The 113,056-nt window shown below is 65.9% G+C and carries 106 protein-coding genes and 5 tRNA genes; 49 read left to right on the top strand and 62 right to left on the bottom strand.

Annotation, left to right across the window (positions count from 1 at the left end):
• Positions 1–23: 23 nt before the first annotated feature.
• The 19 genes from tuf (ACVOMC_RS03345) to ACVOMC_RS03255 form a co-directional block, all read right to left on the bottom strand.
• On the bottom strand, positions 24–1,214 hold the full coding sequence (gene tuf, locus ACVOMC_RS03345) for an elongation factor Tu (protein WP_481522827.1): 1,191 nt from the start codon (positions 1,212–1,214) through the stop codon (positions 24–26).
• A 54-nt stretch (positions 1,215–1,268) separates the two neighbouring features.
• Positions 1,269–3,410 (bottom strand): elongation factor G, encoded by a 2,142-nt coding sequence (gene fusA, locus ACVOMC_RS03340; protein ID WP_057506326.1) that lies wholly within the window; start codon positions 3,408–3,410, stop codon positions 1,269–1,271.
• A gap of 138 nt (positions 3,411–3,548) precedes the next feature.
• A complete protein-coding gene (gene rpsG / locus ACVOMC_RS03335; RefSeq protein ID WP_054657535.1) occupies positions 3,549–4,016 on the bottom strand; it encodes a 30S ribosomal protein S7 in 468 nt (155 codons plus the stop codon).
• 10 nt (positions 4,017–4,026) lie between these two features.
• Complete coding sequence (gene rpsL, locus ACVOMC_RS03330; protein WP_004145320.1) at positions 4,027–4,401, bottom strand: 30S ribosomal protein S12; 375 nt, start codon at positions 4,399–4,401, stop codon at positions 4,027–4,029.
• Between the two features lie 228 nt (positions 4,402–4,629).
• A complete protein-coding gene (gene rpoC, locus ACVOMC_RS03325; RefSeq protein WP_057506324.1) occupies positions 4,630–8,856 on the bottom strand; it encodes a DNA-directed RNA polymerase subunit beta' in 4,227 nt (1,408 codons plus the stop codon).
• A gap of 91 nt (positions 8,857–8,947) precedes the next feature.
• Complete coding sequence (rpoB, locus tag ACVOMC_RS03320; protein WP_481522829.1) at positions 8,948–13,138, bottom strand: DNA-directed RNA polymerase subunit beta; 4,191 nt, start codon at positions 13,136–13,138, stop codon at positions 8,948–8,950.
• 292 nt (positions 13,139–13,430) lie between these two features.
• A complete protein-coding gene (gene rplL, locus ACVOMC_RS03315) occupies positions 13,431–13,796 on the bottom strand; it encodes a 50S ribosomal protein L7/L12 (protein WP_054657537.1) in 366 nt (121 codons plus the stop codon).
• Positions 13,797–13,859: 63 nt separating this feature from the next.
• Complete coding sequence (rplJ, locus tag ACVOMC_RS03310; RefSeq protein WP_057506325.1) at positions 13,860–14,393, bottom strand: 50S ribosomal protein L10; 534 nt, start codon at positions 14,391–14,393, stop codon at positions 13,860–13,862.
• A gap of 386 nt (positions 14,394–14,779) precedes the next feature.
• Positions 14,780–15,478 carry a 50S ribosomal protein L1 gene (rplA, locus tag ACVOMC_RS03305; RefSeq protein ID WP_054657540.1) on the bottom strand — a complete coding sequence of 233 codons (699 nt, stop codon included), beginning with the start codon at positions 15,476–15,478 and terminating at the stop codon, positions 14,780–14,782.
• A gap of 4 nt (positions 15,479–15,482) precedes the next feature.
• A complete protein-coding gene (rplK, locus tag ACVOMC_RS03300; RefSeq protein ID WP_054657543.1) occupies positions 15,483–15,911 on the bottom strand; it encodes a 50S ribosomal protein L11 in 429 nt (142 codons plus the stop codon).
• Between the two features lie 196 nt (positions 15,912–16,107).
• Positions 16,108–16,668 (bottom strand): transcription termination/antitermination protein NusG, encoded by a 561-nt coding sequence (gene nusG / locus ACVOMC_RS03295; RefSeq protein ID WP_054657545.1) that lies wholly within the window; start codon positions 16,666–16,668, stop codon positions 16,108–16,110.
• Between the two features lie 10 nt (positions 16,669–16,678).
• Positions 16,679–17,086: a preprotein translocase subunit SecE gene (secE, locus tag ACVOMC_RS03290; RefSeq protein ID WP_481522828.1), complete on the bottom strand. Its 408-nt coding sequence runs from the start codon at positions 17,084–17,086 to the stop codon at positions 16,679–16,681.
• A gap of 50 nt (positions 17,087–17,136) precedes the next feature.
• Positions 17,137–17,212: transfer RNA gene (locus ACVOMC_RS03285), tRNA-Trp, on the bottom strand.
• A gap of 105 nt (positions 17,213–17,317) precedes the next feature.
• On the bottom strand, positions 17,318–18,508 hold the full coding sequence (gene tuf, locus ACVOMC_RS03280) for an elongation factor Tu (RefSeq protein WP_481522827.1): 1,191 nt from the start codon (positions 18,506–18,508) through the stop codon (positions 17,318–17,320).
• Between the two features lie 46 nt (positions 18,509–18,554).
• A tRNA-Thr gene (locus ACVOMC_RS03275) sits at positions 18,555–18,630 on the bottom strand.
• Positions 18,631–18,667: 37 nt separating this feature from the next.
• Positions 18,668–18,741, bottom strand: a tRNA-Gly gene (locus ACVOMC_RS03270).
• Positions 18,742–18,768: 27 nt separating this feature from the next.
• Positions 18,769–18,854 (bottom strand) — tRNA-Tyr (locus ACVOMC_RS03265).
• Positions 18,855–18,991: 137 nt separating this feature from the next.
• Entirely contained in the window at positions 18,992–20,011 is a 1,020-nt protein-coding gene (locus ACVOMC_RS03260) for an isoaspartyl peptidase/L-asparaginase family protein (protein ID WP_057506577.1), read from the bottom strand.
• A 213-nt stretch (positions 20,012–20,224) separates the two neighbouring features.
• A complete protein-coding gene (locus tag ACVOMC_RS03255; RefSeq protein ID WP_481522826.1) occupies positions 20,225–21,247 on the bottom strand; it encodes a cyanophycinase in 1,023 nt (340 codons plus the stop codon).
• Between the two features lie 184 nt (positions 21,248–21,431).
• Here ACVOMC_RS03255 and ACVOMC_RS03250 point away from each other — a divergent pair, with 184 nt between their 5' ends.
• Positions 21,432–24,221, top strand: a complete 2,790-nt coding sequence (locus ACVOMC_RS03250; protein WP_481522825.1) for a TonB-dependent receptor plug domain-containing protein — start codon at positions 21,432–21,434, stop codon at positions 24,219–24,221.
• A gap of 570 nt (positions 24,222–24,791) precedes the next feature.
• On the opposite strand, the gene ychF is transcribed toward ACVOMC_RS03250, so the two are convergent.
• From ychF to ACVOMC_RS03210, 8 genes are all read right to left on the bottom strand, one after another.
• On the bottom strand, positions 24,792–25,883 hold the full coding sequence (gene ychF, locus ACVOMC_RS03245; protein WP_481522824.1) for a redox-regulated ATPase YchF: 1,092 nt from the start codon (positions 25,881–25,883) through the stop codon (positions 24,792–24,794).
• A gap of 70 nt (positions 25,884–25,953) precedes the next feature.
• Positions 25,954–26,535 carry an aminoacyl-tRNA hydrolase gene (pth, locus tag ACVOMC_RS03240; RefSeq protein ID WP_057506574.1) on the bottom strand — a complete coding sequence of 194 codons (582 nt, stop codon included), beginning with the start codon at positions 26,533–26,535 and terminating at the stop codon, positions 25,954–25,956.
• Between the two features lie 50 nt (positions 26,536–26,585).
• The gene (locus ACVOMC_RS03235) at positions 26,586–27,191 is read right to left on the bottom strand and encodes a 50S ribosomal protein L25/general stress protein Ctc (protein WP_054658192.1); all 606 of its coding nucleotides are present in this window, start codon (positions 27,189–27,191) and stop codon (positions 26,586–26,588) included.
• 105 nt (positions 27,192–27,296) lie between these two features.
• Positions 27,297–28,256 carry a ribose-phosphate diphosphokinase gene (locus ACVOMC_RS03230; RefSeq protein ID WP_054658190.1) on the bottom strand — a complete coding sequence of 320 codons (960 nt, stop codon included), beginning with the start codon at positions 28,254–28,256 and terminating at the stop codon, positions 27,297–27,299.
• A 106-nt stretch (positions 28,257–28,362) separates the two neighbouring features.
• Positions 28,363–28,439 (bottom strand) — tRNA-Gln (locus ACVOMC_RS03225).
• A 3-nt stretch (positions 28,440–28,442) separates the two neighbouring features.
• Entirely contained in the window at positions 28,443–29,321 is an 879-nt protein-coding gene (ispE, locus tag ACVOMC_RS03220; RefSeq protein WP_481522823.1) for a 4-(cytidine 5'-diphospho)-2-C-methyl-D-erythritol kinase, read from the bottom strand.
• A complete protein-coding gene (lolB, locus tag ACVOMC_RS03215; protein WP_481522822.1) occupies positions 29,318–29,977 on the bottom strand; it encodes a lipoprotein insertase outer membrane protein LolB in 660 nt (219 codons plus the stop codon). The genes ispE and lolB overlap by 4 nt, the downstream gene beginning before the upstream one ends.
• Positions 29,974–31,659 (bottom strand): tetratricopeptide repeat protein, encoded by a 1,686-nt coding sequence (locus tag ACVOMC_RS03210; protein WP_481522821.1) that lies wholly within the window; start codon positions 31,657–31,659, stop codon positions 29,974–29,976. Before ACVOMC_RS03210 ends, lolB begins: the two co-directional genes overlap by 4 nt.
• 67 nt (positions 31,660–31,726) lie before the next feature.
• Here ACVOMC_RS03210 and hemA point away from each other — a divergent pair, with 67 nt between their 5' ends.
• Genes hemA through ppk2 form a run of 4 tightly spaced genes read left to right on the top strand, consistent with a single transcriptional unit; the run spans position 31,727 to position 36,612 of the window.
• Positions 31,727–33,010, top strand: a complete 1,284-nt coding sequence (gene hemA, locus ACVOMC_RS03205) for a glutamyl-tRNA reductase (RefSeq protein ID WP_481522820.1) — start codon at positions 31,727–31,729, stop codon at positions 33,008–33,010.
• Positions 32,988–34,073 (top strand): peptide chain release factor 1, encoded by a 1,086-nt coding sequence (gene prfA / locus ACVOMC_RS03200; RefSeq protein ID WP_481522819.1) that lies wholly within the window; start codon positions 32,988–32,990, stop codon positions 34,071–34,073. The genes hemA and prfA overlap by 23 nt, the downstream gene beginning before the upstream one ends.
• 2 nt (positions 34,074–34,075) lie before the next feature.
• On the top strand, positions 34,076–35,785 hold the full coding sequence (locus ACVOMC_RS03195) for an O-linked N-acetylglucosamine transferase, SPINDLY family protein (protein ID WP_481522818.1): 1,710 nt from the start codon (positions 34,076–34,078) through the stop codon (positions 35,783–35,785).
• Positions 35,786–35,829: 44 nt separating this feature from the next.
• Positions 35,830–36,612, top strand: coding sequence for a polyphosphate kinase 2 (ppk2, locus tag ACVOMC_RS03190; RefSeq protein ID WP_481522817.1), 783 nt, complete (start codon positions 35,830–35,832; stop codon positions 36,610–36,612).
• 188 nt (positions 36,613–36,800) lie between these two features.
• Here the strand turns inward: ppk2 and ACVOMC_RS03185 are convergent, their stop codons facing one another.
• Positions 36,801–37,370: a TlpA family protein disulfide reductase gene (locus tag ACVOMC_RS03185; RefSeq protein ID WP_481522816.1), complete on the bottom strand. Its 570-nt coding sequence runs from the start codon at positions 37,368–37,370 to the stop codon at positions 36,801–36,803.
• The gene (locus tag ACVOMC_RS03180; RefSeq protein ID WP_481522815.1) at positions 37,367–38,641 is read right to left on the bottom strand and encodes a YihY family inner membrane protein; all 1,275 of its coding nucleotides are present in this window, start codon (positions 38,639–38,641) and stop codon (positions 37,367–37,369) included. Before ACVOMC_RS03180 ends, ACVOMC_RS03185 begins: the two co-directional genes overlap by 4 nt.
• Before the next feature lie 77 nt (positions 38,642–38,718).
• On the opposite strand from ACVOMC_RS03180, the gene wrbA reads away from it, so the two are divergent.
• The 4 genes from wrbA to ybaK all read left to right on the top strand — a co-directional run bounded on the left by wrbA (position 38,719) and on the right by ybaK (position 40,749).
• Entirely contained in the window at positions 38,719–39,312 is a 594-nt protein-coding gene (wrbA, locus tag ACVOMC_RS03175) for an NAD(P)H:quinone oxidoreductase (RefSeq protein ID WP_481522814.1), read from the top strand.
• Positions 39,309–39,674, top strand: a complete 366-nt coding sequence (locus ACVOMC_RS03170; protein WP_481522813.1) for a DUF2069 domain-containing protein — start codon at positions 39,309–39,311, stop codon at positions 39,672–39,674. Before wrbA ends, ACVOMC_RS03170 begins: the two co-directional genes overlap by 4 nt.
• A 112-nt stretch (positions 39,675–39,786) precedes the next feature.
• Positions 39,787–40,272: an asparaginase domain-containing protein gene (locus ACVOMC_RS03165; protein ID WP_054657976.1), complete on the top strand. Its 486-nt coding sequence runs from the start codon at positions 39,787–39,789 to the stop codon at positions 40,270–40,272.
• Positions 40,273–40,749 (top strand): Cys-tRNA(Pro) deacylase, encoded by a 477-nt coding sequence (gene ybaK / locus ACVOMC_RS03160; RefSeq protein ID WP_481522812.1) that lies wholly within the window; start codon positions 40,273–40,275, stop codon positions 40,747–40,749.
• Between the two features lie 71 nt (positions 40,750–40,820).
• Here ybaK and ACVOMC_RS03155 read toward each other — a convergent pair whose 3' ends face one another.
• The gene (locus tag ACVOMC_RS03155) at positions 40,821–41,921 is read right to left on the bottom strand and encodes a branched-chain amino acid aminotransferase (protein WP_481522811.1); all 1,101 of its coding nucleotides are present in this window, start codon (positions 41,919–41,921) and stop codon (positions 40,821–40,823) included.
• A gap of 66 nt (positions 41,922–41,987) precedes the next feature.
• Positions 41,988–42,539 carry a putative Fe-S cluster assembly protein SufT gene (sufT, locus tag ACVOMC_RS03150; protein ID WP_054657968.1) on the bottom strand — a complete coding sequence of 184 codons (552 nt, stop codon included), beginning with the start codon at positions 42,537–42,539 and terminating at the stop codon, positions 41,988–41,990.
• A 108-nt stretch (positions 42,540–42,647) separates the two neighbouring features.
• On the opposite strand from sufT, the gene ACVOMC_RS03145 reads away from it, so the two are divergent.
• The 3 genes from ACVOMC_RS03145 (at position 42,648) to ACVOMC_RS03135 (ending at position 46,823) form a co-directional block, all read left to right on the top strand.
• Positions 42,648–43,070: a hypothetical protein gene (locus ACVOMC_RS03145; RefSeq protein ID WP_481522810.1), complete on the top strand. Its 423-nt coding sequence runs from the start codon at positions 42,648–42,650 to the stop codon at positions 43,068–43,070.
• 161 nt (positions 43,071–43,231) lie between these two features.
• On the top strand, positions 43,232–46,186 hold the full coding sequence (locus ACVOMC_RS03140; RefSeq protein WP_481522809.1) for a TonB-dependent receptor domain-containing protein: 2,955 nt from the start codon (positions 43,232–43,234) through the stop codon (positions 46,184–46,186).
• Complete coding sequence (locus ACVOMC_RS03135) at positions 46,140–46,823, top strand: 2OG-Fe(II) oxygenase (protein ID WP_481522808.1); 684 nt, start codon at positions 46,140–46,142, stop codon at positions 46,821–46,823. Before ACVOMC_RS03140 ends, ACVOMC_RS03135 begins: the two co-directional genes overlap by 47 nt.
• Here ACVOMC_RS03135 and ACVOMC_RS03130 read toward each other — a convergent pair.
• Complete coding sequence (locus tag ACVOMC_RS03130; RefSeq protein WP_481522807.1) at positions 46,808–48,628, bottom strand: tetratricopeptide repeat-containing sulfotransferase family protein; 1,821 nt, start codon at positions 48,626–48,628, stop codon at positions 46,808–46,810. The genes ACVOMC_RS03135 and ACVOMC_RS03130 overlap by 16 nt on opposite strands.
• Before the next feature lie 394 nt (positions 48,629–49,022).
• On the opposite strand from ACVOMC_RS03130, the gene ACVOMC_RS03125 reads away from it, so the two are divergent.
• Positions 49,023–49,964: a helix-turn-helix domain-containing protein gene (locus ACVOMC_RS03125; protein WP_145974369.1), complete on the top strand. Its 942-nt coding sequence runs from the start codon at positions 49,023–49,025 to the stop codon at positions 49,962–49,964.
• An 8-nt stretch (positions 49,965–49,972) separates the two neighbouring features.
• On the opposite strand, the gene ACVOMC_RS03120 is transcribed toward ACVOMC_RS03125, so the two are convergent.
• On the bottom strand, positions 49,973–51,427 hold the full coding sequence (locus ACVOMC_RS03120; RefSeq protein WP_481522806.1) for an NAD(P)(+) transhydrogenase (Re/Si-specific) subunit beta: 1,455 nt from the start codon (positions 51,425–51,427) through the stop codon (positions 49,973–49,975).
• Positions 51,424–51,732, bottom strand: coding sequence for an NAD(P) transhydrogenase subunit alpha part 2 (locus ACVOMC_RS03115; protein WP_481522805.1), 309 nt, complete (start codon positions 51,730–51,732; stop codon positions 51,424–51,426). Before ACVOMC_RS03115 ends, ACVOMC_RS03120 begins: the two co-directional genes overlap by 4 nt.
• A 158-nt stretch (positions 51,733–51,890) precedes the next feature.
• Here ACVOMC_RS03115 and ACVOMC_RS03110 point away from each other — a divergent pair, with 158 nt between their 5' ends.
• From ACVOMC_RS03110 to ACVOMC_RS03100, 3 genes are read left to right on the top strand one after another with little or no spacing between them, the layout of a single operon-like run.
• Positions 51,891–52,418, top strand: coding sequence for an RNA polymerase sigma factor (locus ACVOMC_RS03110; protein ID WP_054657974.1), 528 nt, complete (start codon positions 51,891–51,893; stop codon positions 52,416–52,418).
• The gene (locus ACVOMC_RS03105) at positions 52,415–52,762 is read left to right on the top strand and encodes a hypothetical protein (protein ID WP_481522804.1); all 348 of its coding nucleotides are present in this window, start codon (positions 52,415–52,417) and stop codon (positions 52,760–52,762) included. Before ACVOMC_RS03110 ends, ACVOMC_RS03105 begins: the two co-directional genes overlap by 4 nt.
• Before the next feature lie 5 nt (positions 52,763–52,767).
• On the top strand, positions 52,768–53,184 hold the full coding sequence (locus tag ACVOMC_RS03100) for a DUF3106 domain-containing protein (RefSeq protein WP_425480570.1): 417 nt from the start codon (positions 52,768–52,770) through the stop codon (positions 53,182–53,184).
• Positions 53,185–53,243: 59 nt separating this feature from the next.
• Here ACVOMC_RS03100 and ACVOMC_RS03095 read toward each other — a convergent pair whose 3' ends face one another.
• Together ACVOMC_RS03095 and ACVOMC_RS03090 are read right to left on the bottom strand one after the other, a co-directional pair.
• Positions 53,244–54,347, bottom strand: coding sequence for an NAD(P) transhydrogenase subunit alpha (locus ACVOMC_RS03095; protein ID WP_481522803.1), 1,104 nt, complete (start codon positions 54,345–54,347; stop codon positions 53,244–53,246).
• A 66-nt stretch (positions 54,348–54,413) separates the two neighbouring features.
• Complete coding sequence (locus tag ACVOMC_RS03090) at positions 54,414–56,714, bottom strand: DUF1631 domain-containing protein (RefSeq protein ID WP_481522802.1); 2,301 nt, start codon at positions 56,712–56,714, stop codon at positions 54,414–54,416.
• A 315-nt stretch (positions 56,715–57,029) separates the two neighbouring features.
• Between ACVOMC_RS03090 and ACVOMC_RS03085 the strand changes: the two genes are divergently transcribed.
• From ACVOMC_RS03085 to ACVOMC_RS03070, 4 genes are read left to right on the top strand one after another with little or no spacing between them, the layout of a single operon-like run.
• Positions 57,030–57,602 carry a nitroreductase family protein gene (locus tag ACVOMC_RS03085; protein ID WP_481522801.1) on the top strand — a complete coding sequence of 191 codons (573 nt, stop codon included), beginning with the start codon at positions 57,030–57,032 and terminating at the stop codon, positions 57,600–57,602.
• Positions 57,590–58,537, top strand: a complete 948-nt coding sequence (locus ACVOMC_RS03080) for a 5'-3' exonuclease (protein WP_096144951.1) — start codon at positions 57,590–57,592, stop codon at positions 58,535–58,537. Before ACVOMC_RS03085 ends, ACVOMC_RS03080 begins: the two co-directional genes overlap by 13 nt.
• Complete coding sequence (locus ACVOMC_RS03075; protein ID WP_054659947.1) at positions 58,534–59,085, top strand: NUDIX hydrolase; 552 nt, start codon at positions 58,534–58,536, stop codon at positions 59,083–59,085. The genes ACVOMC_RS03080 and ACVOMC_RS03075 overlap by 4 nt, the downstream gene beginning before the upstream one ends.
• Positions 59,078–59,875, top strand: a complete 798-nt coding sequence (locus tag ACVOMC_RS03070; RefSeq protein WP_481522800.1) for an N-formylglutamate amidohydrolase — start codon at positions 59,078–59,080, stop codon at positions 59,873–59,875. Before ACVOMC_RS03075 ends, ACVOMC_RS03070 begins: the two co-directional genes overlap by 8 nt.
• A gap of 67 nt (positions 59,876–59,942) precedes the next feature.
• Here the strand turns inward: ACVOMC_RS03070 and pip are convergent, their stop codons facing one another.
• Positions 59,943–60,887, bottom strand: a complete 945-nt coding sequence (gene pip, locus ACVOMC_RS03065) for a prolyl aminopeptidase (protein WP_481522799.1) — start codon at positions 60,885–60,887, stop codon at positions 59,943–59,945.
• 208 nt (positions 60,888–61,095) lie between these two features.
• Positions 61,096–61,938 (bottom strand): peptide chain release factor N(5)-glutamine methyltransferase, encoded by an 843-nt coding sequence (gene prmC / locus ACVOMC_RS03060; protein WP_481522798.1) that lies wholly within the window; start codon positions 61,936–61,938, stop codon positions 61,096–61,098.
• A gap of 303 nt (positions 61,939–62,241) precedes the next feature.
• Between prmC and ahpC the strand changes: the two genes are divergently transcribed.
• From ahpC to ACVOMC_RS03035, 5 genes are all read left to right on the top strand, one after another.
• Positions 62,242–62,805, top strand: a complete 564-nt coding sequence (gene ahpC, locus ACVOMC_RS03055) for an alkyl hydroperoxide reductase subunit C (RefSeq protein ID WP_054660843.1) — start codon at positions 62,242–62,244, stop codon at positions 62,803–62,805.
• Positions 62,806–63,031: 226 nt separating this feature from the next.
• Complete coding sequence (gene ahpF / locus ACVOMC_RS03050; RefSeq protein ID WP_481522797.1) at positions 63,032–64,630, top strand: alkyl hydroperoxide reductase subunit F; 1,599 nt, start codon at positions 63,032–63,034, stop codon at positions 64,628–64,630.
• Between the two features lie 76 nt (positions 64,631–64,706).
• Positions 64,707–65,621, top strand: a complete 915-nt coding sequence (locus tag ACVOMC_RS03045; protein ID WP_481522796.1) for a LysR substrate-binding domain-containing protein — start codon at positions 64,707–64,709, stop codon at positions 65,619–65,621.
• Positions 65,622–65,792: 171 nt separating this feature from the next.
• The gene (gene rnk, locus ACVOMC_RS03040; RefSeq protein WP_054660658.1) at positions 65,793–66,218 is read left to right on the top strand and encodes a nucleoside diphosphate kinase regulator; all 426 of its coding nucleotides are present in this window, start codon (positions 65,793–65,795) and stop codon (positions 66,216–66,218) included.
• A gap of 36 nt (positions 66,219–66,254) precedes the next feature.
• Entirely contained in the window at positions 66,255–67,220 is a 966-nt protein-coding gene (locus ACVOMC_RS03035; protein WP_481522795.1) for a transaldolase, read from the top strand.
• Positions 67,221–67,313: 93 nt separating this feature from the next.
• Here ACVOMC_RS03035 and ACVOMC_RS03030 read toward each other — a convergent pair whose 3' ends face one another.
• From ACVOMC_RS03030 to ACVOMC_RS03010, 5 genes are read right to left on the bottom strand one after another with little or no spacing between them, the layout of a single operon-like run.
• A complete protein-coding gene (locus tag ACVOMC_RS03030; protein ID WP_481522794.1) occupies positions 67,314–67,466 on the bottom strand; it encodes a hypothetical protein in 153 nt (50 codons plus the stop codon).
• Positions 67,454–67,822 carry an NAD(P)H-dependent oxidoreductase gene (locus tag ACVOMC_RS03025; RefSeq protein WP_481522793.1) on the bottom strand — a complete coding sequence of 123 codons (369 nt, stop codon included), beginning with the start codon at positions 67,820–67,822 and terminating at the stop codon, positions 67,454–67,456. Before ACVOMC_RS03025 ends, ACVOMC_RS03030 begins: the two co-directional genes overlap by 13 nt.
• Positions 67,823–67,826: 4 nt before the next feature.
• On the bottom strand, positions 67,827–68,477 hold the full coding sequence (gene msrA / locus ACVOMC_RS03020; RefSeq protein ID WP_481523059.1) for a peptide-methionine (S)-S-oxide reductase MsrA: 651 nt from the start codon (positions 68,475–68,477) through the stop codon (positions 67,827–67,829).
• Positions 68,478–68,507: 30 nt separating this feature from the next.
• Entirely contained in the window at positions 68,508–68,774 is a 267-nt protein-coding gene (locus tag ACVOMC_RS03015; RefSeq protein WP_054659847.1) for a putative signal transducing protein, read from the bottom strand.
• A complete protein-coding gene (locus ACVOMC_RS03010) occupies positions 68,765–69,007 on the bottom strand; it encodes a hypothetical protein (protein WP_481522792.1) in 243 nt (80 codons plus the stop codon). Before ACVOMC_RS03010 ends, ACVOMC_RS03015 begins: the two co-directional genes overlap by 10 nt.
• Positions 69,008–69,107: 100 nt before the next feature.
• Between ACVOMC_RS03010 and ACVOMC_RS03005 the strand changes: the two genes are divergently transcribed.
• The 7 genes from ACVOMC_RS03005 (at position 69,108) to ACVOMC_RS02975 (ending at position 75,677) form a co-directional block, all read left to right on the top strand.
• Positions 69,108–70,865, top strand: a complete 1,758-nt coding sequence (locus ACVOMC_RS03005; protein ID WP_481522791.1) for a glutamine--tRNA ligase/YqeY domain fusion protein — start codon at positions 69,108–69,110, stop codon at positions 70,863–70,865.
• A gap of 91 nt (positions 70,866–70,956) precedes the next feature.
• Complete coding sequence (locus ACVOMC_RS03000) at positions 70,957–71,343, top strand: hypothetical protein (protein WP_481522790.1); 387 nt, start codon at positions 70,957–70,959, stop codon at positions 71,341–71,343.
• Positions 71,343–71,903 (top strand): nucleoside deaminase, encoded by a 561-nt coding sequence (locus ACVOMC_RS02995; protein WP_481522789.1) that lies wholly within the window; start codon positions 71,343–71,345, stop codon positions 71,901–71,903. Before ACVOMC_RS03000 ends, ACVOMC_RS02995 begins: the two co-directional genes overlap by 1 nt.
• Before the next feature lie 73 nt (positions 71,904–71,976).
• Positions 71,977–73,029, top strand: a complete 1,053-nt coding sequence (rlmM, locus tag ACVOMC_RS02990) for a 23S rRNA (cytidine(2498)-2'-O)-methyltransferase RlmM (RefSeq protein WP_481522788.1) — start codon at positions 71,977–71,979, stop codon at positions 73,027–73,029.
• A gap of 103 nt (positions 73,030–73,132) precedes the next feature.
• The gene (locus ACVOMC_RS02985) at positions 73,133–74,053 is read left to right on the top strand and encodes an SMP-30/gluconolactonase/LRE family protein (protein WP_481523058.1); all 921 of its coding nucleotides are present in this window, start codon (positions 73,133–73,135) and stop codon (positions 74,051–74,053) included.
• A 64-nt stretch (positions 74,054–74,117) separates the two neighbouring features.
• Positions 74,118–74,840 (top strand): hypothetical protein, encoded by a 723-nt coding sequence (locus ACVOMC_RS02980; protein ID WP_054660435.1) that lies wholly within the window; start codon positions 74,118–74,120, stop codon positions 74,838–74,840.
• A 441-nt stretch (positions 74,841–75,281) separates the two neighbouring features.
• Positions 75,282–75,677 (top strand): EF-hand domain-containing protein, encoded by a 396-nt coding sequence (locus ACVOMC_RS02975; protein WP_481522787.1) that lies wholly within the window; start codon positions 75,282–75,284, stop codon positions 75,675–75,677.
• A gap of 133 nt (positions 75,678–75,810) precedes the next feature.
• Here the strand turns inward: ACVOMC_RS02975 and ACVOMC_RS02970 are convergent, their stop codons facing one another.
• A complete protein-coding gene (locus tag ACVOMC_RS02970; protein ID WP_481522786.1) occupies positions 75,811–76,989 on the bottom strand; it encodes a UbiH/UbiF family hydroxylase in 1,179 nt (392 codons plus the stop codon).
• Positions 76,986–78,197: a 2-octaprenyl-6-methoxyphenyl hydroxylase gene (gene ubiH, locus ACVOMC_RS02965; protein ID WP_481522785.1), complete on the bottom strand. Its 1,212-nt coding sequence runs from the start codon at positions 78,195–78,197 to the stop codon at positions 76,986–76,988. Before ubiH ends, ACVOMC_RS02970 begins: the two co-directional genes overlap by 4 nt.
• Before the next feature lie 117 nt (positions 78,198–78,314).
• On the opposite strand from ubiH, the gene ACVOMC_RS02960 reads away from it, so the two are divergent.
• The 9 genes from ACVOMC_RS02960 to ACVOMC_RS02920 all read left to right on the top strand — a co-directional run bounded on the left by ACVOMC_RS02960 (position 78,315) and on the right by ACVOMC_RS02920 (position 87,488).
• Entirely contained in the window at positions 78,315–78,896 is a 582-nt protein-coding gene (locus tag ACVOMC_RS02960; protein WP_481522784.1) for a hypothetical protein, read from the top strand.
• Between the two features lie 12 nt (positions 78,897–78,908).
• Positions 78,909–79,463: a cob(I)yrinic acid a,c-diamide adenosyltransferase gene (locus tag ACVOMC_RS02955; protein ID WP_481522783.1), complete on the top strand. Its 555-nt coding sequence runs from the start codon at positions 78,909–78,911 to the stop codon at positions 79,461–79,463.
• A gap of 59 nt (positions 79,464–79,522) precedes the next feature.
• Positions 79,523–80,443, top strand: coding sequence for a histone deacetylase family protein (locus tag ACVOMC_RS02950; protein WP_481522782.1), 921 nt, complete (start codon positions 79,523–79,525; stop codon positions 80,441–80,443).
• Between the two features lie 99 nt (positions 80,444–80,542).
• A complete protein-coding gene (gene lptD / locus ACVOMC_RS02945; RefSeq protein ID WP_481522781.1) occupies positions 80,543–82,921 on the top strand; it encodes an LPS-assembly protein LptD in 2,379 nt (792 codons plus the stop codon).
• Positions 82,918–84,255 carry a peptidylprolyl isomerase gene (locus ACVOMC_RS02940; protein ID WP_481522780.1) on the top strand — a complete coding sequence of 446 codons (1,338 nt, stop codon included), beginning with the start codon at positions 82,918–82,920 and terminating at the stop codon, positions 84,253–84,255. The genes lptD and ACVOMC_RS02940 overlap by 4 nt, the downstream gene beginning before the upstream one ends.
• A gap of 3 nt (positions 84,256–84,258) precedes the next feature.
• On the top strand, positions 84,259–85,239 hold the full coding sequence (gene pdxA / locus ACVOMC_RS02935; protein WP_481522779.1) for a 4-hydroxythreonine-4-phosphate dehydrogenase PdxA: 981 nt from the start codon (positions 84,259–84,261) through the stop codon (positions 85,237–85,239).
• On the top strand, positions 85,236–86,048 hold the full coding sequence (gene rsmA / locus ACVOMC_RS02930; RefSeq protein WP_481522778.1) for a 16S rRNA (adenine(1518)-N(6)/adenine(1519)-N(6))-dimethyltransferase RsmA: 813 nt from the start codon (positions 85,236–85,238) through the stop codon (positions 86,046–86,048). Before pdxA ends, rsmA begins: the two co-directional genes overlap by 4 nt.
• Before the next feature lie 49 nt (positions 86,049–86,097).
• On the top strand, positions 86,098–86,481 hold the full coding sequence (gene apaG, locus ACVOMC_RS02925; protein ID WP_054660314.1) for a Co2+/Mg2+ efflux protein ApaG: 384 nt from the start codon (positions 86,098–86,100) through the stop codon (positions 86,479–86,481).
• Positions 86,481–87,488, top strand: a complete 1,008-nt coding sequence (locus tag ACVOMC_RS02920) for a symmetrical bis(5'-nucleosyl)-tetraphosphatase (RefSeq protein ID WP_481522777.1) — start codon at positions 86,481–86,483, stop codon at positions 87,486–87,488. Before apaG ends, ACVOMC_RS02920 begins: the two co-directional genes overlap by 1 nt.
• A 68-nt stretch (positions 87,489–87,556) precedes the next feature.
• Here the strand turns inward: ACVOMC_RS02920 and ACVOMC_RS02915 are convergent, their stop codons facing one another.
• The 10 genes from ACVOMC_RS02915 to ACVOMC_RS02870 all read right to left on the bottom strand — a co-directional run bounded on the left by ACVOMC_RS02915 (position 87,557) and on the right by ACVOMC_RS02870 (position 95,447).
• Positions 87,557–88,048, bottom strand: coding sequence for a dihydrofolate reductase (locus ACVOMC_RS02915; RefSeq protein WP_481523057.1), 492 nt, complete (start codon positions 88,046–88,048; stop codon positions 87,557–87,559).
• A gap of 8 nt (positions 88,049–88,056) precedes the next feature.
• Entirely contained in the window at positions 88,057–88,851 is a 795-nt protein-coding gene (locus ACVOMC_RS02910) for a thymidylate synthase (protein ID WP_481522776.1), read from the bottom strand.
• The gene (gene lgt / locus ACVOMC_RS02905) at positions 88,848–89,750 is read right to left on the bottom strand and encodes a prolipoprotein diacylglyceryl transferase (RefSeq protein WP_057506249.1); all 903 of its coding nucleotides are present in this window, start codon (positions 89,748–89,750) and stop codon (positions 88,848–88,850) included. The genes ACVOMC_RS02910 and lgt overlap by 4 nt, the downstream gene beginning before the upstream one ends.
• A 64-nt stretch (positions 89,751–89,814) precedes the next feature.
• Positions 89,815–90,306: a TPM domain-containing protein gene (locus ACVOMC_RS02900; protein ID WP_481522775.1), complete on the bottom strand. Its 492-nt coding sequence runs from the start codon at positions 90,304–90,306 to the stop codon at positions 89,815–89,817.
• A complete protein-coding gene (locus tag ACVOMC_RS02895; RefSeq protein ID WP_481522774.1) occupies positions 90,306–91,196 on the bottom strand; it encodes a TPM domain-containing protein in 891 nt (296 codons plus the stop codon). The genes ACVOMC_RS02900 and ACVOMC_RS02895 overlap by 1 nt, the downstream gene beginning before the upstream one ends.
• A 10-nt stretch (positions 91,197–91,206) precedes the next feature.
• Positions 91,207–91,839, bottom strand: a complete 633-nt coding sequence (locus tag ACVOMC_RS02890) for a LemA family protein (protein WP_481522773.1) — start codon at positions 91,837–91,839, stop codon at positions 91,207–91,209.
• Between the two features lie 149 nt (positions 91,840–91,988).
• Positions 91,989–92,738 carry a TerC family protein gene (locus tag ACVOMC_RS02885; protein WP_054658088.1) on the bottom strand — a complete coding sequence of 250 codons (750 nt, stop codon included), beginning with the start codon at positions 92,736–92,738 and terminating at the stop codon, positions 91,989–91,991.
• Positions 92,739–92,792: 54 nt separating this feature from the next.
• A complete protein-coding gene (locus ACVOMC_RS02880) occupies positions 92,793–93,173 on the bottom strand; it encodes a diacylglycerol kinase (RefSeq protein ID WP_057505922.1) in 381 nt (126 codons plus the stop codon).
• A 144-nt stretch (positions 93,174–93,317) separates the two neighbouring features.
• The gene (locus ACVOMC_RS02875) at positions 93,318–94,592 is read right to left on the bottom strand and encodes a sensor histidine kinase (protein WP_481522772.1); all 1,275 of its coding nucleotides are present in this window, start codon (positions 94,590–94,592) and stop codon (positions 93,318–93,320) included.
• Positions 94,593–94,733: 141 nt separating this feature from the next.
• A complete protein-coding gene (locus tag ACVOMC_RS02870) occupies positions 94,734–95,447 on the bottom strand; it encodes a response regulator transcription factor (protein ID WP_481522771.1) in 714 nt (237 codons plus the stop codon).
• A 175-nt stretch (positions 95,448–95,622) separates the two neighbouring features.
• On the opposite strand from ACVOMC_RS02870, the gene ACVOMC_RS02865 reads away from it, so the two are divergent.
• Positions 95,623–95,976: a DMT family protein gene (locus tag ACVOMC_RS02865; protein ID WP_054658082.1), complete on the top strand. Its 354-nt coding sequence runs from the start codon at positions 95,623–95,625 to the stop codon at positions 95,974–95,976.
• A gap of 52 nt (positions 95,977–96,028) precedes the next feature.
• Here the strand turns inward: ACVOMC_RS02865 and ACVOMC_RS02860 are convergent, their stop codons facing one another.
• The 4 genes from ACVOMC_RS02860 to ACVOMC_RS02845 form a co-directional block, all read right to left on the bottom strand.
• A complete protein-coding gene (locus ACVOMC_RS02860) occupies positions 96,029–96,961 on the bottom strand; it encodes a DUF6607 family protein (protein ID WP_481522770.1) in 933 nt (310 codons plus the stop codon).
• 107 nt (positions 96,962–97,068) lie between these two features.
• The gene (locus ACVOMC_RS02855; protein ID WP_481522769.1) at positions 97,069–99,252 is read right to left on the bottom strand and encodes a TonB-dependent hemoglobin/transferrin/lactoferrin family receptor; all 2,184 of its coding nucleotides are present in this window, start codon (positions 99,250–99,252) and stop codon (positions 97,069–97,071) included.
• A 147-nt stretch (positions 99,253–99,399) separates the two neighbouring features.
• Positions 99,400–99,594: a hemin uptake protein HemP gene (hemP, locus tag ACVOMC_RS02850; RefSeq protein WP_481522768.1), complete on the bottom strand. Its 195-nt coding sequence runs from the start codon at positions 99,592–99,594 to the stop codon at positions 99,400–99,402.
• A 151-nt stretch (positions 99,595–99,745) separates the two neighbouring features.
• Positions 99,746–100,717 (bottom strand): potassium channel beta subunit family protein, encoded by a 972-nt coding sequence (locus ACVOMC_RS02845; RefSeq protein WP_481522767.1) that lies wholly within the window; start codon positions 100,715–100,717, stop codon positions 99,746–99,748.
• Between the two features lie 201 nt (positions 100,718–100,918).
• Here ACVOMC_RS02845 and ACVOMC_RS02840 point away from each other — a divergent pair, with 201 nt between their 5' ends.
• The 3 genes from ACVOMC_RS02840 to dusB all read left to right on the top strand — a co-directional run bounded on the left by ACVOMC_RS02840 (position 100,919) and on the right by dusB (position 104,297).
• Entirely contained in the window at positions 100,919–102,217 is a 1,299-nt protein-coding gene (locus tag ACVOMC_RS02840; RefSeq protein ID WP_481522766.1) for a NupC/NupG family nucleoside CNT transporter, read from the top strand.
• 29 nt (positions 102,218–102,246) lie between these two features.
• On the top strand, positions 102,247–103,197 hold the full coding sequence (locus ACVOMC_RS02835; RefSeq protein WP_481522765.1) for a ribokinase: 951 nt from the start codon (positions 102,247–102,249) through the stop codon (positions 103,195–103,197).
• Positions 103,198–103,298: 101 nt separating this feature from the next.
• A complete protein-coding gene (gene dusB / locus ACVOMC_RS02830; protein ID WP_481522764.1) occupies positions 103,299–104,297 on the top strand; it encodes a tRNA dihydrouridine synthase DusB in 999 nt (332 codons plus the stop codon).
• A 123-nt stretch (positions 104,298–104,420) separates the two neighbouring features.
• Here dusB and ACVOMC_RS02825 read toward each other — a convergent pair whose 3' ends face one another.
• Positions 104,421–105,020 (bottom strand): nitroreductase family protein, encoded by a 600-nt coding sequence (locus tag ACVOMC_RS02825; RefSeq protein ID WP_481522763.1) that lies wholly within the window; start codon positions 105,018–105,020, stop codon positions 104,421–104,423.
• A gap of 140 nt (positions 105,021–105,160) precedes the next feature.
• Positions 105,161–106,234, bottom strand: coding sequence for a metal-dependent hydrolase (locus ACVOMC_RS02820; RefSeq protein WP_481522762.1), 1,074 nt, complete (start codon positions 106,232–106,234; stop codon positions 105,161–105,163).
• 152 nt (positions 106,235–106,386) lie between these two features.
• On the opposite strand from ACVOMC_RS02820, the gene metK reads away from it, so the two are divergent.
• The 4 genes from metK to ACVOMC_RS02800 all read left to right on the top strand — a co-directional run bounded on the left by metK (position 106,387) and on the right by ACVOMC_RS02800 (position 110,201).
• The gene (gene metK, locus ACVOMC_RS02815; protein WP_481522761.1) at positions 106,387–107,622 is read left to right on the top strand and encodes a methionine adenosyltransferase; all 1,236 of its coding nucleotides are present in this window, start codon (positions 106,387–106,389) and stop codon (positions 107,620–107,622) included.
• A gap of 159 nt (positions 107,623–107,781) precedes the next feature.
• Complete coding sequence (locus ACVOMC_RS02810; protein ID WP_481523056.1) at positions 107,782–109,308, top strand: SDR family NAD(P)-dependent oxidoreductase; 1,527 nt, start codon at positions 107,782–107,784, stop codon at positions 109,306–109,308.
• 18 nt (positions 109,309–109,326) lie between these two features.
• Positions 109,327–109,569 carry a phosphatidate cytidylyltransferase gene (locus ACVOMC_RS02805; protein WP_481522760.1) on the top strand — a complete coding sequence of 81 codons (243 nt, stop codon included), beginning with the start codon at positions 109,327–109,329 and terminating at the stop codon, positions 109,567–109,569.
• Positions 109,570–109,682: 113 nt separating this feature from the next.
• The gene (locus ACVOMC_RS02800) at positions 109,683–110,201 is read left to right on the top strand and encodes an acyl-CoA thioesterase (protein WP_481522759.1); all 519 of its coding nucleotides are present in this window, start codon (positions 109,683–109,685) and stop codon (positions 110,199–110,201) included.
• 53 nt (positions 110,202–110,254) lie between these two features.
• Here the strand turns inward: ACVOMC_RS02800 and ppc are convergent, their stop codons facing one another.
• Positions 110,255–112,966, bottom strand: a complete 2,712-nt coding sequence (gene ppc, locus ACVOMC_RS02795; RefSeq protein ID WP_481522758.1) for a phosphoenolpyruvate carboxylase — start codon at positions 112,964–112,966, stop codon at positions 110,255–110,257.
• Between the last annotated feature and the right edge of the window lie 90 nt (positions 112,967–113,056).

The raw sequence follows: 113,056 nt of genomic DNA, 5'->3' as shown, positions 1-113,056 counted from the left end.
AAGAGGGTGCTCGAACCGGGCTATTACTTGGTGATCTTGGAGACCACGCCGGCGCCGACGGTACGGCCGCCTTCGCGAATCGCGAAGCGCAGACCTTCGTCCATGGCCACCGGGTTGATCAGGGTGACGGACATCTTCACGTTGTCACCCGGCATCACCATCTCGACACCTTCCGGCAGCTCGCAAGCGCCGGTGATGTCGGTGGTACGGAAGTAGAACTGCGGACGGTAGCCCTTGAAGAACGGGGTATGACGGCCACCCTCGTCCTTCGACAGCACGTACACTTCGGCTTCGAACTGGGTGTGCGGGGTGATCGAACCCGGCTTGGCCAGCACCTGGCCACGCTCGACGTCATCACGCTTGGTGCCACGCAGCAGCAGACCGGCGTTGTCACCTGCCTGACCCTGGTCCAGCAGCTTGCGGAACATTTCCACGCCGGTGACGGTGGTCTTGACGGTCGGACGGATGCCGACGATCTCGATTTCCTCACCCACCTTGATCACGCCACGCTCGATACGACCGGTCACCACGGTGCCGCGGCCCGAGATCGAAAACACGTCTTCCACCGGCATCAGGAACGGCTTGTCGACGTCACGCTCCGGGGTCGGGATCCAGCTGTCCAGTGCATCGACCAGCTTCAGGATGGCCGGCACACCGATCTCGGACTGGTCGCCTTCCAGCGCCAGACGAGCCGAACCGGACACGATCGGGGTGTCATCGCCCGGGAAGTCGTACTTGGACAGCAGCTCGCGCACTTCCATTTCGACCAGTTCCAGCAGCTCGGCATCGTCCACCATGTCGGCCTTGTTCAGGAACACGACGATGTACGGCACGCCGACCTGACGCGACAGCAGGATGTGCTCACGGGTCTGCGGCATCGGGCCGTCAGCGGCCGAGCAAACCAGGATCGCGCCGTCCATCTGGGCGGCACCGGTGATCATGTTCTTGACGTAGTCGGCGTGACCCGGGCAATCCACGTGGGCGTAGTGACGGGTGGCGGATTCGTATTCGACGTGCGAGGTCGAAATCGTGATACCGCGAGCCTTCTCTTCCGGCGCCTTGTCGATCGCGTCGTACGCGTGGAATTCGCCACCGAAGCGCTCAGCGCCAATCTTGGTCAGCGCAGCGGTCAGCGTGGTCTTGCCATGGTCGACGTGACCGATGGTGCCGACGTTGACGTGCGGCTTGGTACGTTCGAACTTACCCTTTGCCATTTTTGTTCTACCTTAAATAGTTCGTAAGTGGGGTCAGAAGAGGCTGAGCGAGGCTCAGCCCTTCTTGATGACGGTTTCGGCGATGTTGTTCGGCGCCGGCTCGTAATGGTCGAATTCCATCGTGAAGGTTGCGCGACCCTGGGTCTGCGAACGCAGCGCGGTGGCGTAACCGAACATTTCGCCCAGCGGGATCATCGCATTGATGATGCTGGCCGAACCGTCACCGGTGGTGCCCGAGCCCTGCAGCACGCCACGACGGCGGCTCACGTCGCCCATCACGTCACCCTGGTAATCCTCCGGGGTCACGATCTCGACCTTCATGATCGGCTCCAGCAGCACCGGCTTGGCCTTGGCGAAGCCCTGCTTGAAGGCCATCGACGAAGCGAGCTTGAACGCCATTTCCGAGGAGTCGACGTCGTGGTACGAGCCGAACACCAGCTTGACCTTGACATCCACCACCGGGAAGCCAGCCAGCGGACCGCTGGTGATAGTTTCGCGCAGACCCTTTTCCACGGAAGGAATGAATTCCTTCGGGATCACGCCGCCGGTGATGTCATTGATGAACAGGAAATCGTCCTTGATCAGCGGAGCGATCTTCGGATCGGCGCGGTCTTCAGCGGTGATCGGCGACAGCTCGATCACAACGTGACCGTACTGGCCCTTACCACCGGACTGCTTGGCGTGCTTGTAATCGGACTTGACGTCAGAGGCCTGGATGGTTTCACGGTAGGCCACCTGCGGCTTGCCGACGTTGGCTTCAACGTTGAACTCGCGCTTGAGGCGGTCAACGATGATGTCCAGGTGCAGCTCGCCCATGCCCGAGATGATGGTCTGGCCGGATTCTTCGTCGGTCTTGACGCGGAACGACGGATCTTCCTGCGCCAGACGGCCCAGGGCCAGACCCATCTTTTCCTGGTCGGTCTTGGTCTTCGGCTCGACAGCCATCGAGATGACCGGCTCCGGGAAGGTCATGCGCTCAAGCACGATCGGTGCATCGATCGAGCACAGGGTGTCACCGGTCGTGGTGTCCTTCAGACCCACGGCAGCGGCGATGTCACCGGCCAACACTTCCTTGATTTCCTCGCGGTTGTTGGAGTGCATCTGCAGGATGCGGCCGATACGCTCCTTCTTGTTCTTCACCGAGTTCAGCACGGTGTCGCCACCGTTCAGGGTGCCGGAGTAGACACGGAAGAAGGTCAGCGCGCCGACGAACGGGTCGGTGATGATCTTGAACGCCAGCGACGAGAACGGAGCCTTGTCGTCGGACTTACGGGTCATTTCCTTGGTTTCGTCGTCGACGTCCACACCCTTGACGTCCGGCACGTCCACCGGCGACGGCAGCAGCTGGATGACGCCGTCGAGCATGGCCTGCACGCCCTTGTTCTTGAACGCCGAGCCGCAGTACATCGGCACGATCTCGGTGGCCAGCGTACGGGTACGCAGCGCGCCAATGATCTCGGCCTCGGACAGCTCTTCGCCGCCCAGGTACTTCTCCATCAGCTCTTCGCTGGCTTCAGCGGCGGTTTCCACCATGAAGTTGCGGGCTTCTTCGGCCGGCGCCTGCAGCTCGGCCGGAATTTCGGCGTACTCGAACTTCATGCCCTGGGACGCTTCATCCCAGTGGATCGCCTTCATCTTGAGCAGGTCGACCACGCCCTTGAAGCCTTCCTCAGCGCCGATCGGCAGCTGCATCGGCACGGCAACGGCGCCGAGCTTGGCCTTCAGCTGGTCGCGGACCTTGAAGAAGTTGGCACCGGTGCGGTCCATCTTGTTGACGAACGCAATGCGCGGAACCTGATACTTGTTGGCCTGGCGCCACACGGTTTCCGACTGCGGCTGCACGCCACCGACGGCACACAGCACGAACACGGCACCATCGAGCACGCGCAGCGAACGCTCCACTTCGATGGTGAAGTCGACGTGCCCGGGGGTGTCGATGATGTTGAAGCGGTGCTCAGGCAGGGACTTGTCCATGCCCTTCCAGAACGCGGTGGTCGCAGCGGACTGGATCGTGATGCCACGCTCCTGTTCCTGCTCCATCCAGTCCATGGTGGCGGAGCCATCGTGCGTCTCGCCCAGCTTGTGGTTCTTGCCGGTGTAGAACAGGATGCGCTCGGACGTGGTGGTCTTGCCGGCATCGATGTGGGCCATGATGCCGAAGTTACGGTAACGCTCGATGGGAGTAGTGCGGGCCACAGGGAGCCTCTCAGATTCTTCGTATTTCGGAATGGCCGAACGCCGCCTTTCGGCGGCCTTCGGGTTGAAGCGGCGCTCAAAGCGCCACAGTGGCACCAGTTGGTGCCCGGGACCCAGTACTCAAGGTCCCTTTGGAACTCACCAGCGGTAGTGCGCGAACGCCTTGTTCGCTTCCGCCATACGGTGGGTTTCTTCGCGCTTCTTGATAGCGCCGCCGCGGTTTTCCGAGGCGTCCAGCAGTTCAGCAGCCAGCTTGCGCGGCATGGTGTTTTCACCACGCTTGCGGGCCGAATCGATCAGCCAGCGCATGGCCAGCGCCATCTTGCGCGAGGAACGCACTTCGACAGGCACCTGGTAGGTGGCACCACCAACGCGGCGCGACTTCACTTCGACCGACGGAGCAACGTTGTCCAGGGCCTTCTGCACCAGCTCAACGGCGTTCGGGTTCTTTTCACCGATCACGTCCATGGCGCCATACACGATCTTCTCGGCGACGGACTTCTTGCCGCTCAGCATGACCATGTTGATGAAACGGGCGATGGTTTCGCTTCCGTGCTTCGGATCCGGCAGGACAGCGCGCTGCGGAGTATTACCTTTACGGGACATAGTCTACTCCTTAAGCCTTCGGACGCTTGGCGCCGTACTTGGAACGGGCCTGGCGACGCTTGGCAACGCCGGCAGCATCGAGCGAACCGCGCACGGTGTGGTAACGCACACCCGGCAGATCCTTGACGCGACCACCGCGGATCAGGACAACGGAGTGCTCCTGCAGGTTATGACCTTCACCACCGATGTAGCTGATGACCTCTTCCTGGTTCGTCAGGCGCACTTTGGCAACCTTACGCAGAGCCGAGTTCGGCTTCTTCGGGGTGGTGGTGTAAACACGGGTGCAAACGCCACGACGCTGCGGGCATTTGTCGAGTGCCGGCGAGGCACTCTTGTACGTGGTCGCTTGCCGCGGCTTGCGGACCAGCTGGTTGATCGTCGCCATCAGTAGGTTCTTCTGATTGGGGCCGTAAAAACGGCCAGAGATGCGGAAATTGTAAAGCAGGCCAAATTTTTGGCCTGCTGAGACAGACGATTGTAGCAACCCGTCAAAAGCACAGTCAAACGCGCCTCAGTCAGGCCGGCCCTGATCCAGAGCCGTTACAGGGGGGCCTCCATGTACCCCGTTCAGGTCGAACCGCCGGCCCGCTACCGGGCCGGCCAGTCGTCACTATTACTCTTCGCCACCGACAGTCTGTTCGACTTCGGGGGCTGCAACCTCCACTTCGGGAGCCGCTGCGGTGCCGGACAGGGTCTGGATTTCAGACTCGGTCAGGCCGGACGCACTGCGACGGCGCTTAGTGTGGTACGCAAGACCGGTACCCGCCGGAATCAGGCGGCCGACGATCACGTTCTCCTTCAGACCGCGCAGATTGTCCGAGGTGCCGCGGACGGCCGCTTCGGTCAGCACGCGCGTGGTTTCCTGGAACGATGCGGCCGAGATGAACGATTCGGTCGCCAGCGACGCCTTGGTGATACCCAGCAGCACCGGATCGAAACGGGCCGGCAGCTCATTGCGGGCGATCAGCTTCGCATTTTCCTCGATCACGCGCTGGCGCTCGGCCTGCTCGCCATTCAGGAACTTGCTGTTGCCCTGATCGGTGATTTCCACCTTGCGCAGCATCTGACGCGAGATCACTTCAATGTGCTTGTCGTTGATCTTCACGCCCTGCAGGCGATACACGTCCTGGATTTCCTTGACCAGGTAGCGGGCCAGCTCTTCCACACCCTTCAGGCGCAGAATGTCCTGCGGGCTCGGCTCGCCGTCCACGATGGTTTCGCCGCGGCTCACGTGCTCACCTTCGAACACGATGATCTGGCGGTACTTCGGAATCAGCTCTTCGTGCTCCGAACCATCGGTGTCCTTGATGATCAGGCGCTGCTTGCCCTTGGTGTCCTTGCCGAAGCTGATGATACCCGAACGCTCGGCCAGGATCGCCGGATCCTTCGGCTTGCGCGCTTCGAACAGGTCGGCAACGCGCGGCAGACCACCGGTGATGTCACGGGTCTTGGAGGCTTCCTGCGGGATCTTGGCGACCACGTCACCCACGCCGACCGGCACGCCGTCCTGCAGGTTGACGATCGAGCGCGGCGGCAGCAGGTACTGCGCCGGCAGATCGGTACCCGGGATGGTCAGGTCATTGCCCTTGGCATCGACGATGCGCACGATCGGACGCAGATCCTTGGCCTGCGAACCGCGACGCTTCGGATCGGTGATTTCACGCGAGGCCAGACCGGTCAGCTCGTCGGTCTTCTCGATGACGGTGACACCGTCGATGAAGTCGATGAAGCGGATGAAACCGGCCACTTCCGACACGATCGGGTGATTATGCGGATCCCAGGTCGCCACGGTCTGGCCAGCCTTGATTTCCGAACCGTCCTTGACCGTGATGTTGGCACCGTACGGCAGCTTGTAGCGCTCACGCTCGCGACCGTGCGGATCCAGGACCGAGATTTCGCCCGAACGCGACACCGCCACCAGCGAACCGTTGGCGTGCTCGACGTGCTTGAGGTTGGAGAACTTCACCGAACCGGTGGTCTTGACGGTGATGTTATCCACCGCCGCCGCACGCGATGCCGCACCACCGATGTGGAACGTACGCATGGTCAGCTGGGTACCCGGCTCACCGATCGACTGTGCGGCGATCACACCGACCGCTTCACCGATGTTGACGATGTGGCCACGGGCCAGATCGCGGCCGTAGCAGAGACCGCAGACACCGAATGCCGATTCACAGGTGATGGTCGAGCGGACCTTGATGGACTCCACGCTGGCTTCTTCCAGCTTGGCCACCCACTGCTCGTCGAGCAGCGTGTTGCGGGTCACGATCGGATCCTCGTCGTTGCCCGGCAGGAACACGTCCTCGGCAACCACGCGACCCAGCACGCGGTCCTTCAACGGCTCCACCACGTCGCCGCCTTCCACGATCGGCGTCATGGTCAGGCCTTCGACGGTGCCGCAGTCGACTTCGGTGATCACCACGTCCTGGGCCACGTCGACCAGACGACGGGTCAGGTAACCGGAGTTCGCCGTCTTCAGCGCGGTATCGGCCAGACCCTTACGGGCACCGTGGGTGGAGTTGAAGTACTCCTGCACGTTCAGGCCTTCGCGGAAGTTCGCCTTGATGGGCGTCTCGATGATCGAGCCGTCCGGACGCGCCATCAGGCCACGCATACCGGCCAGCTGACGGATCTGCGCCTGGCTACCACGCGCACCGGAGTCGGCCATGATGTACAGCGAGTTCATCGACTTCTGGTCGACGACCTTGCCTTCGGCGTCTTCCACCTTCTCGGTACCGATGGTTTCCATCATCGCCTTGGCGATGCGCTCGTTGGTGCGCGACCAGATGTCGACCACCTTGTTGTAACGCTCGCCCGCGGTGACCAGACCGGACTGGTACTGCTCCTGGATTTCCAGCACTTCAGCTTCGGCTTCGCCCAGGATGCCCTTCTTCGCATCCGGGATCAGCATGTCGTCGATACCGATCGACACGCCGGCGCGGGTGGCGTAGGCATAGCCGGTGTACATCAGCTTGTCGGCGAACACCACGGTGTCCTTCAGACCCAGCAGACGGTAGCTCTGGTTGATCAAGCGCGAGATGTTCTTCTTGGTCATCTCGGTGTTGCACAGCTCGAACGGCAGGCCCTCGGGCATGATCTCGCTCAGAAGCGCACGACCCACGGTCGTGTCCTCGATCGAGGTGCGCTTGACCTTGTTGCCATCGGCATCACGCTCGACGTGGGTGATACGCACCTTGACCTGGGCATGCAGCTCGACCAGACGATTGTCGTAGGCGCGCTTCACTTCGTCGGTGTTGGCGAAGACCATGCCCTCGCCCTTCTTGTTCACCAGCGAGCGGCTCATGTAGTACAGGCCCAACACCACGTCCTGCGACGGCACGATGATCGGCTCGCCGTTGGCCGGCGACAGGATGTTGTTGGTGGACATCATCAGCGCACGCGCTTCCAGCTGGGCTTCCAGCGAGAGCGGCACGTGGACGGCCATCTGGTCACCGTCGAAGTCGGCGTTGAATGCGGTACACACCAGCGGATGCAGCTGGATGGCCTTGCCTTCGATCAACAGCGGTTCGAACGCCTGGATGCCCAGACGGTGCAGGGTCGGCGCACGGTTCAGCAGCACCGGATGTTCGCGGATGACTTCTTCCAGGATGTCCCAGACTTCGCCTTCTTCGCGCTCGACCAACTTCTTGGCGGCCTTGATGGTGGTGGCCAGGCCGCGACGCTGCAGCTTGGCGAACACGAACGGCTTGAACAGCTCCAGCGCCATCTTCTTCGGCAGGCCGCACTGGTGCAGCTTCAGGTACGGACCGACGGTGATCACCGAACGGCCCGAGTAGTCCACGCGCTTGCCGAGCAGGTTCTGGCGGAAGCGACCCTGCTTGCCCTTGATCATGTCGGCCAGCGACTTGAGCGGGCGCTTGTTGGTGCCGGTGATGGCGCGGCCGCGGCGGCCGTTGTCCAGCAGGGCGTCAACCGATTCCTGCAGCATGCGCTTTTCGTTGCGCACGATGATGTCCGGCGCATTGAGCTCCAGCAGGCGACGCAGACGGTTGTTGCGGTTGATGACGCGGCGGTACAGATCGTTCAGATCCGAGGTCGCGAAGCGGCCACCGTCCAGCGGCACCAGCGGACGCAGGTCCGGCGGCAGCACCGGCAGCACGGTCATCACCATCCACTCCGGACGGTTGCCCGACTCCAAGAAGGCTTCGACCAGCTTGATGCGCTTGGTCAGACGCTTGAGCTTGGTTTCCGAACCGGTGCTGGCGATTTCCTCGCGCAGGCGGACCATTTCGGCCTGCAGGTCGATGGTGCGCAGCAGTTCGAACACGGCCTCGGCGCCCATGGCGGCGTCGAAATCGTCACCGTGCTCCTGGCGGGCCTGCAGGTACTGCTCTTCGGTCAGCAGCTGACGGCGCTCCAGCGTGGTCAGACCCGGCTCGGTCACCACGTAGGCTTCGAAGTACAGCACGCGCTCGATGTCGCGCAGGGTCATGTCCAGCATCAGGCCGATGCGGCTGGGCAGCGACTTCAGGAACCAGATGTGGGCGACCGGCGAGGCCAGGTCGATGTGGCCCATGCGCTCGCGGCGCACCTTGGCCAGGGTCACCTCGGTGCCGCACTTCTCGCAGACCACGCCGCGGTGCTTCATGCGCTTGTACTTTCCGCACAGGCACTCGTAGTCCTTGACCGGGCCAAAGATGGCGGCACAGAACAGGCCGTCGCGTTCCGGCTTGAAGGTACGGTAGTTGATGGTTTCCGGCTTCTTCACTTCGCCGAAGGACCACGAACGGATCAGGTCCGGCGAGGCCAGCGCGATCTTGATCGCGTCGAAGTCCAGCGTCTGGCGCTGCTGGTTGAAGAGGTTGAGCAGGTCTTTCATGGTGTTCTCCGAAAGGAGGAAATCTTTGTCGATGGGCTGTCAGTTCACTGCGGGCGGCGCTGCTGCATCAAATGTAGCAGCGCCTGCGCGATCAGTTGCCTTCCAGTTCCATGTTGATGGCCAGCGAACGGATTTCCTTCACCAAAACGTTGAAGGATTCCGGCATGCCCGCGACCATCTCGTGCTCACCGTCGACGATGTTCTTGTACATCTGGTTGCGGCCCTGCACGTCATCGGACTTCACCGTCAGCATCTCCTGCAGGGTGTAGGCCGCGCCGTAGGCTTCCAGCGCCCAGACTTCCATTTCACCGAAGCGCTGGCCACCGAACTGCGCCTTGCCGCCCAGCGGCTGCTGGGTGACGAGCGAGTACGGGCCGGTCGAACGGGCGTGCATCTTGTCGTCGACCAGGTGGTTCAGCTTCAGGTAGTGCATGTAGCCCACCGTGGTCAGACGGTCGAACGCCTCACCGGTACGGCCGTCATGCAGCTGCATCTGCGTCTTGGTGGCGTTGAAGCCCAGACGTTCGGTTTCCGGAGCGCCATCCGGGTATGCCAGGTTCAGCATCTCGCGGATTTCGTCTTCGTGGGCGCCGTCGAACACCGGGGTAGCCATCGGCACACCGTCGGTCAGGTTCTTGGCCAGGCCGAGCAGCTCCTCGTCGCTGAACTGGCTCAGATCCACGCGCTCGCCGGCGGTGCCGTTGTCGTGGTTGTAGATCTTGCCCAGGAACTCGCGCAGCTCGCTGACCGCACGCTGTTCTTCGAGCATCTTCTGGATGCGCTTGCCCAGACCCTTTGCGGCCCAGCCCAGGTGCACTTCCAGAATCTGGCCGATGTTCATACGCGACGGCACGCCCAGCGGGTTCAAGCAGATATCCACCGAGGTACCGTCAGCCATGTACGGCATGTCCTCGACCGGCACCACGTTGGAAACCACACCCTTGTTGCCGTGACGGCCTGCCATCTTGTCACCCGGCTGGATGCGACGCTTCACGGCCAGGAACACCTTGACCATCTTCAGCACGCCCGGTGCCAGATCGTCACCCTGGGTGATCTTGCCGCGCTTGTCGGCGAAGCGACGCTCGAATTCCTTCTCGTGCGCCTGGATCTGCATCTGCGCGCGCTCGATGGCTTCGGCTGCGTCGTCATCCTTCATGCGCAGGGTGAACCAGTCGGACTTCTTCAGCCCGTCCAGCAGCGCGTCGGAGACGATGTCGCCCTTCTTCAGGCTGGCACCGCCGTTGGCGACCTTGCCCACGATCTGCGAGCGCAGACGGGCATAGATGGCCGCTTCCAGGATGCGGAACTGGTCGTCGAAGTCCTTCTTGACGCGCTTGATCTCGCTTTCCTCGATCTGGCGTGCACGCTTGTCCTTCTCGATGCCGTCGCGGGTGAAGACCTGCACGTCGATGACGGTGCCGTCCATGCCCGGCGGCACGCGCAGCGAGCTGTCCTTAACGTCGGACGCCTTCTCACCGAAGATCGCGCGCAGCAGTTTCTCTTCCGGAGTCAGCTGGCTCTCGCCCTTCGGCGTGACCTTGCCCACCAGGATGTCGCCGGAGCGCACTTCGGCACCGATGTACACCACGCCGGACTCGTCCAAGCGGTTCAGCGCCTGCTCGGACACGTTCGGGATGTCGGCCGAGATTTCCTCCGGCCCCAGCTTGGTGTCACGCGCGACGCAGGTCAGCTCTTCGATGTGGATCGTGGTGTAACGATCCTCTTCCACCACACGCTCGGACAGCAGGATGGAGTCTTCGAAGTTGTAGCCGTTCCACGGCATGAACGCGATCAGCATGTTCTGACCCAGCGCCAGCTCACCGATATCGGTGGACGGACCATCGGCCAGCACGTCGCCACGCGCGATCACATCACCCACGTTCACCAGCGGACGCTGGTTGATGCAGGTGTTCTGGTTAGAGCGGGTGTACTTAATCAGGTTGTAGATGTCCACGCCGGCATCAGCGGCGTCGGTGATCTCGTTCTCGTTGACCTTGACCACGATGCGGCCGGCGTCGATCTGCACGATCTCGCCACCACGACGGGCGTTCACGGTCACGCCGGAGTCACGCGCCACGGCACGCTCGATACCGGTACCGACCAGCGGCTTCTGCGCACGCAACGTCGGCACGGCCTGACGCTGCATGTTGGCGCCCATCAGTGCACGGTTGGCGTCATCGTGCTCCAGGAACGGCACCAGCGCCGCGGCGACCGACACGGTCTGCATCGGCGAGACGTCCATGAAGTGCACTTCGGCCGGCGGCTTGAGCAGCGATTCGCCCTGGTAACGGCACGGCACGAAGGTCTCGGTGAGCATGTTGTCGCCGTCGGTCAGGGCATTGGCCTGGGCGATGACGTACTCGTTTTCTTCGATCGCCGACAGATACTCGATATCGTCGCTGACCTTGCCGTCGTGCACCTTGCGGTACGGGGTTTCCAGGAAACCGTACTCGTTGGTGCGCGCGTACACGGCCAGCGAGTTGATCAGGCCGATGTTCGGGCCTTCCGGGGTTTCGATGGTGCAGACGCGGCCGTAATGGGTCGGGTGCACGTCGCGCACTTCGAAGCCGGCACGTTCGCGGGTCAGACCGCCCGGGCCCAGCGCCGAGACACGACGCTTGTGCGTCACTTCCGACAGCGGGTTGTTCTGGTCCATGAACTGCGACAGCTGCGAGGAGCCGAAGAACTCCTTGATCGCGGCAGCCACCGGCTTGGCGTTGATCAGCTCCTGCGGGGTCAGGCCTTCGGACTCGGCCATCGACAGGCGCTCCTTGACCGCGCGCTCGACGCGGACCAGGCCCACGCGGAACACGTTCTCGGCCATTTCGCCGACCGAACGCACGCGACGGTTGCCCAGGTGATCGATGTCATCGACCACGCCGCGACCGTTGCGGATCTCGGTCAGCACCTTGATCACGTCCAGGATGTCCGAACCTTCGCCATGGGCGGCAACCAGACGCTTGGATTCCTCGTCGTTGCGCTCGCCGAAGTACTTGCGGTCGTACAGCACGGCTTCGCCGGTGACTTCCTTGCGGCCGACACGGCGGTTGAACTTCATGCGGCCGACCGTGGACAGGTCGTAACGCTCGAAAGTGAAGAACAGGTTATGGAACAGGTTCTGCGCGGCATCCTTGGTCGGCGGCTCGCCCGGACGCATCATGCGGTAGATCTCGACCAGCGCTTCCAGCTGCGTCTTGGTCGGATCGATGCGCAGGGTGTTGGACAGGTACGGACCACGATCCAGATCGTTCACCCACAGGGTGCCGACCGCATCCACCCCCGCCTTGCGGAAGTTCTGCAGCTGCTCGTCGGTGATCTCGTCGTTGGCCTGGGCCAGCAGCTCACCGGTGTTCGCATCGACCACGTCGTGCGACAGGATGTGGCCGACCAGGTAGTCGTCCGGCACCGCCAGCGCGGCGATGCCCGAGGCCTGCAGCTGCTTGATGTGGCGGGCGGTGATGCGCTTGCCGGCTTCCACGATGACCTTGTCACCGTCAGCCAGGTCGAAGTTCAGCGTTTCACCACGCAGACGCTCCGGCACCAGCTCCAGCTGCACGCCTTCGTCCGGGTTGATGTGGAACGTGTTGATCTCGAAGAACTCGGCCAGCATCTCTTCGTTGCTGTAGCCGAGCGCGCGCAGCAGGATCGATACCGGCAGCTTGCGGCGACGGTCGATACGGGTGAACAGCGCATCCTTCGGGTCGAACTCGAAGTCCAGCCAGGAACCGCGGTACGGAATGATGCGGGCGCTGTACAGCAGCTTGCCCGAGCTGTGGGTCTTGCCACGGTCGTGGTCGAAGAACACGCCCGGCGAACGGTGCAGCTGCGACACGATGACGCGCTCGGTACCGTTGACGATGAAGGTGCCGTTGTCGGTCATCAGCGGGATTTCGCCCAGATAGACCTCCTGCTCCTTCACGTACTTGATCGCCTTGGTGGACGATTCGCGGTCATAGATGACCAGGCGCACGGTCACGCGCAGCGGCGCGCCGTAGCTCATGCCACGCTGGCGGCACTCGCGCTCGTCAAACACCGGGTCGCCCAGCTTGTAACCTACATATTCCAGCGCAGCGTTGCCGCTGTAGCTGGAGATCGGGAACACCGACTTCAGTGCGGCATGCAGGCCGTGCTCCGAGCGCTTGGCCGGATCAACGTTCTCCTGCAGGAATTCGCGGTACGAATCGACCTGGATGGCGAGCAGGAACGGCACTTCGAGGATCGAGCGCTGCTTGCCGAAGTCTTTGCGGATTCGCTTTTTTTCGGTGTACGAATAGGACGTCATGAGGTCTTCCACCTTGTTGTGCGAGCCGTGCGTCCACGACCCGTAAGGAAACTTGAATTGCCAGTTGGAAGTCGCTGGTATTGCCGGCACCAGCACGCCTTCTCCTGCTACTTCCAACTGCCAACTCGCTTGGAACACGGAGTTGGGCTTTACCAGCGCGTCAGATCGTCACCAACCGCGCGCCAGGTACCGTATCCGCAATCCACTTGCGGTTTGAAACGACCAAAGGCCGGGGACTTACGTCCCCAGCCTTGGCTGCATCGCCGTGAATCGATGACGATGCAAGAACTGATTACTTCAGCTCGACGGTAGCACCGGCGGCTTCCAGATCCTTCTTGAACTTCTCGGCGTCTTCCTTCGAAGCGCCTTCCTTCACGACGCCACCGGCTTCGGCCAGATCCTTCGCTTCCTTCAGGCCCAGGCCGGTGATGGCACGAACGGCCTTAATCACTTCGACCTTCTTGGCGCCGGCATCCTTCAGGATGACGTTGAATTCGGTCTGCTCTTCAACCACAGCAGCCGGGCCGGCAGCGGCAACGGCAACCGGAGCAGCGGCGGAAACGCCGAACTTCTCTTCGATGGCCTTGACCAGCTCCATCACTTCCATCAGGGACTTTTCGGCGATTGCGTCGACGATCTGATCGTTGGTAAGGGACATTTTGATTACCTTTTGAAAATATTCTGGATTGAGGTTCCGTACGGAACCACGGGGACGTCGAACTTAGGCGGTTTCAGCAGCCGGCTCGGCAGCTTCTGCAGCTGCGCCACCTTCCTGCTTTTCACCGACAGCCTTGACGGCGCGCGCGAACATGGTGACCGGCTCGGTCAGGACGCGGGCCAGCATGGCCAGGGCCTGATCACGGGTCGGCAGCGATGCCAGCACGTCAACGTGGCCAGCCGGGAACAGTTCCCCGCCGATTGCCACGACTTTCGCCTTCAGCTTGTCATTGCCCTTGGCGGCATCCTTGATCAGGCGACCGGCTGCGCCGGGCTCCTCGAGCGAAAACGCATACAGCAGCGGACCAACCAGCTGGTCCTGGGCGCATGCGAAATCGGTGCCTTCAACGGCACGTGCGGCCAGCGTGTTCTTGACAACTTTCAAGAAAACACCGGTTTCACGCGCCTGCTTGCGCATAGCGGTCATCTGGGCGACCGTGGTGCCAGCGTATTCGGCTGCGATCAAGGAGTGGGCCTTGGCGGCGACGTCTGCCAGCTCGGCGACTACTTCTTGCTTCTGGGACAGATTGAGAGCCATTGCACTCCTCCTATTGAACTCCGCTTACGGCTCCTGCCGTGTGCGGTCCTGGGCGGCTTCCATCCTGGACGCCGGGAGCATCGGGGTGACGCTCCGGTGGTGGCCGTTCTAGAGCTGGAGTGGGCGAACCTGGGTTACCCCAGACGTGCGTGAACCAGAAAAATTCCAGAAAGGCGGCACCATCTACGCAGGGTGATTCAGAACGAATCGATTAAGCGCTCCCGCTATGCCGGCGGCGACTCCTTGCCAGATCGAGCTTCCGTGCCCGTCGCCGGTATGCGCTGACCGCGCCTGCGGTCTTTGACGGCTATCACCCGGGCGGACCCGGGCAACGCCTTCAAAATGACGGATGCGGCGCCCATAGGCACCGCACCCGCTTGAAACGATTACTTCAGGGTCAGCGAGGACTGATCAACCGTCACGCCCGGGCCCATCGTCGAGCTCACCGAAACCTTCTGCAGGTAGGTGCCCTTCGAGGTGGCCGGCTTGGCCTTGATCAGATCGACCAGCAGCGCCTGCAGGTTCGACTGCAGTGCGGCGTTGTCGAAGCTGGCCTTGCCGATGGTGCAGTGGATGATGCCGGCCTTGTCGGTGCGGTAACGCACCTGACCCGACTTGGCATTCTTCACCGCTTCGCCCGGGTTGGCCGACACGGTACCGACCTTCGGGTTCGGCATCAGGCCGCGCGGGCCCAGCACGGTGCCCAGCTTACCCACGACGCGCATCGCGTCCGGGGTGGCGATGACCACGTCATAGTTCAGATCGCCGGCCTGCATCTTCTCGGCCAGATCGTCCATACCGACGGCTTCGGCGCCAGCGGCCAGGGCTTCATCCGCCTTGGCACCGGCCGGAGCAAACACGGCCACACGGACCGACTTGCCGGTACCGGCCGGCAGCACGGTCGAACCGCGCACCTGCTGGTCGGACTTCTTCGCATCCACGCCCAGACGCACAGCAACGTCGATGGACTCGACGAACTTGGCCTTGGTGGCGGTCTTCAGGATGTTGATCGCTTCTTCGAAGGCGTATGCCTTGCCCGGAACGACGGCGGCCTTGATGGCCTTCTCACGCTTGGTCTGTGCCATCAGATTAACCCTCTACCACCAGGCCCATGGAACGGGCGGAGCCCGCGATCGTACGCACGGCGGCGTCCAGGTCAGCAGCCGTCAGATCCGGCTCCTTCGCCTTGCAGATTTCTTCCAGCTGCGCGCGCGTGACCTTGCCCACCTTGTCGGTGTTGGGCTTCTTCGAGCCCGAGGTGATGCCGGCAGCCTTCTTGAGCAGCACGGTGGCCGGGGTGCTCTTGGTGATGAAGGTGAAGGTACGGTCCGAATAGGCCGTGATGATCACCGGCACCGGCAGACCCGGTTCCAGCTTCTGCGTGGCGGCATTGAACGCCTTGCAGAATTCCATGATGTTCAGACCGCGCTGACCCAGCGCCGGGCCGACCGGCGGCGAGGGGTTGGCCTGACCGGCCTTCACCTGCAGCTTGATGTAGCCAATTACTTTCTTAGCCATGAGTTTTTCTCCGGGTGCTAGCGCCTTTCGACAACAGGCTCCCCATCGGACCGGGAATCACGCGTCCCGGCTTTCGCGTTTTGAAATCACACCAAAGGCCACCTCTCGGCAGCCCTTGATCGCACCTTTCCGAGGAAAGAGCCGAAAATTATAGCAACTTTTACGCCAATCGCCTGAATGGGCGAATGCCTATCGATCAAGAGGCCTTTTCGACCTGACCGAACTCCAGCTCCACCGGCGTGGAACGACCGAAAATGAGCACCGCAACACGCAGGCGACTCTTTTCGTAATTGACTTCCTCGACGACGCCATTGAAGTCATTGAACGGCCCCTCGATGACACGGACCATCTGACCTGGCTCAAACAGCACCTTCGGACGCGGCTTCTCCACACCTTCCTGGACACGATCCAAGATGGCAGCCGCCTCCTCGTCGCGAATCGGCAACGGGCGATCGGCAGTGCCACCGATAAAACCCATGACCTTCGGAGTTTCCTTCACCAGATGCCAGCTTTCGTTGTCGATACGCGGAATACCGGCCTCTTCATGGGTCTCGATCTGAACCAGCACGTACCCGGGGAAGAACTTGCGCTCGGAACGGCGCTTCTGACCGGAGCGCATCTCGACCACCTCTTCGGTGGGAACCAGCACATCACCGAAACGCTCCTGCATCTCGTCACGCACAATGCGATCACGCAACGCCTGCGCAACCGACTTCTCAAAACCTGAATAGGCGTGGACGACGTACCAACGTTTCACTGTTTTCTCCTCAACGCCCAAAGAACCACTGGGTCAGTTTCTGGATCACGAAATCAAAACCACCCAGCAGCAGGCTCAGCACGATCACCACCAAAATTACCACCCACGTCATGCGGATGGCCTCCTGGCGGGTCGGCCACACAACCTTGCGCAGCTCGAAACGGGATTCGGAAAGAAATTCGCGAACCTGATGCCCCTTACCGGTCATCATGAACACGGCAACACCTGCCACCAGCCCGACGACGACCGCCAGCACACGCAACTGACCCGACCACGCACCCAACCGGGCCGCCTGCTCGGGCGAAGAGAACCAGAACCAGAAGAACAGACCCGCCAGAGCCAACAACGCAGCCCCGACGTACTTGGCGATATCAACACCCGATGCGGTGCTCTTGGAGTGCTCGATCTTGCTATTCATCCGACTCTTGCTGCTGGTGCGACCAAGGTCACTGGATAGAGTGGGGCAAGTGGCACGCCAGGAGGGACTCGAACCCCCAACCTGCGGTTTTGGAGACCGCTGCTCTGCCAATTGAGCTACTGGCGTATGACTTGGCCTGTTTACACGTCCCTTAGACGGCGAAGGCGGACCGGGGTTCCCGGCCCGCCATTCGCGTAACCAGCAGTTGTGCCGCTGGATACTGCAGAGGTATTACTTGGTGATCTTGGAGACCACGCCGGCGCCGACGGTACGGCCGCCCTCGCGAATCGCGAAGCGCAGACCTTCGTCCATGGCCACCGGGTTGATCAGGGTGACGGACATCTTCACGTTGTCACCCGGCATCACCATCTCGACACCTTCCGGCAGCTCGCAAGCGCCGGTGATGTCGGTGGTACGGAAGTAGAACTGCGGACGGTAGCCCTTGAAGAACGGGGTATGACGGCCACCCTCGTCCTTCGACAGCACGTACACTTCGGCTTCGAACTGGGTGTGCGGGGTGATCGAACCCGGCTTGGCCAGCACCTGGCCACGCTCGACGTCATCACGCTTGGTGCCACGCAGCAGCAGACCGGCGTTGTCACCTGCCTGACCCTGGTCCAGCAGCTTGCGGAACATTTCCACGCCGGTGACGGTGGTCTTGACGGTCGGACGGATACCGACGATCTCGATTTCCTCACCCACCTTGATCACGCCACGCTCGATACGACCGGTCACCACGGTGCCGCGGCCCGAGATCGAGAACACGTCTTCCACCGGCATCAGGAACGGCTTGTCGACGTCACGCTCCGGGGTCGGGATCCAGCTGTCCAGCGCATCGACCAGCTTCAGGATGGCCGGCACGCCAATCTCGGACTGGTCGCCTTCCAGCGCCAGACGGGCCGAACCGGACACGATCGGGGTGTCATCGCCCGGGAAGTCGTACTTGGACAGCAGCTCGCGCACTTCCATTTCGACCAGTTCCAGCAGCTCGGCGTCGTCCACCATGTCGGCCTTGTTCAGGAACACGACGATGTACGGCACGCCGACCTGACGCGACAGCAGGATGTGCTCGCGGGTCTGCGGCATCGGACCGTCAGCGGCCGAGCACACCAGGATCGCGCCATCCATCTGGGCTGCACCGGTGATCATGTTCTTGACGTAGTCGGCGTGACCCGGGCAATCCACATGGGCGTAGTGACGGGTGGCGGATTCGTATTCAACGTGCGAAGTCGAAATCGTGATACCGCGAGCCTTCTCTTCCGGCGCCTTGTCGATCGCGTCGTATGCGTGGAATTCGCCACCGAAGCGCTCAGCGCCAATCTTGGTCAGCGCAGCGGTCAGCGTGGTCTTACCATGGTCGACGTGGCCGATGGTGCCGACGTTGACGTGCGGTTTGGTGCGCTCAAACTTACCCTTGGCCATGGCTGCTTCTTCTCGGTAATCAGATGAAAGTGTTACGTCAGTAAGATGGTGCTCACGAAAGGAATCGAACCTTCGACCTCCTCCTTACCAAGGAGGTGCTCTACCGACTGAGCTACGTGAGCGAGTTGTCTATTATGACATGTTTTCAATTTCGTTCAATGGAGCGGGAGACGGGAATCGAACCCGCACCATCAGCTTGGAAGGCTGAGGTTCTACCGTTGAACTACTCCCGCACCGGGAACACATGCATAACGTAAAACTGGTGGAGGGAGGTGGATTCGAACCACCGAAGGCGTAAGCCAGCAGATTTACAGTCTGCCCCCGTTGGCCGCTTGGGTATCCCTCCGCACCACTCCCTTGTCTAGGACCTTGGCCTTACCGGTCAGGGGTGGGTGAGCCCGCTATTTTGGTGATGAGCGCCGACCCTGTCAACAGAAATCTTCACATTCGATGAAAATATTTCTGACTGCAGCGGCGTACCGATCATTCGCCGGGCATCTTAAGCTTTTCGTCCGCAAAGATGGCGACATGCGGCACGCCATCCATTCCGATCCAGCCGCGATACATGCCTTCGGTATTGAACGGGGTCGACGCCTTCCCATCTGCGGACAACACGATGGCGCCACCATCCCCACCGAGCTCCGGCACGCGCTTGACGATGACTTCCTGCCCGGCCTGCGCCGGGGTCTCCTGCAAGTACTGCAGGCGCGCGCAGATCTCATGCGCTACCGCCAGGCGGATGTAGTACTCGCCCCAGCCGGTGCCGGACACGGCACACTGCGCATTGGCGTAGGTGCCTGCACCGATGATTGGCGAATCCCCTACCCGGCCGTAGCGCTTGTTGGTCATGCCTCCGGTCGAGGTCCCGGCTGCCAGTCGGCCCTCGCGATCCAGCGCCACCGCGCCCACGGTGCCGAAATGTTTGGCGGTTTCCAGATCCGCGTGCGGCTGCCCGGCAACCTCTTCCTTCAGTGCCCGCTGTAGCTGCTGCCAGCGCTTCTCGGTGCGGAAGTAGGACGGATCGACCTGTTCGATCTTTTGCTCGGCGGCAAACATCTCCGCACCCTCGCCCACCATCATCACGTGCGGGGAATGCTCCATCACCGCACGCGCCAACAGGATTGGGTTCTTGACCGTGTGCACCCCGGCCACCGCACCGGCGCGCAGCGTGGCGCCATCCATCAGCGAGCTGTCCAGCTCGTTCTTGCCATCGTGAGTGAATACCGCACCGCGGCCCGCGTTGAAGGTCGGATCGTCCTCCAGCACGGTGATGGCGGCGGTCACCGCATCCAGTGCCGGCTTGCCCGCCATCAACGCCTCATGCCCCTTGCGCAACGCTTCGGTGAGCGCCGCGCGCGCCGCGCGCTCTTCTTCGGCACTGAAGTCCTTGCGTTCGACACCCGCGCCACCATGGATCACCAGCAAAGGTGATGGCGCAGCGGCCGCAGCCGCCCCACAGGACAGCGTTGCCAGGCCCAGCAGTACTGCAGAAGTCAGCTTCATGTGTCGTCACTCCAAGGTAGAGCCCGATTCTAGTCACGCCGCGCCGGGTCTGAACAGACACCGCCAGGATGCCCCGCTCCCTCGGTATTCGAATGGAGCCGGATCCAGACAGGCGGTACCGGCATGGCACCGCCCACGAAACGCAGCAATCCCGGCCGGGCCCGGAAAAGAAAAAGGGGCCGAAGCCCCTTTTTGACGCAGACACCCCGAAGCTCAGTCGGGCTGCAATTCAAGCTCGCCATCCACAACACTGGCCATCGCGGTGAATGCGGCATCGTCAACGGTGAATCCATCCAGATACAGGCGGCTACCGGTACCCACACCGGTCACCGGAATCGAACTGAACTCAAGCGGTTCGCCATCGCTGAGGCGATCTGCGGTGTGGCGCGGCATGACCAGCCACGCATAGCCGTCATCCAGCGAATAGACGCGCCCACGCCCATCCGCCTCGACACACAGCGCCGTGTCCTCATCCACCCCGATACCGACGATGTCGCCCTGACCCCGATCCTGGGCGGCGCGTGCGACAAATGCGATCAAGCGGCCCAGACGATCACGTTTGGCAAAATGCGTGTCGGTCACCACGTTGGACAGATACGGCATGGCTAGGAAGTCTTTGTCCATGGTGACTTCGCTCCCCATCGGATCGCTCAGCGCGGCCGGTGAATTGACGCTCCCCCCATCCAGGGCGCCATAGGCATACCCGCCCAGGATTGCCAGCCCGGCACTGGTTCCGCCAATCGGCTTGCCGGCGCGCACATGGGCATTTAGCACCTCATTGAGCCCGGTACCCTTCCAGAAACGGATGTAGCGCGACTGGTCTCCGCCGGCGATGAAAATCGCATCGGCGCCACGGACCACCCGCAGTACCGCCGGATCATCCGCGGCCTTGCGGCTGTCGAAAACCAGCGTCTGTACTGCGGTGACACCACCGATGTCGTAATAGAGCTCCTTCTGCAGCTCATCGCCACCGGATGCGCGCAGGATCACCACGCGCCCATTGCCGGCGCGCTCAACCCACCACTGGAACGCCTCCGGCACCCAATCGCCGCCCCCCATCAGCATCATCGCCGCCTGCGTTTCACCCGGGCGCGGTGTATCCAGATCACCGACTTCGTAGTACCGGTATCCGGGCTGCGAGAGACCTCGGTTTTCCTCGGCGGCAGCCATCCCCGCCCCTACGAATGCCAGGGCCATCAGCGCCAACCTTCCCAGCCACAAAACCTTGCGCCCCATACCGCCCTCCGCGCCGCACATGTAATCGCTTACACCCCTAATGCCAGACTTTCAGGCAGTGGTCAACAATGTAAAAAAGGTGTTAGATGGGTCACCCCATTCACATTTTCCTGACCGGGGCGCCCGGCATTACCGAGCGTGGCAAGGACATTTTCCAGAACACTTTTCATCAGAGAGCTGAGTCATGCGTAAGCACGCAATGGTGTGTTCAATCCAACTGGCCTTGCTGTCCATGGCCGCCCCCGCTCTGGCGCAATCCACCTCGCAAGGCCAGCCCCAGCAACTGGATACCATCCAGGTCACCGGCTCACGCATTCCCCGCGCCCAGGTGGAGGGGCCGGCCCCGGTAACCGTGGTGACCGCCGAACAGATCAAATCGGCCGGCTTCACTTCCGTCCCGGATGTACTGCGCTCACTCAGCCAGAACAGCGGCAGTGTCCAGGGCCAGCAGAACACCACCGGCGCGCAGTCCACGCCCGGCGCGCAAGCAGTCGACCTGCGCGGCCTTGGCCCCAACCACACGCTGGTACTGATCAACGGCCGCCGCACCGCCGATTTTCCGTTGCCGCTCAATGGCAAGAGCAACTTCACCGACATCGGCAACATTCCGCTGGGGATGATCGACCGTATCGAAGTGCTTACCGGCAGTGCCTCGGCGGTGTATGGCTCCGATGCCATGGCCGGCGTCATCAACTTCATCCTGAAGAAATCCACGGATGGAACCACCTTCGACTACCGCTTCGGCGATACCAGCCGCGGCGGTGGCTCCTCGCGTAATTTGACGATCACTACCGGCTTTGAGCAGGACAAGTTCAGCGGCATCGTCGGCGTTGAACTGATCAACAAGCACCCACTGTGGGGCACCGACCGCAACGTGCAGGACTCAACGCTGGATTCGCCGGCTGAAGAGCGTCGCCTGCCACGCCTGATCGCCCAGCTGCAGAACTGGGACGACGATGAAAACATCGCGCCGGATGACGGCTGCGCCGCGATGGCCGGCCTCAATGGCGGCACCACCGTGCTCGCCGAGAACGACTACGGCCCGTATTGCGGCAGCGAACGCGCCATTGCCTATCGCACCATCCAGAACGAGCGCAAAGGTTTCAACGCCTACGGCTCGTTCGAGTACCGCTTCAATGACGCCCTGTCATGGTTTGCCGATGTCCAGCTGGGCCGGCAGAAGGTCAAGCTGCTGACTGGTACCAACGGCAACGATGTCGCCAGCGACCATATGGGCTGGGAGTTCCACGACCCGAACTCGACCAACAACTACCGCAACAAGATCTTCTACAACGCCACCACCGAGCGGTACGAAAACTGGGCGCGCCAGTTCACCCCGGAGGAGGTTGGCGGCCTGCGAAACCGCATGAATACCACCACCCAGAAGACGTTCGCGGTGACTACCGGCCTCAAGGGCATGTTCGCCGAGGAATGGAACTGGGAGGCCGCCTACAACCACTCCCAGTACAAGGCTGACGTCAAGATGCCGCGCATCAAGGCGGCGGCAGCCAACCGACTGTTCCTGGGCGAGCTGCAGGGCTATGACGATGACGGCATCGCGATCTACACCCCGGATCCGACGCGCCTGTTCACACCACTGACCACCGCCGAGTTTGCCTCGATCGCGGCGATGTCCACCTTCCGCCCGGAAGCCAAGAACGACAACCTCAGCTTCACCGTCGATACCGCGTCGCTGTTCTCGCTGCCTGCAGGTGACGTCGGTTTCGCTGGTGCAGTGGAATACGGCGAGCAGTCCTACAAGATCAATCCCGACCCACTTGCACTCACCGAAGACGCGTACTACGGCCCGCGCTATGGTGATGGCAGCGGCGACCGTGATCATTGGAGTGCCGCCGGCGAACTGCGCCTGCCAATCGCCTCCACCCTGCAGGCCAGCGTTGCCGGCCGCTATGACCGTTACAGCTACGGCAGCAAGAACCCGGGCAAGTTCACCTACAGCGCCGGCCTGGAATGGCGCCCGCTGGATACGCTGCTGTTGCGCAGCTCCTATGGCACCGGCTTCCGCGCGCCGGACATGCACTACCTGTTTGCCGGAAACGACTATTACCGCACCCGCTTCGCCACCGACTACTTCCAGTGCCGCACCGCCGAGCCGGGGGTCACCGATGGCTACTGTTATCGCGACGGCAGCTATGACGGCAGCACGTTCGATGTCTACAGCGGCAACATGAACCTGGACGAGGAGACCAGCAAGTCGTTCTCGGCCGGTTTTGTCTGGTCGCCGGTGGCCAATTTCGATCTGGCGGTGGATTACTACAAGATCCGGATCGAGAACCAGGTGCAGACGCAGGACCGCGAGCTGCTGCGCATCACCGAAGCCAACTGCCGCCTGGGCAGCACCGACAGCGGCGCCGCCGTGGACATCAACTCGCCGACCTGCGTGGACGCGTTGGCACGGGTGATCCGCGACGGTGATGGCAACATCACCAGCGTGCGCTTCGGCCCGATCAACATCGCCAACGAGGAAACCTCGGGCATCGACGTGGCTGCCAATTACCGTCTGCAGACCGCGAATGCCGGTGATTTCAGCATCACCGGCCAATACAACTGGACCCATCGCCACACCCGCCAGCAGTTCCCGGGCGATCCGAAGGAAGACATGCTCGATGTGAGCTTCAGCGCCACCACGTTGCCGCGGGTGAAGTCGAATATCGGCGTCAGCTGGGACAAGGGCGCCTGGGGTGCCAGCCTGTTCGGCAACTACCTGGGCAAGGTCGCCAACTACGACAACGATGCCTGGACCGAAGCCACCTGGCGCTTCAATGCCGGTGCACGCTACGACGTCACCGACCACCTGCGTGTCTCGGTGTCGGTCAACAACCTGTTTGACAAGATGCCGCCGAAGGATCCGACCTGGTCGAACTATCCCTACTACGACACCTCATGGTTCGACAGCATGGGCCGCAGCTACTACCTGCAGCTCACCTGGAAGCTGGGCGGCAAGGCGCTGTAGGGCCTGTCTGCATGTATGTAGTACCAACAAGGCCCGTCAATAGCGGGCCTTGTTGTTTTACGCACGCTGCAAAGTGCCTGCAATCCACCAGTAGCACGGGTCGCCCGGGTAAGCGCAGCGCACACGGGCCACGGGAAGATCCGGACCTGACGGCGCCGGCATTTCTCCACAGCCGCTGTGTGCAATGGATGGAGAAGACTGTGGACAACTGTGCACAGGCCTTGCGCTGCAATGCTTTCAAAAGCGTGGTGAATTTTTCGCCAGTACATCGCGCCGCACGCCGTACAGCCCGCCTTGCAAGAGCGGCGGGAGACGCGAAGCAAGTGCATTGTCAGGTTGCATAAGTGCACCGCGCTTCAAGCATGCCCGCCTCATGGCTTACGTCACTCCAAGCCGGCGGTTCTCCACAAGCGCTGTGCGCAATGGATGGAGAAGGCTGTGGACAACCGTGCGCAGGCCTTGCACCGCAAGGGTTTCAAAAACGTGGCGAAATATTGACCATGCAACAAACCACAGATACAACAAGGCCCCGCAGTGCGGGGCCTTGTTGGTGCGGCAACGCCGGTGGGATCAGACGTTGAAGCGGAAGTGCAGCACGTCGCCTTCCTTGACGATGTAGTCCTTGCCTTCCAGCCGCAGGCGGCCGGCTTCCTTGGCGCCCTGCTCACCCTTGAGGTTGATGAAGTCGTCGTAGGCGATGGTTTCGGCGCGGATGAAGCCACGCTCGAAGTCGGTATGGATCACGCCGGCGGCCTGCGGCGCGGTGGAACCGGCACGCAGCTGCCACGCGCGCACTTCCTTCACACCCGCGGTGAAATAGGTCTGCAGACCCAGCAGCTTGTAGCCGGCGCGGATCACCCGGTTCAGGCCCGGCTCGTCCAGGCCGAGATCCTTGAGGAACTCGTCGCGATCGGCATCATCCAGCTGCGCCATTTCCTCTTCGATGGCCGCGCACACCGGTACCACTTCGGCACCTTCGGCTGCGGCACGCGCACGCACCGCATCCAGGTGCGGATTGTTCTCGAAGCCATCCTCGGCGACGTTGGCGATGTACATCAGCGGCTTGAGGGTGATCAGGAACATGTCACGGATCAGCGCCTTCTCCTCGGCATCCAGACCGGCCGAACGCGCCGAACGACCCTGGTCGAGCACGGCGGACAGCTTTTCCAGCACCGGCTTGCGGGCCAGCGCCTCCTTGTCATTGGCCTTGGCCGCACGGGTGGCACGGTCCAGCGCCTTCAGCACCGATTCCAGGTCAGCCAGCGCCAGCTCGGTATCGATGGTTTCGATATCGGCGATCGGGTCGACCTTGTTGGCGACGTGGATGACATTGCCATCCTCGAAGCAGCGAACCACGTGGGCGATCGCATCGGTCTCGCGGATGTGCGCCAGGAACTTGTTGCCCAGGCCCTCACCCTTGGAGGCACCGGCGACCAGGCCGGCGATATCGACGAACTCCATGGTCGTCGGAATCACCCGCTCCGGCTTGACGATCGCCGCCAGCGCTTCCAGACGCGGATCGGGCACCGGAACGACGCCGGTGTTCGGCTCGATCGTGCAGAACGGGAAGTTGGCCGCGGCGATGCCCGCCTTGGTCAACGCATTGAACAGGGTCGACTTGCCGACGTTGGGCAGACCGACGATGCCACATTTGATACCCATGCTTACTCCACGATTCGAGATTCCGGTTTGCACTCTCGCCAACATCAAGCCGCGAAAGCACAAGCCGCAATCATGGCCGTGCGGTGTGCAACCGCTTCATGGCCTCATTGAAATCACCCGCCACCGCCAGCGGCAGCACGTCGATGGCCGCATCGATGGCCTGCTCCATCAGCACCGCGTCCTGCGGCGACGGACGGTTCAGCACCCAGCCCACCACGCGGTCCTTGTGACCGGGATGGCCGATACCCAGACGCAAGCGATGGAACTTGCCATGCCCGAGCAAGCGGATGGTGTCACGCAGGCCATTCTGGCCGCCGTGGCCACCGTCGAACTTGAGCCGCGCCACGCCGGGCGGCATGTCCAGTTCGTCGTGTGCAACCAGGGTCTGTTCCGGCTCGATCTTCCAGAACCGCTGCGCGGCGGTGATCGACTTGCCGGAGAGATTCATGAAGGTCGCCGGCTTGAGCAGCCACACAGGCTGACCGCCAATATCGACCTTGGCCACTTCGCCGAACAGCTTGCTCTCCAGCGTCCAGCGCACACCCTGCCGCTCCGCCAGGGCCTCAACGAAATGAAACCCGGCATTGTGCCGGGTCCGGGCGTGTTCGGGTCCGGGGTTTCCCAGACCGACGATCAGTCGCAATCCTGTCATGTCAGACGCACCGCAGTGCCCGCCCCGGAAGGCGGGCACTGTCTGGCCGATTACTCGGCGGCCGGAGCCTCTTCGGCACCCGCGGTCTTGGCGATGACAACCGCATCGTCGTGACCCTTGCCCAGCTTCAGGGCCGGAATTTCCACACCGGCCGGCAGCTTCAGGTTCGACAGGTAGATCACGTCGCCGGCCTTCAGCTCGCCCAGGTCGACCACGATCGACTGCGGCAGATCCTTCGGCAGGCAAGCCACGCTGACTTCCTTCAGCTCGTGGGTCACCAGCACGTCGGAGGACTTGCCAGCCGGCGAGGTGTCTTCGTTGATGAAGGTCAGCGGCACCGAGGCGTGCAGCACTTCGTTGTCGCTCACGCGCTGGAAATCCAGGTGCATGATCAGCTGCTTGTACGGGTGACGCTGCATGTCACGCAGCAGCACCTTGTGGATGGTGCCGTCCAGGTTCAGGTCGATGATCGACGAGTAGAACCAGTCGTTGAACTGGGCCAGCCAGATTTCGTTGTGGTTGAACTGGACCATTGCGGGTTCGCGATCACCACCGTAGATGATGCCCGGCACCACGCCGGCATGACGCAGGCGGCGGCTCGCACCCTGACCTTGCACGTCACGACGGACGACTTTGATTTCGTGAGACTTTGCCATTGTTGACTACTCTTGGTTGATGCACCGCCTCGCGGCGCTGCGTAAAGACTCTTCCGCGACCAGAAGAGTCTGTTGTGGTCCCCGGCAGGCCGGGAACCGGATTCATCAATCCACGTACATCGAGCTGACCGACTCACCGAAGGCGATGCGGCGCATCGTCTCGGCCAGCATTTCGGCCACGCTGATCTGGCGGATCTTGGGACAGACGCGCGCCGCTTCGGACAGCGGAATCGTATCGGTCACCACCAGCTCGTCGAGCTGCGAGTTGTTCAGGTTGTCCACGGCCGGGCCCGAGAGCACGGCGTGGGTGCAGTACGCGGCCACCTTCAGCGCGCCACGCGCCTTGAGGGCAGCAGCGGCGGCACAGAGGGTGCCCGCAGTGTCGACGATGTCGTCGACCATCACGCAGGTCTTGCCCTCGACGTCACCGATGATGTTCATCACCGTGGCGACGTTGGCACGCGGACGACGCTTGTCGATGATGGCCAGGTCGGCATCATCCAGGCGCTTGGCCACGGCACGGGCGCGCACCACGCCACCCACGTCCGGACTGACCACGATCAGGTTGTCGGTGCCGTAGGCGCGCCAGATGTCGGCCAGCAGCAGCGGCGAGGCGTAGACATTGTCCACCGGCATGTCGAAAAAGCCCTGGATCTGGTCGGCATGCAGGTCGACGGTGAGGATCTGGTCGGTATTGACCGCCGAGAACATCTTGGCCGCGACCTTGGCGGTGATCGGCACGCGCGAGGAACGCATGCGGCGATCCTGGCGGGCGTAGCCGAAGTACGGCACCACCGCGGTGACGGACGAGGCACTCGCGCGCTTGAGCGCGTCGATGATCACCAGCAGTTCCATCAGGTTTTCCGCGCTGGGCGCGCCCGTGGACTGCACCACGAACACGTCCTGCTTGCGCACGTTTTCCTGGATCTCGACCTGCACTTCGCCGTCGGAGAACTTGGACACGAGCGCCTTGCCGGGCCTCACCCCCAGTTCCTTGCAGATGCTCTGCGCAAGATGGCGGTTGGCATTGCCGGAAAAGACCAGCAGGTTCGGGGACTCTTGCATGACAGCTCTCTCGGGCGGGGGCGAGTAGCGAAAAGACATCAGGGGTGCAGAAGTGGCGCGTGTTGCGTGTCGCGCACTCCATTGCGCTTACAGCCGTAGGAAAGAGTGGCAGGGGCGGTAGGATTCGAACCTACGAATGCCAGGATCAAAACCTGGTGCCTTGGGCCTCTTGGCGACGCCCCTGCATCAAACAATTCCTGTCGTCTCCAGCGCATCGAGCAGTGGCGAGTGATCAACACCCGCAGCCACCCATGCCCGCAGCTCCTTCGGCAATTCCGCCAGGGCCTGCTCTGCGGCAGCGCATGTGGCGAATTCGACGAAACAACCGCTTCCCGACCCCGTGAGCCGTGCCCGACCAATGCCTGCCAATGCCTGGAATACCGCCTCGATGGCAGGTTCCCGACGCCGCAGCACCGGCTCGAACGCATTTCCGAGGACGGTCCCGGAAGCGAAGTCGGCTATTTTCACGGGTGTGGCATCCCGCGTCAAATCCGGTGAACGGAAAAGTTCAGCCGTGGGCACATGGACACCCGGATCCACCAGCACATACCACGCCTGCGGCAGGGTCAGCGGCGTGAGCTTTTCGCCCACCCCTTCGGCCCAGGCGTTGCGCCCGCGCACGAACACCGGCACATCCGCGCCCAGTCCCAGCGCCAGCGCGGCCAGCGCGTCTTCATCCAAGCCGGTATCCCAGAGCAGGTTCAACGCCACCAGGACGGTGGCCGCATCGGAGGAACCGCCACCGAACCCGCCGCCGGCCGGAATGTGCTTTTCGACCCGGATATCGGCCCCCAGCGTGCTGGCGGACGCCTTCTGCAACGCCAGCGCCGCGCGCACCACCAGGTCGTCGGCCTCGGCCACGCCGGGAACAGACGGTCCCTCGCGATGGATCTGACCGTCTTCACGCACACGCAGGCCGATCCGGTCACCCCAGTCCAGCAGACGGAACACGCTCTGCAGTTCGTGGTAGCCATCGGCCCGGCGGCCGGTGATATGCAGAAACAGATTCAGCTTGGCCGGCGCCGGCCAGTACGACCAGCACGGGCCATCGACAACCGTGTTCATGGAGTGCCCATTCCCCATTCATCGACGATCAGGCGCACCTTGGCATCGCCATTGACCGCCTCGATCCGCCGCGGAAGCGACGGGCGCCCGGCTTCGGCCGGGTACCAGTCCAGGTAGTCGACCTGCCAGCCCTGCTGGCGCAACACCCGCGGCCGGCCTTCGGCATCGAACCCCAAATGATCGGGGGCCACCGCATCCTGCGCCGACAGACCCCGCACCCAGTCGGGCAGCTGGGCGACCGGGATTTCCCAGCCGGTGGCCTGCAGCAGCACCAGACCGGCATCGTCACCGGCGCGCGGGCCACCCTCCAGGCCGTCCAGCCGCGCCGGCTGACCGGGACCGCCGCTGAGCTGCCAGCTCTGGCGGGTGACCGGCGCAGCCAGGCTGATGCGGTAGTCCTGTGCCTGCTGCTGCCAGTCGATGCGGCCGTTGCCGCCATTCTTGCCTTTGCTGATCGCCACGCGTCCCTGGAAGGACCATTGCGACTGCGCGCGCACGGCGGCCTGCCGCGCCTGCTCGGCGGCCTGCGCCGCGGCCGACACCTGCGCCACCTCGGCGGCCAACGGCGCTTTCTGTTTCGTTCCGACCGAACCACAGGCGCCCAGCGCCGCAGCCGTAACCAAAACCAGCGGTATCCGCCACATCAACGTATTCATGCACCCAACTTCTCAGTCGCACGCTGCAGCGCGCGGTTGTCCGGATCCAGCTTGCGGGCCTCCTCGAAGAAGCGCCGGGCTTCCTCCTTCTGGCCCAGCACCCACAGCACTTCGCCCACGTGGGCGGCAATTTCCGGGTCCTTGTTCAAGGTCCAGGCGCGGCGCAGCTGCACCAGCGCCTCCTCGTTGCGCCCGAGCCGGTAGAGCACCCAGCCGTAGCTGTCGACGATGGCAGCATTGTCCGGCTCGGCGACGCGGGCGCGGTCGATCAGCTCCAGCGCTTCCTGGTAACGGCTGGTGCGATCGGCCAGGGTGTAGCCCAGCGCATTGAGCGCGGCCACGTTTTCCGGCTCGGTGACCAGGATCTTGCGCAGATCGGCCTCGGCACGCGGCACGTCGTCATTGCGTTCCCACGCCAGCGCCCGGGCATACAGCAGGGCGTTGTCATCCGGGTAGGCCGCCAGCCCGCGCGCCAGCACATCCAGCTCGCCACGCGCATCGTCATCGCGCAGCCGCAGCTCGGCCTCCAACAGGTAGGCGTCGCGGCGCACCTCGTCATCGACCGCGGCATCGCCCTGGATTGCACGCACCTCCTGGGTGGCCTGTTTCTTTTCGCCCAGCTCGTGCAGCGCATTCACCGCCCGCAGGCGGGCCTCGCCACGCTGCGGCCCGCCGGGAACACCGTGATACCAGTCCACGGCTTCCGGGTAGCGCTTGAGGTACTCGGCGATCTTGCCCAGCAGCAGGCGCTGCTCGGGATCGGGCTTGCTGGCCTTGGCCGAGATGTCCCGATACAGCGCCAGCAGCGCCGCATCGTCCTTCTGCTTGGCCAGCAGCGAGGCGCGCATGCCCCAGGTCTGCAGGTTCTGTTCACCGATCGACAGCACACGCTCTGCCGCCGCCGGCGCGCCGAACGCGTCGTAGGCGAAGGCCAGCGCGTTGCGCAGCTCCTCGTCTCCCACGGCCTTGGGCTCGACGCCTTTGAGCAGCGCCAGCGCCTCATCCTTTTTGCCGGCCTGGTTGAGCTGGGAGGCATGCAGCAAGGTCACCCGCGGCTCGTCCGGGAAACGCCTGACCACTTCCCCGACCATGCGCCGGGCCAGCTCGGGCCGCTCCATTCGCAGCGCCAGACGGCCGAATTCCTGCCAGGCCTCCAGGTCATCGGGAATCGCGCCGGCATCGACCAGCGCTCCCAGCACCTGCGCCGGCACCGCCGGATCACGCCCGCCAGTGGCCAGCGCCAGCAGCGCATAGCGCCAGCTCCGTGGCTCTGGCGCGCGCAGGACTGTCAGCAGCTCTTTGCGCGCCAGTCGTGTATCGCCCTTGCGCATGGCCAGCGAGGCACGGGTGCCATGCACCGCCAGCGAACCTGGATCCCGCCGCGCCCACAGCGCCAGCGCTTCGGCGGCGCGGGTGTCATCGTCGGCCAGCATCGCGATGCGCGTGGCCCGTTCGGCCAGCCCCGCATCATCCTTGCCTTCTTGCGCGGCCTGCAGGTACCAGCGCGCGGCATCGGCCAGCTTGCCGGCCTGGAGCGAAAACTCGCCGGCCAATACCGGCGTCAGCGAGGCACTGTGATCGGCTGATTCCTTGGCCCAGGCGGCCTGCGGCGGGGCCGCCGACAGCGGAAATACCGGCAAACAGAGCAACAGAACGGTGCATATGCGATTGAGTACGGGCATCTGGCGCGACCGGGCCGTAAAATGGCGGCCTTGAATGGCCAGCAGCTTATCGCAAGCAACTGAACGAATGACCCTGTGGGTGCTCGGACTGAATCACCAGACCGCGCCGGTGGAACTGCGCGAACGCGCGGCCTTCGGCGGCGACGCCCTGCCCCGTGCACTGGAATCGCTGCGGCAATCGGCGGAGCTGTCCGAGGCCGTGCTGCTGTCCACCTGCAACCGCACCGAGCTGTACGCGGTGGCGGAGGACAGCCAGGCGCTGGCCCACTGGCTGCAATCCCACGCCGGTGATCTGCAGGGCTACCTGTACCAGCACTGCGATGGCGAGGCGGTGCGTCACCTGTTCCGCGTGGCCACCGGACTGGATTCGATGGTGCTGGGCGAGCCGCAGATCCTGGGACAGGTGAAGGATGCCTGGGCACTGGCCCGCGACAGCGGTGCGATCGGCCAGCAGCTCGATCGCCTGTTCCAGCAGACGTTCTCGGTCGCCAAGCGTGCCCGCACCGACACCCGGATCGGCGCCAACCCGGTCTCGGTGGCATCCACCGCGGTACGGCTGGCGCAGGACTCTTTCGCGCGGATGGACGAATCCAGCGTGCTGCTGGTGGGTGCCGGCGAAACCATCGAGCTGGCGGCCAAGCACCTGAGCGAGGCCAAGGTGAAGCGGCTGCTGATCGCCAACCGGACGCTGGCCCACGCCCAGGATCTGGCTACCCGTCACGGTGGCGTGGCCTTGCCGCTGGGCGAACTGGAGCGGCATCTGGGCGAGGCCGACGTGGTGTTCTCCGCCACCGCCGCGCGCGAACCGGTGATCCTGCACCGCCATGTCGCCACCGCGCTGCGCTCACGCCGGCACAAGCCGATGCTGCTGTTCGACCTGGCGGTGCCGCGCGATATCGAAGCCGAAGTAGGCAGCCTGTCCGATGCCTACCTGTACACGGTGGACGACATGGAGCGTGCGGTGGAGGAAAACCGCCGCGGACGCCGTGAAGCCGCGGCCGAAGCCGAAGCCATCATCGACCTGCAGGTCAGCCGTTACCAGGAAAGCCTGCGCGCGGCACACCTGCAGGCGCCGATCCGGCAGTTGCGCGCGTTCGGCGAGGCCACCCGTGCCGAACTGCTGGCCAAGGCCCGGCAGCAGCTGGCCCATGGCAAGCCGGCCGAGGACGTGCTCGACCAGCTCGCCCACAGCCTGACCAATCGCCTGCTGCATCCGCCCACCGCCGCGCTGCGCCAGGCCGCGCTGGAAGGCGACACCGAACTCACCCGCGCCGCCGAGCGCCTGTTCCCGGCCACCCCCGGGTATCAACACCCTGTTGCGAGGACCGATGACGCCGACCCTGCGCCGTAAGCTGCTGGCACTGGCCGAGCGCCGTGAAGAACTCGAACGCCTGCTGTCCGAACCGGACGTGGTCGCCGACAACGAGCGCTTCCGCAACTTCTCCCGCGAATTCTCCCAGCTCGAACCGGTCGCCACCGCGCTGGCCGAGGAAGCGCGGGCCAAGGCCGACCTGGCCGCGGCCGAAGCGATGCGCGCCGACCCGGAACTGCGCGAGCTGGCCGAGGAGGAGATCGCCGGCGCGCAGGCGCGCCTGCAGCGGCTGGACGAGGAACTGGCGCTGTTGCTGGTGCCACGCGATCCGCGCGACGACGGCAACCTGTTCCTGGAAGTGCGCGCCGGCACCGGCGGCGACGAGGCGGCGATCTTCGCCGGCGACCTGTTCCGCATGTACGCCCGCTACGCCGAGCGCCAGGGCTGGAAGGTGGAGATCGAGTCGGACAATCCCGGCGAGCATGGCGGCTACAAGGAAGTGGTGGCGCGCGTGGTCGGCCGTGGCGCGTACTCGCGCCTGAAATTCGAATCCGGCACCCATCGCGTGCAGCGGGTGCCGGCCACCGAATCGCAGGGCCGCATCCACACCTCGGCTGCCACCGTGGCGATCATTCCCGAGACCGATGACGTCGAAGACGTCGTCATCAACCCGGCCGATCTGCGGGTGGACACGTTCCGCTCTTCCGGTGCCGGTGGCCAGCACGTCAACAAGACCGAATCGGCGATCCGCATCACCCACGTGCCCAGCGGCGTGGTGGTCGAATGCCAGACCGAGCGCAGCCAGCACGCCAACCGCGACAAGGCGATGAAGCGGCTCAAGGCGCAGCTGCTCGATGCCGAGCGCAGCAAGCAGGCCGCGGCGCAGGCCGAATCCCGGCGCCTGCAGGTCGGCAGCGGCGACCGCAGCCAGCGCATCCGCACCTACAACTTCCCGCAGGGCCGCATCACCGACCACCGCGTCGAGGGCCTGACCCTGTACGACCTGCCCAACATTATCGAAGGCGACCTGGACGCGCTGGTCGGCCGCCTGCAGCACGAGCACCAGGTCGACGAACTGGCGCGACTGGCCGAGGGCAGCTGACGATGGACGCGCTGGGCGAACGCGACCAGTTGCGCGCGGCGGTCGCCCGCCAGCCGGCCGATTTCATCGCCTGGGTGATGCTGGCCGACGCCGAGCTGTCGCTGGGCGAGCTCGCGGCTGGCGAGAACGCGGCATTGCGTGCCCTACAGCTGCGGGCCGCACATCCCGAGGCGCTGGCCCGTCTGGGCCGCGTCCGCTGGATGCAGGGACGCCATGACGAGGCGGCAACGGCGCTGCAACAGGCTGCCGCCGCTGCTCCGCAGCACCCGGGTATCGCGTTGTGGCTGGGGCATGTTCTGGAAGATGCCGGCCAGCCCGAAGCCGCCGCCGACGCCTACCGCCGTGCCCACATGCTGGTGCCCGACGAGGCCTATATGGCCGCACAACGGCTGAACTGGCAGCGCCGCCTGTGCGACTGGCGCGATCTGGAAGCGCTGTCCCAGCAGGTGCGCGCGGCCGTCGCCGCGGGCAATCCGGCGGTGGAACCGTTCGCCTTCCTCAGCGAGGACGCCAACGCCGCCGAACAACTGGCCTGCGCCCGGCAGCGCGCGCAGGTGATCGCCCAATCCGCCCCGCGCCTGCCTGCCACCTCGCTGCGCACGCACGGGCCGCTGCGCATCGGCTTTCTGTCCAACGGCTTCGGCGCCCATCCCACCGGCCTGCTGACCGTGGCGCTGTTCGAGCAGCTGCGCGCGCACCCGTCGCTGCAGATCCACCTGTTCGCGATCAACCGCGACGATGGCAGCACGATCCGCCAGCGCCTGCGTACGGCCAGTCACACCCTGCACGACGTGGAGGGACAACCGCACACCGGCATCGCCCGGCGCATCCGCGGAGCCGGTATCGACATCCTGTTCGACCTGCGCGGGTGGGGCGGCGGCGGCACGCCGGAGGTGCTGGCAATGCGCCCGGCGCCGCTGCAGATCAACTGGCTGGCCTACCCCGGCACCTCGGGTGCGCCGTGGATCGATTACGTGCTGGCCGACAGTTTCGTGCTGCCACCCGCGCTTGAACACGGTTTCAGCGAGAAGGTGCTGCGCCTGCCGCGGGCGTTCCAGCCCTCGGACAACACCCGTGTGCCCGAACCGCCGCCGGCGCGGGAGGACTGCGGCCTGCCCGCAGACGCGGTGGTGCTGTGCTGCTTCAACAACAGCTACAAGCTCAACCCGCGCAGCGTCGGGCGGTTGCTGGAGATCCTGCGGCAGGTGCCCGACAGTGTGCTGTGGCTGCTGTCCGGACCGGGCCAGGCCGATGCGCGGTTGCGCGCGATCGCCCGCCAGCAGGGTCTGGATCCGGCGCGTCTGGTGTTCATGGCCAAGCTGCCGCACCCGCAGTATCTGGCGCGCTACCGGCATGCCGACCTGTTCTTGGACACGCATCCGTACAACGCCCACACCACTGCCTCGGACGCGCTGTGGGCCGGTTGCCCGGTGCTCACCGCGCCCGGCCATACCTTTGCCGCACGCGTGGCCGGCAGCCTCAACCATCACCTGGGCCTGGACGACATGAACGTGGCCGACGACGCTCGCTTCGTCCAGACAGCCGTGGCGCTGGGCAACGACCGCAGCGCGCTGCAGGCGCTACGCGAGCGGCTGCGCGCCGCCCGCGCACACTCGGGCCTGTTCGACATGCACGGTTTTGCCAGCGACTTTGCGGCCCTGCTGCAGCAGCTTGCCCTTCACCACGGCTGGCACGGCACTGACGCCGGCTGACCGCGGCCTGCGCTAGGCTCGGCGCTTCCCGACCTGGAGGGCCTATGGGCAAGCTCAAGCGCAAGCAGTACGAACAGCTGCTCGAACCGATGCAGCTGGAACTGGCCAATATGGCGCGCTGGGCCGCGCACCGCGGACAACGCATCCTGGCGCTGTTTGAAGGCCGCGACACCGCCGGCAAGGGCGGCGCGATCCAGGACATCGCCAAACACCTGAATCCGCGTCAGTGCCGCGTCGTCGCCCTGCCCCGGCCGACCGAGCGCGAAAGCACCCAGTGGTATTTCCAGCGCCACATCGCCCACCTGCCCGCCGCCGGCGAGATCGTGCTGATGGACCGAAGCTGGTACAACCGCGCCGGCGTGGAAAAGGTGATGGGTTATTGCACCGATGCGCAGTACCAGGCATTCCTCGCGCAGGCTCCTGCCTTCGAGAAACTGCTGGTGGACGATGGCATCCTGCTGTTCAAGTACTGGCTGGGGGTGGACCAGCAACAGCAGGAAGAGCGTTTCGCGCAGCGTCGCGACGACCCGCTCAAAGGCTGGAAGCTGTCACCGGTGGATCTGAAGGCACGCCCCGCCTACGCCGAGTACGGCAAAGCTCGCGACGCCATGCTCGCCGCCACCCACACCGCACACGCACCGTGGACGCTGGTGGATTTCAACGACCAGAAGCGCGGGCGCCTCACCCTGATCCGCAATCTGCTCGACCGGCTGCCGGACACCCGTGTCGACGAGCCGCCGATCGAACTGCCGCCACTCGCCGGCACCCCCCAAAAAGAGAAATACAGCGTGCTGCAACCCGTGCCGGATTTCCCCGTCGGCGCTTGAACACCCGGCGGCTGCGACGGACGACATGCCCCGGAGCGGTGGCGTCCACGCCGCGCCCAGGCAGGCCCGGCCACCGCCGCTCCGGGGCTGGACCCGTACAGATCGAACAGGCGGACACCGCGCTTGCCGATGGCCCGCTGCCGGAACGATCGGATCCTGGCCCGACCTGTCCCGGCCCGCGTGCAGGATTACAGCACCTTGCCACCCGCGGCGGTGATGGCCTGCTCGATCTCCTGCGCGTTCACCGGTCCCAGGAACTGCTTGGCCACCTTGCCGTCCGGGCCGATCAGATAGGTCATCGGCAGACCGCGCGGGGTGGCAAAGTCGCTGGGCGGGTTGTAGGTGTCGATGATGGCGATCGGATAGGCCACCGGATGTGCCTGGAGGAAGGCCTGCATCTCCTCCAGCTCGATGTCCTCGTAGGCCAGCCCGATCACTTCGACATTGCTGCGCATGGCGTGCAGCGCCGACAGCTCGGGCATTTCCTGCAGGCACGGCCCGCACCAGGTCGCCCAGAAATTGATCACCACCCACTGCCCGCGTTGGCCAGCCAGATCGTAGGCCTTGCCATCGACGGTCTGCACCTGCAGCTGCGGCATCTCCGCGGTCTGCTGCACCACCTCCGCCTGCGCGGCCGCAGAACTGTCCGATTCGATCGCGGGCGGCGCCGGAGGCGGTGGCGCGGCGGGCTCCTGCGGCGGTTTGCAACCGCTCAATATCAACACCAGCAGCGCGAATGGAAGGAGCTTGGCGGTCATCGGTGATCTCCGGTAATAACGTAGATATCGTCCACGCGACGTCTGAGCAGCTCGCGCAGCGGTACGCGCAGTTCATCCAGCGCGCGGCAGGCGGCCTGACCCAGGCTGTCGTCGCGGAACGGCAGGTATTCCTCGGCAGCGGGAATGCGCAGCTGCAGGCTCTCGTACAGGTCTTGCAGGCTGATGCTGTCCAGATCGCGCGACAGCAGCCATTCGCCGCGTTCGTCGCAACGCAGCAGGTTGATCTGCTCCAGCTGCTCCAGCAACTGTTGCAGCAGCGAATCGGTGAGCATCGGCTCCAGGCTCAGGATCTGCCCCTCGTCCAGACCCTGCCCGTTCTGGCGCGCTTCACGGAAACGCCCCAGCAGGCGCAGCAGCGCATACAGCTCGCAGCCCTGCGGCAGGCGCAAGGCCGCCGGCTGGTAGCGGAACGCGGCGATGGAAGAAGCCAGCGACGCTCCCAGCAATACCGATACCCAGCCCAGGTAGATCCACAGCAGCAGGATCGGCACGAACGCCACCGTGCCGTACAGCTTCTGGTAGGACTGGAAGCTGCCCAGATACAGGCCCATCCCCCACTTCACCAGCTCCAGCATCAGCACCGCCAGCAAGGCGCCGGGGATGGCGTGGCGCCACTTCACCGTGTGATGCGGTACCACCCGGTAGATCAGCACCACACTGACGAACTCGATCAGCACCGGCGCCAGCCGCAGGCCCAGATCGGCCAGCCAGCGGCCCTCGGTTGTGCCAAACAGCGGCAGCGACAGCACCTTGGCCGACACCGCCAGTGAGGCGGCGGCCAGCAGCGCGCCCAGCGTGAGCACCGTCCAGTAGACGAGAAAGCGGGTCAGTTTGGGCCGCGCCGACGCCACCCGCCAGATCCGGTTGAAGGTCTGCTCCACGCTGTTGAGGGTGATCAGCAGCGATACCACCAGCGCGATGAAACCGGCCGCCGTCAGCTGCCCGGCGCTGGCCGAGAACTGGCGCAGATAGCCCTCGGCCGCGCGCGCCGCCGAGGGCACGAAGTTGGAGAACACATAGTCGCTGAGCGCCTCGCTCCAGCGGTCGAACATCGGAAACGCCGACAGCACCCCGAACACCACGATCGCCAGCGGCACCAGTGCGAACACGGTGGTGTAGGCCAGCGAGCCGGCCGCCTGGAACAGGCGGTCATCCAGGAAGCGGCACCACAGGAACCGCGCGAAACTGGTGGTCCGCGCCCGGTCGCGCAGCCGTTCCATCCATAGATTGAGTGAATCCAGAGGTTCCATCGGGCAAGGGTACCCGATGCAAAGCGCGGCCCGCATCGCCGATACTGCCGGCTCCTGCGTGATGAGTGGATGGTGTGATGGCGGAAATTCTGGTGCTGTACTACAGCCGTGGGGGTTCGGTGGCACGGCTGGCGCGGCAGATCGCCCGCGGTATCGGCGAAGTCCCCGGCATGAGCGCCCGCCTGCGCACGGTGCCGCCGGTGGCGGCCGTCACCCAGACCAGTGCGCCGCCGGTACCCGAGGACGGCGCGCCGTATGTGGAGATCGCCGATCTGGCCGAATGCGCCGGCCTCGTGCTCGGCAGCCCGACCCGCTTCGGCAACATGGCCGCACCGGTCAAGCACTTCCTTGATGGCCTCGGCGCCGAATGGGTCAACGGCACCCTGGCCGGCAAACCGGCGGCGGTGTTCACCTCCACCGCCTCGATGCATGGCGGGCAGGAATCCACGCTGCTGTCGATGCACCTGCCGCTGCTGCACCACGGCTGCCTGATCGTCGGCATTCCCTTCACCGAGCCGGCGCTGAGCCACACCAGCAGCGGCGGCACGCCCTATGGCGCCAGCCATGTGGCCGGTGCGCAGGATGATCCGCAGCCGACCGACGACGAGGCCCAGCTGGCCCGTGCCCTGGGCCGGCGCGTGGCCGATATCGCGCGGCGACTGGCGCCATGACCGCGCGCGCGCGCGACGGTGCACTGGCAGCCGCCTTGCTGCTGCTGGCCGCCCTGTACGCGGGCTGGTTCCGTGCCGACCGCCATCTGGTCGCGGTCCTGCTGGTGTTCGTGGCGCCGCCACTGCTGTTGCTGGTCGGGGTGCTCGCGCAGCGCGGCTACGCGCGCTTCTGGGCCGGCGTGCTGGCCCTGTTCTGGTTCAGCCACGGCGTGATGCATGCCTGGGCGCATCGCGATATGGCGCTGTATGCGTGGGCCGGGATCGTGCTGTCGCTGCTGATCGTGGCGCTGGTCAGCGTGCCGGGCATGCGCGCGCGTTTTGCCGCCAAGCGTGGCGCGGGCGGCGCTGGGTCAGGCCACTGAGCAGGCGCGGTGACGCCAACGCACCCCTGCCGCGGTCGGCGGACGCGCCTTATCATGCCCGCCAGCGCGGCGCGTTCGCCGCAGGCAGTCACCGCAAGGATTTACCGCAATGATGGAAGAACTCCTGATCGTCACCACCGGCGGCACGATCGACAAGATCTACTTCGACGACAAATCCGACTACCAGATCGGCGATCCGCAGATCGGCATGATCCTGCGCGAGCTGGGCGTCACCTTCCGTTTCAACGTGATCCCGATCCTGCGCAAGGATTCGCTGCACATCACCGACGCCGACCGTGAGCTGATCCGCGCCACCATCGCCGCGCAGCCGACCCGCCATGTGCTGGTCACCCACGGCACCGACTCGATGGTCGCCACCGGCAAGGTGCTCAGCACCCTCCCGGGCAAGACCATCGTGATGACCGGCGCGCTGAGCCCGGCCCGGTTCCGCGGTTCGGACGCCGAGTTCAACATCGGCTGCGCGATCGGCGCGGTGCAATCCTTGCCGGAAGGTGTCTACATCGCCATGAACGGCCGCATCTGGAACCCGGAAAAGGTCCGCAAGAACGTCGACGCCAACCGTTTCGAAGCGCTGTAAGTGGCCAAGGGCACCCGCGCCACCGCCGCGTTGGCCAGAGCCGGCGTCGCCCATGACGTGCATGCCTACGACTATTCGGCCGAGGTCGACAGCAAGGGGCTGGCCGCCGCGCAGGCGCTGGGCATCGTGCCGGCACGGATGTTCAAGACGCTGATGGCCTGGGTGGACAAGCAGCCGGTGGTGGCGGTGATTCCCTCCGACCAGCGGCTGTCGCTGAAGAAGCTTGCCGCCCACTGCGGTGGCAAGCAGGCGCAGATGATGGAAGTCCCCGAAGCCGAGAAGCGCAGCGGCTACAAGGTCGGCGGCATCAGTCCGTTCGCCCAGCAGCGACCGGCCGCAATCGTGTTCGCCAGCTGTGCGCGGCAACACGCCACGCTGTACATCAACGCCGGCCAGCGCGGCCTGCTGCTGGAGATCGCCCCCGCCGATGCCGTGTGCTTCCTGCAGGCGACGCTGGCCGATATCTGCGAGGACTGACAGCCCACCGTCCCGCGCAACAAAAAGCCCCGCGGCAGGCGGGGCTTTTTGTTGGATAAGCCGGGCCGGACTCAGGCGTCCAGACGCACCAGCCAGCCGTGGCGGTCCGGCTGACGCCCGTACTGGATATCGGTCAGCTCCTTGCGCAGCGACATCGTCACCTCGCCGGCCGGCGCATCCAGGTTGCCCACCGAGAAGCCCTCGCCCTTGAGCTGGCCGATCGGGGTGATGACCGCGGCGGTACCACAGGCGAACACCTCGGTGATCTCGCCCGAGGTCACGCCCTGCTTCCACTCGTCGAGGGTGACCTTGCGCTCTTCCACGGTCATGCCGCGGTCGCGCGCCAGCTGCAGGATCGACTCGCGGGTGATGCCTTCCAGGATGCTGCCCGACAGCGCCGGGGTGACCAGCGTGTTGGTCTTGCCGTAGACCAGGAACACGTTCATGCCCCCCAGCTCTTCCAGGTACTTGCCCTCGACCGGATCCAGGAACAGCACCTGCGAGCAACCCTGCGCCTGCGCCTGCTGCTGCGGCAGCAACGAGGCGGCGTAGTTGCCGCCGCACTTGGCCGCACCGGTACCGCCCTTGGCCGCACGCGCGTAGTCGGTGGAGAGCCAGATCGCCACCGGCGCCACGCCCTTGGCGAAGTACGGGCCCGCCGGGCTGGCGATCACGTAATAGCTGGCCTTGTGCGCGCCACGCACGCCGAGGAAGGCCTCATCGCCGATCATGAACGGGCGGAAGTACAGACTGGCCTCGTCGGCATCGGACACCCAGTCCTTGTCCACGGCGATCATCTGCTTGAGCGACTCGACGAAGATCTCCACCGGCAGCTCCGGCAGGGCCAGGCGCGCGGCCGAACGCTGCAGGCGGCGGCCATTGGCCTCCGGGCGGAACGTCCAGATCGAGCCGTCGGCATGACGGTAGGCCTTGATGCCCTCGAAGATCTCCTGCCCGTAATGCAGCACGGCCGCGGCCGGATCCAGCGCGATCGGCCCGTACGGCATCACCGCCGCGTCATGCCAGCCGGTGTCCTTGTCCCAGCGTACGGCCACCATGTGGTCGGTGAAGTGCAGGCCGAAGCCCGGCTTCTCCAGGATCTTGGCGCGCTCGGCGGCGCTGCGGGGATGGTCCGAACGGGTGACGGCAAAACTCAGCGAAGACTGGGACACCGGATAATTCCTTCCAGATTGCGGGTTGGGACGCTGCCCGATGCCAGGCCGGCACCGGGTCGGGAACTACAGCATGCCGGTTTCGAGCCGGGCGGCCTCGGACATCATGTGCCGGCCCCACGGTGGATCGAACACCAGATCGACGTCAGCTTGGGCCACCGTCGGAATCATTTCCAGCTTGCTGCGCACGTCGTCGACCAGGATCTCGCCCATGCCGCAGCCAGGCGCGGTCAGCGTCATCTTCACATCGACTTCGCGCTTGCCGTCGTCCAGATGTTTGATGTCAACCTCATAGATGAGGCCAAGATCAACGATGTTGAAGGGAATTTCCGGGTCGAAGCAGGTACGAAGCTGCTCCCACACCAGTTTTTCCACATCTTCGTCACCGGCGTTCTCAGGCAGCTCCAGCCCCGGTGGCGGCTCCTTGCCGATGGCATCGCCGTCCTTGCCGGCAATGCGGAACAGATTGCCCTCGACAAATACGGTGTAGCTGCCACCCAGTGCCTGGGTGATGTAGCCGTAACTGCCGGCGGGCAGGGTCACGCTGTCGCCCTGCGGCACCATCACGGCCGGGCAATCGCGTTCGAAATGGACGGGTTCGCTGCTGCGGGAATACATGTAGAGGGATATGGGGACGCGGAAACTTCCCGCAAGGCGGCCATTTTATCCGACTGGGCACCCTCGCCGCTGAAACGCTATGCTGCCGAATCTGTTCGGGAATGCCCCATGTCCTTAGTTTCCTCGCCGGCCGGTCGCCCCCACCACTGGCTCTGGCCGCTGTTGCTGCTGCTGGGAAGTATCACCATCGCCGTCGCGTGGCTGCTGGCCGCGCTGGCCACCGGTACCCAGGCCGGCTGGATGGCGGTCCTGGCCGCGCTGGAAGCAGCCTGGATGCTGCGCCTGGGCACCTTCCGCGCGGGCCGCGCGCGGGTCGTCATCGCCATCGCCGCCACCGTGCTGATTGCCGCTGCCGCCAACTGGGGCATCGCCGCCGCGTATATGGGCGGGCCGATGGGCCTGAACCCGTGGGAATCGGCATTGCGTATGGGCCCGCACCTGGCGTGGACGCTGCTGGCACTGGCCAACGGCCTGCCCGAAATACTCTGGCTATCCATCGCGCTGCTGGTGGCGTGGCGCGCAGCGCGCTGACGCAGGCTGTTGTTCCGGGTGCAACGCCGGTCAAATAAATCCCAATCCTGCCGGGGCGAAATGTCAGTTCCGGCACATAGACCTGTGCCTGATGCGCACACTCATCGGCGTTAAATATTCGTAATTTCTTCGCACCGAGTACCCACCCTGCGGAGTCAAACGTGAGTATCCAGCCCCTGAGCCACGCCATTCGTTGCGCCCTGCTGCCGATGTCCACCGCCGCGCTGGCGCTGGGCGCGGTCGGCGACGTCCTCGCCCAGGACACGCCTCCCAAGGAAGAAGCCACCAACCTGGATCGCATCCAGGTCACCGGTTCGCGCATCAAGCGCGCCGACCTGGAAACCTCCAGTCCGGTGTTCGTGATCGATCGCCAGAACATCGACAACTCCGGCGCAGCCACGGTCGGCGAGTTCCTGCAGCGCACACCGGCCATTGCCGGTGCCGCCACCAATCCCCAGGTCAACAACGGCGGTGGCGCCGGCGCGGCCACCATCGACCTGCGCGGCCTGGGCGTGAACCGCTCGCTGGTGCTGGTCGACGGGCGTCGCTGGATCGGCACCGTCAGCAACGCCAACGGCGCGGTAGACGTCAACTCGATTCCGATGGCGGCCATCGAACGCGTGGAGGTGCTCAAGGACGGCGCCTCTGCGATCTATGGCTCCGATGCCATCGGCGGCGTGGTCAATTTCATTCTGCGCAAGGATTTCGATGGCCTGGAGGCCTCCGCCTACTACGGCATCTCCTCGCGCGGCGATGCCGGTACGCAACGCTTTGACGCGACCTTCGGTATGACCGGCGAGAAGGGCAACCTGATCCTGGGCGCGAGCTATGACAAGGAGGATTCGGTCAGCGCAGCCGACCGTGCCTATTCCAGCCAGCCCTACCAGCTGTATGCCGGCGAAAAAGGCATCGGCGGCACCAGCCGCATCCTCACCGGCCGCTATGTGCTGCCGCGCGATGTCGCGCTGGCCCGTGGCGCCACGCTCGATGCGAACTGCGCCCAGCCCAGTGCCGCCAACCCCAATCCGAACGTGGTGCTGACCCGCATCGACGGCCGGCCGGGAACCTTGGGCTCCGACTTCCGCTGCTTCAACGGCCAGACCGACGTCTACAACTTCCAAGCCGACGGCAACCTCAACCTGACGCCGCAGGAACGCACCAGCATGTTCGTCAGCGGCAACTACCGCCTGAGCCAGCATGTCGAAGCCTTCCTGCTGGGCTCCTGGCTCAAGACCGAGTCCTCGTTCTTCATTGCGCCGCTGCCATTCGACGGCCGTGCCGCGGTCGACAACGTGCCGATCAGCAAGGACAGCATCTACAACCCGTTCGGCGTGGACATCACCGATGCGCGTCTGCGCCTGCGTGACTTCATCCCGACCCGTACCACCCGATTCGAGACCGATACCTACCAGATCACCGCGGGTTTGCGCGGCAATTTCGGCGACAGCAGCTGGAGCTGGGATGCGGCCTACTCCTATGGCCGGACGCCACAAAGCTCGTCGGTACGCGGCTACCTGTACAGCCCCGGCCTGACCGATGCGCTTGGCCCGTCGATGATTGACCCGGCCACCGGCAACCCGATCTGCGTACGGACACCGGGCGATGCCACCACGGCTATCGCCGGTTGCCTGCCGGTCAACTTCATGGGCCCGGCCCCGGATCCGAACACCCCTGCCGGACAGGCGCAGCTGGCGGCCTTGAACCTGATCAACCCCACCATCACCAATTCCAACGAAAACGACCTGAAGGTCTTCAGCGCCAATATCACCGGTGACATGTTCGAGCTGCCCGCCGGTATGGCCTCGCTGGCAGTCGGCGTGGAACGCCGCGAAGAATCGGCCAGCTCCACCAGTGACTTCCTGACCATCATCCCGCCGGGCGAAACGGTGTGTCTGATCACCCAGGAAGCCTGTACGTTCGGTGATATCTCGGGTTCGTTCGATGTCAACGAGATCTACGCCGAAGCCCTGCTGCCCCTGCTTTCGGATATGCCGTTCGCCGACAAACTCACCGTCACTCTCGGCACCCGCTACTCGGACTACTCCAACTTCGGCGGCACCACCAATTCCAAGATCGGTGTGGAGTGGAAGCCGTTTGCCGACCTGCTGGTCCGCGCCACCTACGCCGACGTGTTCCGCGCTCCGACCATCGGCGATCTGTATGCGCCGACCGTCCCCAGCGCCAACACCTATACCGACCCCTGCAACGGCTACACCGGCGGCAACCCCGTCGCCTGTGCTGGCGTTCCCACGGATGGCTCGTTCCAGCAAAGCAACAACCAGGTCACCTCGTTCCAGGTTGCCGATCCCAACCTGCAACCCGAGGAAGGCAACGTCCTCACTTATGGCTTCGTCTACAGCCCCGGCTGGCTGGAAGGTTTCAGCGTCACCGCCGACTACTGGCGGGTGAAACTGGACCAGTTCATCACCAACCTGCCGGAAAACGTGATACTCAACCAGTGCTTCAACCAGGGCCGCTACTGCGACACCTTCGTCCGTGACGACGCCGGCGACGTTGCCCAGATGACCAACGTGATCGGCAACTTCGGCAGCCTGAAGACCTCCGGCGTGGACATCGGCATGCGCTACATGTTCCCCGAAAGCGCCTGGGGCAAGTTCTCCTGGAACCTGGATGCCACGTATCTGGCCGAGTACAACGTGCGGCTGCTGGCCGGCGATCCCACCAGCGACGTCGGCGCATTCCCGGAGATTCCGGAGAGCGTTGGCCTGGCCGGCACCTTTGTCGACAATGCCTCCTCCGGCTTTGGCAACCTGGCCCGCTGGCGCGCGCTCAACGACATCAGCTGGTCGCTCGGCAATCTGAGCGCCAGCATCACCACCCGCTATGTGCACCACGTCTACGAGGCGCCGGATGTGGCCGATCCCAGCGAGCCGGGCTTTGTCGCCAAGCGCCGGGTGCCGTCCTACACGCAGACCGACTTCCAGATCGGCTACCAGTTCGAGGAACTCAAGAACAGTTCCATCCAGGTCGGCGTGCGCAACCTTACTGACCGCCAGCCGCCGTTGATCTATTCTGGCTTCAACGCCTCTACGGACATGCGGACCTACGATGCCATCGGCCGTTACTACTGGATGCGCTGGACTGCCCGGTTCTGAGTCCACCCTCGCAACAGCATCATCCGCCGCGGCCAACGCCGCGGCGGATGCTTCCGGAGCGGACCTGCGCCATTACATCCGTACCTACGATCACAGCCTGCCCGCTGAGCTGTGCAGCAAACTCATCGACTCTTTCAATTCGCTGGCCCGCTTCCAGCAGCGTAACGGGCGCGGCGTGCGCGCGGGCCTGGATGACAGCGCCTGGACCGAGCTGGACGTGAGCCGTCTGTCCGATGCCCCGTTTCTGTCCTTCTTCCGGCAACTGGTCAGCCAGGCATTGCACCGCTACAACGCCGACGTGGGCCTGCCGATTGCCGTACCCGACAGCCCCCTGCTCAGTCCGCTGATCCTCAAGCGCTACCGTGCGGGGAACGAGGAAAAATTCCAGACCCACTTCGACTCCATCAATGAGGTCTGCGACCGTTATCTGGTGTTTCTCTGGTATCTGAACGATGTCGACAACGGTGGCCGGACCTGGTTCCCGGGCCTGCACACCGGGATCGCGCCGCGCGCTGGACGGTTGCTGATGTTCCCGCCGTACTGGATGTACGCGCATCAGGGGCAAGCCTCGCCGGACCAGGACAAGTACATCCTGTCGACGTACCTGCGCTTTCCGCAGCGTCAGTCCCATCTGTAGCCGTAGCGCTCCACCCAAGGCGCCAGCGTGGCCAGCGTGGCGTCACTGAAATGCGCGCGATAGCGTTTCCAGCGGTCGATGGCATTGGCATTGACCGGCTGGATCACCTGCGCGTAACTGGGCGTGTTGATGCGTCGGGTGCGCGTTGCCGACGCGCGGTGTGAGGCCAGTTGTTCCGGCGCCGTCGACAGCGAAAGAAACCCCATCAATGCCTCCAGCCGTGCGGGCACCTCCTGCACAAGGTCCTCATAGCGCAGTACATGCACGCGCACAGGCACCCGCTGGCGCTGCGCCTCCCACCACGCCATCACCGCCGCATAGGTGCGCGCGGTGGATTCCAGCGACGCAAAGGCCAGGGCGCCGCCGTTCATGCCGAATGCCTGCATGTGGCAACTCAACACGCAATCACAGGGATGGCGCAGCAGCAGCAGCCAATCCGATTGCGGAAAAAGACGTGCCACATACGGCAGGCGCGTCATCGTCAACGGATATTTGTCGACCAGGCGATGCCGCGGCTGTACATGACGGCGCACTTCGCTCCAGTAGCACTGACGCGCCTGCACGATCTGCGCGGGCCTGAGCGCGGCCAGCGAATGATCCAGATCGCTGTCCCGCCAGTGGGCGTCATTGCGCAGCTGCTCGATGGCAACCTCCAGCGCCGGCCGCTCGTCCAGCACATCCAGCTGCGGATGGGCGTCCAGCATCCGCTCCAGCAGGGTGGTACCCGAGCGGGGAAATCCGACAAGAAATACCGGATCCACCGGCGCCGCATCTTCAACCGGAGCCCGCCATGACACAGGTGCGGGATGGCGCATGCGTTGCTGCAGCCAGCCCAGGGGGGCCGGAGGCCGGGTATCCGGCAGACGCTCCAGGAACGCCGCCCCTGCCGCATCGTGGGCGTGCGCCAACGCCGCCATAGCGTCATCGACGGCACCCTGCATGTCGTGGCACTTGGCCAGCTCAAACTGCAACTGGGCCCGCATGGCGGCCGGCAGCTCGCGCGACAAGACAGGCATCAATCGTGCGATCGCGGCACCGGCATCGCCAAGCCGCCGCGACACGCGCGCCGAGGCCAACGCGAACATGCCGGCATCGGACGCTGCCGCTTCCGGCGCGATCGGATCAATTACGGTGGCGGCTTCGGGGAGGCGGTTCAGCCGTTCCAGCAGCAAGGCGAGCCGGATGCGCGATTCATGATCGCCAGGCGCCTGCTGCAGCAGGCGCCGATAGAACGCCAACGCCTGTTGCTCCCTGCCGGCCTGCGCCCACAGCCAGGCCAAAACCCGTTGCTGCTCTGCATTGAGTCCTGCTTCATTCACGCCATCAAGACACTGCGCCAGCGCGTCGAACCGTTCCAACTCTGAAAGTGATTGCGCGTAGGCCAGACGCACATCGTCAGCATCGGGCTCTGTTGCGAATGCTCGTGCCAACCAGTCGTTGGCTTCAACGAAACGGTGCAATGCAAGACACGCCAACCCCTGTCCCAGCCAACACGCCACTGTCTGGCTTCCCAGCGCCCGCGCACGCTGGAACGCAAGATCGGCGCCGGCGTGATCACGACATTCCAGACAGGCATTGCCCAGATTGATCCACAGCTCGGATGACTGCGGCTGCAGGCGTGTCGCCCGGTCCAGCAGCTGCCGAGCCGTCCCGGCTTCGCCCTGCTGGGCCATCGCCAGCGCCAACACCTGGAGGCCTTGAACCGAATCGGGGGTCAGCTCCAACAGCTGGCGCATCAATGCCGCTGCCTGCCGTGGTTGACCGCGATTGAGGTAGTCGAGCGCCTGAGCAAGCTGGATCTGCACCACCGCCACGTCTCCCGATCAGTTTCAGAAGGAACAATAAGCAGATGAATTCGCAACAATGGTCTATCCGAATGCAAAGCCAGGCACGGCCTTGATCGAACCATGCAAGCAGCATAAAGCCGTCCGGAAACCTGGCAACTCTCTCCCAGGCGAGACCCTGGCTCAGCCCTCGATACCAACAGGGCAAGCAGGGGGCATTCCGGAGCTGCCCGGCATGTCCGGGCTTTTTTCATTACATCTTCACTCCCCGTCCCGAACATTACGGACCTGACAGTTCCTGGCCGAATTCCACAGCCTGAATCGCCGTACTTTTCAGCGTGTCGATGGGTTGTTCCGTGCCTACGTCCCCGCCATTTCCCTGTATCGCCGGCTGCACGCCCGCAACGGAAGCGAAGTGAGAATCCAGCACCATCACCTCCACGGCATCCACTCCTTGGAGCTGCCGGCTCAACAACCGGCGTGCGTGCATGCCATCGCCGGCAGCAGCCGCGGCGCCAGGCTGTCGATTCCCGCCGGCTGGATCAGCGTCGTCGGGGTACTGCGCGGGGTGGTGGAGCTGGGCAATGGCGACACCCCCTGGCAACTGACCTCACGGCATCTGCAACTCTGGCTGGATGGCAACCTGCGCATCGCCTGCCGCACTTCATGCTGGTGGCTGTGCATCACCGCACCCGCACACGTGTGGCACGAGCTTCCCTGCCGCAGCCCCGGCGGCACCAATCTGATCCCGGGCGAAACCCGCTGCCCGCAGGCACTCGGCCGTCCCGTGGTGCACCTGGCGCGTGCGTGCTGGTTCGGCGGTGGCACCGACGAGGCCGCGGTAGTGGACAGCATGACCTGGCTCCGTGATGCATTGATCGAGCACCAGCAGGAACGGTACGACCAGCTGAACCGGTGCAGCGGACGTACCGCGGTGCGTCGCCATCAGACCCTGCTGCGCCTGCTGCGGGTGCAGCACCTGATCCGCTGCAACATCGATGACCGTCTCGACCTGGCCCGGCTTGCGGCTGTGGCCAACTACTCTCCGACCCACCTGATCCGCATCTACCGCAGCGTGTTTGGCGAGACACCGTGCGAGTACGCCACGCGCCTGCGCCACCAGCGCGCGTGGGAGCTTGTCTACACCACCGATCTTTCGGTCTGCGAGATCGCCGATGCCCTGGGCTTTGAAAGCGAGAGTGCGTTCTGCCGTGCGTTCAAGCACGCCTTCGGCTGCACCACCAGCGAAGCACGGAAAGGCCTGCGCGCTCCCCCAGCATCATTTGCCTGTACCGGCCTCGTCGCCGACGACCTGCAACCACCTGCGGCGACCACCGCCCCCGTAGTTTTCCATTGAGTCCCCCCTCAGTGCCCGCCGTCCAGCGCCTTCAACTCGCTGACCAGTGAGCTGGCCGCTTCGGCACCATCGCCGTAAAGCATCCGCGTGTTGTCAGCATAGAACAGCGCGTTCTCGATGCCCGCAAAGCCGGTGCCCTTGCCGCGCTTGATGACGATGGTGTTCTTGGAATGGACCACGTCCAGGATCGGCATACCGTAGATCGGGCTGGTGGGGTCGGTCTTGGCCACCGGATTGACCACGTCGTTGGCGCCGATCACCAGCGAGACGTCGGTGGTGGCGAACTCGGGGTTGATGTCGTCCATGTCGGCGATCAGGTCATACGGCACGCCGGCCTCGGCCAGCAGCACGTTCATGTGCCCGGGCATGCGCCCGGCCACTGGGTGGATCGCGAACTTGACCTTGACCCCGCGTTCGATCAGCCGCTGCGCCAGTTCCCAGATCTTGTGCTGGGCCTGCGCTACCGCCATGCCGTAACCCGGCACGATCACCACGCGCTCGGCAAACGCCATCATCGCCGCCACATCGGCGGCCTCGATCGGCTTCTGCGAACCACTGATCTCCGCCCCTTGCCCGCTGCCGCCGAAGTGGGAGAACAGCACGCCGCTGATCGGCCGGTTCATCGCCCTGGCCATCAGCCGGGTCAGCAGGATGCCGGCCGCGCCGACCATCATGCCGGCAATGATCAAGGCCTCGTTGCCCAGCACATAGCCCTCGAAAGCCACCGCCAGGCCGGTGAAGGCGTTGTACAGCGAAATCACCACCGGCATGTCGGCGCCACCGATCGGCAGCGTCATCAGCACGCCCAGCGCCAACGCCACGACGAAGAAGCCGATGATCGCCAGCGGCTGCAGGCTGATCGCCGCCCACACCCCCAGCACCAGCATCGCCACCGCCACCAGCAGGTTGAACACCTGCTGCCCGGGGAAGGTGACGCGCTTGTCCAGGCGCCCGTCGAGCTTGGCCCAGGCGATGATCGAACCGGACAGCGATACCGCGCCAATCGCCGAGCCGATCACCGCCAAGGTCAGCACCGTCGCGGACGGCTGCCGCGCCGCCAGATCGGCGATGGCCTGCGCGCTCCAGTGGCGGGTGTCCCGGCCGGCGACGTCGGCGAAGCGCAGCAGCTCCACCGCACCGATCGCCGCCGCCGACCCGCCACCCATGCCGTTGTACAGCGCCACCATCTGCGGCATGTCGGTGATGGCCACCTTCTTGGCCGATACCCAGGCCAGTCCGGTGCCCAGCCCCAGCGCCAGCGCGATCAACGCGAGGTTGTGCAGCCCGGGCAGGAAGAACGTGGCCGCCGTGGCGATCAGCATGCCCAGTCCGGCCCAGTGGATGCCGCTGCGCGCGGTCTTCGGCGAGGCCATCCGCTGCAGACCGAGCAGGAACAGGGTGGCCGCGACCAGATAGCTGGCGCTCACCAGCCAGGAAAGCAGTTGCGTGGTTGTCAGGTTCAAGCCTTGTCCTCCGTGCTGCCGGCCTTCTTGCTGGACTTGAACATCTCCAGCATCCGCTCGGTGACCACATAGCCACCGGCCGCGTTGCCTGCGCCCAGGACCACGGCGACAAAGCCGATGGCCTTCTCCAGCGTGGTGTCGGCGTGGCCCAGCACCACTATCGCGCCGATCAGCACGATGCCGTGGATGAAGTTGGAACCGGACATCAGCGGGGTGTGCAGGATCACCGGCACCCGCGAGATGATCACGTGGCCGGCGATCGCGGCCAGCATGAAGATGTACAACGCTAAGAACCCGTCGCTCATTGCTGTGTTCTCCAAGGCTGGATGCGCCCGTCCGGCATCATAACCATGCAACGAAAGCCGAGGCGACCACTGCCGTGTCAACCGATCCGGCGCCCGGGCGTTATTCCATCCAGAACCCCCCGGAACGCTACCCTGTGCTGGTGACCAGTCCACCCCTGATGCCATCTGCCGCGGCACCGGCCTCGCTGGACGTATTTCTGGCCGGGGTCGGCCCGCGCGCCTTCCGTTTCGCCGAGGCCGGTCTGCGCCAGCGCGAGGACGCGCTGGACGCGGTGCAGGACGCGATGGAGCGGATGCTCGGCTACCGCGACCAGCCGCCCGAGGAATGGACCCCGCTGTTCTGGAGCATCCTTCGCCGGCGCATCATCGACCTGCAGCGGCGCCGCAGCTTCCGCTTGAAGTTCTGGGCACCGCAGGACGAACAGGACCAGGACAGTGCCATCGACTGGGCCGACCACGCCGCCGGTCCGGCACAGGCGCACGAGCAGCGCGAGGACTACGCGCGGCTGGTGCAGGCGTTGCGGCGGCTGCCTGCCCGCCAGCGCGAAGCTTTCAGCCTGCGCGTGCTGCAGGAGCTGGATGTGGCCACCACCGCCAGAGCGATGGGCTGTTCGGAAGGCTCGGTCAAAACCCACCTGTCGCGCGCGCGCGACGCATTGCAGAAACAACTGGAGGCCACGCGGTGAACCGCCTGCCCACACCCCCCGATCAGTTCGACCACCGGCTGCAGCTGCTGCAGCAGCACGCCAATGGCGCGCTGTCGCACGACACCCTGGCCCGCCTGCGGGGTGCCCGACAGGCCAATGCGGCTGAGGCGACATCCCCCTGGCGACGCCGCGGCTGGTGGCTGGCCACCGCCTGCTCGGCGGTGCTTGCCGTTACCGCGGCGCTGCAGTTCGACCGCGCCCCGCCGCCCGCCGCGCCGGTGCTGGCGGACGATGCCGGCGATATCCCCGATGACACCCTGCTGTTCGAGCAGAGCCCGGAGCTGTACCTGTGGCTGGGCTCGGACGCCCTGGCGATGGAATGAAGACGATGACAACCTCCCTGCCCCGCGTGCTGATCCCGCTGCTGCTGTGCCTGAGCGCCCCGCTGGCCGCCCAGACGCTGCCCGAATGGGAGCAACTCACTCCCGCCCAGCGCGAAACCCTGATCGCCCCGGTCCGCGACCGCTGGAACGCGTCGCCCGAGCGCCGCCAGCGCATGTACGAACACGCCCGCGGCTGGCAGCAGATGACACCCGAGCAGCGCGAACAGGCCCGCCGTGGCATGCACCGGTTCGAACACATGACGGCCGAGCAGCGGCGCGACGCGCAGGCGCTGTTCGCCAGGATGCGCGGCATGGACAAGCAGCAGCGCCAGCAGCTGCGCGAGCAGTGGCACAAGATGACGCCCGAACAGCGCCGGCAGTGGGTGCAGGCCAATCCGCCACCGGCGCGTTCCGAGCCCTGAGCCCTGAGCCCGGCTGCGCCGGCCGGGCCGGCACAGCTGCCCTCTCCGGGAGGGGAGGCTCAGACCGGCGGAATCTCGCCGCCGGCCGGGCGCGCAGGCCACACCGTCTTGGCCAGCAGCTCGTCGTTCCAGTCGAAAGCCAGCGCGCCATTTTTGAGGAACAGCGCCACGAAGTTGTAGACGTTGCGCGCGTACATCTCGCTGGCATGCACCGCGCCCATGCTGGCCAGATTGAGCGGGCCGGCCACGGTCACGCCGCCCACCTCCACCGTCTGCCCCGGCTGCGTCGCTTCGCAGTTGCCGCCGGTTTCCGCGGCCAGATCGACGATCACGCTACCGGGCTTCATGCCGGCCACCATCGCGGCGCTGATGATGCGCGGCGCCGGCCGGCCCGGTACCGCGGCGGTGCAGATCAGTACATCCACACTCTTGAGATGCTCGGCCAAGCGGCGCTGCTGTTCGGCCCGCTCGTCCTCGGTGAGTTGCCGCGCATAGCCGCCCTCACCGGCCGCACTGACGCCCAGATCCAGGAATTTTGCGCCCAGCGATTGGATCTGTTCACGGGTTTCCGGACGCACATCGAAACCCTCCACCTGTGCGCCCAGACGTCTGGCGGTGGCAATGGCCTGGAGACCCGCCACCCCTGCCCCCACCACCAGCACCCTGGACGGACGGATGGTGCCGGCGGCCGTGGTCAGCATCGGAAAGAACCGCGGCGCCAGCTGCGCGGCGATCAAGGTCGCCTTGTAGCCGGCCATGCCGGCCTGGGAGCTGAGCACATCCATGGCCTGCGCACGCGTGGTGCGCGGCAATTTTTCCAGCGGAAAAGCCTGCAACTGGCGGGCCTGCAGTGCGTCGGCGCGCGCGGGATCGGCCTGCGGTTGCAGCATGCCCACCAGCACCGCGCCGGGCTTGAGCCGGGCGATGGTCGGCGGTGGCGGTGCCTGGACACACAGCACCACATCGGCCAATTCCAGCGCATCGCTGATCTGCGCACCGGCCTCGCGATAGGCCTGGTCGGTGAAACCGGCAGCGCTGCCAGCTCCGGGATGGACATGCACCCGGGCACCGGCGGCCAGCAGTTTCCTGACGGTTTCCGGCGTGGCGGCCACCCGCCGCTCGCCCTGTGCAGCTTCTTTCAACACGCTTACATCAACGGCCATACCCGTCCCCGATGCGCAGTCATCTGCCGCCCCGGATCGTAGCAAAGCCGCCGCCGGTGAAGGGAATCAGTGCAGCGTGGCGGTCTGCGGATCGAGCCGGTCGATCACGCCCTGCATCGCGCTGTCGAAGGCGCCATCGTCCATGTGCGGGCGCAGCCGCTCCAGCCGCACCATCACCGCCAGTTCCTCCGGCGACGCCACACAGAAACGCACCCCGCGGCGGTTGACGAACAGCAGTCGCGAGGAGATCGGACTCACCCACGACAGCTTGCCGGCCTGGACCTTGCCATCCTTGTCGACGAAATCCAGCCAGGTGCCGATTTCCATATGACGGAAGCGGTCGGCATCGGTGTGGTCGAAATCCTGCGCGTGCGCGGCTGCGCCCAGTTCGATGGCCGGATTCTCCGGGGCCGGCGGAGTGGGCAAGGCCACCTGCGGCAGTTCCGGCAACGGCCGCTCCAGTTCCGGACGGGCCTCGGCGATGGACTGCAAGGTGTCATGCAGCGCGTCGATGGCCACCACACTGGCCTCGCCGTGCAGACCGACGCTGGCAAACACCTTGCGCAACACCGGCTGACTGGTCTGCAGCCACAGCTTGCCGACGATATGCCGGCGCGCCTCGGCCACTTCTTCGAGCATCGTGTCGGCCAACGCCAGCGCCTCGTCGATACCCTCGCCGCTCTCGCCTTCGCGCAGCAGGCTCAGGGTCAGGTGATGACTCCACGGCTGGCGCAGGAAATCGGCGATGGCACCGGGCAACGGCGCGCCGGCCAGACGTTTTTCCAGCTCGGCGGCAGCACGGGTGCGCGCCAGTTCCAGCTTTTCCTGGCCGCGCTGGGTCTCGGCCGCACGACGCTCGGCGATTTCGATACGCCGGCGGTGCTGGCCCAGGAAGTCGCGGAATTCTTCTTCCAGGGTCAGGAAGATGGCCAGGTTCTCGTTGAACTCGGCAATCAGGCGTTCGATGATCTCCTCGACCTTGCCCATCAGCACCCGCTCGGCCGGGCTTTCGCCGGTATTGCCCTCACAGGCTTCGGCCAGTGAATTGAGCAGCTTGCGCGCCGGGTGGGTCTTCTGCACAAACATCCGCCGGTCCAGCAGCGCCACCTTGACGAACGGCACCACCAGACGGCCGATGAGTTCGCGCGAGCGGCCTTCCAGCTCACGCTCGTCCAGCATCACGTCGAACAGCATGCCGACCAGATCGATCGCATCCTCGTCCTGCGGGTCCAGCCGGGCCTGGCTCGGGTCCACGCCCAGCTGGGTGGCACCGGACAGCACCTCGCTCTTCAGGCGCTGCGCCAGCGACTCGCCGTCCTCGCCCACCGCCGCACGCAGCGTGGCACTGGGGGTGGCCTGCAGCAGCGACAGCACCGACATCATTTCGCGCTGGCTCAGCGGCCGTTGCTGGCCGACCGCCACCTGCGCGGCCGCGGTGGCGTCCTCGCGTACGTGGCGGGTCTGCGCCAACAGTTCCTGCAGCGCCTCCAGCAATACGGCAGGGCTGGCGGGACCGGCGCCTGGCTCGCCATGACCAGCGCCATATCCGCCGGACTCGGCGGCCGACATCGCACCGCGCCGCTGGCTCCAGCGATCGACAAACCGGCGCGCCCACGCCGGGGCCTGCTGCGGATCGTAGAGGTCCTCTCCGGTCTCCGCGGCAGACGCCGACGGTACCTGCGCGGCCGGCCGCGGCGCGGCGCGGCGCGGCTGTGAAATCTCCGGCATCACGCCGGCCTGCGCCAGCTGCTCGTCCAGGCTCTGGTAGACCTTGCCGATCATGTGCGCGAACTCGCGCTCGCACAGCTTGATCAGCACCAGACGCACTTCCGGCGCCAGATCACAGGTGGAAAACGCCTCGTGCACGGCCACACCGATGTGCTCGGCACCAATGGGGTTGGTATCGGCATCGAGTTCGGCAACGCCCCCGATCCAGGCCAGGCGGCGGTCGATCCGGGCCAGCACCGGCTTCCAGTCGCGCAGCAGCACGGTGGCGAAATTGCGCACCGCCAGCCGCGATTCGAGCACATGTTCGGGTACCAGACTCAGCCCACCCTCGGTCTGACCGGCCAGTACGCTTTCAGCCGATTGAACGGTACCCGCCTCCAACGCATCCCACGCCTTGCGCAGATGGGTGTTGAACAGGGTGCCAATTTCCTCCCGGCGACGACGCAGTTCACGCATGCCGTCCAGGAACAACAGCTGGGATGCGCCGGCACCTTCCGCGCGATCGAACAGGGCATCGTCAAAACCGGCCAGCACTTTGCCGAAAGAAGCCCCCAGCGCAGGCAGCACGGCATTGCGCACCTGCACCAGCAGCGCCCGGTTTTGCCCGGAGTGCCCGGACGGATGCGGATTGGACATCATGCGCAACAGCTCCACACCCGGACAAACGCTCGGTTGTTGGGTATCAGATAAGAGTGGACGGACGCTATCCCTGTTTCCGCCCGCACATGGTAGGCGGGAAAGCTGAACAGGGTCAGTGATGGAGTGCGCACTTCGCACCTCGTGACCGGCGTCCCGGTATGGAGTGCCATGCTAAGCGGCACGCCGGTTGTTGGCGAATCTGCGCACATTCAGCCATGCGGACGCAGTGCACAGAATTGGCGGGCAGCCCGTCACAACCGGCCCCGAGAGCCCCGACGTCTATAATCGATGGCCGTTTTCCCTGTCTGAGCCCCCATGCCCGACAACTGCTTCCTGCAAGCGCTGGACCAGCGCCGCTCGGTTCCCTCACGGCTGCTGGAGGCCCCCGCTCCGGACGACGCCACCGTGCTGCGCATGCTGCAATCGGCGGTCCGCGTACCCGACCACGGCAAGCTGGTGCCGTTCCGTTTTCTGCGCCTGCGCGGCGATGCCCGTCACAATCTGGGCGAATTCCTCGCCCGCCGCAGCCGCGAGCGCAACCCGCAGGTGGCCGAGGCCGCGGTGGAGAAAGACCGCCTGCGCTTCTCGCACGCCCCGCTGATCATCACCGTGATCGCGCGGCTGCAGGAGGACAAGGTGCCACCGCAGGAGCAGCTGCTTACCGCCGGCTGCGTCTGCTTTGCGCTGCTGCAGGCCGCCCAGGGCTTCGGCTTCGGTGCGCAGTGGCTGACCGCCTGGATGGCCTATGACGCGGAAGTGGCGCGATATCTGGGTCTGACCGAAGACGAGCGCATTGTCGGCTTCATCCATATCGGTACACCGAAGCTGCAGGCACCCGAACGCGACCGCCCCGATCCGGCGGTGCTGCTGCAGGACTGGCAGGCGTGAACGCAGCCGCCGTGCCGCAACCGCTGTACCTGATCGATGCCAGCATCTACATCTTCCGCGCCTGGCATTCGATGCCGGACGACTTCCAGGACAGCCAGGGCTGGCCGGTCAATGCGGTACATGGCTTTTCCCGTTTTCTGCTGGACCTGCTCGAACGCGAGCGTCCACGGCACATCGCCGTGGCGTTCGACGAGGCGCTGGACAGCGGCTTCCGCCATCAGCTCTACCCCGCTTACAAGGCCAACCGCGATCCGGCCCCGGAAGAACTGCGCCGCCAGTTCGCCCACTGCAAGGCACTGTGCGCCGCGCTGGGCCTGAACGTGTTGGGCGACCGCGCCTACGAGGCCGATGACCTGATCGGCAGCGCGCTGCATGCGGCGCGCGCGCACCCGCTGCGCGGAGTGATCATCTCCGCCGACAAGGACCTCTCGCAGCTGCTGGGCGACCACGACCAGCAGTGGGACTACGCGCGCAACCAGCGCTGGGACGCGGCCGGGGTGAAAGCCCGGCACGGCGTGCACGCCCATCAGATTGCCGACTACCTGGCGCTGTGCGGCGATGCGGTGGACAACATTCCCGGCGTGTCCGGTATCGGCGCCAAATCGGCAGCGGTGCTGCTGGCGCATTTCGGCAGCCTGGACACGCTGCTCGAACGCATCGACGAGGTGCCGTTCCTGCGCCTGCGCGGTGCGGCCACGATGGCCACGCGCCTGCGTGAGCAGCGCGAGCAGGCCTTGCTTTTCCGCCAGCTGACCACCATTGCCGTGGACGCGCCGCTGGCCACCGCGCAGCCCGGCTTCCTCCGTACCCAGGCCGATGCCGACATGCTCGGCGGGCTGTGCGAGGCGCTGCGTTTCGGCCCGATGACCCGGCGCCGGCTGCTGGCCGCGGCCGGACTGGAATCCCCTCCCGCTTCCGTCAACGAGTTCGCATGAATCACAACACCGCAGAACCCCGCGTCGTCTATGAAGGCAAATACCAGCGCATGCTGGTGCGGGGCAGCTGGGAATATTCCGAGCGCACCCATGCCGGTGGACTGGCGGCGATCATCATCGCCGTCACCCCGACCGACAATGTGCTGTTCGTCGAACAGTTCCGCGTGCCGCTGCAGGCGCGCACCATCGAGATGCCGGCCGGGCTGGTGGGCGACATCGACGCCGGCGAGTCGATCGAGGCCTCGGCGGTGCGCGAGCTGGAAGAGGAAACCGGCTGGACCGCCGCGCACGCCGAGGTGCTGATGATCGGCCCCACCTCCTCCGGCGCCAGCAGCGAGAAGATCGCCTTCGTCCGCGCCACCGGCCTGCGCAAGGTCGGTGCCGGCGGTGGCGATGGCAGCGAGGACATCACCGTGCACGAGATCCCGCGTGCCCGCGCCGCCGCCTGGCTGGTGGAGAAGATGGGCGAAGGCTACGAGCTGGACGCCAAGCTCTGGGCCGGGCTGTGGATGATCGAACACCATCTGGATGGCACCCCACGTGGCTGATTCGGGCAATACCCGCCCCGTCCCGCTGCTGGGCAGCAGCGATCCGGCCGTGTTCACCGTGCACAACCCGCACGGCCGCTCGCCTTTCCTGCTGCTGGCCGACCATGCCGGCCAATGCGTGCCGGCGACGCTGGAAAATCTCGGGCTGCCGCCGCACGAGCTGGACCGCCACATCGGCTGGGATATCGGCATCGCCGGCACCACCCGTGAACTGGCGCGGCGGCTGGATGCGTGGGCGATCGAGCAGACCTATTCGCGCCTGCTGATCGACTGCAACCGGCCGCTGGCGTCACCGACGCTGATTCCGGAAACCAGCGACGGCACCACCATTCCCGGCAACCTCGGCTTGAGCGAGGCGCAGCGCCGGCAGCGCATCGACACCATCCACACGCCCTACCACGCCCGCATCGAAGCCGAACTGGCGCGCCGACGCGACGCCGGCCTGCCGACGCTGCTGGTGATGATGCACAGCTTCACCCCGGCGATGGACGGCGTACAGCGCCCCTGGCACGCCGGCGTGCTGTACCACCGCGATACCCGCTTCGCCCAGGCCCTGCTGCGGGCGCTGCGCGACGAGGGCGACCTGGTGGTCGGCGACAACCAGCCGTATTCGGTCAACAGCAACAGCGACTACGCGGTGCCGGTGCACGGCGAAGGCCGCGGACTGGTGCATGTGGAACTGGAGATCCGCCAGGACCTGATCGCCGGGGCCGCCGGCCAGCACGCCTGGGCGGCGCGCCTGGAGCGGATCTTCCGCGCCCTGCAGCCAGCCCTGCTGGCCCTGGCCTGAGCGAACCCGGCCGGAAACGCGAACGGGCGGCCCAGGCCGCCCGTTTTCACTTCAGTGGCGCATCCGCTCAGGCGGCGAACGCATCGGTGGCGCGCACCAGCGCGTCCACGTTCTCGGCCTCGAACGCCGAATGGCCCGAGCCCGGAGTGATGTGCAGCTGCGCCTTGGGCCAGAGCTTGTGCAGGTCCCAGGCATTGGCCAGCGGGCACACCACGTCGTAGCGGCCGTGCACGATCACGCCCGGGATATGGGCGATCTTGTGCGCGTCGCGCAGCAGCTGGTCTTCCACTTCGAAGAAACCGCCGTTGACGAAGTAGTGGTTCTCGATGCGGGCGAAGGCCAGTGCGAACTGCGGATCCTCGTGACTGTTGATGAAGTCGTCATCCACATGCAGGAAGCTCGTCGCGCCCTCCCAGACGCTCCAGGCGCGTGCGGCAGCCAGACGGGTGGCTTCGTCCTCGCTGGTCAGGCGGCGGTGGAAGGCGGAGATCAGGTCATGCCGCTCCACTGCCGGAATCGGCTTGAGGTAGTGCTCCCACGCATCCGGGAACAGGCGGCTGGCACCTTCCTGGTAGAACCATTCAAGTTCCCAGCGGCGCAGCATGAAGATGCCGCGCAGCACCAGTTCGGTGACCCGCTGCGGGTGGGCCTGCGCATAGGCCAGCGCCAGGGTCGAGCCCCAGCTGCCGCCGAACACCTGCCACTTCTCGACGCCGAGCTGCTCACGCAGCTTCTCGATGTCGGCGACCAGGTCCCAGGTGGTGTTATCCACCAGATCAGCGTGCGGCGTGGAACGGCCCGAGCCGCGCTGGTCGAACAGGATGATGCGGTATCTGGACGGGTCGTGGAACTGGCGCATCTTGGTGGTGCAGCCGCCGCCGGGGCCGCCGTGCAGCATCACTACCGGCTTGCCGTTCGGATTGCCGCACTGCTCGAAATACAGGGTGTGGCGGTCGTCAACGGCGAGCGTGCCGGTGTCGTAGGGCTCGATGGCCGGATAGAGCGTGCGCATGGCAACCTCGCTGGAAACAGGCCCCACAGTCTAGCGCAGCGCCCGGGGACGACTGCCCGCTCAGTGCCCCTCCGGCGGGACACCAACGCGACGGAGCGCGGGCCGCGGTGATCCGATCCCGCAGCAGCCATCCGTCGAACCGCGGGCGCGCCTGGCGCAACCGCCACGTGTCGCTGTAGTCCATGCGCCACAGCCGCGCCGCCGGATATCAGCCAGGCCAACGCCCCAGCGTGACCCGGTCGCGCCGCTCCAGGTCCTGCACGGTCCCGGGACTGGTGAAACCGGCCTGCGCCAGCAGGTCACGGATCGCGGCGCCTTGGTCCCGGCCGTGTTCGAGCAGCAGCCAGCCGCCGGGCACCAGGTGTTCGTGCGCGCCGCTGATGATCTCGCGGATCGCATCCAGCCCGTCGGCGCCCGAGGCCAGCGCCGGCGGCGGCTCGAAACGCAGGTCGCCCTGCTGCAGATGCGGATCGTTGGCGGCGATATACGGCGGATTGCTGACGATCATGTCGAAGCGGTCCGCGCCCAGCGCCGCGTACCAGTGGCCGCGACGGAACCAGACATTGTCCAGCCCATGCGCCTGCGCATTCTTCACCGCCACCGCCAGCGCCGGGCCGAGCACGTCGGTGGCCATCACCGTCGCCAACGGGCGCTCGCTGGCGATGGACAGGGCCACCGCACCGCTGCCGGTGCCCAGGTCGGCCACCCGCACCATGTCATCGGCCGGCAACCGTGCCAGCGCCTGTTCCACCAGCAGCTCGGTTTCCGGGCGCGGGATCAGCGTGGCGGTATTGACCTGCAGGTCCAGCGTCCAGAAACCGCGCCGGCCGGTCAGATAAGCCAGCGGATGGCCCTCGGCCCGGCGCTGCAGCAGCAGTTCGAACCGCTGCCGGGCCTCGTCGGCCACCGCGTCGGTGGCATGGGCGAACAGCCAGGCCCGCTCCACCCCCAGCACATGCAGCAGCAACTGTTCGGCCTCATGGCGGGCGTCTTCACCGGACAGACGCGTAGCGGCTTCCCGCAACAGCTCGGCAACCTTCACCGTGGACACTTCTCTACCTCTTCGCGGGAATTTTCCAAGGGGGCGAGGATAGTCACCGCGCCCGGCGCTGCCTACCGCCATCGCGGGGCGATGGATAAAGCCTGCCTATGCCAGATCATTCAGGTTCAGCCGGAACCGCCTTGGAAACCCGGTAACGCCCCCGATATCAGGCCGCGTGGGCAGTGGATGAAACGGGATCGATAGCATCAACCTATTGATCCGATGCATTCAATTCATTTGTTTTATAAGATCCCGCCTATTAGTCTTTGCTCCAATGCTTCACCCCACCCCTTCAACCCAGAGGAATCTTCAATGTCCCTTATCAACACCCAGGTTCAGCCGTTCAAAGCCAACGCGTTCCACAACGGCAAGTTCATCGAAGTCACCGACGCCTCGCTGAAGGGCAAGTGGTCGGTCCTGATCTTCATGCCGGCAGCGTTCACCTTCAACTGCCCGACCGAGATCGAAGACGCCGCCGAGCATTACGCCGAGTTCCAGAAGGCCGGTGCCGAGGTCTACATCGTCACCACCGACACCCACTTCTCGCACAAGGTGTGGCATGAAACCTCGCCGGCCGTGGGCAAGGCGCAGTTCCCGCTGGTCGGCGACCCGACCCACCAGCTGACCAACGCCTTCGGCGTGCACATTCCGGAAGAAGGCTTGGCCCTGCGCGGCACCTTCGTGATCAATCCGGAAGGCGTGATCAAGACCATGGAAATCCATTCCAACGAGATCGCCCGTGACGTCTCCGAGACCCTGCGCAAGCTGAAGGCTGCCCAGTTCACCGCCGCCAACCCGAACCAGGTCTGCCCGGCCAAGTGGAAGGAAGGCGAGAAGACCCTGACCCCGTCGCTGGACCTGGTCGGCAAGATCTAAGCGCCGCAGCTCCGTGGCGAGGGGCCGGAAATCCGGCTCCTCTCACGGGCACTCCCACCCCGCCTGTGCGGCGGGCGTGGGGGTGAACCGCACCGGGTTTGACGCCAGCCAGCGGCGTGCAGGCCAGCCGGAAAAGTCCGGTGCGGTTCACCCCTACTTCAACCGGTACGTTGCCCCGCAACCGTGCCCTCCCCCCCCGTTTTGCCCCGATCCAAGGAGTTGCGCCGTGCTTGATGAATCCCTCAAGACCCAGTTGCAGCAGTACATGGGCCTGCTGCGCCAACCGCTGCGCCTGATCGCCTCGCTCGATGACAGCGCCGCCAGCCAGGACATGCGCGGCCTGCTGGACGACATCGTCACCGCCGGCAACGGCAAGATCACGCTCGATGCCACCGGCACCGATGCCCGCACCCCCTCGTTCGTGATCGCCCGCGAAGGCGAGAACCATGGCGTGCGTTTTGCCGGCCTGCCGCTGGGCCACGAGTTCGAATCGCTGGTGCTGGCCCTGCTGTGGACCGGCGGCCATCCGCCGAAGGTGGCGCAGGACGTGATCGACAGCATCAAGGCCATCGATCAGGCGTTCGATTTCGAGGTCTACATGTCGCTGACCTGCCACAACTGCCCGGACGTGGTGCAGGCGCTGGCGCTGATGGCGATCGTCAACCCGAAGATCCGCACCACGGTGATCGAGGGCGGGGCGTTCCAGCAGGAAGTGGAACAGCGCCAGGTGATGGCCGTGCCGATGGTGTTCCAGGGTGGCCAGATGTTCGACTCCGGCCGCATGAGCCTGGAGCAGATCGTCGCCAAACTCGACACCGGCGCGGCAACCCGCGAGGCCGAGAAGATCAAGGCCAAGGGCGCATTCGACGTGCTGGTGGTGGGCGGCGGTCCGGCCGGCGCGGCCGCGGCGATCTACGCCGCGCGCAAGGGCATCCGCACCGGTGTCGCTGCCGAGCGTTTCGGCGGACAAGTGTTGGACACCCTGGCGATCGAGAACTTCATCTCGGTGCAGCACACCGAGGGCCCCAAGCTGGCGGCCGCACTGGAAGCCCACGTGCGCGAGTACGAGGTGGACATCATGAACCTGCAGCGCGCCACCACGCTGGTGCCGGCCGGTGCCGATGGTCTGGTCGAAGTACAGCTGGAGAACGGTGCCTCGCTGAAATCCAAGACGGTGATCCTGTCCACCGGCGCCCGCTGGCGGCAGATGAACGTGCCGGGCGAGGACCAGTACCGCAACAAGGGCGTGGCGTACTGCCCGCACTGTGACGGTCCGCTGTTCAAGGGCAAGCGCGTGGCGGTGATCGGCGGCGGCAATTCCGGCGTCGAGGCGGCCATCGACCTGGCCGGCATCGTCAGCCACGTCACCGTGTTCGAGTTCGACAGCAAGCTGCGTGCCGACCAGGTGCTGCAGGACAAGCTGTACAGCCTGCCCAATGTGAAGGTGATCCTCAACGCGCAGACCACCGAAGTGCTCGGCGACGGCCAGAAGGTCAACGGCCTGGTCTATACCGACCGCGTCGGCGGCGATTCGCACCGGGTCGAGCTGGAAGGCATCTTCGTGCAGATCGGCCTGCTGCCCAACACCGAGTGGCTGCGCGGCACGGTGGAACTCAGCAACCGGGGCGAGATCGTCATCGACGAGCGCGGCCAGACCAGTGTGCCGGGCGTGTTCGCCGCCGGCGACTGCACCACGGTGCCGTACAAGCAGATCATCATCGCCATGGGCGCCGGCTCGACCGCCGCACTGGGGGCGTTCGATCACCTGATCCGCAGCTCCGCACCGCAGCCGGCGGCGGCCACCGCGGTGGTGGAAACCGCCTGAACCCTCCGACGCCCCGCCCCGCGAGGCGTCGCTCTGTCGGCGCCGGCACCCGGCGCCCACGTGAACGGAGTCCACTGTGAACCTGCGTGACCTCAAGTATCTGGTGGCGCTGGCCGAGCACAAGCACTTCGGCCGCGCCGCGGCGGCGTGTTTTGTCAGCCAGCCCACCCTGTCCACCCAGATCCGGAAACTGGAGGAGGAACTGGGCGTGTCGCTGGTCGAACGGGCGCCGCGCAAGGTGATGCTGACGCCGGCCGGGCGCGAGGCGGCGATGCGGGCGCGCAGCATCGTGGCCGAGGTCGAGCAGATGAAGGAAGCCGCCCGCCGTTCGCGCGACCCGGAAGCCGGCACCGTGCGGCTGGGCATCTTCCCCACGCTGGGCCCGTACCTGCTGCCGCATGTGATTCCCGGCATCCGCGAACGCTTCACGCAGCTGGAGCTGCTGCTGGTGGAGGAAAAGAGCGACGTGCTGCTGGCGCAGTTGCGCAACGGCCAGCTCGACGCGGCGCTGCTGGCGCTACCGGTCAACGACGAGCAGCTGCACACCGAGTTCCTGTTCGAGGAACCGTTCGTGCTGGCCGCCCCCGAAGGCCATCCGCTGGCCGCCCGCACCTCGCTGCGCCTGGATGATCTGGCCGAACAGCGCCTGCTGCTGCTGCAAGACGGTCACTGCCTGCGCGACCAGGCGCTGGATGTCTGCCATCTGGCCGGCGCGCTGGAAAAATCCGAATTCCAGGCCACCAGCCTGGAAACCCTGCGACAGATGGTCGCGGCCAATGTCGGCGTGACCCTGCTGCCGATGCTGGCGGTGAAGCCGCCGGTGGCCCGCTCACCCAACATCCGGCTGGTCCCCTTCGACGGCACGCCGCTGCCCAACCGCCGCATCGCCATGGTCTGGCGCCGCAGCTCGGCCATGGCCGCGTTCCTGCAGCAACTGGCGGCGGTGTTCAAACAATTGCCGGCCGGACTGCTGTGCGCCGACCCTGACTGAACAGGCGTCCAGACTGAATCGCGACCCGGCCTGCATTGCATCCGGGCCTGAGCGGCCCCATGATCGTTGCAGGGTCGCTTTCTGGCCCCCGATACCAGCACAATAGTGCCCGGGCGGCGTCGACAAGACGTCGCCTTTTGCTTGTTTTTTTCACCAGATAAGGAATATCCCATGACCAGCCACAGCGGTCTGCCGCCGTCGATCATCGTTTCCGTCCGTGACATGGCCCGCCTCGAGGCCCTGCTCGATTCCCCGGCCCTGAGCCGGCACCCGGCCGCCATCGCCCTGTCCCAGGAGCTGGAGCGCGCCCAGGTACTGCCGCCGGAAGAAATTCCCGAAGGCATCGTCACCATGCATTCGCGCGTCGACTGCGAAGACGAACTGAACAATGAAACCCATTCCCTGACCCTGGTCTATCCGCACGAAGCGGATTTCGACAAGGGCCGCGTGTCGGTGCTGGCACCGGTCGGCAGCGCCCTGCTGGGCCTGGCCATTGGCCAGACCATCGACTGGACCGCCCCGGGTGGCCGCCAGCTGCGCCTGCGCGTGACCGCCGTCCACTACCAGCCCGAAGCCGCTGGCGACATCCACCGCTGAGCGCCCCGCGCCGGCACCGCTGTACAGGAACATGCAATGACCCAAGCCCCCTCCAAACTCGCCCAGCTGCGCGAACTGTCCGTCGTCGTCGCCGATACCGGTGATTACGAGGCGATCAAACGCCTGCAGCCGGTGGACTGCACCACCAACCCCACGCTGGTGAAGAAAGCCCTCGACCTGCCGGTCTACGCCGGCCTGATCGAGCGCGAGCTGCAGTGGGGCCGGACCCAGTCCGGTGACGTGCAGGAGGTGGCCAAGGCCGTGGTCGACCGCCTGACCGTGGGCGTGGGCACGATGCTGGCCGAGCTCGTGCCGGGCCGCGTCTCCACCGAGGTCGATGCCGACCAGGCCCACAACACCGAGGCGACGATTGCCAAGGCGCGCGAGTTCATCGCCATGTACGAGGCCGCCGGCGTGCCCCGCAGCAAGGTGCTGATCAAGATCGCCGCGACCTGGGCCGGGGTGGAAGCCGCGCGCGTGCTGCAGGCCGAGGGCATCGACTGCAACCTGACCCTGATCTTCAACCCGACCCAGGCCCTGGCCTGTGCCGAAGCCGGTGCGTTCCTGATTTCACCGTTCGTCGGCCGCATCCTCGACTGGTATGTGGCCAACGGCCAGACCCCGGCCAGCATCGACGAGGACCCGGGCGTGAAGTTCGTGCGCGGCGTCTACGCCGAGTTCAAGCGCCGCGGCTCGCCGACCGTGGTGATGGGCGCCTCGTTCCGCTCGACCGCGCAGATCGAGGCGCTGGCCGGTTGCGACCGCCTGACCATTTCCCCGGATCTGCTGGAAAAGCTGGACGCCGATTTCGGCGAGCTGCCGCGCAAGCTGGTTGCTGGTGCTGCGGAAGCGGTGAATGCCGCCGCGATCGATCAAGCCCGGTTCGACGCCGATCTGGCCGCCGATCCGATGGCGACCGAGAAGCTGGCCACCGGCATCGACGCGTTTGCCAAGGACCTGCAGGCCCTGCGCGCGCGCATCGCCGACGAACTGGCGCGCTGAGTCCAGGCAACACGCTGCATCAAGAAGCGATGTGGGTTGCGGCGGCCTTGCCCAAAGGTCCGCGCGCAGCACACATCGCTTTTTTTTTGCCCGCTAGAAAATTCCCAGTTCCAGGCCGGCAGCCAGCAGCGCGCCCAGTTCATGGCCCCGCGCCAGCTGCTCTGCAGGCAGCGTCTTGGCCGCGCAGATCGCCTCGGCGGTCTGCGCCTGTGTGCATACCCGCAGCGGTTCGGCTACCTCCCGCAAGCGCAATCCCAGCGCGATACGACGCAGCTGGGCGATGGTCGGTTGGCCGTCGGAGCCGGCGCAGACCAGCAGCGCAACGGCTTGCCGTCGCAGCGGCCCAGCAGCGGGTAATAGCTGCGGTCGAAGAAATCCTTCATCGCCCCGCTCATCGAGGCCAGCGTCTCGGGCGTGGCAAACAGCACCGCATCGGCGCTGAGCACATCCTCCGCTCCGGCCTCGGCCGCGCGCAGAAGACGCAATTGCACCGCCTCGCCGGCCGCCTCGCGCGCGCCGGCGGCCACCGCTTCCACCATCGCCTGTGTGGCCCCGGTGAAGGAGTGCCAAACCAGAAGCAGCTGCCGCGGCGCCGCGCCCATCAGCTCACAGGCCCAGCCCGAGCGGGCAGCTCACGCCGGTACCGCCGATGCCGCAATAGCCGCCCGGATTCTTGGCCAGATACTGCTGGTGGTAGTCCTCGGCGTAGTAGAACGGCGGCGCCGGGAACGCGATCTCGGTGGTGATCGGGCCATAGCCGGCCGCGTCCAGCTGCTGCTGGTAGGAATCGCGGCTGGCCAGCGCCAGTTCGAGCTGCACCTGGCTGTGGCAGTAGATCGCCGAGCGGTACTGGGTGCCGGTATCGTTGCCCTGGCGCATGCCTTGGGTGGGGTCGTGGTTCTCCCAGAACGTGCGCAGCACCGTCTCCAGCGACACCTGCGCCGGATCGAACACCACCCGCACCACCTCGGTATGCCCGGTCAGCCCGGAACAGACCTCCTCGTAGGTCGGATTCGGGGTCACACCGCCCTGGTAGCCCACCGCAGTGGTGACCACGCCCGGCAGCTGCCAGAACTTGCGCTCGGCGCCCCAGAAACAGCCCAGGCCGACATCCAGCACGTCCAGACCGGTGAAATCGGCCTGCAGCGGCTGGCCGTTGACGAAATGCACGTTATGCAGCGGCAGCGGCGCATCACGCCCCGGCAGTGCATCTTCCGGGCGCGGCAGCCGCTGCTTGAACGCGCCGATCCCCAACACCCCTTGGCCGATTCCCAACATGTCCGCTCCTCAGGCCGGGAGGAATCCCGGCGCTTCATCGTTATCACCAATGGGGTCAGCAGGGCCTTCGTCCAAGCCCAGCGCGCTGACAATCGCCGCGGCCTCGGGCCGGGCCGAATCGGGCACACACACGCGCAGCACACCAAACAGCGGCAGCTCGCCGCCGGCGCCCAGCAGCGATTCGCCGAACACGAATGCCGGGATGCCCGCATCCTCCAGCGCATGCTTGACCAGATGCGCGTCGAACAGGTTGTTGGTCTGGTAGATCAGTTGCATCGTCCTCTCCGTTCCACGTGGCCGGCGCAGCGGTGACCGCCAGCCGTCCGGTTTCCCCGGCCGCCGCCGGCGGCCCTGAAGCCGTCAAAGCGCGCCACAGCCGGGGTGAACACCGTATCGACGATGCCCAACCCGCCAAACACGAACGCACCGCCCGCCCCGCCGGCATATCGCAACCGCAGCGACCGGGTCGCGCGGTGCTTGCTGCCCATCACCAGCAGGGAGCGATCCATGGACTTTCCGTGGTGGCGGGAAGCTCCAGCATAGGCCTTCCAGCGGCAGGCGGCGGCCGGCTCGGCTAAACTTGCCGTCTCCCAAAACCGCTGTGCCTCCATGTCCGAGAACCTGCATCCCACCGCCGACGCCACGCCGGAGAACGCTCCTGCCGAAAAGCGGGACTTCATCCGCCAGATCGTCCGCGAGGACCTGGCCAGCGGCAAGCACACCGCGATCAAGACCCGCTTCCCGCCCGAGCCCAACGGCTACCTGCACATCGGCCATGCCAAGTCGATCTGCCTGAACTTCGGCATCGCCGGCGAGTTCTCCGGGGTGTGCAACCTGCGCTTTGACGACACCAATCCGGCCCGCGAAGACCCCGAATACGTGGCCGCGATCCAGGACGACGTGCGCTGGCTGGGCTTTGAATGGAACGAGCTGCGCCATGCCTCCGATTACTTCGAGGCCTATTACCTGGCCGCCGAGAAACTGATCCGCGACGGCAAGGCGTTCGTGTGCGACCTGTCGGCCGAGGAAGTGCGCGCCTACCGCGGCAACCTGACCGAACCGGGCCGCAACTCGCCCTACCGCGAGCGCAGCGTCGAGGAAAACCTGGACCTGTTCCGGCGCATGCGCGCCGGCGAGTTCCCCGATGGCACCCGCACCCTGCGTGCCAAGATCGACATGGCCAGCGGCAACATCAACCTGCGCGACCCGGCGATCTACCGGATCAAGCACGTCGAGCACCAGAACACCGGCAACGCGTGGCCGATCTACCCGATGTACGACTACGCGCACGCCCTGGGCGACGCGCTGGAAGGCATCACCCACTCGCTGTGCACGCTGGAATTCGAAGACCACCGCCCGCTGTACGACTGGTGCGTGGACAACGTCGATTTTGCCAACAGCCCGGAGCTGACCCAGCCGCTGGTGGACAAGGGCCTGCCGCGCGAAGCGGCCAAGCCGCGTCAGATCGAGTTCTCGCGCCTGAACATCAACTACACGGTGATGAGCAAGCGCAAGCTGATGGCGCTGGTCACCGAGAACCTGGTCGATGGCTGGGACGACCCGCGCATGCCGACCCTGCAGGGCCTGCGTCGCCGCGGCTACACCCCTGCAGCGATGCGCCTGTTCGCCGAGCGCGTGGGCATTTCCAAGCAGAACTCGCTGATCGATTTCAGCGTGCTAGAAGGCGCCCTGCGCGAGGTGCTCGACAGCGCCGCGCCGCGCCGCATGGCGGTGATCGACCCGCTCAAGCTGGTGCTGACCAATCTGCCCGAGGGCCACGCCGAAACGCTGACCTTCAGCAACCATCCCAAGGACGAGAGTTTCGGTACCCGCGAGATGCCGTTCGGCCGCGAGCTGTGGATCGAGCGCGAGGACTTTGCCGAAGTCCCGCCGAAGGGCTGGAAGCGGCTGGTGCCGGGCGGCGAGATCCGCCTGCGTGGCGCCGGTATCGCCCGCGTCGACGAGGTGATCAAGGACGCCGACGGCAACGTGGTCGAGCTGCGTGGCTGGCTGGACCCGGAGTCGCGTCCGGGCATGGAAGGGGCCAACCGCAAGGTCAAGGGCACCATCCACTGGGTCAGCGCGCAGCACGCGGTGGAAGCGGAAATCCGCCTGTACGACCGCCTGTTCTCGGTGCAGAACCCGGATGACGAATCCGAAGGCAAGACCTACCGCGACTATCTGAATCCGGAATCGCGCAAGGTCGTCACCGGTTACCTCGAGCCGGCCGCGGCCAGCGCCGCACCGGAGCAGTCGTTCCAGTTCGAGCGCACCGGCTACTTCGTGGCCGACCGCCACGACCACACCGCGGCCAAGCCGGTGTTCAACCGCAGCGTGACCCTGCGCGACACCTGGACCGCCGGCTGAGTTGCATGGACCGGTCGCCGCCCTGCCGCGGCGACCGCTTCCTTTCCCGCGACGGGGCTACCATGGCCCCGTCCTGGAACAGGAAGCCGCCATGGTCCGTCTGCCCGTCCTGCTCATTCTGCTGCTGTGGGCACTCGCCGCCTGCGGCGCCCCGGCCCCCCCCCAAACCCTCCCGGCCCGCCCCGAAGCCTCGTCGCCGCCGGCGGTGGTGATCGACCGCAGCTGCCACAGCGACGCCGATTGCACGGTCAAGAATGTCGGCAACTGCTGCGGCGCGTATCCGGCCTGCGTCAATGTCGCCAGCCCGGTCGATCCGGTAGGGGTTCAGGCACGCTGCCAGGCACAGGGCATGATGGGCGTGTGTGGCTTCACCGAAATCCAGGGCTGCCGCTGCATCCAGGGCCAATGCCGGAGCAATCCGGCCCCGGCCGATGCACTGCGCCGCCCGCTCACGACCAACCCGGAAACCGACCACTGATGCTGTACGCGCAAGTCCACCTCACCCTTCCCGCCTGGATCCACGAAGCCATCGACAGCGAGCGCGCCTATCCCGGCGACGAAGCCAAGGTCGCCCTGGCGATCGAGCTGTCGCGCCTGAACGTGGAGGCGGAAACCGGCGGCCCGTTCGGTGCGGCGGTGTTCGGTCCGGATGACCGGATCATCTCCGCGGCGGTGAACCGCGTGGTGCCGCACAGCACCTCGCTGGCCCACGCCGAGAACATGGCCTACATGCTGGCCCAGCAGCGCCTGCAGACCCCGCGCCTGAACGCGGTGCTGTCGCCGGTCACCCTGGCCACCTCCTCGCAGCCGTGCTGCCAGTGCTACGGCGCCACCGTGTGGGCCGGCATCGACCGCCTGCTGATCGGCGCCAACTCGACCGATGTCGAGGAACTGACCCCGTTCGACGAAGGCCCGCTGCCGGCCGACTGGGTGGGCGAACTGAACAGGCGCGGCATCGACGTCGTGCAGGGGCTCAACCGCGAGGCCGCCCGCGCGGTGCTGCACCGCTATGGCCTGAGCAACGGCGCGCATTACTGAGCCCGGTCTCCTGCCGGCGTCGTCCCCTCTGCCGCGCCGGCAACCCCAACCCCCGCATCCCCAAGGAATCACAATGACCGGCCTGCTGTGCTATTGCCGTCAGGGCTTTGAACCGGAACTGGCCGGAGAACTCACCCAGCGCGCGGGATTGGCCGGCATTGCCGGTTACGCGCGCACCCAGCGCAACGATGGCTATGTGCTGTTCGTCACCGACGACGCCGAAGCGCTGGACCAACGCCTGGACTGGCGCGAGCTGATCTTCGCCCGGCAGAAACTGCGGGTGCTGGCAGAACTGCCGCAGCTGGACCCGGCCGACCGCATCACCCCGATCATCGCCGCGCTGGACGGCCAGCCGCGCTTTGGCGACCTGTGGGTGGAACATCCCGATTCGGATGCCGGCAAGCCGCTGGCCGGGCTGGCCCGCAGCTTCGGCAATGCGTTGCGCCCGGCGCTTCGCAAGGCCGGCCTGCTCACCGACAAGGCCAACGGCAAACTGCCGCGCCTGCATATCGTCTTCGTCGATGGCACCCACGCCTTCGTCACCGTCGCCGACACCCGCGACAGCGCGCCGTGGCCGCTGGGCATTCCGCGCCTGAAACTGCTGCCCGATGCGCCCTCGCGTTCGGCACTGAAGCTGGACGAGGCCCTGCTGACCCTGCTCACCCCGGAAGAGCGCGAAGCGCTGGTCAAACCCGGCATGCGCGCGGCCGATCTGGGTGCCGCCCCCGGCGGCTGGACCTGGGTGCTGACCCGTCAGCACCTGAAGGTGACCAGCATCGACAACGGCCCGCTGCGCCAGCACGTGCTCGACACCGGCCTGGTCGAACACCTGCGCGCCGACGGCTTCCACTGGAAGCCGGAAACCCCGCTGGACTGGATGGTCTGCGACATGGTCGAACAGCCGCGCAAAGTGGCCGAACGCATGGCCACCTGGTTCCGCGAGGGCTGGTGCAGGCACGCCATCTTCAATCTCAAGCTGCCGATGAAAAAGCGCTGGGACGAGACCCAGCTGTGCCTGGACCTGTTCGCCGACCAGGCCGGCAGGCCGCTGACAATCCGCGCCAAGCAGCTCTATCACGACCGTGAAGAGATCACGGTGTTCGCCACCCCCGCGTCGCGGCGCTGAGCCGGCCACTGGCGTGGGCGCGCACGGTTGCCGGCGTAACCGCGTTCGGCAGCGCCTCACGCCTCTGGCACACTCGGCCTCCTGTTCTGAGGAGGTCGCCGCCATTTCCCGCATCGCCCTGTTTCGCCCCGCCGCCGCCCTGCTCACCTTCAGCCTGAGCGCCTGCGCTCTGGCGGCCACACCGGCATTCGTGGCCCGCGACCACGTCGCCGAGGGCGTTTTCACCGCCGGTATCGAAGGCCCGGCGACCGGCCCCGATGGCGCGCTGTACGTGGTCAATTTCGGCCGCGACGGCACCATCGGCCGTGTCGATGCACAGGGCAACGCCGAACTGTTCGTCGAATTGCCCGACGGCAGTGTCGGTAACGGCCTCCGCTTCGGCGCCGACGGCACGCTGTACGTGGCCGACTACCCGCGCCACAACATCCTGGCGATCGATCCGGCCAGCCGCTCGGTGCGCGTGTTCGCCCACCTGCCCGCCGCCCACCAGCCCAACGATCTCGCCCTGGCGCCGGACGGCACGCTCTACGCCAGCGATCCGGACTGGACGAAGGTCGACAACGGCCAGCTGTGGCGGATCGACCGCGCCGGCGGCGTGCAGCTGCTCGAGGCCGGCATGGGCACCACCAACGGGGTGGAAGTCAGCCCCGACGGCCGCCGCCTGTACGTCAACGAAAGCGTGCAGCGTAATGTCTGGGTCTATGACCGGGATGCGGCCGGTGCGCTCTCCAACAAGCGCCTGCTGATCCGCTTCGACGACCACGGCCTGGACGGCATGCGCTGCGATGCCGCCGGCAACCTGTATATCGCCCGCTATGACGCCGGGGTGGTGGCGGTGGTCTCGCCCGAGGGCGCGCTGCTGCGCGAAGTGCCACTGACCGGCCGCAAGCCAAGCAACGTGGCCTTCGGCGGGGCCGATGGCCGCCAGGTGTTCGTCACGCTGCAGGACCGCGGTGCGGTGGAAACCTTCCAGGCCGAGCAGCCCGGGCGTGAATACGGACAGCAGCCGGCCCCCCATCGCTGAAGGCGGCGCCGTCTCAGCCTGCGCAACGGCGATCGGGCATGCTGCCGGCCATGGGAGAGAACCAATGCATGCGATCGAACTGAACGACCCGGCCGCTTTCGGCACCGAATTCCTGCGGCTGACGCTGCTGCAGGGCTTCCAGTCGCTGACCAAACGCGATCTGGAACTGCTGATCTTCATCCTGCTCGAACGCGATGGCGCGATCGCCCGCAGCGACTCCAACGCCACCGTGGCGCTGCGCTTGCGGGTCACCCCGGCCAAGGTCAAAGGACTGCGCCGCGACGGCTACGCGCGCTGGCGTGCGCTGGTGCCCGAAGAAGGCGACGCCGCATTGCAGCGCATCGTCGCCACGGTGCTGACCGAAGAGAATCTGCGCGCCGGCACCCGGCATGTCACCGAGCGCAGCCGCAAGGAGGGCTTTCTGGCCATCCGCATCGAACATCCCGACGATGCACAGCGCTTCGAGCAGGCCATCGTCGAGGTTGGCGCCATTCCGGTGTACGAACGCAACCGCGAGGTGGTGGCGGTGCGTTTTGACACGCTGCTGAAGATCGCCGAACGCTGGAACTACCTGCAGCCCGATCCGCAGGCCACCCTCGCCGCGCTGGAAAAACTCGCGCCAACTGCCGAGGAAGTGGCCGAACTGCTGAAGAAGGACATCACCCAGCTGCGCTGGGACGATGTCCGCCGCGCGCTCAACAGCCTCGGTGCCAAGGCCATCGCCAGCACCGCCGAGGGCGGTCTGAAAGGCCTGCTGAAACTGGTATTCCCGTTCATTCCGGGCTGAAACCCGGCACCGCCTTTTTTGCAGTGCAGGGGCCGTTGCCTGCCGCAGATGGGCGCCACCGGCCACTCCACCAGGGCGTTATGCGATGCACAGGCCGCCTCGGGTATTTGCCGCTGCGCGGCTCCCCAGCGCCAGCCTGGCCGCATTCGGCGGACAGGCCGGCAACATCAACCGCGCCGGGAATGGCGCACCGGTCCTGTGGACCTGCGACGCCCGCATTCGCGCAGGGGCGGCTACCATAGCGACTTCGCCACGCTGGACCGCAACCACGGTGGCTTCTCCGCCGCGAGGACGCCAAGGCGGCCCTCGACCGCGCGCGCGGTCGATACGCTCGACACCTCCACACCGGCCGCCCGGGCAAGGCGCCGCGGGACGGCCGGATGGAGCCGATCACGCAGGTGCGGAACGCGGGCACCGTTCCCCTATCGCGACGAGGTGTGCATGTTCCGGATTTCCTGCCTGTTGACGCTGCTGCTGGCCCCGCTTTGCCCTGCCCACGCGCAGAGCGTTGCGCGGGACCCGGCAATCACCGCGCCACTGCGGTCCGACCCGCCGGCCAATGTGCGCCGCCAGTCCCTGGCCAGCGGCGAGGTCACCCACCAGGTGCAGGTGCGCACCACCCCGGACCAGGCACAGGTCATCGTCCGCTCGATCCAGCCCGACAGCGTGATCGGCGACTACCGCATCGACTTCGAGGCGCTGGATACCGATGGCGACGGCTTCATCAGCCGTGCCGAAGCCAAGGCCCATGCCACCCTGGATGCCGAGTTCAACGCACTGGACAGCAGCCGCAGCGGACGCCTGGACCGCGCCCAGCTGGCCGGCTGGCTGCGCTGAAGCCACGCCCCGGGCGCGCGCTTCCGATCCCCGGTTGGACGGGGTCCCGGCCGCCCGCCGGAAGGGGCGCCGCCGCCTATGATCCCGCGGCGGAGCCGGCTGTTGACTGCGCTCCCGGCAGGCGCAAGGCCGGCTAGACGCCGGCGGCGCGCTTCCAGAGCATCGACAGCAGCGGCGGCAGCCGCCCGGCCAGGCCAAGCACGGCGCCGCGCGCCAGGGTCAGGTGCATCTCGTCGTTGGAGAACAGCGTGTTGATCGCATCGAAACTGTAGGCGGCAACGGTGTTCTCGCTGCGACGGGTGCGCGCCCAGCGTTGCAGGCGGTGCGGCGTGCTCCAGTCCTGCCGGCGCTGCCGGGCCTGGCGCACCAGATCACGCAGCCCGGCCACATCGCGCAGGCCCAGATTCACGCCCTGCCCGGCCAGCGGATGCACCACATGCGCGGCATCGCCCAGGGTCAGCACGCGGCCGGCGACATAGGCCTTGGCCAGCTGCCGGCGCAGCGGGAACGCCGCACGCGGCGAGACCGGTGTCATCGGCCCCAGCCGTCCGGCGAAGGCGTTGGTCAGTTCGCGCCCGAACGCGGCATCATCCAGCGCCAGCACCCGCTCGGCCTCGGCATCGGGCAGGGTCCAGACAAACGAGCTGCGGTACTTTTCATACGGCAGCACCGCCAGCGGACCGGTATCCAGGAAGCGCTGCCAGGCGGTGGCCTCATTGGGCCGCTCACTGTCGATGTAGCCGACCACGCCGCGCTGGCCATAGTCGTGCCTGCTGACCTCCAGTCCGGCCAGCGTGCGCAGAGTCGATTCGCCGCCATCGGCGGCAATGGCGATGGCCGCTTCGACGCGGCGGCCATCGTCCAGGCGCAGCCGCACGCTGTGCGCGTCCTGCTCCATCGATTCCACCCGTGCCGGGCAATACACCTGCACTCCGGCCGCCGGCAATGCCGCCCACAGCCGGTCCACCAGCAATCCGTTCTCGACGATCCAGCCCAGCTCGCGCCGGCCCAGGGTGTCCGCATCGAAGGTGAGATCGCCGCCACCGGCGGCATCCCAGACCGACATGCGCCGGTACGGGCACACCTGCGCGCGCTCGATCTGTGCCCACACCCCCAGCGCCTGCAGCAGCGCGGCGTTGTCGGCGGCAAAGGCGAACACGCGCAGATCCGGCCGCTGCGGCGACCACGGCGACGGCTCGCGGCCCTCCACCAGCGCCACCTGCAAGCCCTCACCGGCCAGCGCCAGTGCACAGGCCGCGCCAACCACACCGCCACCGACCACCACCGCATCCCATTGTCCACGCCGGCTCATCGCCCTTCGCTCCTGCACAGTTCCGGCACGTGGCCACGGAATCCCATTGCCCCGCCAACCAGGAACGACTGCACCGCACTGGCCTGCGCCGCCGCGACCAGCCCAAGGCTGCGCAACGGCCGCAACAGCGGCGTGGCGTTGCTGGTCAGTCGCGCCAACCCGTCGGAAAAGGCCACGGTCTGTTCACGGTCCGGCGCACGCCGTTGCACGTAGGCCGTGAGCAGCGCATCGCTGCCCGGATCCGGCATGCCGTCGCCAATCAGCTCGGCCAGCGTCAACGCATCGCGCAGGCCGAGGTTGAAGCCCTGCGCACCCAGCGGGTGGATGGTCTGCGCCGCGTTGCCCAACAGCAGCGCACGCTCGCCCACCAGCCTCTGTGCCAGCACCTGGATCAGCGGATAGGCGCTGCGCGGACCGCTTTCCAGCAGGCGCCCGGCGCGCCAGCCCATCGCGTCCTGCACCCGTGCCAGCCAGGCCGCCTCGTCCAGCGCCATCACCGCCTCGGCCTGCGCGCGCGCCACACCATGGACCACGCCGTAATGGCGGTCGCCACGCGGCAGCAACGCGGTCGGGCCGGTATCGGTGAAGCGCTCGTAGGCGCTGCCATCCGGCGGTTTGGCCGCACGGATCCGCGCCACCAGCAGGGTCTGCCGGTAATCGTGCTCGCTGACCTCGATACCCAGCGCCTTGCGCACCGCGCTGCGGGTGCCATCGGCGCCCACCACCAGCCGCGCGCGCAGGCGCTGCTCGCCGGCATCGCCGGCGATCACCACCTCGCGGCGGCCGCCAGCGCAATCCCCCAGGCCGACAAACTTCGCCGGGCGGTAGCGGGTGAGCTGCTTCAGCGCGCCCAGGCCGGCTTCCAGGGCATCGCCGAAATCGCAGGCCACCACCACCTGGCCGAACGCCTCGCGACCGTAGTCCTCGGCACGCATCACCACCCGGCCGAAATCACCGGCGCGGCTGACATGGATGCGACGGATCGGCCCGCCCGGATTGACCAGCCGCTGCATCACCCCCAGCCCGGTCAGCGCGTTGACCGTGGCCGCGGCAAAGCTGAGGTTGCGCTGGTCAAACACCGCCGGCAGCGCGCCGGCGGGCGTGGCCTCGACCAGGCCCACATCCAGCCCCAGCCGGTCCAGTGCGATGGCCAGACTGGCACCGACCAGTCCGCCACCGACGATCACTACGTCATGGTTATTGCTCATGGCGCAATGATAAAGCGTTCGCTCCGGCGGTTCGCCGCGCCGATGCGGCGCCGCAACCGCAGCTTCCCGCCACAGCGGCTAGAATGGCCGTCTGATTAACGGAACCCGATCATCGACATGACCGCCAACGTCCAACGCGCCCTCATCCTGTCACTGCTCGTGCTGCTGATGGCCGGCACCCGCATCAACCATTTCGCACCGGTCCCGGATGCCTCGTGGGCGGTGTTCTTCATCGGCGGCTTCTACCTGCGCAGCTGGACCCGCTGGGCGTTCCCGGCGCTGATGGCGCTGGCCGTGGCCGTGGACTGGGCGGTGATTTCCAGCCAGGGCATGAGCTTCTGGCAGCACTACTGTGTCTCGGCCGCGTACTGGATGCTGATTCCGGCCTATTTCGCGATGTGGGCCGGCGGCATGCTGCTGCGCCGCGGCTACGCGGGTACCAGCTGGAAGTCGCTGGGCCTGCTGGCCGGCACCCTGATCGGCTCGGTGGCGCTGTGCCACCTGATCGCGCAGGGCAGCTTCTACTGGATCAGCGCCGCGGTCAGTGAACCGACCTTCGCTGGCTGGGCCAAGAACTACACCGACTGGCTGCTGCCGTACCTGCGCACCGCCGCCCTGTACACCACCGGCGCTGCCGTGGTGCAGGCACTGGTGGAGGTGGCCGGCAGGCAGCCGGCCGCCAACCGCGCCGCGCACTGAGGGCGCCGGACAATGGGCAACCGTCTTTCCAGGATCTACACCCGCACCGGCGACGATGGCAGCACCGGTCTGGGCGATGGCAGCCGCACCGGCAAGGATTCGCTGCGGGTCAACGCCTACGGCACCGTCGACGAGGCAAACTCGGCCATCGGCGTGCTGCTGGCCGTGCAGATTCCGGACGATATCCGGTCGCTGCTGACCACCGTGCAGCACCAGCTGTTCGATCTGGGCGGCGAGCTGTGCATTCCCGGCCATGCCGCCATCCATGCCGCCGACATCGACGCGCTGGAACAGCACCTGGACCGCTACAACGACGACCTGCCGGCGCTGAAGGATTTCATCCTGCCGGCCGGCGGCGAAGGCGCGGCACGCTGCCATCTGGCCCGCACCATCGTCCGTCGGGCCGAGCGCGAGACCGTCGCCCTGGCCCGGGTGGAGGAGGTGCGCGGTGAAGCCGTGCGCTATCTCAACCGCCTGTCGGACCTGCTGTTCGTGCTGTCCCGTGTCCTGGCCCGTGCCGACGGCCATGGCGAAGTGCTGTGGAACCACGAGCGCCGTCGCGGCTGATTCCCGGCCCACCCTTCTGACGCCGCGCATTGCGCGGCGTCGACCGTTACAGTGCGGACATGCTGGTATTCACCCACCCCGCCTGCCTTGAACACAATCCCGGTATCGACCACCCCGAGTCGCCGGAGCGCCTGCGCGCGGTGATCTCCGCCTTGCAGGACGCATTCCCGCATCAGCTGCAATGGCGCGAGGCGCCGGCCGCCAAACTGGGCGAGCTGTCCGCCGTGCACAGCCGCGAGCTGATCGACAACATCCTGCAGGTGCAGACCGCGCCACTGCGACGCATCGACCTGGACACCTTCGCCTCTTCCGGCTCGGCCGGCGCGGCCGTCCATGCCGCCGGTGCCGGGGTGGCCGCGGTCGATGCGGTGATGCTGGAGCGCGACCACAACCGCGCCTTCTGCGCGGTGCGCCCGCCCGGGCACCACGCCACCGCCGATACCGCGATGGGCTTCTGTCTGTTCAACAATGTGGCCGTCGCCGCCGCCTATGCCCGCGACAAATACGGCCTGGAACGCATCGCCATCGTCGATTTCGACGTCCATCACGGCAATGGCACCCAGGCCATCTTCGAAGCCGATCCGAAGGTGGCCTACTACAGCACCCACCAGTCCGGGCTGTTTCCCTATTCGGGCAACATGCGCGAACGCGGAGTCGGCAACATCTGCAACATCCTGCTGCCGCCGGGCAGTGACAGCTTCCGCTTCCGCAACACCTGGGCCGACGACATGCTGCCGCAGATCGACGCCTTCCGCCCGCAGCTGCTGCTCATCTCGGCCGGCTTCGACGCACACCGGGGTGACCCGCAGGCCGACCTGATGGTCGAGACCGAGGATTTCGCCTGGCTGACCACCGAGCTGGTCGCCATCGCCAACCGCCATGGTGGGCGCCGGGTGGTGTCGATGCTGGAGGGCGGCTACGACCTGCAGGCCCTGGGCGAATGCAGCGTGGCCCATGTCGGGGCCCTGCTGGCCCCCTAGCCCACGCATGAACCCTGCCCGGCTCTGCGCGACACTCTTCATTGCCCCCATGCAGGTGATGCGGCAAGCTAGCGGCCGTTTTCTTTGAAATCGAACCGCGTGCGCCGAGCCCTCCGTCTGCTGCCCCTGCCCCTGAGCATCGCCATCTGTCTGCCTGCCATGGCCGATGACAAGCCGGTGAACTGGGGCCTGTGCCCAGCCACCGAGGTGTTGCCCGCCTTCAACGAAGCCCCGCAGGCCGACAAGGCCGCCGCCGCGGCCCGCGAGCAGCTGCCCACCGACATCGAGGGCAACGAGCTCACCGGCACCAGCACGGTCCCCCAGTACCAGGGCAACGTGATCCTCAAGCGCGGCGACCAGTTCATGGGCACCGACAACCTGCGCCTGGATACGGAGACCGGCAATTACATCGCCGAGGGCAATGTGCGTTATTCGGATTCGTCGATCCGGATGGTGGCCGAACGCGCCGAGGGCAACCAGGAAAGCGACACCCACAAGATCAGCAACATCCAGTACCAGCTGGTATCGCGCCGGGGCAATGGCGGTGCCGAATCGATCGACCTGCAGGGCGCGATCGGGCAGATGCACCATTCCACCTACACCACCTGCGATCCCTCGCAGCCGATCTGGAAACTCGTCGCGCCACAGATCGAAGTGGACAATGACGAGGGCTTCGGCACCGCGCGCAACGCGGTACTGAGGATCGGCAAGGTGCCGGTGCTGTATGCGCCCTACTTCAAGTTTCCCATCGATGACCGCCGCCAGACCGGCCTGCTCTATCCAAAGCTGAGCCTGTCCGGCCGCAACGGCTTCGATTACGCCCAGCCGATCTACTTCAACCTGGCGCCGAACTACGACGACACCCTGACCCCGCGCTACATGAGCAAGCGCGGGCTGATGCTGGACAACGAGTTCCGCTATCTGTACTCCGGCGGCCGGGGGCAGCTCGATACCGCCTACATGCCCAATGACTCGCTGCGCGACCGTGATCGCGGCAAAGTGGAGTTCAGCGGCTACCACAACATTGATACGCATTGGCAGGCGCGCTCCAGCCTGGCCTGGGTCAGCGACGAGCGTTACCTGGAAGACTTCGCCAACCGCCTGCTGGGTGTCACCGCCTCCAACCTGCAAAGCACCGCCGGCATCTACGGTACCGGCCGCACCTGGACGGCCGGCCTGATGGCCGACCACTGGCAGCTGACCGACTACACCCTGACCGAGGACTCGCTCCCCTACAGCCGCCAGCCGCGCCTGTACGCGACCTGGGACGACAGCTTCGGCCGCTGGTTCGAAGCCGGGGTCTATGCCGAGGCGGTGCGCTTCACCCATGACGACATCCATGGCAAGTTCGGCGCGGACCGCGAATACGAGCGCGATGGCAGTGTGTCTGAAAGGCCCGGCGGTTCACGCCTGGACATCAAGCCCTATGTCTCGATGCCGCTGGCCGGCGCGTCCTGGTACATCACCCCGACCCTGGCCTGGCGCTATACCGCCTACCAGCTGGACAGGAAGCTGGCCGACGGCCTCAGCGGCGAGCGCAACCCGACCCGCAGCCTGCCGATCACCACCATCGATGCCGGGCTGTTCTTCGACCGCGAGACCACCCTCGGCGGCAAGTCCTATCTGCATACCCTGGAACCGCGGGTGTTCTACCTGAACACGCCTTACCGTGACCAGAGCGACATACCGCTGTTCGACACGCGCGCCTTCACGTTCAGCTGGGGTCAGCTGTTCCGCGACTCCCGCTATACCGGCGCCGATCGCCAGAACGATGCCAACCAGCTGACCACGGCGCTGACCACGCGCCTGATCCGCCAGGCCGATGGTCGCGAGAAGCTCTCGGCCAGCATCGGCCAGATCAGCTATTTCGACGATTCACGGGTCACGCTCAATCCCAATGACCCGGTGCTGGACCAGGGTAAATCGGCCTGGGTGGCGGACATGAACTGGGCAGTGACCGACCGCTGGACAGTCGGCACCAGCTACCAGTGGAATCCCAAGTTCCGCAAAGAGGACCTGGCCAGCCTGCGCGCGCGCTACCTGCTTCCGGACGACGGCGTGGTCAACGTGAACTACCGCTACCGGCGCAATCCCGGTAATGGCTCGGACCAGCTCAAACAGGTGGACTTCTCCTTCCTGTACCCGATCAATCCGCGCTGGAGCGTGGTCGGACGCTACTACTATTCGCTGCTGGATACCGATCGCAAGCCGCTGGAAATCATCGGTGGCGTGCAGTGGGACAGCTGCTGTCTGGCGGTGCGTGCACTGGCCCGTCGCTACGTGAAGAACCGCGAGGGCGATCTCAACAACTCCTTCCAGATCGAGTTTGTGCTCAAGGGGTTGAGCTCGGTCGGGCAGGACACGGACCGCACCTTGCGCCGTGCTATTCTCGGCTACAACCGAGACGACCTGTACCTCGTTCCGCCCAGCAACATCGAAGCGAACGACGACGACTACGATCCGAATCTGATTCCATGACCAAAACCCTACCTGCAATCCTCGCCACACTGCTGGCGTTTTCCGGCGTGTCCGCCCCCGTGGCTGCCCAGCAGTTGCAGCCACTGGACCGTATCGCCGCCATCGTCGACGAGGATGTGGTGCTGCAGAGTGAATTGCAGCGCGCGGTCAACAACATCAAGAGCCAGTACGCCGGCCGTGAAGTCCAGTTGCCGCCCGATGCGGTGCTGGAGCGCCAGGTGCTGGAGCGTCTGGTACTGGTCAAGCTGCAGGCCGCCCGCGCCGAGGGCAGTGGCATCCGGGTCAGCGACCATGAACTGAACCAGGCCATCGGCAGCATCGCCCAGCAGAACGGCACCTCGCTTGAGGGCCTGCGCCAGCGCCTGGCCCAGGACGGCATCTCCTTCGAGGACTTCCGCAAGTCCGTGCGCGAGGAGATCATCGTGCAGCGCCTGCGCCAGAGTTTCGCGCAGAGTCGCATCAGCGTCAGCGAAGGGGAGGTGGACGCCGCCCTGGCCCAGCAGAACGCCGGCGGCACCCAGTACCATCTGGCCCACATCCTGGTGGCCTTGCCCGAAGGCGCCACCGCCGAGCAGATCAGCACCGGCCAGAGCAAGGTCGACGGCATCAAGAACCTGCTGGACAAGGGCGAGCTGGATTTCTCCGCCGCGGCCGTGCGCTATTCCGACAGCCCCAATGCGCTGGAAGGCGGCGATCTGGGCTGGCGCAGCGCTGACGAGATCCCCAACGCGTTCGCCAACCAGATCAAGACGCTGAAGCCCGGCGATGTGCTCGGCCCGATCCGCGGCCCCAGCGGCTTCCAGCTGCTGAAACTGGTGGAAGTGCGCGACAGCAACGCCGGCGACACCCGCACCGTGACCGAGTTCCACGCCCGCCACATCCTGGCGCGGGTGACCGAGCAGCAGGACGAGGCCGCCGCCAGGGCCAAGATCGAAACCCTGCGCGCGCGCATCGTCGGAGGCGCCGATTTCCAGGCCGTGGCCAAGGAATCCTCCGATGACGCCAACAGCCGGGGGCAAGGTGGCGATCTGGGCTGGTTCCCGGCCGATGCGTTCGGCCCGGACTTCGGCCAGCAGGTCGAAAGCCTGGCCGACAACGGGGTCAGCCAGCCGTTCCGCACCGATGCCGGCTGGCATATCGTGCAGCGCGTGGCCTCGCGCCAGACCGATGTGACCGATGACAACAAGCGCGCCCAGATCCGCGAAACCATCGGCCGCCGCAAGCTGGAAGACGAGTACAACCGCTTCCTGCAGGAGTTGCGTGGCGAGGCCTATGTCAGCTTCCGCAGCGGTGACCGTGCCGAAAACACGGCCGAAACCCCGCAGCAGCCCTGACCGATGATTCCCCAGCTCGCTCTGGTTCCGGGCGAGCCCTCCGGGATCGGCCCGGAACTGTGCATTCGCCTCGCCCAACAGCCGCGCAGTGATTGCCGGCTGTTGGCGTTTGCGGACCCCGATACGCTGCGTGCGGCGGCCACCGCGCTCGATCTGCCGCTGCAGCTGCTGCCCGAACAGGCCCAGGCGTCACGGCCCGGCGATCTGCGCCTGCGCGAGATCCGCAACGCGGCGCCATCGCGGTTCGGCCATGCCGATCCGCGCAACGCCCGTGCGGTGATCGATGCCCTGCTGGGCGCCGGCCAGGCCTGCCTGGACGGCACGCTGGACGGGGTGGTCACCGGTCCGGTGCACAAGGCGGTGATCAACCAGGGCGGCATCGCCTACAGCGGCACCACCGAACTGCTGGCCCACCAGGCCGGCGTGGAGGTGGTGATGATGCTGGCCAACGACATCGTGCGCGTGGCGCTGGCCACCACCCATCTGCCGCTGCGTCAGGTCGCCGACGCCATCACGGCCCAGAGCCTGCGCAAGGTCATCACCACCACCCATGCGGCGCTGCGCCGCGATTTCGGCCTGCCGCGGCCACGGATCGCGGTGCTCGGATTGAATCCGCATGCCGGCGAGAACGGGCACCTGGGGCACGAGGAGATCGAGGTGATGATCCCGCTGCTGGAACAGCTGCGTGGCGAAGGCCTGGACCTGATCGGCCCGTTGCCGGCCGATACCGCGTTCCTGCCGGCCAAGCTGGCCGGCTTCGACACGGTGCTGGCCATGTATCACGACCAGGGCCTGCCGGTACTCAAGTACAGCGGTTTCGAGCAAGCCACCAATATCACCCTGGGCCTGCCCTACCCGCGTGTGGCCGTGGACCATGGCACCGCATTGGACCTCGCCGGAAAAGGCGTGGCCGATCCTTCCAGCCTGTTTGCCGCCACCGCGCTGTGTGCCCGGCTGGCTGCACAACGTAAAATCGCCCGATGAATTCCCCACATTCCCCGCGCAGCGGCACCGGCTTCACCGCTCCTGCGAAAAAGCAGCTCGGCCAGCACTTCCTGGCTGACAAGCACTACGTCGAAAAGATCGTCATGGCGGTCAACCCGAAGGCCGGCGACCGCCTGGTCGAGATCGGCCCGGGCCAGGGCGCCATCACCTTCCCGCTGCTGCGGCGCCACCCGAAGCTGACCGTCATCGAGTTCGACCGCGACCTGATCGCGCCTCTGACCGAGGCCGCCGCGCCGCTGGGTGAGCTGACCATCGTCCATCGCGACGTGCTGCAGGTCGATTTCACCGAACTGGCCGCCGGTGCGCAGATCCGCCTGGTCGGCAACCTGCCCTACAACATCTCCTCGCCGATCCTGTTCCACGCGCTGGAACACGCCGCGGCGATTTCGGACATGACCTTCATGCTGCAGAAGGAAGTGGTCGATCGCATGGCCGCCGGCCCCGGCAGCAAGGTGTATGGCCGCCTCAGCGTGATGCTGCAGGCCTCGTGCGAGGTGACCTCGCTGTTCGTGGTACCGCCGGGCGCCTTCCGGCCACCGCCGAAGGTCGATTCGGCCGTGGTGCGGCTGGTGCCACGCGATCCGTCCAGCATCGGCATCGACGACCACAAGCGTTTTGCCGAGGTGGTCAAGGCCGCCTTCGGCCAGCGCCGCAAGACACTGCGCAACGCCCTCAACGGCGTCTGCGACGAGGCACAGTTCGAAGCGGCCGGCGTGCGCAGCGATGCCCGCGCCGAACAGCTGGAAGTGGCCGACTTCATCAAGCTTGCCAATGCGCCGCGCGTCTGACCGCACGGTTCGGGCAATCCGACCACCTGCTTTTGCTTACACTCCCCGCATGGAAGATTCCCGCCACTACGCGATCGAGATCGAGGTGACCCCCCGGTTCATCGACGACCAGTCGGCCCCTGAAGACGGGCGCTTCGCGTTCGCCTACACGATCCGCATCCACAACCGGGGCACCGTGCCCGCAAGGCTGATCAGCCGCCATTGGCGCATCACCGATGGCGAAGGCCGGGTCGAACATGTCGATGGCGACGGCGTGGTCGGCGAACAGCCGCGCCTGCGTCCCGGCGAAGAGTTCCGCTACACCTCCGGCATCATGCTCGGCACCGAACGCGGCACCATGCAGGGCCATTACGACATGGTCGCCGATGACGGCACCGAGTTCACCGCGCCCATCGCGCCGTTCGTACTTTCCATTCCCAGGACGCTGCACTGATGGCGACCTGGGCAATTGGCGATCTGCAAGGCTGCTACGACGTCACCCAGCGCCTGCTGGAAAAGATCAACTTCGATCCCGCCGCGGACAGGCTCTGGTTCTGCGGCGATCTGGTCAACCGCGGCGGGCAATCGCTGGAGACGCTGCGACTGGTGCATTCGCTGCGCGAGCACAGCGTCACCGTGCTCGGCAACCATGACCTGTCGTTGCTGGCCATCGGCGCGCGCAGCGAGGAGGAACAGCGCAAGGTCAATCCGGACCTGCAGCGCATCGTGCTGGCCGAGGACCGCGACGTGCTGCTGGAGTGGCTGCGCTCGCAGAAGCTGCTGCATGTGGACCGCGAGCTGGGCTGGATGATGTTCCATGCCGGGCTGGCGCCGAAGTGGACCGTGGCGCTGGCCGAAAAGCACGCCCGGGAAGTCGAACAGCAGCTGCATGGCAACGGCTACCGCAAACTGTTCCGCAACATGTACGGCGACAAGCCGGCGTGGTCGCCGGGCCTGAGCGGCTATGACCGCTCGCGCGCGATCATCAACATCTTCACCCGCATGCGCTACTGCACCCCCAGCGGGCGTATCGGCATGGAAGACAAAGGCACGCCCGGCACCCAGGCGCAGGGCATGTATCCGTGGTTCGAGGTCCCGGGCCGGGTCGAGCGCGAGCTGAAAATGGTTTGCGGTCACTGGTCGGCGCTGGGCCTGACCATCACCCAGGGCGTGCATGCGATCGACACCGGCGCGGTGTGGGGCGGCAAACTCACCGCGCTGCAGCTGGACAGCGAAGAACTGCGCGTGGTGCAGGTTCCCGGCCGCGATGTACCGGCGCCGGTACCGGGCGCGCAGCCGCCACGCAGGCCGCAACCGGAGCGGCGTGTCGAGCCGCGCCCGGAGGCCGGCGGCAACCACGAGCGCGCCGAGCAACGCCGGCGTCCGCGCCGGCATCGTCCGCGTGGCGGTGGTACCAACCACCCTGGCGGCAATCCGCACAAGCCCGCCCCGGGCGAATGAAGCGCGGACCATCGGCGCAGCCGCCGATGGTCACGCAAAGGTCGCGGCGTTTCCCACGGGTCTGTTGATCAGCGCCGGACGTAGTGCGCGAACCGGAAGGCGAAGGCATGCCGCTCGTCGGCCGCGTGCGGCTGGCTGTCCACTTCCTGCCACTGCGCCGGATCCACTTGCGGAAAATGCGTATCGGCCACCACCGCGGTGTCCACCCAGGTCAGATACAGATCACTGGCCTGGTCCAGCAACAGGCGATAGACCTCGCCGCCGCCGATCACGCACAGCTCCTGCGCACCGTCGCCCCGGGCAACCGCCTGGGCCTCATCGAGTGAAACCACCGCACGCATCCCTTCGAACGGCACCTGTCCGCCGCGCGTCAACACCAGGTTGGTGCGACCGGGCAACGCCCTACCCAGCGACTGCGCGGTCTTGCGCCCCATCAAGATCGGTTTGCCCAGGGTCAGCGCCTTGAAGTGCTTGAAGTCATCCGGCAAGTGCCAGGGCATCGCGTTGTCACAGCCGATCCCGCGATTGCGATCCAGCGCGGCGATCATCGACAGCTTCATCGCTGCACTCATACGGCCACCGGCGCCTTGATCGCCGGATGCGGGTGATAGCCGTCGATGCGGATGTCATCGAAGGTGAAACCGAACAGGTCGGTCACTTCCGGGTTCAACCACAGCGTCGGCAGCGCGCGCGGTTCGCGTGCCAACTGCTCGCGGGCCTGTTCGAAGTGGTTCGAATACAGGTGCGCATCGCCCAGCGTATGCACGAAATCCCCCACCCCCAGCCCGGTGGCCTGCGCCACCATATGCGTGAGCAGCGCATAGCTGGCGATGTTGAACGGCACGCCGAGGAAGATGTCGCCGCTGCGCTGGTACAGCTGGCAGCTGAGCTTGCCGTCCACCACGTAGAACTGGAACAGGTTGTGGCACGGCATCAACGCCATCTGCGACAGCTCGCCCACGTTCCAGGCGCTGACCACCAGCCGCCGCGAATCCGGATTGCGTTTGATCTCTTCCACCAGCCACTGCATCTGGTCGATCTCGCGGCCGTCGGCGGTGGCCCAGCTGCGCCACTGCTTGCCGTAGACCGGACCGAGATCGCCATTGGCGTCGGCCCACTCGTCCCAGATCCGCACCTGGTTGTCCTGCAGATAGGCGATGTTGGTGTCACCTTTCAGGAACCACAGCAGCTCGTGGATGATCGAGCGCAGGTGCAGCTTCTTGGTGGTGACCAGCGGGAAACCCTGGTTGAGATCGAAGCGCATCTGCCAGCCGAACACGCTGCGGGTGCCGGTACCGGTGCGGTCGGACTTCTCGCTGCCGTGTTCGAGCACATGCTGCAACAGCTGCAGATACTGCTTCACGCCTTTTCTCCCGCCACTGCCGGCTGCAATACCGGGGCGCGCCGCGACAGGGCCAGCAGTACCAGCCCCAGCCCGATCAAGGGCAGGCTCAGGATCTGCCCGCGGGTCAGCCAGTCGAACGCCACGTACACGCCGTTGTCGGGCATGCGCACGAACTCGACCAGGAAGCGGAAGCTGCCATACAGCAGCGCGAACAGACCCGACACGGCATAGCGCGGGCGCGGCGTCCTGGAATACAGCCACAGCACCACGAACATCACCAGCCCTTCCAGCAGTGCTTCATACAGCTGCGAGGGATGGCGCGCGTACTGGTTGAGCAGACCGGCGGCGTAATCCTGCTGGATCTGCGCGGCCGACATCAGCTGCTGCATGCTCGGCAGGCCGGCGGGCACATCCTTCAGCGGCGCATGCGGAAAGATCACGCCCCAGCCGGCATGGGTGAACTTGCCGAACAGCTCGCCACCGATGAAATTGCCCAGCCGGCCGAACCCCAGACCCAGCGGCACCAGCGGCGCGACGAAATCGATGGTGTCGAAGAAGTGCAGCCTGTGCTTGCGGGTCCACCACCAGCCGGCGATCAGCACGCCCAGCAGGCCGCCGTGGAAACTCATGCCGCCTTCCCACACCCGCAGCAGGATCATCGGGTTGGCCAGCCATTCGGCGCTGGCGTAGAACAGCATGTAGCCGATGCGCCCACCCAGCACCACGCCGAGCATGCTGTAGAACAGCAGATCGGAAAAACCGTTCATGTCCACGCCCGGCAGACGTCCGGCGCGGATGCGCACGCGGCCCAGCCACCAGGCGGCGGCGAAACCGAGCAGGTACATGATGCCGTACCAGTGCACCTTGATCGGCCCCAGCGAGAAGGCGACGGGGTCTATGTCGTGTAGGTAGATCATGTGGGCACGCAGTGGCAGACAAGCCCCTATTCTCGGGGCTGCATCCCCCGCGTCAACCGCCGGCTCAATCGAGCAGCTGCGGCCGGTCCGGCAGTTCGTTGCCCGCACGCCGGGTCGGATCCGCTGGAAAGTGCGCGGCCAGCAGCTGCGAGACTTCAGCCACCGCCGCCAGCACCGCCGCTTCACGGTCGCCGTTGCGCAACTGCTCGCGCAGGTGATCGCAGATCCTCTGCCATTGCGCGGCCTCGATCACCTCGCGCAGGCCCCGGTCGGCGACGATTTCAATGGCCCGGTCGGCCAACAGCAGATAGATCAGCACGCCGTTGTTGGCCTGCGTATCCCAGGTCCGCAGCAGGGCGAAGGCGTGTTCGGCGCGCTGGCGGGGCGTGACACCGTTCCACAGCGCCGCCAACGACAGGTCCGATTCGACCGCGAACATCACCTGCCCGCCATGCAGGCGCTCGCCGGCGGCGATGGCATGGGCGATCCGGTCCAGACTCGCTTCCGGGAACGCGGCCTGCGCCGAGGGCGAGAACAGATGGCGCAACCAGCGCATCACCAGCTCCCCGAGGCGCCACCGCCTCCCGAGCGACCACCGCCGCCGCCCCAGCCCCCTCCGCCGAAACCGCCCCCGCCAAATCCGCCGCCTCCGAAACCACCTCCGCCCCAACCGCCACCGCTGGCGAAACCGCCGCCGGACGTCTTGCCGAAGGACAGCAACAGCGCGGCCACGGCGGCGATACCGCCGCCGAGCATCGACAACAGCACCCAGCCAATACCACCGGCCACCAGGCCCGCTGCCAGCCCACGCGCCGGACGCGGCAGTCGGGAGAGCAACAGCCGCATGAAACCTGCTGCAAAGACGCCGATCATGATCGCGAAGAAGAAGGTCTGATCGCCATTGCCCTCCTCGTTGTTGCGGTTGCTGGCCACCGGCGCCGGCAGCGCCTCGCCCTCGATCAGCCCCACCAGTACCGCCGTGGCGGCGGTAATACCGCCGGCATAATCGTCCTGGCGGAAATGCGGCACCAGATACTCCTGGATCACCCGGTTGGCGATGGCGTCGGGAATGGCCCCCTCCAGCCCGTAGCCCGGCTCGATCCGCACCCGCCGGTCATCCCTGGCCACCACCAGCAGCACCCCATCGTCCACGCCCTTGCGGCCGATGGCCCACTGATCGAATACCCGGGTGGTGTACTGGGCGATATCCTCCGGCTGGGTGGTCGGCACGATCAGCACCTGCAGCTGTGCCCCCTTGCGCTGCTGCAGAGCCAGTGCCTGCTGCTCCAGCGCCTGCTTCTGCGCCGCATCGAGGGTGCCGGTGGTATCGACCACCGGCGAATCCAGCGGCGGGATCGGCGCCAGTTGCTGGGCCGGCAACGCGCCCGCCCAACCCAGGCCAAGCAGGCATAACAACAGGCCAAAGCGCTGCAGCAATGCGCTCATCGCGCGCGGCTCACTGTGCCGATGCGGGCTGCGGCGGCGTCTGCTGCGGCGCAGCCGGCTGGGCGCCGAAGTTCACGGCCGGCGGCTGTGCGATCTGCGCCTCGTTCTCGACCGTGAAATTGGGTTTGGCCTTGTAACCGAACAGCTTGGCGGTGATCACCTGCGGGAACGAGCGGATGAACGTGTTGTAGTCCTGCACCAGCTGGATATAGCGGCCACGGGCCACGGTGATGCGGTTCTCGGTGCCTTCCAGCTGCGCCTGCAGGTCGCGGAAGTTCTGGTCGGACTTCAGCGTCGGGTAGTTCTCGCTGACCACCAGCAGCCGCGACAGCGCGCTGCCCAGTTCACCTTGCGCCTGCTGGAACTGCTTGAGCGAATCGGCGTCATCGGCATTGACCTGGATCTGCCCGACCTTGGCACGGGCATTGGTGACCTCGGTCAGCACCTGCCGTTCCTGCTGGGCATAACCCTGCACGGTGTTGACCAGGTTGGGGATCAGGTCGGCGCGACGCTTGTACTGGTTCACCACCTCGGACCAGCCGGCCGTGACCGCCTCGTCCTTCTGCTGGATGGCGTTGTAGCCACACCCGGAAATCGAGATCGCCGCGACGACAAGCAACATCAGGCGGAGGTACTGGCGCATGGTCGGATCCTTTGACGGCAGGAGCGCCGAGCATGCCACGGCCGGTGTTCAGCGTGTGCATACGGAAAAGGCCGGCAATGCCGGCCTCTCCGCTCCCTCTTCCGGCCAGTTGGCGGCGAGGGCGATCCTGTCCGGGCTATGCCGGAGACTTACCAGCTGTCCGCGCCCGGCACGTGATGGGCCTTGGCGTTGCGGCGCATCAGCAGGTTCAGCCACTCCACCAGCACCGAGAAACCCATCGCCGCGTAGATGTAGGGCTTGGGCACGTGCACGTCCAGGCCATCCAGCACCAGCACCGCACCGACCAGCAGGATGAAGGCCAGCGCCAGCAGCTTCACGGTCGGATTGGCGTCGATGAAGCGGCCCAGCGGATTGGCCGCCAGCAGCATCACCGCCACCGCCAGCAGCACCGCGCAGACCATCACCGGAATGTGGTCAGCAATGCCCACGGCGGTGATCACCGAATCCAGCGAGAACACGATGTCGATCACCGCGATCTGCGCGATCACCATGCCGAACGTGGCCGACGCCTTGGTGGTCGTCGGGTCGGCATCCTCACCACCGCTGACCAGCTCGCGGATTTCGGCCACGCCCTTGTAGAGCAGGAACAGGCCACCAATGATCAACACCAGATCCCGGATGGAAATGCCCATCCCGGCAATGTTGAACAGGTTGTTCTCCATATGCGCCAGGAACGCCAGCGACACCAGCAGCAGGATGCGGGTGACGCACGCCACCGCGATACCGACGCGACGGGCCAGCGGACGCTTTTCTTCGGGCAGACGGCCGACCGCAATGGAGATGAACACCAGGTTGTCGATGCCGAGCACGATTTCCAGTGCGCTGAGCATGAACAGGGTGACCCAGACGTTCGGGTCGGCAAGAAGCTCAAAAGACATGCAGAAAATCCTTCAATAAAGCCATAGCGTCACCGCCGCCCGGCGGATGACTTGTCAGAAAAGACGGGGCACCAGGATCAGGCCCCAGCACAGCAGCACATTCATCATCAGCACGAACACGGCCGCCGATCCCATGTCCTTGGCGCGTCCGGCGAGCACGTGATACTCCGGGCCATAACGCTCGATCACCGCCTCGATGGCCGAGTTGGCCAGCTCCATGGCGATGACCAGCAACATCGAGCCGACCAGCAGCGCGCGTTCCACCGGCGTCTGGCCCAGCCACAGCGCCAGCGGCGCCAGCACCACGAACAGGCACACTTCCAGGCGGAACGAGGATTCATGCATCCAGGCCGCGCACAGCCCCTGCCAGGACCACTTGGCCGCCTTCAGGATACGGGCCGGACCACGGGGCATATGCCCGATCCCATCAGCCATGAGAGCCAGCTCCCACCGCGCGGCGGCCGACGGACTGCAGAAAAGAAGAGGGCGTCACAGCGGGAGCACCGATGTATGTGGATGGCGACCGCGCATTCTGCCACAAGCTTCCGGGCACTTCCCGGGAACCGCCGGCCGGCGCTGTCAGCCGAAGTGGACGGTAGCCGTGGTGCCCTGCCCCGGCGCGCTTTCCAGTTCGATCCGCCAGCCGAAGCGTTCGCACAGCCGGCGCACGATCGACAGTCCCAGCCCGGTCCCCAGCGGACGGGCCGGCTCAGCCCGGAAGAACGGCTCGAACACCCGCGCCAGGCTCTCTTCCGTCATGCCGATGCCGCTGTCGCGCACCACCACCCGGTCATTGCCCACTTCCACCACGATCGTGCCGGTATCGGTATAGGCGCAGGCATTGCGCAGCAGGTTGCTGATGACAACATGCATCACCCGCGGCGGCGCCAGCAGCAGGTGGTTGTTGCCCACCACTTCCAGCGTCAGCTCGACCGGTCGCCCGGTCAGCATTTCACGGGCGTTGTTGACTTCATAACGGACGATATCGGCCACATCGAACCATTCGGCCTGCGGCTCGATATCGGCCTCGCGCGCCAGGATAAGGAAGGCGTCGATCACCGCTTCCATATCCCGCCCGGCCCGCTGGATACGGCCCAGACTGCGCTGCAGGCGTGGATCCAGCTCCGGCGTACTCAGCGCCATGTCGCTGGCCATGCGGATCACGGTCAGCGGGGTACGCAGTTCATGGCTGGCGTCGCGGGTGAAGTTCCGCTCGCGGGCGACATGCTGGCCCACCCGGCTGGCCAGCGAATGCAGCGCGGCCGCCAGCTGGCGGGCTTCGCCCTGCACATCGGCCGGCAGCCGCTCCGCCGCCAGTTCGCTGGCATCGGGGTACCGCGGATCCCATTGCGACACCCGCCGCGCCAGCCAGTTGACCGGCGAGACGATCCGCCACGAGGCCCGGTAGGTCAGCCACGACGCGCCGTAGATCCCCAGCAAGGTGATCAATACCGGGACCACGCCAAACCAGAACGCGGCGCGCTGCGCCTGCGAGCGCAGGAACACCAAGTACAGCCGTCCGGCCGGGCGTTGATCGACCAGCACCAGCTGGTCGGCCGCTTTCAGCTCATGGAAGCCGGGTTCCAGCGGGCGCAGGTCCTTGGGCAGGCTCAGACTCGACTGCCCGGTTTCCAGCAGGTAACCGCGGATATTGCGCGTATTGGGCGGCGGCTGCACCGGCGAGGCCTCGTGCAGCTGCCAGTAGTAATCGGCCTCTTCCTGCAGCACGACATGGACCAGTCCGTGCTTGATGACCAGCGACACCAGATAGCCGCCCAGCAGCACCGCCAGGCTGGCCAGCAGTGCCTGCACGATAAAAGCGATCCTGATCTTGCGCGGCAATCCGTGCGCCATTACGGCTCCCGCCGCGAAACGTCGCGACTACCGCCATCGACGGTACTTCCCGGCCGTAACAGAGCACCGGTAAACGCTGTCGCACACGGGGTGCGACAGCCATTCCTGGTTGCCACTACACGTCCCTCTGCCACCCGCCGGTCAACTCATCGGCTGGGCGATGTCGGCGATGCGGTAGCCGGCGCTCTGCACGGTGTGCAGCAGCGGATGGTCGAAAGGCTTGTCGATGATCTTGCGCAGGTTGTACAGGTGGCTGCGCAGGGTATCCGAATCGGGCAGGCCGTTGCCCCAGATCTCCCGCTCGATCTCCTGCCGGGTGACCACCCGCGGCGACTCGCGCATCAGGATGGTGAGCAACCGCAGGCCGATCGGCGACAGCTGCAGTTCGCTGCCGGCGCGGGTGGCGCGCATGCTGACCGGGTCCAGCACCAGGTCGGCGACCTTCAACACCTCGGCACCGACCTGGCGGCGCTCGCGGCGGATCAGTGCCCGCAGCCGTGCTTCCAGCTCTTGGATCGCAAAGGGTTTGGTCAGATAGTCATCGGCACCGTAGCCCAGCCCGGTGAGCTTGTCGTCCAGCGTGTCGCGTGCGGTCAGCATCAGCACCGGCGTGGATTTGCGCGCTTCATTGCGCAATTTGCGGCAGACCTCGATGCCGTCCAGACGCGGCAGCATCAGATCCAGTACCACCACGTCGTAACTGTTCTCGGCCGCCAGCCGGTAGCCGTCCAAGCCATCGACCGCGTAATCCACTTCGAACCCTTTGCTTTCCAGGTACTCGCCGATCATTTCGGAAATATTGCGGTTGTCCTCGACGACCAGCACCAACCCGGACGATTCCTTTGTCTGTCGCATGGAGCCTCCTAATCTTCAGCTTTGTGAAACATGCCGCATCCGGAGTAGAAAGCGTGTGAAGACCGCCGCAATTCGTGATCACGAAGGCCGCCGGGACCGGAATCTGTCCACGATCGGGCACTCCCGGACCGTGCGACCGCCCTATGCTGTGGACTCCCGCCACGCTCAGCGCCCTATGCCCGGCATGCCGATCACCGCCTATCTGTACCCCGTCCTGCTGCTGGTCGCCAGCAACGTCTTCATGACGGTGGCTTGGTACGGCCATCTGAAATTCAAATCGGCGCCGCTGATGACGGTGATCCTGGTCAGCTGGGGTATCGCCTTCTTCGAGTACTGCCTTCAGGTGCCCGGCAACCGCCTGGGCAGCGCGGTGTATTCGGCGCCGCAGCTCAAGGGCATGCAGGAGGTGATCACGCTGGTGGTGTTTGCAGTGTTCTCGGCCACCTATCTGGACCAGCCGCTGAAGTGGAACCACTGGGCGGCCTTCGCGCTCATCGTGGTGGCGGCGCTGCTGATGTTCAAGGAATAGCGCCACCACGCTGCCTGACAGGGAAAGGCCCCGCAGTGCGGGGCCCTCCGGATCACTTGATGGGCGCCGGTTCAACGAACCGGGCAAATACCGTGTCGATTTTCGTCTGATCCACCGCCGCCCCGCCCTGCACGGTCTCGGCCTGCTCGAACAGCGGGATGATCATCGCCATGCCATCGAGTTTTGTTTTCAGATGTACGCCCGGGGCCTTGCCCAGCCATCCCTCCCAGCGCTGGCGCACCTGTGCCCAGAACCCGGCCGTCGCGTTCCAGTAGCTTCGGGCCGGGGTGAAATCGACCTCGCTGGTTTTCAGGTAGTCGTTGAAGCCGAATTCGCGGGCGATCTCCACCTGGCGGCCATCGGCATTGCGCTGCACCTTGGTGTTGAACTGCTCATGGGTCCAGCCACCCGGCGTGAGCGTGTGCCGGTTGATCACCGCCAGCGCGTTGTAATCGCTGCGCCGGGTGTATTCGCGACGTGGCAGCGGCCGCCAGCTCAGGTCGCTGGTCCAGGTCGGCACGTTGTTGGCGTAGCTCCACCGGCCGGTGCCGCAGTAACGCGGCGCATCGCTGACCTCGTACACGCACTGGGTCCAAGCGCCTTTGTTGACCGCCGCCGGAATCGTGCGCACCCCCCAGGTCTGCTCGGCGCTGAACTCGAACCGGTGGGGCGCTTCATACACCCAGTCCTGCCGCCAATGCTTGGTGACGTGGCCGCTTTTCCCATCCACCAGCAGATGCTGCAACACGATACGCTGCGGGCTGTCTTCCACCACGATCACCACCTCGTTGCCACCACTGCGCATGGCCGGGGCGCGCTCGTAGCCGGGTTTGAGCAGCACGGTTTCATCGAAGGCGAAATCCACCGTGTATTCGCCCTGCATCGCCAGGATGCTGGCGCGATCACGCGCGGTGTCCACGGACTGGGCGCTGGCTGCGCCGCTGCCGGCCAACAGCAGCAACGCGCCGGCGGAAAGCAATTTCATGTGTCGTTCCTTTGTGAGGGGTAGCAGAAAGAGAGGGGCCATCCGTGGCCGGGAGAGATCCGTTTGTGGCAGCACTGCTGCGTGCCGGCGCTATCAGCGCAGCGACATCACCAGGCGACCGCCAGGCTGGCCGACACCGTGCGGCCGGGATTGCTGTAGCGATCCAGCACCGGACTGTTGCCAGCCAGGTTGGCCGTGATACCCGACCAGTCGATGTACTTGCGGTCGCCCAGGTTGAACACTCCGACATTCACCTTCGCACCGGGCGCGAACTCCCAGTGCGCCATCAGATCCAGTACGCCGTAGCCGCCTGGGCGATAGGCCGTGGCGCTGGCGATACGGTCCTTGCGGCGCGCGAAGGTGCCGGCCAGCTCCATGCCCCACGCATCGCGGTCGTACATCAGCCCGATGCTGCCGCGCAGCGGATCGATCGAGTCCAGCGGCACGTCCTCGGTGCGGTTGTCGCCGCGCGACCACGCCACCGCGCTGCGCAGCGACCAGCCTTGCAGCGCACCGGCCAGTTCGCCGAAATCCACCCCGGCCTTCATTTCCGCGCCGTAGATCCGTGCATCGGCGATGTTCTGCGACTGGAACACCATCAGCCCCTGCGCGTTGTTGCCGATATAGCGCTGCGATTCAATGAAGTCGCGGTAGTCGTTGTAGTAGCCGCTCACGCTCATGTAGGCAGCCGACGCGATGAAGCGCAGCCCCAGCTCCACGCCGTCGCTGGTTTCCGGCTTCAGTTCCGGATTGGGGATGGCGGTGTAGCCGAACATCACGTTGGTGAAACCCAGATTGACGTCGTTGTACGGCGGCGAGCGAAAGCCGTGCGAATAGCCGGCGAACAGCGACCACTGCTCGTCAAAGCGCCAGACCGCACCGAACTTCGGCGACACACTGGTCTTGGTCAGCGAGGCCACCGCCATGCCCGGGTTGTCAGCGGCGAAAATCGCATCCAGTTCCGGCTTGAGCCGGTAGTGATCCACGCGGATGCCCGGCACCAGCGACAGCCGCCCGTCGGCCAGACGCATCTCATCCTGGGCGTACAGCCCCAGCTCGGTGGTCTTGCTGACCGGGAAGTCGCGCACCGGGAACACGTCCGGCAGGATCGTGCTGCTGACCGTGCCATTGGCCAGCACCTGGAAGCCATCGCGCTTCTGGCGTATTTCGGTCCATGCGCCATCCACGCCCCAGGTCAGCGCATGGGTCACGGTGCCGGTCTCGAAAGACTTGTCCAGCAACGCCTGCAGCCCGTAGACACGCTGGTCGAAATTGAACTCGCGATGGCGGCGGCTGCCATTGGCGCGCTGCTCGTTGGTGACCTGCATGGTCTCACTGTCCTGGCGATACAGCTGCCAGCGCAGGCTGTCGGCCAACGCGCTGTCGAGCGCATCCATCTCATGGGCGAACGCCACCCGCGCGCGGGTCTGCGTGTCATGCGCGGTCATGCCGGTGGTCGTGGTGCGATCGATCGCCGAGTACACATCGGTATCGGTGCTGTCCTCGTTGCCTTCCACGGTCAGGCGGAACCGCTGGTTCTGGTCGGGGGCATAGACCAGCTTGGACAGTACGCTGCGGCCATCGCGCTGCTGCGGGTTGGCGGCGGTGCGGGTGTTGTCGCGCGTACGCAGCTCGCCCTTGTTGGCCGTTTCCTGCCCTTGCCGGTGATTGACGTTGACCATGGCGCTCCAGTGCCCGCCACCGAACGCCGTGGTCGCGCTGCCGAGCAGGCCCTGCCAGTCCCCGTCGTAGCCGAACTTCAGACCGACGTAGCTGTCTTTGCCTTCGCCCAGATAGTCGGCCGGGTCCTTGGTGACGAACGCGACCACCCCGCCCAGTGCATCGGAGCCGTACAGCGAGCTGGCCGGCCCGCGCACGATCTCCACCCGCTTGAGCGTTTCCAGATCGGTGAAATCGCGGTTGGCATTGGCGAAGCTGCCGATGTTGAAGCTCTTGGGCATGGCGATGCCGTCGGTCTGGATCAGCACACGGTTGCCATCCAGACCGCGGATGCGGAAGCCGCCCAGGCCAAACCGGGTCGCGCTGCGGGTTACCGAAATACCCGGCTCGTAGCGGACCAGATCGCGGATGTCGTGCACCAGCTGGTTGTCCAGCTGTTCGCGGTCGATCACATCGACCGTGGCGGCGACATTACTGACCGCCCGCGCGGTCCGGGTGGCGGTGACCTGGACGCGGTCGAAATCACGCACATCGGCCGAGGTGGCGGTTTCAGCGTGCGCAGGAGACAACACCGCCCACAGGGCGGCGCTCAGAACAGTTGGACGGATCATGGGTGCCTGGAATCAATCGAAGGAACAGAGCCCGCGGACACAGCAACCGGGGTGCCGAAGCAGGCCGGTGGTGGCCAAGGGAGAGGGGTCGATTCAGGCGGGCATGGCACCAGGACAGGCGCCGGCTGGCAGGAACGTGCTGCGGGATTACTTGGTCAGGATCAGCTTGTCATTGCTGGTATGGCGCAGACGGTAGAACGTGTCGCCATGCTGGATCAGGATTTCGCGCTGCCCCTTGAGCAGCGCGACGCTGTCCAGGATTCCGTCACCGGACATCAACTGGACAGGGCGTTGCGGCAGATGCAGCGTGCGGGAGCGGAGCAGGACAGGTTGGGCGGACATCATCGTGATTCCGTGCTGGGGACGGAGTTGATGATAATGATTCTCAATATCAATGCAAGCATTGACGGGCGACCTCTTCCATCCCGCCCGACCTGCAGCCCTCAGCAGCGGCGTGCGCCCATCCCGCGCACGCTCCGCCGCCTGACGGGCCTCAGACAAAGGCCGCCTCGATCCTTTTCCAGGCCGCATCCTCCACCCGTGCGACCACATCCAGCGCGCGCAGGTTCTCCTCCAGCTGGCTGACCCGGCTGGCGCCAAGGATCACGCTGGACACGTTGGGATTGCGCAGGCACCAGGCGATGGCCAGCTGGGCCGGCGACTCGCCCAGCTCTGCGGCCACCGCGGTGAAACGCCGGACCTTGCCCAACCGGTCCTCAGCCGGATCACCCAGCACGGTCGCCTGCAACCAGTCCATCGACGAGGTCGCCAGACGGCTGTCGGCGCCGATACCCTCGTTGTACTTGCCGGTCAGCAGGCCCGACGCCAGCGGCGACCAGATCGTGGTACCCAGCCCGGCGCCGCTGTACAGCGACGCGTATTCCTCCTCCACCCGCGTGCGATGCAGCAGGTTGTACTGCGGCTGCTCCATCACCGGCGCATACAGATGATGGGCGCGGGCGAAGGCCACCGCCTCGGCGATCTGCGCCGCCGACCACTCCGAGGTGCCCCAGTACAGCACCTTGCCCTGGCGGATCAGGGTGTCCATGGCCAGCACGGTTTCGCCGATCGGCGTGTCCGGATCCGGGCGGTGACAGTAGTACAGGTCCAGATACTCCACGTGCAGGCGTTTGAGCGCGGCGTGGCAGGCGTCGATGACATGCTTGCGCGAGAGCCCGCGCTGCAGGGGATTGGGCGAGGGCACCGCGCCGAAGAACACCTTGCTGGAGACGCAATAGCCATCGCGCGGCAGGCGGAGGTCGCCGATCACATCGCCCATCACCTCCTCGGCGCGTCCCTGGGCGTAGACCTCGGCGTTGTCGAAGAAATTGACCCCGTTGTCCCACGCCGCCGCGATCAGGTTGCGGGCCTCGCTGCGCCCGATCTGGCCACCGAAAGTGACCCAGGCCCCGAACGACAGGGCGGAAAGCTGCAGGCCGGACGAGCCGAGACGACGGTATTGCATGGCGGACTCCTGGGATTTCTGGCGCACCAACCGGCGCGAACGGCCCAGAGTGTAACGGGCCGCGGATACCAGGCCAGGCCGCGAACCTTGCCGAGATCGGCGCAATCGCCGCAATTGCAGGAGCATCCCCTGTTAATTCTTGCCCGACATAGGCCGCTGCTCTAGGCTTGCGTCTTTTGCGGGCACGCCCGGGGATTACTCATGGTCGAAGGTTTTGGCAGGATCGGCTTCGGCCTGTTCGGCCTGGCGGTGCTTCTGGGCATCACCTGGCTGTTTTCCAACAACAAGAAAGCGGTGGACTGGAGGCTGGTGGCAACCGGTATCTCGTTGCAGGTGGCCTTTGCCGCACTGGTGCTGCTGGTTCCCGGCGGCCGTGACGTGTTCGACTGGCTGGGCCAGGGCTTCGTCAAGATCCTGAGTTTCGTCAATGAGGGCTCCAGCTTCATCTTCGGCAGCCTGATGGATGTACCCAAGTACGGCTTCATCTTCGCCTTCCAGGTGCTGCCCACGATCATCTTCTTCTCCGCGCTGATGGGCGTGATGTACCACCTGGGCGTGATGCAGGCCATCGTCAAGGCCATGGCCTGGGCCATCACCAAGATCATGCGCGTGTCCGGCGCCGAGACCACCAGCGTCTGCGCCAGTGTGTTCATCGGCCAGACCGAAGCGCCGCTGACCGTGCGCCCGTACATCTCCAAGATGACCCAGTCCGAACTGATCACGATGATGATCGGCGGCATGGCGCACATCGCCGGCGGTGTGCTGGCCGCCTACGTGGGCATGCTGGGCGCGGGCGATCCGGCGGCGCAGGCGTTCTACGCCAAGCATCTGCTGGCAGCCTCGATCATGGCCGCCCCGGCCACGCTGGTGATCGCCAAGGTGCTGATCCCGGAAACCGGCACCCCGCTGACCCGGGGCACGGTGAAGATGGAAGTGGAGAAGACCTCTTCCAACATCATCGACGCCGCCGCCGCCGGTGCGGGCGATGGCCTGCGTCTGGCGCTGAACATCGGCGCGATGCTGCTGGCCTTCATCGCCCTGATCGCGCTGCTCAACGCGCCACTGACCTGGGTCGGTGAAGTCACCGGTCTGGCCCAGATGATCGGCAAGCCGACCAACCTGTCCACGATCTTCGGCTACGTGCTGGCGCCGATCGCCTGGGTGATCGGCACCCCGTGGGCCGATGCCACCACGGTCGGTTCGCTGATCGGCCAGAAGCTGGTGATCAACGAGTTCGTGGCCTATCTGGAGCTGTCGGAAATCATCAAGGGCAACGTCGCTGGCGTGGTCCTGAGTGACGAAGGCCGCCTGATCGCCACCTACGCGCTGTGCGGTTTCGCCAACTTCAGCTCGATCGCCATCCAGATCGGCGGTATCGGCGGACTGGCCCCGGAGCGTCGCCAGGACCTGGCCAAGTTCGGCCTGCGCGCCGTGCTCGGTGGCACCATCGCCACCTTGATGACGGCCACCATCGCCGGCGTGCTGACCCATTTCGGCTGATCCCCAGCCACTTTCGAGATATGGATTCCATGAGTTCTGTAGTTGTTGCCGGTTCCTTCAATGTCGACCACGTCTGGCGCTGCGATGCCCTGCCCGCGCCAGGGGCGACCATTGCCGGCCGTTACAGTACCGGTCCCGGCGGCAAGGGTTTCAACCAGGCCGTTGCCGCGTGCCGTTCCGGCGCGGACACCCACTTTGTCTGCGCCTTGGGCGAGGACGCCGGCGGAGCCCTGGCGCGCCAGCTGGCCGCCGCCGACGGCCTGGCGCTGGTGGCCGAGGCCAGCAGCGAGCCCACCGGCACCGCCGGTATCTATGTCGATGCGCGCGGCCGCAACTCCATCGTCATCGGCGCCGGCGCCAATGCCTCGCTGAGCAGCGGGTTCATGGCCACCAACCGCGCCCTGATCGGCAACGCGAAGGTGCTGCTGGCGCAGCTGGAATCACCGGTGGAATCGATCGAATCGGCACTGGGCATCGCCCGCGAGAGCGGCGTGCTGACCGTGCTCAATCCGGCTCCGGCCAATGCTCCCTCGAGCATCGGCCTGCTCAAGCTGGCCGACGTGCTGACCCCGAACGAGACCGAGTTCTCGGCCCTGCTCGGCCGCCATGTGGGCGAGCGCGTGGAGGCCGACGACGTGGCCACGCTGGACGGCGCGCGTCTGCACGCCCTGTGCCGGCTGCTGTCGGGCGGCACCGTGGTGGTGACGCTGGGGGCGGTGGGCGTGTTCGTCTCGCACGATGAAGACACCCTGCGCGGCGACAGCGTGCCGTACTACCGCATCGGTGCCGAATCGGTGCAGGTGGTCGATACCACCGGTGCGGGCGACGCCTTCAACGGCGCGCTGTCCTCCTCGCTGGCACAGGCGCCGGAAGCGGCGTTCATGACCCACGTGCGTTTTGCCAACCAGTACGCGGCCCGCTCCACCGAGAAGGAAGGCGCCGCGCTGTCGATGCCACGGCTGACCCCAGCCGAGGCCTGAGCGGCCTGAAGGTTGCACCCACAACGGCCCGGCGACGGGCCGTTGTGCTGTCCGCCCGGCGTTCAGCCACCGCCCCACGGCCCACCCCCTACAATAGCCCCATGCAGATTGGCCCCTACACCATCGCACCGAACGTGGTGCTCGCGCCCATGGCCGGCGTCACCGACAAGCCGTTCCGGCAGCTGTGCAAGCGCCTGGGGGCGGGCCTGGCCGCCTCGGAGATGACCATCTCCGATCCACGCTTCTGGACCACACGCAAGTCGATCCACCGCATGGACCACGCCGGCGAGCCGGCGCCGATCAGCGTGCAGATCGCCGGTACCGAGCCTGCGCAGCTGGCCGAGGCGGCACGCTACAACGTCGACCACGGCGCGCAGATCATCGACATCAACATGGGCTGCCCGGCCAAGAAGGTCTGCAACGCCTGGGCCGGCTCGGCGCTGATGCGCGACGAGGCGCTGGTGGCGCGCATCCTGGAGGCGGTGGTGGCCGCGGTGGACGTGCCGGTCACACTGAAGATCCGCACCGGCTGGTGCGCGCAGGTGCGCAACGCCCCGGCCATCGCCCGCATCGCGCAGGACAGCGGCATCAAAGCGCTGGCCATCCACGGCCGCACCCGCGACCAGCACTACACCGGCACGGCCGAGTACGACACCATCGCCGCGATCAAGGCGATGCTGGACATCCCGGTGCTGGCCAATGGCGATGTGGATTCGCCGCGCAAGGCCGAGCAGGTGCTCAAACACACAGGCGCCGATGCGGTGATGGTTGGCCGCGCCGCGCAGGGCCGGCCGTGGATCTTCCGCGAGATCGCCCACTACCTGGCCACCGGCCAGGAGCTGCCGCCGCCGTCATTGACCGAGGTCCGCGGCATCCTGCTGGGGCATCTCACCGACCTGCACGCTTTCTATGGCGAACAACAGGGCGTGCGCATCGCCCGCAAGCATCTGGGCTGGTACGCCAGGGACCGCCCGGAGAACACGGCTTTCCGCGCGGTGGTCAACGCCGCCGAAACCGCCGATGCCCAGCTGCGCCTGACCGGCGACTATTTCGACGCGCTGATTGCCGGCGAGCGGCCGGCCCTGTCGCCAGCGGCCTGATCCGGCGCAGACCGCGTCAGCGCCGGGCGCCAGCGGTTCACCCATGAAAAAGCCCGCCAGCAGGACTGGCGGGCTTCCGGCAGGGACATCAGCGCGCGGGGGAGAGCAACGCGCTGCGGTCGATCAGCCGAACACCTTGAAGCGGGCTTCGTCCTCGATATAGCTCTTCTCGCCGAACGCGGCTTCATGGGAGCCGAACGGCATCTGCGCACGCAGGGTCCAGCTGGCCGGAATGCCCCAGTGCTCGCGCACCGCCTCGTTCACCAGCGGGTTGTAGTGCTGCAGGCTGGCGCCGATACCGGCGTCGGCCAGCGCGGTCCACACCGCGAACTGGGCCATGCCATTGGACTGCTCGCCCCAGATCGGGAAGTTGTCGGCATACAGCGGGTACTGCGCCTGCAGGCCCTTGACCACGTCGCTGTCGACGAAGAACAGCACGGTACCGGCACCGGCGGCGAAGCTGTCGATCTTGTTGCTGGTGCCCTCGAAGGCCTCGGCCGGCACGATCTTGCGCAGCTCGTCCCGGGTCAGGTCCCAGAACTTCTGGCTTTCGGCACCGAACAGGATCACCGCCCGCGCCGACTGCGCATTGAACGCCGACGGTGCTTCACGCACGGCGTGCTTGATCAGGCTGGCGGTGTCGTTCTGGCTGATCGGCAGGGTTTTGCCGAGGGCGTATTGCGAGCGGCGTTTCTTGTACAGGGCGATGGCCTGGCTGTTCATGGTCGGTTCCTTGGGAGAAGCGGACCGGCACCCTCGCCGATTCCTGCTTGATGGCCCCCATTTTATTTGCCAGCAAAATCAGAACAATCACCCTAAAAGGCATAATTTGTTTCAAATTCAGAACACAAGCCGGTGACTGGCTACCGGACACGCTCCGTCACCCCGGGGCCAGCCGCTTCCGCCACCGGTGGAGCCGTCCAGATCCGCTGCCACGCCTCGCCCAGGCGCTGTTTCAGCAGCGCACGCCCACCCTGCTCCCGGTAGACGGGCCTGAGCTGGCGTGGCGCGATCGCCTGCCAGTCCTCCCCATCAATCCGGGCCACGGCGAACGTGAAGTTGTAGTCCGGCTCCAGGCCCATGCGCAGATCGCTGAGCACCAGCTCCCCGCCCTGCACCTGCGCGCGCATGAAACCGCGGTTGAACCACTCCAGGCGCTGCACCGCCGGCACCTCGCCGGCCTGGCGCAAAGCCTGCACGTTGGAGGGGTAACCGCTGAACTGCATCGGCCCGTGGTCGGCCCACAGCGAGCGATCACCGACCACATAGCCGCCGGGGGTCATCGCCACCACCCGCCACAGCAGGGTGTTGAACGGCATCGGCACCGAGAACCTGGGCGCATCGGCGAGACCCATCGCCGCCAGCGCCTGATCTGCGGCCCGGTCCATCTGCGCCTTGGCCACCAGCGACCAGCCCAGATAACCGGTGCTGAGCAGCAACCCCGCCAGCAGTGCCCGCTGTGCCAGCGGCCGCACCTGCGCGAACCAGGCGATCACGCAGGCCAGCAGCAGCCACACGGTGTACAGCGGATCGATGATGAACACGCTCGACCACATCGCCGGTGCCGGGGTCAGCGGCCACCACAACTGGGTGCCGTAGACGGTGAAGGCATCCAGCAGCGGATGGGTGACCAGCGCCAGCACCATCGCCCACCACCAGCGCACCGGGGCTTCGGCCACCCGGCCCTGGCCGAAGCGGCGGTACAACCACCAGATCAGCGTGCCCAGCAGCGGCAGCACCAGCAGCGAATGGCTGAAACTGCGGTGCACCGTCATCAATGTGACCGGATTGTCGGTGAACGCCGCGATGAACAGGCCATCGAGGTCGGGCAAGGTGCCCAGTGCGGCACCGGCCAACAAGGCCGCGCGGCGATGGCCGGCGGGCGCGAGAGAGGCAGCGACAGCGCCGCCGAGAACGATCTGACTGAGCGAATCCATGTGCCGATCCTAGCAGCCGGTCACGGCCTACCATCCTCCCGGACCCGCTGGCTTAACCACCGGCAACATCACACCCCGCACAATGCACAGGGCGGGCATGCCGTGTATCATGCGCGCCCATCTCTCCATCCGAATCAAGGGATATTGCCTCGATGTCCAGCTACCTGTTCACCTCCGAATCGGTCTCCGAAGGCCATCCGGACAAGATTGCCGACCAGATCTCCGACGCGGTGCTGGACGCAATCCTGACCCAGGACAAGCGCGCCCGCGTGGCCTGCGAAACCATGGTCAAGACCGGTGCGGCCATCGTCGCCGGCGAAGTCACCACCTCGGCGTGGGTCGATATCGAAGAACTGACCCGCAAGGTCATCAACGACATCGGCTACAACAATTCCGACGTCGGCTTCGACGGCCACACCTGCGCGATCATCAACATGCTCGGCAAGCAGTCGCCGGACATCGCCGCCGGCGTGGACGGTTCGGGCAAGAAGACCAAGAAGCCGGAAGAACAGGGCGCCGGCGACCAGGGCCTGATGTTCGGCTATGCCTGCAACGAGGCACCGGAATTCATGCCGGCCCCGATCTACTACTCGCACCGTCTGGTCGAGCAGCAGGCCAAGGTCCGCAACAAGAAGAACTCGCCGCTGCCGTGGCTGCGCCCGGACGCCAAGAGCCAGGTCACCCTGCGCTATGGCGACAACGGCAAGATCGAAGGCCTGGACGCGGTGGTACTGTCCACCCAGCACGACCCGGGCGTGAAGCAGAAGGACCTGATCGAGGCCGTGCGCGAGCACATCCTCAAGCCGGTGCTGCCCAAGGCGTGGCTGGACGCGCTGCCGAAGAACAAGGTCCACATCAACCCGACCGGCATCTTCGTCATCGGTGGCCCGGTGGGCGACTGCGGCCTGACCGGCCGCAAGATCATCGTCGACACCTACGGCGGCATGGCCCGTCACGGTGGCGGTGCGTTCTCGGGCAAGGATCCGTCCAAGGTTGACCGTTCGGCCGCCTACGCCGCCCGCTACGTGGCCAAGAACGTCGTGGCTGCCGGCTTGGCGGACAAGTGCGAAGTGCAGGTCTCCTACGCCATCGGCGTGGCCGAGCCGACTTCGATCTCGGTCACCACCTTCGGCACCGGCAAGATCGCCGACGCGCAGATCGAGAAGCTGATCCGTGCGCACTTCGACCTGCGTCCGTACGGCATCATCAAGATGCTGGATCTGATCCACCCGATGTACCAGCAGACCGCCGCCTACGGCCACTTCGGGCGCAAGCCGAAGGAATTCAGCTACGTCGATGGCGAGGGCAAGAGCCAGACCGCGACCGCCTTCTCCTGGGAGAAGACCGACCGCGCCGAGGCGCTGCGCAAGGCCGCCAAGCTGAAGTAATAAACTGGCACTGCCAGTGACCGGAACGGGCCGCGCAAGCGGCCCGTTTTTTTGGCCCGCAACTGAACTGCCGTACAGGATCCCCCCGTGAGCGAATGCACCGACCCGCACCACCCGCCGACCACGCTGCCGCCCGCCAGCGATAGCGCCGCTCCCGACATGGACGGACTGCTGGCTGTGCTGGAAACCGTCGCCGAGGACCGTACCGTGCTTGATGCATGGCCAGCCGAGCAGCGCGCGCGGCTGTACAAGGCCGTGGCCAGCATCGCCAACCCGGCGCCGAAGTTCCGCCGCCAGAAGGCCAAGCTCGAACAGCGCGCGCAGCATGCCGAGAAACTGCGCAAGGCCGATGCACTGCTGGAACAGACCGGCATCCGCACCCTGCGCAGCAAACCGGTGTTCAGCACGCCGAACTATTTCCCGCCGCAGAATTTCGACCAGCAGAACCGGCTGGCGCACGATCCGCACGAGCCCGAACGCGAGCCACTGGAATCCCCAGAGCTGCGCCACTGCTATGTGTGCAAGCAGAAGTACACGCGGCTGCACCACTTCTACGACCAGATGTGCACACGCTGCGCGGACTTCAATTTCGCCAAGCGCACCGAGCTGGCCGATCTGGGCGGGCGCGTGGCGCTGCTCACCGGTGGCCGGGTCAAGATCGGCTTCCAGGCGGGTCTGAAACTGCTGCGCGCCGGCGCGCACCTGATCGTCACCACCCGGTTCCCGCGCGATTCGGCCGCCCGCTATGCGCAGGAACCGGATTTCGCGGTGTGGGGCCATCGCCTGGAGGTGTTCGGGCTGGATCTGCGCCATACCCCCAGCGTGGAAGCGTTCTGCAGTGAAGTGGCCGGCAAGTATTCGCGGCTGGATTTCATCATCAACAACGCCTGCCAGACCGTGCGCCGCCCGCCGGAGTTCTACGCACACATGATGGAGGCCGAAACCGCCAGCATGGCGCAGACGCCCGAACACGTGCGCAAGCTGCTGGGCAATTTCGAAGGGCTGCGCAGCCACGACCTGCTGCCCGAAGCCACCGCCCTGAGCTCGGCCGCGCTGCACGGCCTGTCCGAGGCCCCGGGGCTGACCCACGCACCGGCGCTGTCGCAGGTGCCCTTGCTGGCCGAGGAACTGCTGGGCCAGAAGCACCTGTTCCCGGAAGGCCGGCTGGACAAGGACCTGCAGCAGGTCGATCTGCGCGGACGCAACTCCTGGCGCCTGCAGATGCACGAGGTGCCGGCGGTGGAACTGCTGGAAACCCAGCTGGTCAACGCGGTGGCGCCGTTCATCCTCAATGCGCGGCTGAAGCCGCTGATGCTGCGCACGCCCAATCGCGACAAGCACATCGTCAACGTCTCGGCGATGGAAGGCCAGTTCTACCGCAACTTCAAGACCACCAAGCATCCGCATACCAACATGGCCAAGGCCGCGTTGAACATGATGACGCGCACCGCGGCGGCCGATTACCACGGCGACGGCATCCATATGAACAGCGTGGATACCGGCTGGGTTACCGACGAGGATCCGATCGAGCTGGCCACCCGCAAGACCGCCGAGGAGCGCTTCCATCCGCCGCTGGATATCGTCGATGGCGCCGCGCGCATCGTCGACCCGATCATCCACGGCTTCAACACCGGCGAGCACGTGTGGGGCCAGTTCCTGAAGGACTACCAGCCCACGCACTGGTAAGCGGCCGCCGGCGCCGCGGTGGTGCTGGACGGGCCGGGCCTCCGGCCGGCTCGCCTGCGCCACCGGCAATGGCCGTCGGCCACGCGGTCGCTGCGGATCGTGCAGCGCGGCGTCCCTGGCGGATCGGCGCTCAAGCGCAGCCTCGACGCCAGGCACCGGGGACAGAGGATCGAGGGCCCGGGCGGCATGCTGGACCGGCGGGACACGCTGCGGTTCGCCACGCCGGGGGGCTTCCACGGGGTGCGCCGCCACTTCCAGTGACGGTGGCCGCTGCGTCGGGACAGGGGCGGTGACACCGCCCTCTTTCCGCGCCGGATTACCCGTCCCGCGCCCGGGTGGAGTAGCCTGCGGGCCCTGTCGTCGCGGTACCCACCATGTCCGAACCCACCTCCCACCAGTTGTCGATGACCGTGCTGATGACCCCGGAGATGGCCAACTTCTCCGGCAAGGTGCACGGCGGCGCGGTGCTGCGCCTGCTCGACCAGGTCGCCTATGCCTGCGCCAGCCGCTATGCCGGCAACTACGTGGTCACCCTGTCGGTGGACCAGGTGACGTTCCGCCAGCCGATTGCCGTCGGCGAACTGGTGACCTTCCTGGCCTCGGTGAACTACACCGGCACCTCGTCGATGGAGGTGGGCATCAAGGTGGTGGCCGAGGACATCCGCAAGGCCAGCGTGCGCCATGCCAACAGCTGTTTCTTCACGATGGTGGCGGTCGATGACGAGGGCCGGCCGACCCCGGTGCCGCCGCTGCAACCGGAAACCAGCGATGAGAAGCGCCGCTTCGCCGCCGCACAGCTCCGCCGCCAGCTGCGCCAGGAGATGGAGCAGCGCCACCTGGAGCTGCTCAAACACAATCCGTCCGGCGCCGCCGATCTGGCGGTGGAGGCTTAAAAACCGGAACGCCGACCGGAACTGTCGCCCGGCCGGCGCCTTCCGGCGATCGATCAACCGGTGTTCTGCACGCCTTGGGAAACGCCGTTGACGCAGGCCACCAGTGCGCGCAACAGCGCCTCGTCCTCGCGCCCGCTCTCGCGCCAGCGCCTGAGCAGATCCACCTGCAAGGCGCTGATCGGGTCGATGTAGGGATTGCGCAGGCGGATCGACAGGGCCAGCCGCGGATCGTGCTCGAGCAGTTCCTGCTGTCCGCTCAGGCGCTTGACCCAGTGCGCGGTCAACGCCAGCTCCTCGCGGATCAGCGGGAAGAAGTGCCCGTGCAGCGGGCCGGCCAGCTGCGAGAACTGCTCGGCGATATGGATATCACCCTTGCTCAGCACCATCGCCATGTCATCGAGGAAGGTCTCGAAGAACGGCCAGTCGTGCGCCATCTCGCGCAGCCGCTCCTCATGGCCGGCATCGGCGGCGGCCTGCAGCCCGCTGCCCACGCCGAACCAGCCGGGAATCACCGCGCGCGCCTGGCTCCAGGCGAACACCCACGGAATCGCGCGCAGGTTGGACAGCGCCGCGTCCTGGCCCAGCCGCCGCGACGGCCGCGAGCCCAGCGTCATCCGCTCGATCACATCGATCGGCGTCGCATTGCGGAAGTAGTCCATGAAGCGCGCATCGCCAACGAAGGCGCGGTAGGCGCGCGAGCTTTCGGCCGCGACGGTCTCCATCACCGGGATCCACTGCGCCTCGCGCGGTTCGGCCGCACGCGGGCGCAGGCTGGCGCGCAGCACCGCGCCGGCCGACTGCTCCAGCGAACGCAGCGCCAGCGCGCGGATGCCGTACTTGCGATGGATCACCTCGCCCTGCTCGGTCACCCGCAGGCGGCCATCGATGCTGCCGCGTGGCGAGGCGTTGACCGCATGCGTGGTCCTGGTGCCGCCGCGGCTGATCGAACCCCCACGGCCGTGGAAGAAGGTCAGCTTCACGCCGTAGGCGGCGGCGGCGTCGAGCAGGTCCACCTGTGCCTGTTGCAGGCCCCAGCGCGAGGCGGCGATGCCGCCGTCCTTGCCGCTGTCCGAATAGCCCAGCATCACCATCTGCACGTCATCACGTGCGGCCAGATGGGCGCGATAGACCGGATCGGCCAGCAGGTCGCGCAGTGTCGCGGTCCCGCGCTGCAGATCGTCCACGGTCTCGAACAGCGGCGCGATATCCAGCGGCACCGCATCTTCCGCATCGACCAGACCGCCGCGCCGGGCCAGTGCCAGCACCGCCAGCACGTCGCCGCAGTCGTGCGCCATGGAGATGATGTAGCTGCCCAGCGCATCGGCGCCATGGCGATGGCGGGCATCGGCCAGCGCGGCGAACACCTTGTCCAGACGCTGCCCGGCCTCATCACCGCCGCGCTCCAGTGAGGCACTGCCAGCCGCATACGGCGAGAGCAGCGCCGCGCGCGCGGCATCGTCCAGCGCATCGAAACGGTCTTGACCACCGAGCACGTCGGCCAGCGCGCGCGCATGCACGCTCGATTCCTGGCGCACATCCAGCCGTGCCAGATGGAAGCCGAAGGTGCGCACCCGCCACAGCAGCCGGCGCACCGAGAACCAGCCGGCGTGCTTGCCCTTGTTGGCCTCCAGACTGTCCAGGATCAGCTGCAGGTCGGCGGCAAATTCCGCCGGCGACGCATAGGCGCCGGGTGCATCTTCCAGCGTGGCCTGCAGCCGCGCCCGCATGCGGTCGTTGAGCAGCCGGTACGGCATGTCGGCATGGCGCGGGCGCGACTGCACCTGCGGCAGCAGCTGGTGGTACTGCTCGACACGGGCCAGCACGTCGGCGCTGACGCCGACCAGTTCGGTGGACTGGCTGAGCAGGCTGGCCAGCGCCAGCATGTCCTTCAGATACAGGCCGAGCACGGCGCTGCGCTGCGCGTTCAAGGTGGCGGTGATGGTGGTCGCATCCACATTGGGATTGCCGTCCATGTCGCCGCCGACCCAGGTGCCGAAGCGCACCAGCCGCGGCAGCGGCAACGTGCGGCCCCAGGTGTCCAGCAGCGCCTGTTCCAGCGACTCGTAGAACACCGGCATCACCCGGTACAGCACCCGGGTGAGATAGAAGCCGACATGCTCGCGCTCGTCATCCACGCTCGGCCGCACCGGCGAGGAATCGGCGGTCTGCCACGAAGCGGTCAGCGCCATGCGGAAGCGCGCGGCATCGGCGGCCTGCTCGCCGGGCGTGCGCTGGCCATCGAGGTTGTCCACCAGCGCGGCCACCATCAGCTGTTCTTTTTCCAGCAGCGCGCGGCGCACCGCCTCGGTCGGATGCGCGGTGAAGACCGGCTCGATATCGATCCGCGGCAACCACTGCGCCAGCTCCTCCAGCGACACGCCCTGCGCCTTGAGCTGCAGCAGCGCATCGTGCAGGCCATCGGGCTGCGGACGCTTGGTGCCGGCACGCTGGTAGTCGCGGCGGCGGCGGATGCGGTGCACGCGCTCGGCGATGTTCACCACCTGGAAGTAGGTACTGAACGCACGCACCAGCGCCTCGGCCTCGCGCGGTGCGCGGCCCTCCAGCTGCGTGCTCAGTGTTGCCAGCGGGCCCTGGCTTTCACGACGCGCGATCGCCGCCGTGCGCACCGCTTCCACTTCATCAAGAAAGTCCGGCGATACCTGCTCGGACAGAAGGTCGCCGACCAGTGCACCGAGGCGGCGCACATCGTCGCGCAACGGCAGATCGGGGGTGGCGAAGACAACGCTGCTGCGGTACTCGTTCATCCTGGGACGTGGAGCCTTGAGAGCGGAAACGCCCCAAGCCTACCCCAAAAAATCGCCGGTTTTTGCAGTGCATCATGGCTGAAACAGTTG

This window comes from Stenotrophomonas sp. STEN014, assembly GCF_056760315.1.
The sequence above is the reverse complement of the archived record's forward strand: the minus strand, read 5'-3'. Positions and strand labels throughout refer to the sequence as shown.

Bases quoted from the DNA above. Each gene is read 5' to 3' on its own strand.
- ACVOMC_RS02940 (WP_481522780.1), top strand. From the start codon at position 82,918: ATGACCAAAACCCTACCTGCAATCCTCGCCACACTGCTGGCGTTTTCC.
- rlmM (WP_481522788.1), top strand. From the start codon at position 71,977: ATGACCGGCCTGCTGTGCTATTGCCGTCAGGGCTTTGAACCGGAACTG.
- ACVOMC_RS03170 (WP_481522813.1), top strand. From the start codon at position 39,309: ATGACCGCGCGCGCGCGCGACGGTGCACTGGCAGCCGCCTTGCTGCTG.
- ACVOMC_RS02885 (WP_054658088.1), bottom strand. From the start codon at position 92,738: ATGTCTTTTGAGCTTCTTGCCGACCCGAACGTCTGGGTCACCCTGTTC.
- ACVOMC_RS02995 (WP_481522789.1), top strand. From the start codon at position 71,343: ATGCTGTACGCGCAAGTCCACCTCACCCTTCCCGCCTGGATCCACGAA.
- ACVOMC_RS02860 (WP_481522770.1), bottom strand. From the start codon at position 96,961: ATGAAATTGCTTTCCGCCGGCGCGTTGCTGCTGTTGGCCGGCAGCGGC.
- ACVOMC_RS03210 (WP_481522821.1), bottom strand. From the start codon at position 31,659: ATGCCCGTACTCAATCGCATATGCACCGTTCTGTTGCTCTGTTTGCCG.
- rplJ (WP_057506325.1), bottom strand. From the start codon at position 14,393: ATGGCTCTCAATCTGTCCCAGAAGCAAGAAGTAGTCGCCGAGCTGGCA.
- lgt (WP_057506249.1), bottom strand. From the start codon at position 89,750: ATGATCTACCTACACGACATAGACCCCGTCGCCTTCTCGCTGGGGCCG.
- rnk (WP_054660658.1), top strand. From the start codon at position 65,793: ATGACCAGCCACAGCGGTCTGCCGCCGTCGATCATCGTTTCCGTCCGT.
- ACVOMC_RS02800 (WP_481522759.1), top strand. From the start codon at position 109,683: ATGTCCGAACCCACCTCCCACCAGTTGTCGATGACCGTGCTGATGACC.
- secE (WP_481522828.1), bottom strand. From the start codon at position 17,086: ATGAATAGCAAGATCGAGCACTCCAAGAGCACCGCATCGGGTGTTGAT.
- rpoC (WP_057506324.1), bottom strand. From the start codon at position 8,856: ATGAAAGACCTGCTCAACCTCTTCAACCAGCAGCGCCAGACGCTGGAC.
- ppk2 (WP_481522817.1), top strand. From the start codon at position 35,830: ATGGGCAAGCTCAAGCGCAAGCAGTACGAACAGCTGCTCGAACCGATG.
- ubiH (WP_481522785.1), bottom strand. From the start codon at position 78,197: ATGAGCAATAACCATGACGTAGTGATCGTCGGTGGCGGACTGGTCGGT.
- ACVOMC_RS03110 (WP_054657974.1), top strand. From the start codon at position 51,891: ATGCCATCTGCCGCGGCACCGGCCTCGCTGGACGTATTTCTGGCCGGG.
- tuf (WP_481522827.1), bottom strand. From the start codon at position 1,214: ATGGCAAAGGGTAAGTTCGAACGTACCAAGCCGCACGTCAACGTCGGC.
- ACVOMC_RS02975 (WP_481522787.1), top strand. From the start codon at position 75,282: ATGTTCCGGATTTCCTGCCTGTTGACGCTGCTGCTGGCCCCGCTTTGC.
- ychF (WP_481522824.1), bottom strand. From the start codon at position 25,883: ATGGGTATCAAATGTGGCATCGTCGGTCTGCCCAACGTCGGCAAGTCG.
- ACVOMC_RS03075 (WP_054659947.1), top strand. From the start codon at position 58,534: ATGAATCACAACACCGCAGAACCCCGCGTCGTCTATGAAGGCAAATAC.
- ACVOMC_RS03095 (WP_481522803.1), bottom strand. From the start codon at position 54,347: ATGGCCGTTGATGTAAGCGTGTTGAAAGAAGCTGCACAGGGCGAGCGG.
- ACVOMC_RS03000 (WP_481522790.1), top strand. From the start codon at position 70,957: ATGGTCCGTCTGCCCGTCCTGCTCATTCTGCTGCTGTGGGCACTCGCC.
- ACVOMC_RS03195 (WP_481522818.1), top strand. From the start codon at position 34,076: ATGGACGCGCTGGGCGAACGCGACCAGTTGCGCGCGGCGGTCGCCCGC.
- ACVOMC_RS02820 (WP_481522762.1), bottom strand. From the start codon at position 106,234: ATGGATTCGCTCAGTCAGATCGTTCTCGGCGGCGCTGTCGCTGCCTCT.
- hemP (WP_481522768.1), bottom strand. From the start codon at position 99,594: ATGTCCGCCCAACCTGTCCTGCTCCGCTCCCGCACGCTGCATCTGCCG.
- rpsL (WP_004145320.1), bottom strand. From the start codon at position 4,401: ATGGCGACGATCAACCAGCTGGTCCGCAAGCCGCGGCAAGCGACCACG.
- ACVOMC_RS03015 (WP_054659847.1), bottom strand. From the start codon at position 68,774: ATGCAACTGATCTACCAGACCAACAACCTGTTCGACGCGCATCTGGTC.
- ACVOMC_RS02950 (WP_481522782.1), top strand. From the start codon at position 79,523: ATGCTGGTATTCACCCACCCCGCCTGCCTTGAACACAATCCCGGTATC.
- rpoB (WP_481522829.1), bottom strand. From the start codon at position 13,138: ATGACGTCCTATTCGTACACCGAAAAAAAGCGAATCCGCAAAGACTTC.
- tuf (WP_481522827.1), bottom strand. From the start codon at position 18,508: ATGGCCAAGGGTAAGTTTGAGCGCACCAAACCGCACGTCAACGTCGGC.
- ACVOMC_RS03135 (WP_481522808.1), top strand. From the start codon at position 46,140: ATGCCATCGGCCGTTACTACTGGATGCGCTGGACTGCCCGGTTCTGAG.
- ACVOMC_RS02900 (WP_481522775.1), bottom strand. From the start codon at position 90,306: ATGCGCTGGTTGCGCCATCTGTTCTCGCCCTCGGCGCAGGCCGCGTTC.
- ispE (WP_481522823.1), bottom strand. From the start codon at position 29,321: ATGAACACGGTTGTCGATGGCCCGTGCTGGTCGTACTGGCCGGCGCCG.
- rpsG (WP_054657535.1), bottom strand. From the start codon at position 4,016: ATGTCCCGTAAAGGTAATACTCCGCAGCGCGCTGTCCTGCCGGATCCG.
- pdxA (WP_481522779.1), top strand. From the start codon at position 84,259: ATGATTCCCCAGCTCGCTCTGGTTCCGGGCGAGCCCTCCGGGATCGGC.
- ACVOMC_RS02895 (WP_481522774.1), bottom strand. From the start codon at position 91,196: ATGAGCGCATTGCTGCAGCGCTTTGGCCTGTTGTTATGCCTGCTTGGC.
- ACVOMC_RS02835 (WP_481522765.1), top strand. From the start codon at position 102,247: ATGAGTTCTGTAGTTGTTGCCGGTTCCTTCAATGTCGACCACGTCTGG.
- rplL (WP_054657537.1), bottom strand. From the start codon at position 13,796: ATGTCCCTTACCAACGATCAGATCGTCGACGCAATCGCCGAAAAGTCC.
- ACVOMC_RS03165 (WP_054657976.1), top strand. From the start codon at position 39,787: ATGGAAGAACTCCTGATCGTCACCACCGGCGGCACGATCGACAAGATC.
- rplK (WP_054657543.1), bottom strand. From the start codon at position 15,911: ATGGCTAAGAAAGTAATTGGCTACATCAAGCTGCAGGTGAAGGCCGGT.
- ACVOMC_RS03090 (WP_481522802.1), bottom strand. From the start codon at position 56,714: ATGATGTCCAATCCGCATCCGTCCGGGCACTCCGGGCAAAACCGGGCG.
- ACVOMC_RS03255 (WP_481522826.1), bottom strand. From the start codon at position 21,247: ATGGGGCGCAAGGTTTTGTGGCTGGGAAGGTTGGCGCTGATGGCCCTG.
- ACVOMC_RS02870 (WP_481522771.1), bottom strand. From the start codon at position 95,447: ATGCGACAGACAAAGGAATCGTCCGGGTTGGTGCTGGTCGTCGAGGAC.
- ACVOMC_RS03100 (WP_425480570.1), top strand. From the start codon at position 52,768: ATGACAACCTCCCTGCCCCGCGTGCTGATCCCGCTGCTGCTGTGCCTG.
- metK (WP_481522761.1), top strand. From the start codon at position 106,387: ATGTCCAGCTACCTGTTCACCTCCGAATCGGTCTCCGAAGGCCATCCG.
- ACVOMC_RS03005 (WP_481522791.1), top strand. From the start codon at position 69,108: ATGTCCGAGAACCTGCATCCCACCGCCGACGCCACGCCGGAGAACGCT.
- ACVOMC_RS02810 (WP_481523056.1), top strand. From the start codon at position 107,782: ATGGACGGACTGCTGGCTGTGCTGGAAACCGTCGCCGAGGACCGTACC.
- wrbA (WP_481522814.1), top strand. From the start codon at position 38,719: ATGGCGGAAATTCTGGTGCTGTACTACAGCCGTGGGGGTTCGGTGGCA.
- ppc (WP_481522758.1), bottom strand. From the start codon at position 112,966: ATGAACGAGTACCGCAGCAGCGTTGTCTTCGCCACCCCCGATCTGCCG.
- ACVOMC_RS02970 (WP_481522786.1), bottom strand. From the start codon at position 76,989: ATGAGCCGGCGTGGACAATGGGATGCGGTGGTGGTCGGTGGCGGTGTG.
- ACVOMC_RS02825 (WP_481522763.1), bottom strand. From the start codon at position 105,020: ATGAACAGCCAGGCCATCGCCCTGTACAAGAAACGCCGCTCGCAATAC.
- dusB (WP_481522764.1), top strand. From the start codon at position 103,299: ATGCAGATTGGCCCCTACACCATCGCACCGAACGTGGTGCTCGCGCCC.
- ACVOMC_RS03035 (WP_481522795.1), top strand. From the start codon at position 66,255: ATGACCCAAGCCCCCTCCAAACTCGCCCAGCTGCGCGAACTGTCCGTC.
- prfA (WP_481522819.1), top strand. From the start codon at position 32,988: ATGACGCCGACCCTGCGCCGTAAGCTGCTGGCACTGGCCGAGCGCCGT.
- rsmA (WP_481522778.1), top strand. From the start codon at position 85,236: ATGAATTCCCCACATTCCCCGCGCAGCGGCACCGGCTTCACCGCTCCT.
- ACVOMC_RS02980 (WP_054660435.1), top strand. From the start codon at position 74,118: ATGCATGCGATCGAACTGAACGACCCGGCCGCTTTCGGCACCGAATTC.
- ACVOMC_RS02915 (WP_481523057.1), bottom strand. From the start codon at position 88,048: ATGAAGCTGTCGATGATCGCCGCGCTGGATCGCAATCGCGGGATCGGC.
- ACVOMC_RS03145 (WP_481522810.1), top strand. From the start codon at position 42,648: ATGTCCTTAGTTTCCTCGCCGGCCGGTCGCCCCCACCACTGGCTCTGG.
- ACVOMC_RS02920 (WP_481522777.1), top strand. From the start codon at position 86,481: ATGGCGACCTGGGCAATTGGCGATCTGCAAGGCTGCTACGACGTCACC.
- ACVOMC_RS03010 (WP_481522792.1), bottom strand. From the start codon at position 69,007: ATGGATCGCTCCCTGCTGGTGATGGGCAGCAAGCACCGCGCGACCCGG.
- ACVOMC_RS03185 (WP_481522816.1), bottom strand. From the start codon at position 37,370: ATGACCGCCAAGCTCCTTCCATTCGCGCTGCTGGTGTTGATATTGAGC.
- hemA (WP_481522820.1), top strand. From the start codon at position 31,727: ATGACCCTGTGGGTGCTCGGACTGAATCACCAGACCGCGCCGGTGGAA.
- ACVOMC_RS02880 (WP_057505922.1), bottom strand. From the start codon at position 93,173: ATGGCTGATGGGATCGGGCATATGCCCCGTGGTCCGGCCCGTATCCTG.
- ACVOMC_RS02840 (WP_481522766.1), top strand. From the start codon at position 100,919: ATGGTCGAAGGTTTTGGCAGGATCGGCTTCGGCCTGTTCGGCCTGGCG.
- ACVOMC_RS03230 (WP_054658190.1), bottom strand. From the start codon at position 28,256: ATGCAAGAGTCCCCGAACCTGCTGGTCTTTTCCGGCAATGCCAACCGC.
- ACVOMC_RS02865 (WP_054658082.1), top strand. From the start codon at position 95,623: ATGCCCGGCATGCCGATCACCGCCTATCTGTACCCCGTCCTGCTGCTG.
- ACVOMC_RS02890 (WP_481522773.1), bottom strand. From the start codon at position 91,839: ATGCGCCAGTACCTCCGCCTGATGTTGCTTGTCGTCGCGGCGATCTCG.
- ACVOMC_RS03085 (WP_481522801.1), top strand. From the start codon at position 57,030: ATGCCCGACAACTGCTTCCTGCAAGCGCTGGACCAGCGCCGCTCGGTT.
- lolB (WP_481522822.1), bottom strand. From the start codon at position 29,977: ATGAATACGTTGATGTGGCGGATACCGCTGGTTTTGGTTACGGCTGCG.
- ahpC (WP_054660843.1), top strand. From the start codon at position 62,242: ATGTCCCTTATCAACACCCAGGTTCAGCCGTTCAAAGCCAACGCGTTC.
- rplA (WP_054657540.1), bottom strand. From the start codon at position 15,478: ATGGCACAGACCAAGCGTGAGAAGGCCATCAAGGCCGCCGTCGTTCCG.
- pth (WP_057506574.1), bottom strand. From the start codon at position 26,535: ATGACAGGATTGCGACTGATCGTCGGTCTGGGAAACCCCGGACCCGAA.
- apaG (WP_054660314.1), top strand. From the start codon at position 86,098: ATGGAAGATTCCCGCCACTACGCGATCGAGATCGAGGTGACCCCCCGG.
- ACVOMC_RS03025 (WP_481522793.1), bottom strand. From the start codon at position 67,822: ATGGGCGCGGCGCCGCGGCAGCTGCTTCTGGTTTGGCACTCCTTCACC.
- pip (WP_481522799.1), bottom strand. From the start codon at position 60,887: ATGCGCACGCTCTATCCGGCCATCGAGCCCTACGACACCGGCACGCTC.
- ACVOMC_RS02875 (WP_481522772.1), bottom strand. From the start codon at position 94,592: ATGGCGCACGGATTGCCGCGCAAGATCAGGATCGCTTTTATCGTGCAG.
- ACVOMC_RS02955 (WP_481522783.1), top strand. From the start codon at position 78,909: ATGGGCAACCGTCTTTCCAGGATCTACACCCGCACCGGCGACGATGGC.
- ACVOMC_RS03250 (WP_481522825.1), top strand. From the start codon at position 21,432: ATGCGTAAGCACGCAATGGTGTGTTCAATCCAACTGGCCTTGCTGTCC.
- ACVOMC_RS02855 (WP_481522769.1), bottom strand. From the start codon at position 99,252: ATGATCCGTCCAACTGTTCTGAGCGCCGCCCTGTGGGCGGTGTTGTCT.
- ACVOMC_RS02960 (WP_481522784.1), top strand. From the start codon at position 78,315: ATGACCGCCAACGTCCAACGCGCCCTCATCCTGTCACTGCTCGTGCTG.
- ACVOMC_RS03260 (WP_057506577.1), bottom strand. From the start codon at position 20,011: ATGAAGCTGACTTCTGCAGTACTGCTGGGCCTGGCAACGCTGTCCTGT.
- sufT (WP_054657968.1), bottom strand. From the start codon at position 42,539: ATGTATTCCCGCAGCAGCGAACCCGTCCATTTCGAACGCGATTGCCCG.
- ACVOMC_RS03180 (WP_481522815.1), bottom strand. From the start codon at position 38,641: ATGGAACCTCTGGATTCACTCAATCTATGGATGGAACGGCTGCGCGAC.
- ACVOMC_RS03235 (WP_054658192.1), bottom strand. From the start codon at position 27,191: ATGGCAAAGTCTCACGAAATCAAAGTCGTCCGTCGTGACGTGCAAGGT.
- ACVOMC_RS02845 (WP_481522767.1), bottom strand. From the start codon at position 100,717: ATGCAATACCGTCGTCTCGGCTCGTCCGGCCTGCAGCTTTCCGCCCTG.
- ACVOMC_RS03115 (WP_481522805.1), bottom strand. From the start codon at position 51,732: ATGAGCGACGGGTTCTTAGCGTTGTACATCTTCATGCTGGCCGCGATC.